The 107,538-nt window shown below is 63.0% G+C and carries 125 protein-coding genes, 3 tRNA genes and 2 pseudogenes (1 of these 130 only partly in view); 66 read left to right on the top strand and 64 right to left on the bottom strand.

The genetic code is table 11. The features are described 5' to 3' along the window. The first annotated feature begins 271 nt into the window (after window positions 1-271). Window positions 272-2,083 carry an adenine deaminase gene (gene ade / locus NKH42_RS23585; protein WP_352689913.1) on the top strand — a complete coding sequence of 604 codons (1,812 nt, stop codon included), beginning with the start codon at window positions 272-274 and terminating at the stop codon, window positions 2,081-2,083. 19 nt (window positions 2,084-2,102) lie between these two features. Here the strand turns inward: ade and NKH42_RS23590 are convergent, their stop codons facing one another. The 3 genes from NKH42_RS23590 to NKH42_RS23600 form a co-directional block, all read right to left on the bottom strand. After that, a complete protein-coding gene (locus NKH42_RS23590) occupies window positions 2,103-3,266 on the bottom strand; it encodes an alpha/beta hydrolase (RefSeq protein ID WP_352689914.1) in 1,164 nt (387 codons plus the stop codon). 131 nt (window positions 3,267-3,397) lie between these two features. Further along, window positions 3,398-4,471, bottom strand: coding sequence for an alpha/beta hydrolase (locus NKH42_RS23595; protein ID WP_254817699.1), 1,074 nt, complete (start codon window positions 4,469-4,471; stop codon window positions 3,398-3,400). Window positions 4,472-4,574: 103 nt separating this feature from the next. After that, complete coding sequence (locus NKH42_RS23600) at window positions 4,575-5,978, bottom strand: aminopeptidase P family N-terminal domain-containing protein (RefSeq protein ID WP_352689915.1); 1,404 nt, start codon at window positions 5,976-5,978, stop codon at window positions 4,575-4,577. A gap of 127 nt (window positions 5,979-6,105) precedes the next feature. Between NKH42_RS23600 and ilvA the strand changes: the two genes are divergently transcribed. Next, complete coding sequence (ilvA, locus tag NKH42_RS23605; protein WP_352509419.1) at window positions 6,106-7,362, top strand: threonine ammonia-lyase IlvA; 1,257 nt, start codon at window positions 6,106-6,108, stop codon at window positions 7,360-7,362. After that, on the top strand, window positions 7,359-7,931 hold the full coding sequence (locus NKH42_RS23610; RefSeq protein ID WP_352752642.1) for a DUF1697 domain-containing protein: 573 nt from the start codon (window positions 7,359-7,361) through the stop codon (window positions 7,929-7,931). The genes ilvA and NKH42_RS23610 overlap by 4 nt, the downstream gene beginning before the upstream one ends. Window positions 7,932-7,939: 8 nt before the next feature. Here NKH42_RS23610 and NKH42_RS23615 read toward each other — a convergent pair whose 3' ends face one another. Together NKH42_RS23615 and gloA are read right to left on the bottom strand one after the other, a co-directional pair. Beyond that, window positions 7,940-8,233 (bottom strand): DUF2218 domain-containing protein, encoded by a 294-nt coding sequence (locus NKH42_RS23615; protein WP_352752640.1) that lies wholly within the window; start codon window positions 8,231-8,233, stop codon window positions 7,940-7,942. Between the two features lie 79 nt (window positions 8,234-8,312). After that, window positions 8,313-8,753: a lactoylglutathione lyase gene (gene gloA, locus NKH42_RS23620; RefSeq protein ID WP_352752639.1), complete on the bottom strand. Its 441-nt coding sequence runs from the start codon at window positions 8,751-8,753 to the stop codon at window positions 8,313-8,315. A gap of 215 nt (window positions 8,754-8,968) precedes the next feature. Here gloA and NKH42_RS23625 point away from each other — a divergent pair, with 215 nt between their 5' ends. From NKH42_RS23625 to NKH42_RS23640, 4 genes are all read left to right on the top strand, one after another. After that, entirely contained in the window at window positions 8,969-9,565 is a 597-nt protein-coding gene (locus NKH42_RS23625) for a cold-shock protein (RefSeq protein WP_254817705.1), read from the top strand. Between the two features lie 19 nt (window positions 9,566-9,584). After that, window positions 9,585-10,148 carry a DUF192 domain-containing protein gene (locus tag NKH42_RS23630; RefSeq protein ID WP_352752637.1) on the top strand — a complete coding sequence of 188 codons (564 nt, stop codon included), beginning with the start codon at window positions 9,585-9,587 and terminating at the stop codon, window positions 10,146-10,148. Window positions 10,149-10,172: 24 nt separating this feature from the next. Beyond that, a complete protein-coding gene (locus NKH42_RS23635; protein WP_352509413.1) occupies window positions 10,173-10,940 on the top strand; it encodes an alpha/beta fold hydrolase in 768 nt (255 codons plus the stop codon). Between the two features lie 135 nt (window positions 10,941-11,075). Further along, entirely contained in the window at window positions 11,076-11,447 is a 372-nt protein-coding gene (locus NKH42_RS23640; protein ID WP_352689917.1) for a hypothetical protein, read from the top strand. A 42-nt stretch (window positions 11,448-11,489) separates the two neighbouring features. Here NKH42_RS23640 and NKH42_RS23645 read toward each other — a convergent pair whose 3' ends face one another. Further along, window positions 11,490-12,104: an HD domain-containing protein gene (locus NKH42_RS23645; protein ID WP_352508584.1), complete on the bottom strand. Its 615-nt coding sequence runs from the start codon at window positions 12,102-12,104 to the stop codon at window positions 11,490-11,492. Window positions 12,105-12,262: 158 nt separating this feature from the next. Here NKH42_RS23645 and cysE point away from each other — a divergent pair, with 158 nt between their 5' ends. Both cysE and NKH42_RS23655 read left to right on the top strand, forming a co-directional pair. Next, complete coding sequence (gene cysE / locus NKH42_RS23650; RefSeq protein WP_254817710.1) at window positions 12,263-13,111, top strand: serine O-acetyltransferase; 849 nt, start codon at window positions 12,263-12,265, stop codon at window positions 13,109-13,111. A 212-nt stretch (window positions 13,112-13,323) separates the two neighbouring features. After that, window positions 13,324-13,527: a DUF3126 family protein gene (locus tag NKH42_RS23655; RefSeq protein ID WP_023674799.1), complete on the top strand. Its 204-nt coding sequence runs from the start codon at window positions 13,324-13,326 to the stop codon at window positions 13,525-13,527. A gap of 273 nt (window positions 13,528-13,800) precedes the next feature. Here NKH42_RS23655 and NKH42_RS23660 read toward each other — a convergent pair whose 3' ends face one another. After that, window positions 13,801-14,532: a hypothetical protein gene (locus NKH42_RS23660; RefSeq protein WP_352752635.1), complete on the bottom strand. Its 732-nt coding sequence runs from the start codon at window positions 14,530-14,532 to the stop codon at window positions 13,801-13,803. Window positions 14,533-14,652: 120 nt separating this feature from the next. Between NKH42_RS23660 and NKH42_RS23665 the strand changes: the two genes are divergently transcribed. Together NKH42_RS23665 and NKH42_RS23670 are read left to right on the top strand one after the other, a co-directional pair. Beyond that, entirely contained in the window at window positions 14,653-14,997 is a 345-nt protein-coding gene (locus NKH42_RS23665; protein ID WP_352508582.1) for a DUF6949 family protein, read from the top strand. Window positions 14,998-15,015: 18 nt separating this feature from the next. Then, window positions 15,016-15,543 carry a gamma carbonic anhydrase family protein gene (locus NKH42_RS23670; protein ID WP_352508581.1) on the top strand — a complete coding sequence of 176 codons (528 nt, stop codon included), beginning with the start codon at window positions 15,016-15,018 and terminating at the stop codon, window positions 15,541-15,543. A gap of 57 nt (window positions 15,544-15,600) precedes the next feature. Here NKH42_RS23670 and NKH42_RS23675 read toward each other — a convergent pair whose 3' ends face one another. Together NKH42_RS23675 and NKH42_RS23680 are read right to left on the bottom strand one after the other, a co-directional pair. Beyond that, a complete protein-coding gene (locus tag NKH42_RS23675; RefSeq protein WP_352508580.1) occupies window positions 15,601-16,347 on the bottom strand; it encodes an SDR family oxidoreductase in 747 nt (248 codons plus the stop codon). Window positions 16,348-16,377: 30 nt separating this feature from the next. Further along, complete coding sequence (locus tag NKH42_RS23680; RefSeq protein WP_352974482.1) at window positions 16,378-17,565, bottom strand: MFS transporter; 1,188 nt, start codon at window positions 17,563-17,565, stop codon at window positions 16,378-16,380. Between the two features lie 96 nt (window positions 17,566-17,661). Here NKH42_RS23680 and NKH42_RS23685 point away from each other — a divergent pair, with 96 nt between their 5' ends. Next, window positions 17,662-18,558 carry a LysR family transcriptional regulator gene (locus NKH42_RS23685; RefSeq protein WP_352508578.1) on the top strand — a complete coding sequence of 299 codons (897 nt, stop codon included), beginning with the start codon at window positions 17,662-17,664 and terminating at the stop codon, window positions 18,556-18,558. A gap of 302 nt (window positions 18,559-18,860) precedes the next feature. On the opposite strand, the gene NKH42_RS23690 is transcribed toward NKH42_RS23685, so the two are convergent. The 3 genes from NKH42_RS23690 to NKH42_RS23700 all read right to left on the bottom strand — a co-directional run bounded on the left by NKH42_RS23690 (window position 18,861) and on the right by NKH42_RS23700 (window position 21,093). After that, complete coding sequence (locus NKH42_RS23690; protein ID WP_352974611.1) at window positions 18,861-19,460, bottom strand: transglutaminase-like cysteine peptidase; 600 nt, start codon at window positions 19,458-19,460, stop codon at window positions 18,861-18,863. A gap of 259 nt (window positions 19,461-19,719) precedes the next feature. Next, window positions 19,720-20,337: a PilZ domain-containing protein gene (locus NKH42_RS23695; protein WP_254817716.1), complete on the bottom strand. Its 618-nt coding sequence runs from the start codon at window positions 20,335-20,337 to the stop codon at window positions 19,720-19,722. 117 nt (window positions 20,338-20,454) lie between these two features. Beyond that, window positions 20,455-21,093, bottom strand: a complete 639-nt coding sequence (locus tag NKH42_RS23700; protein WP_352508577.1) for a PAS domain-containing protein — start codon at window positions 21,091-21,093, stop codon at window positions 20,455-20,457. 392 nt (window positions 21,094-21,485) lie between these two features. Between NKH42_RS23700 and NKH42_RS23705 the strand changes: the two genes are divergently transcribed. From NKH42_RS23705 to NKH42_RS23720, 4 genes are all read left to right on the top strand, one after another. Then, complete coding sequence (locus NKH42_RS23705) at window positions 21,486-22,256, top strand: rhomboid family intramembrane serine protease (RefSeq protein WP_352752630.1); 771 nt, start codon at window positions 21,486-21,488, stop codon at window positions 22,254-22,256. 100 nt (window positions 22,257-22,356) lie between these two features. Further along, window positions 22,357-22,788, top strand: coding sequence for a CBS domain-containing protein (locus NKH42_RS23710; RefSeq protein WP_023717464.1), 432 nt, complete (start codon window positions 22,357-22,359; stop codon window positions 22,786-22,788). 190 nt (window positions 22,789-22,978) lie between these two features. Then, window positions 22,979-24,478: an Asp-tRNA(Asn)/Glu-tRNA(Gln) amidotransferase subunit GatB gene (gene gatB, locus NKH42_RS23715; protein WP_352752628.1), complete on the top strand. Its 1,500-nt coding sequence runs from the start codon at window positions 22,979-22,981 to the stop codon at window positions 24,476-24,478. Window position 24,479: 1 nt separating this feature from the next. After that, a complete protein-coding gene (locus tag NKH42_RS23720; protein WP_352752626.1) occupies window positions 24,480-24,968 on the top strand; it encodes a GNAT family N-acetyltransferase in 489 nt (162 codons plus the stop codon). A 16-nt stretch (window positions 24,969-24,984) separates the two neighbouring features. Here the strand turns inward: NKH42_RS23720 and NKH42_RS23725 are convergent, their stop codons facing one another. The 6 genes from NKH42_RS23725 to NKH42_RS23750 form a co-directional block, all read right to left on the bottom strand. After that, window positions 24,985-25,326 (bottom strand): hypothetical protein, encoded by a 342-nt coding sequence (locus NKH42_RS23725; RefSeq protein WP_254817087.1) that lies wholly within the window; start codon window positions 25,324-25,326, stop codon window positions 24,985-24,987. 142 nt (window positions 25,327-25,468) lie between these two features. Next, entirely contained in the window at window positions 25,469-26,680 is a 1,212-nt protein-coding gene (locus tag NKH42_RS23730) for a hypothetical protein (protein ID WP_352755986.1), read from the bottom strand. Between the two features lie 146 nt (window positions 26,681-26,826). Further along, window positions 26,827-27,126: a hypothetical protein gene (locus NKH42_RS23735; protein ID WP_352752622.1), complete on the bottom strand. Its 300-nt coding sequence runs from the start codon at window positions 27,124-27,126 to the stop codon at window positions 26,827-26,829. A gap of 94 nt (window positions 27,127-27,220) precedes the next feature. Beyond that, entirely contained in the window at window positions 27,221-27,808 is a 588-nt protein-coding gene (locus NKH42_RS23740) for a glycosyltransferase family protein (RefSeq protein ID WP_352974484.1), read from the bottom strand. Then, window positions 27,766-28,620 (bottom strand): ArnT family glycosyltransferase, encoded by an 855-nt coding sequence (locus tag NKH42_RS23745; protein WP_352974487.1) that lies wholly within the window; start codon window positions 28,618-28,620, stop codon window positions 27,766-27,768. Before NKH42_RS23745 ends, NKH42_RS23740 begins: the two co-directional genes overlap by 43 nt. Window positions 28,621-28,826: 206 nt before the next feature. Next, window positions 28,827-29,987 carry a helix-turn-helix transcriptional regulator gene (locus NKH42_RS23750; protein ID WP_352752618.1) on the bottom strand — a complete coding sequence of 387 codons (1,161 nt, stop codon included), beginning with the start codon at window positions 29,985-29,987 and terminating at the stop codon, window positions 28,827-28,829. Window positions 29,988-30,240: 253 nt separating this feature from the next. Here NKH42_RS23750 and NKH42_RS23755 point away from each other — a divergent pair, with 253 nt between their 5' ends. From NKH42_RS23755 to NKH42_RS23765, 3 genes are all read left to right on the top strand, one after another. After that, a complete protein-coding gene (locus NKH42_RS23755; RefSeq protein WP_254817092.1) occupies window positions 30,241-30,639 on the top strand; it encodes an NADH:ubiquinone oxidoreductase subunit NDUFA12 in 399 nt (132 codons plus the stop codon). Window positions 30,640-30,795: 156 nt separating this feature from the next. Continuing rightward, on the top strand, window positions 30,796-31,269 hold the full coding sequence (locus tag NKH42_RS23760; protein ID WP_352705058.1) for a DUF2155 domain-containing protein: 474 nt from the start codon (window positions 30,796-30,798) through the stop codon (window positions 31,267-31,269). 88 nt (window positions 31,270-31,357) lie between these two features. Continuing rightward, window positions 31,358-31,708: a hypothetical protein gene (locus NKH42_RS23765; RefSeq protein WP_352705115.1), complete on the top strand. Its 351-nt coding sequence runs from the start codon at window positions 31,358-31,360 to the stop codon at window positions 31,706-31,708. A gap of 96 nt (window positions 31,709-31,804) precedes the next feature. Here the strand turns inward: NKH42_RS23765 and aat are convergent, their stop codons facing one another. The 6 genes from aat to NKH42_RS23795 all read right to left on the bottom strand — a co-directional run bounded on the left by aat (window position 31,805) and on the right by NKH42_RS23795 (window position 37,153). Beyond that, entirely contained in the window at window positions 31,805-32,422 is a 618-nt protein-coding gene (aat, locus tag NKH42_RS23770) for a leucyl/phenylalanyl-tRNA--protein transferase (RefSeq protein ID WP_292662502.1), read from the bottom strand. A gap of 15 nt (window positions 32,423-32,437) precedes the next feature. Next, window positions 32,438-33,781, bottom strand: coding sequence for an acetyl-CoA carboxylase biotin carboxylase subunit (accC, locus tag NKH42_RS23775; RefSeq protein WP_352477446.1), 1,344 nt, complete (start codon window positions 33,779-33,781; stop codon window positions 32,438-32,440). Between the two features lie 19 nt (window positions 33,782-33,800). After that, window positions 33,801-34,259, bottom strand: coding sequence for an acetyl-CoA carboxylase biotin carboxyl carrier protein (gene accB / locus NKH42_RS23780; RefSeq protein ID WP_352477448.1), 459 nt, complete (start codon window positions 34,257-34,259; stop codon window positions 33,801-33,803). Window positions 34,260-34,285: 26 nt separating this feature from the next. Further along, window positions 34,286-34,720, bottom strand: a complete 435-nt coding sequence (aroQ, locus tag NKH42_RS23785; protein ID WP_031211260.1) for a type II 3-dehydroquinate dehydratase — start codon at window positions 34,718-34,720, stop codon at window positions 34,286-34,288. A 164-nt stretch (window positions 34,721-34,884) separates the two neighbouring features. Next, window positions 34,885-35,688, bottom strand: a complete 804-nt coding sequence (locus tag NKH42_RS23790) for a DsbA family protein (RefSeq protein ID WP_352705055.1) — start codon at window positions 35,686-35,688, stop codon at window positions 34,885-34,887. Between the two features lie 70 nt (window positions 35,689-35,758). Further along, entirely contained in the window at window positions 35,759-37,153 is a 1,395-nt protein-coding gene (locus tag NKH42_RS23795) for a M48 family metalloprotease (protein ID WP_352739738.1), read from the bottom strand. Window positions 37,154-37,298: 145 nt separating this feature from the next. Here NKH42_RS23795 and NKH42_RS23800 point away from each other — a divergent pair, with 145 nt between their 5' ends. Then, on the top strand, window positions 37,299-38,447 hold the full coding sequence (locus NKH42_RS23800; protein ID WP_352739740.1) for a pyridoxal phosphate-dependent aminotransferase: 1,149 nt from the start codon (window positions 37,299-37,301) through the stop codon (window positions 38,445-38,447). Window positions 38,448-38,458: 11 nt separating this feature from the next. Next, window positions 38,459-39,424: a glutaminase gene (locus NKH42_RS23805; RefSeq protein ID WP_352739742.1), complete on the top strand. Its 966-nt coding sequence runs from the start codon at window positions 38,459-38,461 to the stop codon at window positions 39,422-39,424. Between the two features lie 97 nt (window positions 39,425-39,521). Here the strand turns inward: NKH42_RS23805 and NKH42_RS23810 are convergent, their stop codons facing one another. Then, window positions 39,522-42,503 carry an Rne/Rng family ribonuclease gene (locus NKH42_RS23810; protein WP_352752616.1) on the bottom strand — a complete coding sequence of 994 codons (2,982 nt, stop codon included), beginning with the start codon at window positions 42,501-42,503 and terminating at the stop codon, window positions 39,522-39,524. A 668-nt stretch (window positions 42,504-43,171) separates the two neighbouring features. Here NKH42_RS23810 and NKH42_RS23815 point away from each other — a divergent pair. The 6 genes from NKH42_RS23815 to NKH42_RS23840 all read left to right on the top strand — a co-directional run bounded on the left by NKH42_RS23815 (window position 43,172) and on the right by NKH42_RS23840 (window position 50,649). Then, window positions 43,172-44,434, top strand: a complete 1,263-nt coding sequence (locus NKH42_RS23815; RefSeq protein ID WP_352508563.1) for an N-acetylmuramoyl-L-alanine amidase — start codon at window positions 43,172-43,174, stop codon at window positions 44,432-44,434. Between the two features lie 214 nt (window positions 44,435-44,648). Continuing rightward, the gene (locus NKH42_RS23820) at window positions 44,649-47,105 is read left to right on the top strand and encodes a penicillin-binding protein 1A (protein ID WP_352508562.1); all 2,457 of its coding nucleotides are present in this window, start codon (window positions 44,649-44,651) and stop codon (window positions 47,103-47,105) included. A gap of 166 nt (window positions 47,106-47,271) precedes the next feature. Then, window positions 47,272-48,403, top strand: a protein-coding gene (prfB, locus tag NKH42_RS23825) for a peptide chain release factor 2 (protein WP_352752614.1) whose coding sequence is annotated in 2 segments (ribosomal slippage) — window positions 47,272-47,337 and window positions 47,339-48,403 — 1,131 coding nt in all. Because the reading frame shifts where the segments join, the coding sequence is not laid out codon by codon here. Window positions 48,404-48,874: 471 nt separating this feature from the next. Next, on the top strand, window positions 48,875-49,261 hold the full coding sequence (locus tag NKH42_RS23830; protein WP_352508561.1) for a hypothetical protein: 387 nt from the start codon (window positions 48,875-48,877) through the stop codon (window positions 49,259-49,261). Between the two features lie 197 nt (window positions 49,262-49,458). After that, complete coding sequence (locus NKH42_RS23835; RefSeq protein ID WP_352739745.1) at window positions 49,459-49,827, top strand: GFA family protein; 369 nt, start codon at window positions 49,459-49,461, stop codon at window positions 49,825-49,827. 174 nt (window positions 49,828-50,001) lie between these two features. Beyond that, window positions 50,002-50,649 (top strand): YiaD family glycine zipper/OmpA-like lipoprotein, encoded by a 648-nt coding sequence (locus tag NKH42_RS23840; RefSeq protein WP_254817106.1) that lies wholly within the window; start codon window positions 50,002-50,004, stop codon window positions 50,647-50,649. 90 nt (window positions 50,650-50,739) lie between these two features. On the opposite strand, the gene NKH42_RS23845 is transcribed toward NKH42_RS23840, so the two are convergent. Next, window positions 50,740-51,012: a DUF2798 domain-containing protein gene (locus tag NKH42_RS23845; RefSeq protein WP_254817107.1), complete on the bottom strand. Its 273-nt coding sequence runs from the start codon at window positions 51,010-51,012 to the stop codon at window positions 50,740-50,742. Window positions 51,013-51,060: 48 nt separating this feature from the next. Next, complete coding sequence (locus tag NKH42_RS23850) at window positions 51,061-51,945, bottom strand: NmrA/HSCARG family protein (protein ID WP_352752612.1); 885 nt, start codon at window positions 51,943-51,945, stop codon at window positions 51,061-51,063. Between the two features lie 71 nt (window positions 51,946-52,016). Here NKH42_RS23850 and NKH42_RS23855 point away from each other — a divergent pair, with 71 nt between their 5' ends. Further along, window positions 52,017-52,958, top strand: coding sequence for a LysR family transcriptional regulator (locus NKH42_RS23855; protein WP_352755996.1), 942 nt, complete (start codon window positions 52,017-52,019; stop codon window positions 52,956-52,958). A 135-nt stretch (window positions 52,959-53,093) separates the two neighbouring features. Here NKH42_RS23855 and NKH42_RS23860 read toward each other — a convergent pair whose 3' ends face one another. Then, entirely contained in the window at window positions 53,094-54,689 is a 1,596-nt protein-coding gene (locus NKH42_RS23860; RefSeq protein WP_352752608.1) for a DEAD/DEAH box helicase, read from the bottom strand. A gap of 351 nt (window positions 54,690-55,040) precedes the next feature. Here NKH42_RS23860 and NKH42_RS23865 point away from each other — a divergent pair, with 351 nt between their 5' ends. Continuing rightward, a complete protein-coding gene (locus NKH42_RS23865; protein WP_352477471.1) occupies window positions 55,041-55,697 on the top strand; it encodes an outer membrane protein in 657 nt (218 codons plus the stop codon). Between the two features lie 73 nt (window positions 55,698-55,770). Here NKH42_RS23865 and NKH42_RS23870 read toward each other — a convergent pair whose 3' ends face one another. From NKH42_RS23870 to NKH42_RS23895, 6 genes are all read right to left on the bottom strand, one after another. Continuing rightward, the gene (locus tag NKH42_RS23870) at window positions 55,771-56,544 is read right to left on the bottom strand and encodes an NAD kinase (RefSeq protein ID WP_352508554.1); all 774 of its coding nucleotides are present in this window, start codon (window positions 56,542-56,544) and stop codon (window positions 55,771-55,773) included. Between the two features lie 461 nt (window positions 56,545-57,005). Then, the gene (locus NKH42_RS23875) at window positions 57,006-57,764 is read right to left on the bottom strand and encodes an MBL fold metallo-hydrolase (protein WP_352508553.1); all 759 of its coding nucleotides are present in this window, start codon (window positions 57,762-57,764) and stop codon (window positions 57,006-57,008) included. Window positions 57,765-57,766: 2 nt separating this feature from the next. Further along, window positions 57,767-58,831 (bottom strand): ABC transporter ATP-binding protein, encoded by a 1,065-nt coding sequence (locus tag NKH42_RS23880; protein ID WP_352508552.1) that lies wholly within the window; start codon window positions 58,829-58,831, stop codon window positions 57,767-57,769. Beyond that, window positions 58,828-59,610: an ABC transporter permease gene (locus NKH42_RS23885; protein WP_352508551.1), complete on the bottom strand. Its 783-nt coding sequence runs from the start codon at window positions 59,608-59,610 to the stop codon at window positions 58,828-58,830. Before NKH42_RS23885 ends, NKH42_RS23880 begins: the two co-directional genes overlap by 4 nt. A gap of 2 nt (window positions 59,611-59,612) precedes the next feature. Beyond that, window positions 59,613-60,455 carry an ABC transporter permease gene (locus tag NKH42_RS23890; protein ID WP_502896212.1) on the bottom strand — a complete coding sequence of 281 codons (843 nt, stop codon included), beginning with the start codon at window positions 60,453-60,455 and terminating at the stop codon, window positions 59,613-59,615. Between the two features lie 13 nt (window positions 60,456-60,468). Continuing rightward, window positions 60,469-61,575, bottom strand: coding sequence for a polyamine ABC transporter substrate-binding protein (locus NKH42_RS23895; RefSeq protein WP_352508550.1), 1,107 nt, complete (start codon window positions 61,573-61,575; stop codon window positions 60,469-60,471). Window positions 61,576-61,666: 91 nt separating this feature from the next. Between NKH42_RS23895 and NKH42_RS23900 the strand changes: the two genes are divergently transcribed. Further along, window positions 61,667-62,281: a TetR/AcrR family transcriptional regulator gene (locus NKH42_RS23900; protein WP_254817119.1), complete on the top strand. Its 615-nt coding sequence runs from the start codon at window positions 61,667-61,669 to the stop codon at window positions 62,279-62,281. A 55-nt stretch (window positions 62,282-62,336) separates the two neighbouring features. Here NKH42_RS23900 and NKH42_RS23905 read toward each other — a convergent pair whose 3' ends face one another. Beyond that, window positions 62,337-62,591, bottom strand: coding sequence for a DUF2905 domain-containing protein (locus tag NKH42_RS23905; protein WP_352508549.1), 255 nt, complete (start codon window positions 62,589-62,591; stop codon window positions 62,337-62,339). Between the two features lie 80 nt (window positions 62,592-62,671). Here NKH42_RS23905 and NKH42_RS23910 point away from each other — a divergent pair, with 80 nt between their 5' ends. Continuing rightward, window positions 62,672-63,238 carry a DUF2569 family protein gene (locus tag NKH42_RS23910; protein WP_352689930.1) on the top strand — a complete coding sequence of 189 codons (567 nt, stop codon included), beginning with the start codon at window positions 62,672-62,674 and terminating at the stop codon, window positions 63,236-63,238. A 64-nt stretch (window positions 63,239-63,302) separates the two neighbouring features. Here NKH42_RS23910 and NKH42_RS23915 read toward each other — a convergent pair whose 3' ends face one another. The 6 genes from NKH42_RS23915 to NKH42_RS23940 all read right to left on the bottom strand — a co-directional run bounded on the left by NKH42_RS23915 (window position 63,303) and on the right by NKH42_RS23940 (window position 65,710). After that, complete coding sequence (locus NKH42_RS23915) at window positions 63,303-63,941, bottom strand: cupin domain-containing protein (RefSeq protein ID WP_352689931.1); 639 nt, start codon at window positions 63,939-63,941, stop codon at window positions 63,303-63,305. 134 nt (window positions 63,942-64,075) lie between these two features. Beyond that, window positions 64,076-64,273: a hypothetical protein gene (locus NKH42_RS23920; RefSeq protein ID WP_352752606.1), complete on the bottom strand. Its 198-nt coding sequence runs from the start codon at window positions 64,271-64,273 to the stop codon at window positions 64,076-64,078. Window positions 64,274-64,538: 265 nt separating this feature from the next. Beyond that, entirely contained in the window at window positions 64,539-64,937 is a 399-nt protein-coding gene (locus tag NKH42_RS23925; RefSeq protein ID WP_352508546.1) for a GFA family protein, read from the bottom strand. Window positions 64,938-65,084: 147 nt separating this feature from the next. Next, a complete protein-coding gene (locus tag NKH42_RS23930) occupies window positions 65,085-65,210 on the bottom strand; it encodes a hypothetical protein (protein ID WP_302894114.1) in 126 nt (41 codons plus the stop codon). 31 nt (window positions 65,211-65,241) lie between these two features. Next, window positions 65,242-65,481: a hypothetical protein gene (locus tag NKH42_RS23935; RefSeq protein WP_352509827.1), complete on the bottom strand. Its 240-nt coding sequence runs from the start codon at window positions 65,479-65,481 to the stop codon at window positions 65,242-65,244. 153 nt (window positions 65,482-65,634) lie between these two features. After that, a tRNA-Thr gene (locus tag NKH42_RS23940) sits at window positions 65,635-65,710 on the bottom strand. A gap of 155 nt (window positions 65,711-65,865) precedes the next feature. Between NKH42_RS23940 and NKH42_RS23945 the strand changes: the two genes are divergently transcribed. Together NKH42_RS23945 and NKH42_RS23950 are read left to right on the top strand one after the other, a co-directional pair. Beyond that, a complete protein-coding gene (locus tag NKH42_RS23945) occupies window positions 65,866-66,030 on the top strand; it encodes a hypothetical protein (RefSeq protein WP_352509826.1) in 165 nt (54 codons plus the stop codon). Window positions 66,031-66,415: 385 nt separating this feature from the next. Continuing rightward, window positions 66,416-66,565, top strand: a pseudogene (locus NKH42_RS23950) (transposase domain-containing protein); the annotation flags it as partial. 464 nt (window positions 66,566-67,029) lie between these two features. On the opposite strand, the gene NKH42_RS23955 reads toward NKH42_RS23950, so the two are convergent. After that, window positions 67,030-67,716: an outer membrane protein gene (locus NKH42_RS23955; RefSeq protein WP_352509825.1), complete on the bottom strand. Its 687-nt coding sequence runs from the start codon at window positions 67,714-67,716 to the stop codon at window positions 67,030-67,032. A 234-nt stretch (window positions 67,717-67,950) separates the two neighbouring features. On the opposite strand from NKH42_RS23955, the pseudogene NKH42_RS31295 reads away from it, so the two are divergent. After that, window positions 67,951-68,334: pseudogene (locus NKH42_RS31295) on the top strand (helix-turn-helix domain-containing protein); the annotation flags it as partial. A 2-nt stretch (window positions 68,335-68,336) separates the two neighbouring features. Here NKH42_RS31295 and NKH42_RS23965 read toward each other — a convergent pair. Beyond that, entirely contained in the window at window positions 68,337-68,567 is a 231-nt protein-coding gene (locus NKH42_RS23965) for a hypothetical protein (protein WP_352509822.1), read from the bottom strand. An 18-nt stretch (window positions 68,568-68,585) separates the two neighbouring features. On the opposite strand from NKH42_RS23965, the gene NKH42_RS23970 reads away from it, so the two are divergent. Continuing rightward, window positions 68,586-68,885 (top strand): BA14K family protein, encoded by a 300-nt coding sequence (locus NKH42_RS23970; protein WP_352509821.1) that lies wholly within the window; start codon window positions 68,586-68,588, stop codon window positions 68,883-68,885. Window positions 68,886-69,212: 327 nt separating this feature from the next. After that, window positions 69,213-69,569 carry a hypothetical protein gene (locus NKH42_RS23975; protein ID WP_352477490.1) on the top strand — a complete coding sequence of 119 codons (357 nt, stop codon included), beginning with the start codon at window positions 69,213-69,215 and terminating at the stop codon, window positions 69,567-69,569. A gap of 40 nt (window positions 69,570-69,609) precedes the next feature. Here the strand turns inward: NKH42_RS23975 and bhcR are convergent, their stop codons facing one another. Then, window positions 69,610-70,467, bottom strand: a complete 858-nt coding sequence (gene bhcR, locus NKH42_RS23980) for an HTH-type transcriptional regulator BhcR (protein ID WP_352509820.1) — start codon at window positions 70,465-70,467, stop codon at window positions 69,610-69,612. 202 nt (window positions 70,468-70,669) lie between these two features. Here bhcR and gcl point away from each other — a divergent pair, with 202 nt between their 5' ends. The 3 genes from gcl to NKH42_RS23995 are packed head-to-tail and all read left to right on the top strand — an operon-like array spanning window position 70,670 to window position 74,195. Continuing rightward, window positions 70,670-72,451 (top strand): glyoxylate carboligase, encoded by a 1,782-nt coding sequence (gcl, locus tag NKH42_RS23985; RefSeq protein WP_352509819.1) that lies wholly within the window; start codon window positions 70,670-70,672, stop codon window positions 72,449-72,451. A 23-nt stretch (window positions 72,452-72,474) separates the two neighbouring features. After that, window positions 72,475-73,266, top strand: coding sequence for a hydroxypyruvate isomerase (hyi, locus tag NKH42_RS23990; RefSeq protein WP_352509818.1), 792 nt, complete (start codon window positions 72,475-72,477; stop codon window positions 73,264-73,266). Continuing rightward, window positions 73,263-74,195 carry a 2-hydroxy-3-oxopropionate reductase gene (locus NKH42_RS23995; RefSeq protein ID WP_352689938.1) on the top strand — a complete coding sequence of 311 codons (933 nt, stop codon included), beginning with the start codon at window positions 73,263-73,265 and terminating at the stop codon, window positions 74,193-74,195. Before hyi ends, NKH42_RS23995 begins: the two co-directional genes overlap by 4 nt. Before the next feature lie 123 nt (window positions 74,196-74,318). On the opposite strand, the gene NKH42_RS24000 is transcribed toward NKH42_RS23995, so the two are convergent. Beyond that, window positions 74,319-75,170: a TrmH family RNA methyltransferase gene (locus NKH42_RS24000; RefSeq protein ID WP_352689935.1), complete on the bottom strand. Its 852-nt coding sequence runs from the start codon at window positions 75,168-75,170 to the stop codon at window positions 74,319-74,321. Window positions 75,171-75,372: 202 nt separating this feature from the next. Between NKH42_RS24000 and NKH42_RS24005 the strand changes: the two genes are divergently transcribed. After that, a tRNA-Tyr gene (locus NKH42_RS24005) sits at window positions 75,373-75,457 on the top strand. A 67-nt stretch (window positions 75,458-75,524) separates the two neighbouring features. Further along, window positions 75,525-75,598 (top strand) — tRNA-Gly (locus NKH42_RS24010). Window positions 75,599-75,669: 71 nt separating this feature from the next. Here the strand turns inward: NKH42_RS24010 and NKH42_RS24015 are convergent. The 19 genes from NKH42_RS24015 to NKH42_RS24105 all read right to left on the bottom strand — a co-directional run bounded on the left by NKH42_RS24015 (window position 75,670) and on the right by NKH42_RS24105 (window position 86,150). Next, window positions 75,670-76,884 carry an integrase gene (locus tag NKH42_RS24015; RefSeq protein ID WP_352974491.1) on the bottom strand — a complete coding sequence of 405 codons (1,215 nt, stop codon included), beginning with the start codon at window positions 76,882-76,884 and terminating at the stop codon, window positions 75,670-75,672. Then, entirely contained in the window at window positions 76,877-77,128 is a 252-nt protein-coding gene (locus NKH42_RS24020) for a hypothetical protein (protein WP_352974493.1), read from the bottom strand. Before NKH42_RS24020 ends, NKH42_RS24015 begins: the two co-directional genes overlap by 8 nt. After that, on the bottom strand, window positions 77,125-77,340 hold the full coding sequence (locus NKH42_RS24025) for a hypothetical protein (RefSeq protein ID WP_352974495.1): 216 nt from the start codon (window positions 77,338-77,340) through the stop codon (window positions 77,125-77,127). Before NKH42_RS24025 ends, NKH42_RS24020 begins: the two co-directional genes overlap by 4 nt. Further along, window positions 77,337-77,798: an ASCH domain-containing protein gene (locus NKH42_RS24030; RefSeq protein WP_352974497.1), complete on the bottom strand. Its 462-nt coding sequence runs from the start codon at window positions 77,796-77,798 to the stop codon at window positions 77,337-77,339. Before NKH42_RS24030 ends, NKH42_RS24025 begins: the two co-directional genes overlap by 4 nt. After that, a complete protein-coding gene (locus NKH42_RS24035; RefSeq protein WP_352974500.1) occupies window positions 77,795-78,067 on the bottom strand; it encodes a hypothetical protein in 273 nt (90 codons plus the stop codon). Before NKH42_RS24035 ends, NKH42_RS24030 begins: the two co-directional genes overlap by 4 nt. Then, window positions 78,064-79,224: a DUF5131 family protein gene (locus NKH42_RS24040; protein ID WP_352974502.1), complete on the bottom strand. Its 1,161-nt coding sequence runs from the start codon at window positions 79,222-79,224 to the stop codon at window positions 78,064-78,066. Before NKH42_RS24040 ends, NKH42_RS24035 begins: the two co-directional genes overlap by 4 nt. Continuing rightward, on the bottom strand, window positions 79,224-80,366 hold the full coding sequence (gene dnaN / locus NKH42_RS24045; protein WP_352974505.1) for a DNA polymerase III subunit beta: 1,143 nt from the start codon (window positions 80,364-80,366) through the stop codon (window positions 79,224-79,226). Before dnaN ends, NKH42_RS24040 begins: the two co-directional genes overlap by 1 nt. Next, on the bottom strand, window positions 80,363-81,325 hold the full coding sequence (locus tag NKH42_RS24050; protein WP_352705001.1) for a DUF2303 family protein: 963 nt from the start codon (window positions 81,323-81,325) through the stop codon (window positions 80,363-80,365). The genes dnaN and NKH42_RS24050 overlap by 4 nt, the downstream gene beginning before the upstream one ends. 34 nt (window positions 81,326-81,359) lie before the next feature. Further along, window positions 81,360-81,704 carry a YfdP family phage-associated protein gene (locus NKH42_RS24055; protein ID WP_352704999.1) on the bottom strand — a complete coding sequence of 115 codons (345 nt, stop codon included), beginning with the start codon at window positions 81,702-81,704 and terminating at the stop codon, window positions 81,360-81,362. Window positions 81,705-81,811: 107 nt separating this feature from the next. Further along, a complete protein-coding gene (ssb, locus tag NKH42_RS24060) occupies window positions 81,812-82,291 on the bottom strand; it encodes a single-stranded DNA-binding protein (protein WP_352974508.1) in 480 nt (159 codons plus the stop codon). Then, entirely contained in the window at window positions 82,291-82,572 is a 282-nt protein-coding gene (locus tag NKH42_RS24065) for a hypothetical protein (protein ID WP_352974511.1), read from the bottom strand. Before NKH42_RS24065 ends, ssb begins: the two co-directional genes overlap by 1 nt. Further along, window positions 82,572-82,823 (bottom strand): hypothetical protein, encoded by a 252-nt coding sequence (locus NKH42_RS24070; protein ID WP_352859741.1) that lies wholly within the window; start codon window positions 82,821-82,823, stop codon window positions 82,572-82,574. The genes NKH42_RS24065 and NKH42_RS24070 overlap by 1 nt, the downstream gene beginning before the upstream one ends. Continuing rightward, window positions 82,823-83,026 carry a hypothetical protein gene (locus tag NKH42_RS24075; RefSeq protein ID WP_352974513.1) on the bottom strand — a complete coding sequence of 68 codons (204 nt, stop codon included), beginning with the start codon at window positions 83,024-83,026 and terminating at the stop codon, window positions 82,823-82,825. Before NKH42_RS24075 ends, NKH42_RS24070 begins: the two co-directional genes overlap by 1 nt. After that, entirely contained in the window at window positions 83,023-83,700 is a 678-nt protein-coding gene (locus NKH42_RS24080) for a hypothetical protein (protein ID WP_352828844.1), read from the bottom strand. Before NKH42_RS24080 ends, NKH42_RS24075 begins: the two co-directional genes overlap by 4 nt. Next, a complete protein-coding gene (locus NKH42_RS24085) occupies window positions 83,697-84,215 on the bottom strand; it encodes a hypothetical protein (protein WP_352859745.1) in 519 nt (172 codons plus the stop codon). The genes NKH42_RS24080 and NKH42_RS24085 overlap by 4 nt, the downstream gene beginning before the upstream one ends. Then, a complete protein-coding gene (locus tag NKH42_RS24090) occupies window positions 84,208-84,465 on the bottom strand; it encodes a hypothetical protein (RefSeq protein ID WP_352828841.1) in 258 nt (85 codons plus the stop codon). The genes NKH42_RS24085 and NKH42_RS24090 overlap by 8 nt, the downstream gene beginning before the upstream one ends. Further along, window positions 84,462-84,959 carry a hypothetical protein gene (locus NKH42_RS24095; RefSeq protein WP_352828839.1) on the bottom strand — a complete coding sequence of 166 codons (498 nt, stop codon included), beginning with the start codon at window positions 84,957-84,959 and terminating at the stop codon, window positions 84,462-84,464. Before NKH42_RS24095 ends, NKH42_RS24090 begins: the two co-directional genes overlap by 4 nt. A 115-nt stretch (window positions 84,960-85,074) precedes the next feature. Beyond that, complete coding sequence (locus tag NKH42_RS24100; protein ID WP_352828837.1) at window positions 85,075-85,344, bottom strand: hypothetical protein; 270 nt, start codon at window positions 85,342-85,344, stop codon at window positions 85,075-85,077. 419 nt (window positions 85,345-85,763) lie between these two features. Further along, window positions 85,764-86,150, bottom strand: a complete 387-nt coding sequence (locus tag NKH42_RS24105; RefSeq protein ID WP_352974515.1) for a helix-turn-helix domain-containing protein — start codon at window positions 86,148-86,150, stop codon at window positions 85,764-85,766. A gap of 73 nt (window positions 86,151-86,223) precedes the next feature. Here NKH42_RS24105 and NKH42_RS24110 point away from each other — a divergent pair, with 73 nt between their 5' ends. The 25 genes from NKH42_RS24110 to NKH42_RS24230 form a co-directional block, all read left to right on the top strand. After that, a complete protein-coding gene (locus NKH42_RS24110) occupies window positions 86,224-86,520 on the top strand; it encodes a helix-turn-helix domain-containing protein (protein WP_352974517.1) in 297 nt (98 codons plus the stop codon). Further along, window positions 86,517-86,726: a hypothetical protein gene (locus tag NKH42_RS24115; protein ID WP_352974519.1), complete on the top strand. Its 210-nt coding sequence runs from the start codon at window positions 86,517-86,519 to the stop codon at window positions 86,724-86,726. Before NKH42_RS24110 ends, NKH42_RS24115 begins: the two co-directional genes overlap by 4 nt. A 326-nt stretch (window positions 86,727-87,052) precedes the next feature. Continuing rightward, on the top strand, window positions 87,053-87,544 hold the full coding sequence (locus NKH42_RS24120) for a hypothetical protein (protein ID WP_352828827.1): 492 nt from the start codon (window positions 87,053-87,055) through the stop codon (window positions 87,542-87,544). After that, a complete protein-coding gene (locus NKH42_RS24125; RefSeq protein WP_352974521.1) occupies window positions 87,541-87,975 on the top strand; it encodes a hypothetical protein in 435 nt (144 codons plus the stop codon). The genes NKH42_RS24120 and NKH42_RS24125 overlap by 4 nt, the downstream gene beginning before the upstream one ends. Continuing rightward, complete coding sequence (locus NKH42_RS24130) at window positions 87,972-88,472, top strand: GcrA family cell cycle regulator (protein WP_352974523.1); 501 nt, start codon at window positions 87,972-87,974, stop codon at window positions 88,470-88,472. The genes NKH42_RS24125 and NKH42_RS24130 overlap by 4 nt, the downstream gene beginning before the upstream one ends. Further along, the gene (locus NKH42_RS24135) at window positions 88,469-89,035 is read left to right on the top strand and encodes a hypothetical protein (protein WP_352974525.1); all 567 of its coding nucleotides are present in this window, start codon (window positions 88,469-88,471) and stop codon (window positions 89,033-89,035) included. The genes NKH42_RS24130 and NKH42_RS24135 overlap by 4 nt, the downstream gene beginning before the upstream one ends. Further along, entirely contained in the window at window positions 89,032-91,743 is a 2,712-nt protein-coding gene (locus tag NKH42_RS24140; RefSeq protein ID WP_352974527.1) for a DNA methyltransferase, read from the top strand. Before NKH42_RS24135 ends, NKH42_RS24140 begins: the two co-directional genes overlap by 4 nt. Further along, the gene (locus NKH42_RS24145; protein WP_352974529.1) at window positions 91,740-92,000 is read left to right on the top strand and encodes a hypothetical protein; all 261 of its coding nucleotides are present in this window, start codon (window positions 91,740-91,742) and stop codon (window positions 91,998-92,000) included. Before NKH42_RS24140 ends, NKH42_RS24145 begins: the two co-directional genes overlap by 4 nt. Next, window positions 91,993-92,295: a hypothetical protein gene (locus NKH42_RS24150; protein ID WP_352974530.1), complete on the top strand. Its 303-nt coding sequence runs from the start codon at window positions 91,993-91,995 to the stop codon at window positions 92,293-92,295. Before NKH42_RS24145 ends, NKH42_RS24150 begins: the two co-directional genes overlap by 8 nt. Continuing rightward, the gene (locus tag NKH42_RS24155) at window positions 92,285-92,575 is read left to right on the top strand and encodes a hypothetical protein (protein ID WP_352974532.1); all 291 of its coding nucleotides are present in this window, start codon (window positions 92,285-92,287) and stop codon (window positions 92,573-92,575) included. Before NKH42_RS24150 ends, NKH42_RS24155 begins: the two co-directional genes overlap by 11 nt. Continuing rightward, window positions 92,563-92,808 carry a sigma factor-like helix-turn-helix DNA-binding protein gene (locus NKH42_RS24160; RefSeq protein WP_352974534.1) on the top strand — a complete coding sequence of 82 codons (246 nt, stop codon included), beginning with the start codon at window positions 92,563-92,565 and terminating at the stop codon, window positions 92,806-92,808. Before NKH42_RS24155 ends, NKH42_RS24160 begins: the two co-directional genes overlap by 13 nt. After that, on the top strand, window positions 92,808-93,050 hold the full coding sequence (locus NKH42_RS24165) for a hypothetical protein (RefSeq protein ID WP_352828798.1): 243 nt from the start codon (window positions 92,808-92,810) through the stop codon (window positions 93,048-93,050). Before NKH42_RS24160 ends, NKH42_RS24165 begins: the two co-directional genes overlap by 1 nt. Then, the gene (locus tag NKH42_RS24170; protein WP_502906430.1) at window positions 93,047-95,119 is read left to right on the top strand and encodes a DNA cytosine methyltransferase; all 2,073 of its coding nucleotides are present in this window, start codon (window positions 93,047-93,049) and stop codon (window positions 95,117-95,119) included. Before NKH42_RS24165 ends, NKH42_RS24170 begins: the two co-directional genes overlap by 4 nt. Beyond that, entirely contained in the window at window positions 95,116-95,958 is an 843-nt protein-coding gene (locus NKH42_RS24175; protein ID WP_352884312.1) for an adenine nucleotide alpha hydrolase family protein, read from the top strand. The genes NKH42_RS24170 and NKH42_RS24175 overlap by 4 nt, the downstream gene beginning before the upstream one ends. Next, window positions 95,955-96,473, top strand: a complete 519-nt coding sequence (locus NKH42_RS24180; protein WP_352828790.1) for a hypothetical protein — start codon at window positions 95,955-95,957, stop codon at window positions 96,471-96,473. Before NKH42_RS24175 ends, NKH42_RS24180 begins: the two co-directional genes overlap by 4 nt. After that, the gene (locus tag NKH42_RS24185) at window positions 96,470-97,705 is read left to right on the top strand and encodes a P4 alpha zinc-binding domain-containing protein (RefSeq protein WP_352974538.1); all 1,236 of its coding nucleotides are present in this window, start codon (window positions 96,470-96,472) and stop codon (window positions 97,703-97,705) included. Before NKH42_RS24180 ends, NKH42_RS24185 begins: the two co-directional genes overlap by 4 nt. Before the next feature lie 20 nt (window positions 97,706-97,725). Continuing rightward, the gene (locus tag NKH42_RS24190) at window positions 97,726-99,513 is read left to right on the top strand and encodes a DNA primase family protein (protein WP_352974540.1); all 1,788 of its coding nucleotides are present in this window, start codon (window positions 97,726-97,728) and stop codon (window positions 99,511-99,513) included. A gap of 359 nt (window positions 99,514-99,872) precedes the next feature. Continuing rightward, window positions 99,873-100,709 (top strand): hypothetical protein, encoded by an 837-nt coding sequence (locus NKH42_RS24195; RefSeq protein WP_352974542.1) that lies wholly within the window; start codon window positions 99,873-99,875, stop codon window positions 100,707-100,709. Between the two features lie 93 nt (window positions 100,710-100,802). After that, window positions 100,803-101,339: a phage tail protein gene (locus NKH42_RS24200; RefSeq protein ID WP_352974544.1), complete on the top strand. Its 537-nt coding sequence runs from the start codon at window positions 100,803-100,805 to the stop codon at window positions 101,337-101,339. Window positions 101,340-101,458: 119 nt separating this feature from the next. Next, complete coding sequence (locus NKH42_RS24205; RefSeq protein ID WP_352974546.1) at window positions 101,459-102,127, top strand: hypothetical protein; 669 nt, start codon at window positions 101,459-101,461, stop codon at window positions 102,125-102,127. Further along, a complete protein-coding gene (locus NKH42_RS24210; protein ID WP_352974547.1) occupies window positions 102,124-104,250 on the top strand; it encodes a phage terminase large subunit family protein in 2,127 nt (708 codons plus the stop codon). The genes NKH42_RS24205 and NKH42_RS24210 overlap by 4 nt, the downstream gene beginning before the upstream one ends. Then, window positions 104,232-105,845 (top strand): phage portal protein, encoded by a 1,614-nt coding sequence (locus NKH42_RS24215; RefSeq protein ID WP_352974549.1) that lies wholly within the window; start codon window positions 104,232-104,234, stop codon window positions 105,843-105,845. The genes NKH42_RS24210 and NKH42_RS24215 overlap by 19 nt, the downstream gene beginning before the upstream one ends. Further along, on the top strand, window positions 105,845-106,132 hold the full coding sequence (locus NKH42_RS24220) for a hypothetical protein (protein WP_352974551.1): 288 nt from the start codon (window positions 105,845-105,847) through the stop codon (window positions 106,130-106,132). Before NKH42_RS24215 ends, NKH42_RS24220 begins: the two co-directional genes overlap by 1 nt. Next, a complete protein-coding gene (locus NKH42_RS24225; protein WP_352974553.1) occupies window positions 106,123-107,046 on the top strand; it encodes a S49 family peptidase in 924 nt (307 codons plus the stop codon). Before NKH42_RS24220 ends, NKH42_RS24225 begins: the two co-directional genes overlap by 10 nt. Window positions 107,047-107,048: 2 nt before the next feature. After that, on the top strand, window positions 107,049-107,538 hold the 5' portion of the coding sequence (locus NKH42_RS24230; protein WP_352974555.1) for a hypothetical protein. It continues 47 nt past the right edge of the window; 490 of the gene's 537 nt are visible here — the first part of the coding sequence; its start codon is at window positions 107,049-107,051; the stop codon falls past the right edge of the window.

The raw sequence follows: 107,538 nt of genomic DNA on the forward strand, positions 1-107,538 counted from the left end.
CATCCCGAACCCCCCAGCGCAAAGCGCGCCAAACTGTTCGCGATGTCCTCGCACACCTGTTCGCGATGTCCCCGGTCCAAACACCTCCTTGAGGGGGAGATGGCCGGTAGGCCAGAGGGGGTCGTCGCGCGTGGATCGGCGACCCCCTCTGTCGCCTTCGGCGACATCTCCCCCTCAAGGGGGGAGAGCTGCAACTTCGCCGTCCGCGCTTACTTCCTCGCTGGTCAAAATCCTCGCGGCTTGGCACAGTCGGGCAAAGAGGAGCCTGTTGATGCCGAAGACCGCCAATGCGACGAAACCAAAACCCTGGGCTGAGATGGCGACGCATCTGGTCGATGTCGCTATGGGTCGCAAACCCGCCGATCTCGTCATCCGCAACGGGCGCTGGGTCAACGTCCATTCGGGCGAGATCATCGCCGGCACCGACATTGCCATTGCCGGCGGCCGCTTTGCCTATTGCGGGCCGAACGCCGGCCATGCCATCGGCCAGGGCACTAAGGTGGTCGATGCCGGCGGCCGCTATCTGGTGCCGGGGCTTTGCGACGCGCATATGCATGTCGAGAGCGGCATGGTGACGGTGACGGAATTCTGCCGCGCGGTGATCCCGCACGGCACCACATCGATGTTCATCGATCCGCATGAGATCGCCAACGTGCTCGGCCTGCCGGGCGTGCGGCTGATGCATGACGAGGCGGTCGCCATGCCGGTCAACGTGCATGTGCAGATGCCGTCCTGTGTGCCGTCGGCACCGGGGCTGGAGCATGCCGGCGCTGAGCTGACCGTCGCCGATGTTGCCGAGGCGATGACCTGGGAAAACATTATCGGGCTCGGCGAGGTGATGAATTTTCCGGGCGTCGCCGCCAATGATCCGGTGATGTCGGGCGAGATCGCGGCGACGGTGAGGGCCGGCAAGACTGTCGGCGGGCATTATGCCTCGCGCGATCTCGGCCTGCCGTTCCACGGCTATGTCGCCGGCGGCGCCGAGGACGACCACGAAGGCACGCGCGCCGAGGATGCCATCGCCCGCGTCCGCCAGGGCATGAAGGCGATGCTGCGGCTGGGCTCGGCCTGGTATGACGTGGCCTCGCAGATCAAGGCGGTGACGGAGAGCGGGCTCGACCCGCGCAACTTCATCCTGTGCACCGACGACAGCCACTCCGGTACGCTGGTGCACGAAGGCCATATGGACCGGGTCGTGCGCCACGCCATCAGCCAGGGCTTGAAGCCGGTGACTGCGATCCAGATGGCTACGCTCAACACCGCCCAGCATTTCCGGCTGGAGCGCGAGATCGGCTCGATAGCGCCGGGACGGCTCGCCGATCTGCTGATCGTCTCCGACCTCGCCGAAATGACCATTGACGAGGTCTATGGCCGCGGCGTCAGGCTGGCCAAGGGCGGCAAGCTCGAAATCGACATTCCGGCCTACAATTATCCGCGGACGGCGAAGAACACCATCAAGCTCGGCAAGAAGCTCAAGACAGGCGATTTCGACATCGCGGCACCCATGGGCGCCAACGAAGTGCGGGTGCGGGTCATCGGCGTCATCGAAAACCAGGCGCCGACGCGGGCGCTGGAGGCCGATCTTGCTGTCGAGGACGGGCTGGTTGCCATGGATCGCCGCAACGATGTCTGCCAGATCGCGCTGGTCGAACGCCACAAGGGCACCGGCGGCGTCACCAACGCCTTCGTCTCCGGCTTCGGCTATATCGGCGACTGCGCCATGGCCTCCAGCGTGGCGCATGATGCCCACCACATCATCGTCGTTGGCACCAACAAGCAGGACATGGCATTGGCGGTGAACCGGCTGGGCGAGGTCGGCGGCGGCGTCGTGCTGTTCTCCAAAGGCAAGGAACTGGCGCTGGTCGAAATGCCGATCGCCGGGCTGATGTCGGACGAGCGGGCGGAAATCGTCGCCGCCAAGGCGGACAAACTCAGCGACGCCATGCGCCAGATGGGCTGCTCGCTGAACAACGCCTACATGCAGCACTCGCTGCTGGCGCTGGTCGTCATCCCCGAGCTCAGGATTTCCGACGTCGGCCTGATCGACGTGACGACGTTTCAGAAGGTTGATTTGTTCGTCTGAACGCCGGCGGGGCGCTTCTTCAGCCGCCGGTGGCGATGGTCAGCACTTTGAACGGCGTGGTGATGACGATTTCGGCGACCGAGCCGACGGCCTTGCCGAGGCCCTGGCCGAGATTGTCGAGCTGGGCCGGCGCGGTCTCATCGGAGGCGAGGCCGGCCGGCGCGCGCAGGCGGTCGCCGAGCAGCTGCACCAGGAACGGGTTGTCGGCGAATTTGGCGTGGTTCAGCCGGTCGCCGCCCTTGGTCTTGGTCAGGTCGACCACCGAGACGCCATAGCTGGCGAGGTCGGCCGCGTCGCCATAGTCGCCAACGCGCGGCTTGTCGCCGGAGATCAGGGTCGACAGCCTGAGCGCCCGGTCGTCGCCCGAAAGCAGCACGGCGAACGGCTTGTCGGGCTTGCCGTAGCGGATCATCTGCTTCTTGAACACGTCGACGTCGATGTCGGGCGAAGCCAGGATGACGTAGCCGAGCTTGCCGCCGAGGTCGCGGTCGCCGGTGATCGCAAGCTGGCGCAACGCTTCCATCGTCACCCAGGTCCCCATTGAATGGGCAATGATGTCGATGCTCTTGGCGCGGCTCTTGGCGAGCATGCGCAGCGTCGCTTCGAGATCGTCGCGCGCCGCATTGGCGCTTTCCTTGTCGTAGATGTAGCCGGTCGTCTTGCCGCTCGACGCCCACGAAAACAGCACCGGCGTGCCGGGGTATTTCGTGTCATGCGCGATCTGCGTCAGCCGGTAGATGCCGTCGTCGAACCCGTTGTTGAAGCCGTGCACGAAAACCAGCGCCCGGTCGCCGCGCATCGCGATGTCGGCGCCGACCGCCTTGGCGAACTGCGGCGCGCCTTCGTAGAAGGTGACGCCGGTCGCCGTGAAATCCTTCGCCGGATTGCTGTTGGCCGAGCCCTTGACCCGCTCGATGGCGCCGAGCTGGTGGATCTTGGGCACCGTCACCTCGACGCTGGCAAAGCTGGTGGTCGGCGAACGGTCGCCGTCGAACACCTGCCGGGGCTCCTTCGTTGCCCTTTGCCGGGTTGTGGCGACGAAGATCTTGTGCGTCGCCGCAATGTCCGAAGCAGGCACGGTGATCGTCGTCTTGTTGAGCAGATCGTGCGTGTTCTGACCGGCGCAGCCTGCCAGCGCGAGCGCGAACGCAACGACGAGAAAGATCTTCGAAGGCACGATCACGCGGGCTCCCGCAAAGGCGACGTCGAGCCGGAGACGTCTTGCCTATTCGATAGAGGCAGAGGCCGGCACGGTCCAGTTCAAACTGTTCCGATGGTGCGGCAATGGTCAACAACGACTGCCGCGCAATGCAGCTATTGTCCGACCGAGGCGATGCGGTCGGTCACCTCGCGGTCGCTGGCAAACCCGTCATCCTCGCGCAGCTTCTGGCCGATCAACTGCACCAATTCCGGATTGTCGGCGAATTTGGTGTGGTTGAAGCGGTCGGCTCCCTTGACGCTGGAGAGGTCGACGACCGACACGCCATAGCTGGCAAGGTCGGCGGCGTCCTTGTAGTCGCCGACGCGCGGCCGCGCGCCGGCGATCAGGCCGGACAGCCTGAGCGCCCGGTCGTCGTCGGAGAGCAGCAGGATGAACGGCTTGTCCGGCTTGCCGTAGCGGCGCATCTGGCTCTTGAACACGTCGACGTCGATGTCGGGCGAGGCCAGCACGACGTCGCCGAGCTTGCCGCCGAGATCGCGGTCGCCGGTGATGGCGAGCTGGCGCAGCGCCTCCATGGTGACCCAGGTCCCCAGCGAATGGGCAACGATGTCGATGCGCCGCGCGCCGGTCTGCGCCAGCATTCTCAGCGTCACTTCCAGCTGGTCGCGGGCAACGCTGGCGCTTTCCTTGTCGTAGACATAGTCGGTGGTCTTGGCGCCCGACGCCCAGGAAAATAGCACCGGCGTGCCAGGATAGCCGGAATCATGGGTGATCTGGGTGACGCGGTAGACCGCGTCGTCGAAGCCGGTGTTGTAGCCGTGGACGAAGACCATGACGCGGCCGCCGCGCGCCGCGATGTCGGCGCTGAGCGCGCTGGAGAATTTCGGCTGGGTATCGTAGCCGACGACCTCGGAAGCCATGAAGTATTTGGCCGGATCGTCCGACTTGCCGCGCGAGCGCCGCTCGATCTGGCCTGTCTTGTGGATGCCGGGGACGGTGACGTTGACGCGGGCATAGTTCAGCGTCGCCGACCGCTCGCCGTCGAAGACCTTGTTGGGATCGTCGGAGCGCTTGCGCGTCGTTGCGATGAAGATCGAGTGGTTGCCGGCGATTTCCGTCACCGGCACCGCCATCATGGCGCTGCCGAGCAGTTCCTCGGTTTGGCGGCCGCCGCAGCCGGCGAGCAGCGCTGCAAGGACAATGATGCAAATCGTCTTCAAGGGCACTTAAGCAATTCCACTCCGGCCTGACCAAAGGCCCATCCACCTCCGCCGCCCCTCCCGGACAGGCGAAGTGCGGCAGAAGTAAGTCGCGGATGCCGAAATGCGCTCAGTGCCTCGCGACGGCCATCGCACTGTTGCGCGAAAGCCAGAACGGCGGCAGGAACGCCGGGATATTGGAAAACGGCAGCACCTCCGGCTTCAGTCTTATGCCAAGCACGTCGGTCATGAAGGCGCGGCGCGCCTCGATGCGGCGCCAGGCTTCGGGATAGCGCGCGGCGATCTCTTCGCGCAGCGCGTCGTCTGCCAACGCGATCCCGTCCTCGATGTTGGTGGTGAAATAATCGGTGCCGGTCGCCGGGATGATGTCGACCTGCAAGGCCATGCCCGACCTCAACCTGATGTCGGAGCCGGAGAATGACGGCGAATGCATCCATTCGTCGATATGGATGAGATGGCCGGGATTGAGCGACACGCCGAAGAACGGATCGCCGATCCGGTCGTGCACCGCCTGCCACAGCGCGCCGCCGGGAACGCCGATGCCGACCGTCTCGTACCAGTCGACGACGGCGCAGAAATAGGGCGCGACCAGTTTCTCGACATAGTCCTGGATGCCCCTTGGAAGTTCGGCCGCGCCCTCGACCAGAAAACCGGCGCGGGCGTTGAGCGAGCCATGGATGCCGTAGGCCATGGTGATCGGGTCGCCGCGCTTGATGATTTCGAGGCGCGGGCTTGGCAGGCCATAGGCCGCGCGCCTGCCGGCCGACAGCATCGGGTGACAGCATTGCGGCAGGCCGTTGATGCCCATCAGCCGCGCCGCTTGCAATTCGGTCATGCCGGGTTCGATGCCTTGCAGGACGTTACGCAGCCCTTGCGAGGAATAGGTCGCGGCGAATTCGAACGCGGCCAGCTGGTCGGCCTCGTTGATGGCGCGCAGGCCGTCGGCAGGGTTCATCAAAAGGTTCGCAGCGTTGACGATCACCCCCCTGTCGCCGGCAAGCGTGCGTAGCGTGTCGGCGATGAAGGACGGCAGGTCGAGCGTCGTTTCACCAAAACCGACATCGCCGGGGCCGAACGGTTTCCAGCCGATGGCGCCGATGCGCTGGCCGGCTTTCAGGCCGCAATCGGCAAGAATGTTGGGAAGCGCCTGCGAGCGGTCGCGCGGCTGCGCCGGCAGCGAAAAGGTCTGGTAGAGCACGCGCTCGTACGGCCCGTCGCAGATCTCGGCATAGCCCCAGCCCTCATTGCCGACCAGCAGTTTCGGCGGCTTGCCGGGAACGATGACCAGCAGCGTCTCCTCGAAGCGCGGATCGTAGCCGCAGAGATAGGCGACATTGGCGGCATGTTCGCGGTCGCCATAGACGACGAACGCGTCGAACCCCGCTTCGCCGCCGCGTGCAACCAGTGCCGCGATGCGGGCCTCATAGGTGGCGCGCGGAACCAGCGGCATCACCGTCGGCTCGCCGAACTCCGGCAGCGACACGGTTTTCTGGGCCACCGATGCGACAGGCATGAACAGACGCTCCTAACGGCCAACGAGGTTTTGGGAACACCCTTTCAGGGTGGCCGGACAATGGCTTCGTGAAGCCGGATATGCAATAGCGGGACCGAATTCGGCTAGCCTGTGGGGTGCTCTTGCCATGACCAGTTTCTCCTCTCGCGTCGCTGCCGCCGCTGCCGCGATCCGCGAGATCTTTCCGGAAACGCCGCTGCAGGAAAACGACTATCTGTCGAAGAAGAGCGGCGCGCGGGTGCTGCTGAAGCGCGAGGACCTGACGCCGGTGCGCTCCTACAAGATCCGCGGCGCCTTCAACTTCTTCCGCAAGACGCTTGCCGCCGGCAACGCTGCCGAGCTGTTCGTCTGCGCCTCGGCCGGCAATCACGCGCAGGGCTTTGCCTTCGTCTGCCGCCATTTCGGCAAGAAGGGCGTCGTCTTCATGCCGGTGACCACGCCGCAGCAGAAGATCGACAAGACGCGGCTGTTCGGCGGCGAGTTCGTCGAGATCAGGCTGGTCGGCGATTTTTTCGACGACTGCTACCGCGCGGCACTCGAATTCACCGAAACTGCCGGCGCGCACATGGTGCCGCCTTTCGACCACAAGGACATCATCGAAGGGCAGGCGACCGTCGCCTACGAGATATCAGGCCAGATGCCCGGCGCGCGCATGCCCGACATCATTATGCTGCCGGTCGGCGGCGGTGGCCTTGCCGCCGGCGTCACCCATTATTTCGCCGACCAGCTGCGTGAAACACGTTTCGTCTTTTGCGAGCCGGCCGGCGCCCCAAGCCTGAGCGAGAGCCTTGCCGCCGGAAAGCGGGTCAAGCTCGCCAAGGTCGACAATTTCGTCGACGGAGCGGCGGTGGCCGAGATCGGCCGCGAGCCGTTGCGCCACCTCAAGGAGTTTGCTGCCGATGCCGTACGGCTGATCCCGGAAAACCGGCTCTGCGCGACCATGATCGAAATGCTCAATGTCGAAGGCGTCGTGCTCGAGCCGGCCGGTGCGCTGGCGATCGATGCGCTCAAGGATTTTTCCAAAAAGGAAATCAGGGGCAAGACCATCGTCGCCGTGGTGTCCGGCGGCAATTTCGATTTCGAGCGGCTGCCGGATGTGAAGGAACGGGCGCTGCGCTTCGAGGGCTTGAAGAAATACTTCATCATCCGCTTTCCGCAGCGGCCCGGCGCGTTGCGCGATTTCCTCGAATTGCTAGGCCCCGACGACGACATCGCCCGCTTCGAATATCTGAAGAAATCGGCGCGCAATTTCGGCTCGGTGCTGATCGGCATCGAAACCAAGGACCGCCGCAATTTCGACCTGCTCAAGGCGAATTTCGACGCCGAGAGCGTCCACTACCAGGACATCACCGACAACGAGACGCTCGCCGGGTTCATTATATGAGCAGCAACGATCTTCCGAACGCCCCGGCGAACGTTTTTATCGCGCTGTTTTCCGGCATCAATGTCGGCGGCAATCGCATCGTCAAGATGGCGGAACTCAGGTCATTTTTTGAGCAGCTCGGCTTCTCCGATATCGCCACCCATGTGCAGAGCGGCAACGCCGTGTTCCGGTCGCCAGACGGCGATGCGGCGATGCTGACCAGGCGGCTGGAAGCGGAATTCGAGAAGAAATGGGGCTTCCATTCGCGCATCATGGTGCGCGATCTCGGCTGGCTCGAGCGGCTGGCGGCGGACAATCCCTATCCGGAAGTGGCCGGCGAGCCGACCAAGCTGCATGCTTATGCGCTGGAGCGCCGGCCGACCGCCGAGGAGATCGCCCGGCTGGCGGAAAAATGCACCGGGCCCGAACGCTTCGAGATCAAGGGCGACGTGCTCTACCTGCATGCGCCCGACGGCCTCGGCAAATCGGTCTTTGCCAATCTCATCCCGCGCGTTCTGAAGGTGCACTGCACGGCGCGCAACTGGCGCACCGTGCTGATGCTGCTCGAGATGGCCAAGGCCCGCGGTTGACAGGTCGTCTACGCGGCCGGAGCGCGTTTCCAGTCGAATGCCAGCTCTTCACGGAAGGCGAAGCGCTTGATGTGCTCGGCGACGACCGTTTCCAGGCGCTCGAGCGAGCCAGCTTCATCGGCCGTCACCGCAATGTGCAGCGCAGCCGGATCCGCATCGAGAACCGTGCGGCCGAGCGTCAGATCGATGGTGCCGTGGTTCGGGTCGAATTCGACGGGAAACTTGTGCGCCCAATGTTTGCACAGCTGCTGCAGATAGCGGCTGGCATGTTCGGTGGCGACGTCGACATGGCTGGCCGGCATGAATGAATTCTCCTTGGGAAGGCGGACGCGAAAACAGAACCAGGGCGCCGCCTGCGTCCGCTCAAGATAGCGTGATCGGTTACCAGCTGCCGGTGTTCGGCATCGAGGCCCACGGCTCGGCCTTCGGCTTGGCCGGACCTTTCTGCAACAGCTCGATCGAGATGCCGTCCGGCGATTTGACGAACGCCATGTTGCCGTCGCGCGGCGGCCGGTTGATGATAACGCCATTGTCCATCAGCCGCTGGCAGGTGGCGTAGATGTCGTCGACCTCATAGGCGAGATGGCCGAAATTGCGGCCGCCCTTGTAGTCTTCCGGGTCCCAATTGTAGGTCAGCTCGATCAGCGGCGCCTTTTCGGAGATGCCGCTCTGCTCGTCTTCGGGCGCGGCGAGGAAGATCAGCGTGTAGCGGCCCTGCTCGTTTTCATGGCGGCGCACTTCCTTGAGGCCAAGCTTGTTGCAGTAGAAATCGAGCGAAGCATCGATGTCGGCGATGCGGACCATGGTGTGCAGATAGCGCATGATTTCCTCCTTATGTTGCGTTGCGGCGCACCATAGGGGCGGCCCGGCCAAAGGGCAATCGGCCACGCCTGCCAGCGCCGGCAAACGGCAAATCCGCTATTCCTGTACGGAACCGTGAAAAAAGGCACGTCAGGTCTTGCACACACCGGAAGCCGCGGTGTTAATCTGATACCAAGAATCAGTTGCAGTGTTTCTTGAAAAAAGGGGGCGTTCTTATGGGGGAAAAGGCCTCTTTCATGGGGCGGGACGGGGCCGGTAACGATGCGTTGAAGCGGGATGAGAGCGCCGATACGGCCGATCTCGTCGAAATCGCTGGCGCCATCAAATGGTTCGACGTAGCCAAGGGCTACGGTTTCATCCTTCCCGATGATGGTACTTCGGGCGACATCCTCCTCCATGTGACATGCCTTCGAAAGGACGGTTTTCAGACCGCGCTTGAAGGCGCCCGTGTCGTCTGCCTGGTCAAGCAGGGCGAGCGCGGGCTGCAGGCCTTCCGCGTGCTCTCGATGGATGTCACCACGGCGATCCATCCGGCGGAGATGCAGGAGCAGCGCACCCATGTCGCGGTGACGCCGGAAAGCGGCCTCGAACGGGCGCTGGTGAAATGGTTCAACCGCACCAAAGGGTTCGGCTTTCTGACCCGGGGCGAGGGCACCGAGGATATTTTCGTCCACATGGAGACGCTGCGCCGCTACGGCATCACCGAACTCCGCCCGGGCCAGGTGGTGCTGGTCCGCTTCGGACGCGGCGACAAAGGCCTTATGGCTGCCGAAATTCACCCCGATATGGGTACCTTGCCGGTCTCGCATTAGTTCCGGTCGAGGATTTCATATGGCTCACAGGAACCGGCTGACGGCGGGCGCGCTCTGCGCCGGGATTTTCCTCATCGTCGCCGCAAGCGCCTTCTTCTATTTTCAGCAACCGAGTTTGGCCGACGGCAAGGCGATGATCCTTCCCGTCGACCCGGCGCCGCTGGTCGCGGTGACGAAGGCCGGCGAGCGTTCTTTCTCCGTCGAAATTGCCGACACGCCCGCCGAGCGCGAGGCCGGCCTGATGTTCCGCCGGCACATGGCCGACAATCACGGCATGCTGTTCGTGTTCGGTGCGCCGCAGGATGTGAGCTTCTGGATGAAGAACACGCCGATGCCGCTCGACCTGATCTTCGTCGGCCAGGACGGCCGGATCCGGGCGATCAAGCAAGGCGAGCCGCAGTCGGAGGCGATCATCTCGCCGGACGAACCGGTGCGCTTCGTGCTCGAGCTCAAGGCAGGCACCGCCGCCAAAAAGGGCATTAAGGACGGCGACCTGCTGCGCCATCCGGCCATCGGCACGGCGCCGGGGCCGGCCATGCCGCCGCCCGACAAGGGCGACGCGCCGAGTGTCGATTCCGACTGAACGAACGGGCAGGATCTTCGGCCGATGCAGTTCTTCTCCCATGATGGTTTCGACCTTGCTTTCCTTGACCGCCAACCGGCATCGGGGCAGGGCGATCCGGTGCTGATGATCCACGGCTTTGCCTCGAGCCATTACGTCAACTGGGTGTCGCCCGGCTGGTTCAAGACGCTGAACGATGCCGGCTACCGTGCGATCGCCTTCGACAATCGCGGCCATGGCTCGTCGTCGAAGAGCTATGACGAAGCCGACTACACGCCGGCAAAAATGGCGTCCGACGCGGCAGCGCTTTTGAACCATCTCGGCATCGAACGCGCCCATGTCATGGGTTATTCGATGGGCGCGCGCATATCGGCGTTCCTGGCGCTCTCCAACCCGGACAAGGTGGCGACGCTGGTCTTCGGCGGTCTCGGCGTCGGCATGGTCGACGGCGTTGGCGACTGGGATCCGATAGCCGATGCCCTCCTGGCCGAGGATCCGGCAGGCACCAGCGACCCGCGCGGCCGCTCGTTCCGCGCCTTCGCCGATCAGACCCGCAGTGATCGCCGGGCTCTCGCCGCCTGCATCGCCACCTCGCGCGAATTGCTGAGCGAGGCCGACATTGCCCGCATTGCCCAGCCGACGCTGATCGCCGTCGGCACCAAGGACGACATCGGCGGCTCGCCGGATGAACTCGCCGCTCTGATGCCCAACGCCAGGGCTTTTCACATCGAAGGCCGCGACCATATGCTGGCGGTCGGCGACAAGACCTTCAAGCAGCGCGTGCTGGAGTTTTATGCCGAGCATCCGCGTTGATGGACGGCTCCCAAAGCGGCCATTGCGCCTGAAGCTGGGGTCCTTAGCGGTTTTGCAACGATACAGGAGTAAATAAGCGCGACGTGTGGATCGGTTCAAACCCGCCATGCGCTGAACGGAGGGCAAGGGGGTATCATGGCACAATGGGGAAGGACCGACGCCGCTTTGCCGGGCGTCATTGCAAAAAGCACGTTCGGCGAATGGTCCGTTGTTCTAGCGCTGGCTGCTTTAGCGGCAGGGGCGATGGCGATCACCGCGTTGATAGCAATGCCGAGCGACGCGTCTCCGCTGCTCCAGAACAGTGCGACGGGCTTCTTCGCTGCGGTATTTTTTCTGGCCGGGCCTTTGGCACATCTTACGGGAGTGGTCTTCGGGTTGATGGCCGTTGGTCGCCCAAACGACAATCGTGTGCTCGGCCTGGCTGGCATCGTGGTCAATGGTGCGTCGCTGGCGGCTGGGGTGTTCATGTTGTGGGGAATGGCATCGACTTTTGGCGCATTCACCTGATTTCGGGCAAACCTCCGGCGGGCCAGCGAGCGACGCGTCGACCTACGATCCGCCTGGGCGATTGTCGAGCGCCCTGAGCGAGCGTGCAATGTTTTGCTTGGCCCGCGTTTCGAAGCGCCGGCGGAATTCCTCGCTGTGAAAGATATGCGGACGCGCGCGGAAGCCCTTCAGGACCGCGGCACGGCCGGCCCGCCACATCGGCTCGTCGACCCACTGGTATTCGCGGCGAACCGCCTGTTCGTAGGCGTCGAACACGTCGGGCGCGGCACCCAGGATCGCCAGGTCCATGTCGAGGAACAGCGCCGCGTCACGAACCGAATGTTGATCGCCAAGGGGCGGCAATTCGTGGCTGGCAGTTGCAGTGATCATCGCCGCGATGCGACCGATGCGTTGTGCGTCGGCGCGGCCGGCGAGCTTCTCCTCGGCAAGTGCGGCACTCCTCGCCTCATTGTCCTTGGCGCGGCTGTCGTAGATCGCGTCGTGGAACCAGATCGCCGCTTCGACTGCTTCAGGATCGTGCAGCAACGCCTTGTAATCATTGGCCAGCGCCAGCATCGCCTCGATATGGCCAAGGTCGTGGTAGTGGCGATCTTGGGCCTCATAGAGCGCGGAAAGCTCGCGCTTCAGGGTCTCGTCGATCAAGGTTGCGTTTTCCATGGCTGCTTGAAATTCCGCCAACCAAATCCATTTGACGAAGCACTAAGGAAAATTGAGTTCACCCGTGCTATGATCTGGCTTATAGGTGCGGCCGGAGAATAGGCAAGCCGCAACCGAGACAGTGGATGGCCGAGACATTGGATGGCCGGAGACATCAGATGAACAGCGTTACGATTTCTCGTCCCACCATGGTGCAGCCGGTAGATCCGATCTGGCGTTCGATCCGCGATGAAGCGATGGAAGCGGTCAACCGCGATCCGCTGCTGGCGGCGTTCCTCTATTCGACCATCCTCAACCAGGAAAACCTCGAAGAAGCGGTCATTCACCGGCTGGCCGAGCGCCTCGCCCACCAGGACATTGGCTCCGACCTCATTCGCCAGACATTCAAGGCAATGGCGGCCGACGACAAGGATTGGTCGACGACGGTGCGCGTCGACATCCAGGCCTATTACGACCGCGATCCGGCCTGCGACCGCTTCATCATGCCGGTGCTCTACTTCAAGGGTTTTCATGCCATCCAGACGCACCGGCTGGCGCATTGGCTGTGGAACCAGGGCCGCCAGGATTTCGCGTTGTATTTGCAGAGCCGGTCGTCCTCGGTGTTCCAGACCGACATCAATCCGGCCGCCCGCATCGGCAAGGGCATCTTCCTCGACCACGCCACCGGCCTCGTCGTCGGCCAGACGGCGGTGATCGAGGACGACGTGTCGATCCTGCACGGCGTCACGCTGGGCGGCACCGGCAAGGCCGGCGGCGACCGCCACCCCAAGATCCGCTACGGCGTGCTGATCGGCGCCGGCGCCAAGATCCTCGGCAACATCGAGATCGGCCATTGCTCGAAGATCGCGGCCGGCTCGGTGGTGCTGTCGCCGGTGCCGCACAACAAGACGGTTGCCGGCGTGCCGGCCCGCGTCGTCGGCGAGACCGGCTGCGATCAGCCGTCGCGGCAGATGGACCAGCTGTTGCCATCGCAGACGATGGACCACGTCGTCAGCTTCGACATCTGAGTGCTCGGGCAGGGGCTGAATTCCTGCCCCCTATGCCGGCTTGCCTTTACATGGCCATTGTCGACGTGCCAGAAGCGCGCTCACCAATGCATGTCGCCCAAAAGTGCCCAGCGGTTTTGGGATAGCGACATGGATGAAGCAAGATTCAAAGCGCGTCGCATCGATCTCTTCAGACGCGACGCACTTTAGCAAGCGACGATCGGAGAAGACTGTTGAAGCCGGACGAGATCAGAAAGCTGGATGCTTATTTCAAGCGCACCTTCCAGAATCCCAAACTCGAAGTGAAGGCGCGGCCGCGCAAGGAAGATTCGGCCGAGGTCTATGTCGGCGACGAGTTCCTCGGCATCGTCTTCAAGGACGAGGACGACGGGGACTATAATTTCTCGATGGCGATCCTCGACATCGATCTGGCCTGAGCCGGAGATTTAGCTGGCCGCTACGCCTCAAGCGCAGCGGCGGTACGGAACCTTGCAAGACGCCGGCGGGACAGCGCCTCCCTCTGGCCTGCCGGCCATCTCCCCCACTTGGGGACCACTTGGGGGGAGATTGGCAGCTTCGGCGCTGCGCTCTTCCTGCAACATTGGAGATTGGCGAAAGCCAAGATGACGGCCGATCTACCCCCTCGTGGAGATGTCCGGCAGGACAGAGAGGGGCGCGAAGGATCCCTGCGGAACGGCTCGTTTCGTTGCTTACCGCCCGGTCTTCAGCACACGCGCTGCCTCGCCCGAAATCGCCGCGTCGAGCGCCTGCCAGTCGCCCAGGAATTCCCGGGGGAAGCGGTAGGTGAGGCTGAGATTGTCGCCGACCAGGATGTCGCGCTCGCAGGGCGCTAGCGATTCGTCCGCGCTCGGGCCGCTCAGGCAGCGTGCGACGAACGGATCCTTGCCGGGGCGGTCGGCGACCGCCAGCACTTCGTTGAGATAGCCCGATTTTTCGCTGAAGGCGTAAAGCGTCGTGCCGCCAGGGCCGGGCGTACCCGGCTTGGCAATCAGCGCACTGTAGATCGGCGCAAAGCGGCCGCTCATGTCGCGCGACATCATCTGCGGCTCGAACGACAGGAAGACGATGTCCTTGCTGGGTCCGGTGTGGTTGAAGTCGTTGCGGGCAGCCTCGCTGTAGCCGTCCATCTCGGGATAGCGCAGATAGAGGTCAAGCCGTGAGGCGATGCCGTCGCGCCGGGCCTGGGCAAAGCGGATGACATTGGCCGGCACGGCGATGATGTTGTTGCCGATGACGACCTTGTGGACCGTGGTGTCGTCGGTGTACCCGGCCATGGCGATCGAGCGGCCGAACCATTTGCCGCCGAGGCTGATCGCCACGGAAAGCAGCGCCAGCGTCGCGAACGCATAAAACACCCGCTTCATCAGCGTCGAATCGACGACGCTGAGTTGCGGGCCCTCCGTGGCGGCTGCCTGCTTCATCGCGGCCCTCGTTTACCGTCCCGTCGGGTGTGCCTGAGCGGCACATTTCGGCGCGGCACGGCTCTTGCTACGCAGCTTTTGCAGGCGACTGTGCGATTTTATGGTAAACGGAGGGTAAAGATGGGGCCGGTCGAACAAATCATATTCAGTTTTATGGCCGGGCTGACGGCTTGCGGCCTGGCCGGATCGGCGATGGAGCTGATCGCCGGCCGCAAGCTTGCCTTCGTCCAGCCCTATGTATCGTCGAAGCACATGCTGCGCTCGCTCGCGGCGACGGCTTGCGCCGGGCCGCTGATGTTCGCCAACGAGGCGCTGGACGCCTGGCGCGAGCGTCGCATCTCGGTGCTGGGGCTGATCTCCTGCGGCTGTACGGCGACCATCTGGGCGCTGGCGCTGGGCATGGTGGTGATCGCCATTGCGTCCTGGGCGGCTTCGCTTCTAGGGTCTGGCAGCTTGTCGGTGTGAGACGATCTGGAGACAGCAATGCCGATCTACGCGATTGACGGAAAAGCGCCCGCCTTCGAGGACGCCGACAGCAACTGGATCGCGCCCAACGCCACGCTGATCGGCAATATCAGGATCGGCCGCAATGCCGGCTTCTGGTTCGGCGTCGTTATCCGCGGCGACGACGAGCCGATCGTCATCGGCGCCGACACAAACGTGCAGGAGCACACAATCATGCACACCGACGCGGGCTTTCCGCTGACCGTCGGCCAAGGCTGCACGATCGGCCACCGTGCCTTGCTGCATGGCTGCACGATCGGCGACAACAGCCTGATCGGCATGGGCGCCATCGTGCTGAACGGCGCGAAGATCGGTAACAACTCGCTGGTCGGGGCCGGCGCGCTGGTCACCGAAGGTAAGCAATTCCCCGACAATTCGCTGATCGTCGGCTCGCCCGCGCGCGTCGTCAGGACGCTCGACGAAGCCGCAATCGCCAGGCTGCGCGCCTCGGCCGCGCATTATGTGGCCAACGGCAGGCGATTCAGGGCTGGGCTGAAGAAGGTCTAGCCGATCCAGAAATGGTGGAGCCGGCCTTGGGATACCGAAAGCATAGCCCCTTCCAAGTCAAACCGGCTGGGCGGTCGGCCGGAACAAGATCTCGTTGATATCGACGTCGTCGGGCTCGTTGATCGCGAAGGCGACCGTGCGGGCAAACGTATCTGGCCCCACGGCGATCTTGCTCACGAAGTCCCTGGTGTCCTGCTGGATATCCTTCTCGCTGATGTGCTCGAGCAACTCTGTGGTGACAGCGCCCGGCGAGATCACCGTGGTGCGGATGTTATAGGGTTTCACCTCTTTCCGCAGACCCTCGGACAGCGCACGCACGGCGAACTTGGTGGCGCAATAGACCGCCGCACCCGGGTCGACCACATGGCCGTATACGGACGAGACATTGATAATGTGGCCCGATCGCTGTTCCTTCATGTACGGAAGTGCGGCCGCGATGCCGTAAAGGACGCCCTTGATGTTGACGTCGATCATCCGGTCCCAGTCGTCAATCTTGAGCCGTTCGAGCGGGGCCAACGGCATGAGGCCCGCATTGTTCAGCATCACGTCGATGCGGCCGAATTCCCGGACCGCCGTGTTCACCAGGTTCTGGACCTGGCCGGCGTCGGTGACGTCCGTAGTGACGGCCTTGGCTTTGAGCCCAGCGGCGGTCAGTTCCTGGACAAGCGCGTCGATGCGGTGTGACCGGCGTGCACCCAGGACCACGGAAGCGCCTCGCGCGGCAAGATGGCGTGCCGTCGCTTCACCGAGGCCACTGCTGGCACCGGTGATGACGACGACCTTGTTCTCGATTCCTTCGGACATGAGATTCTCCTAGACAAGAATTGAAAGAGTTCAGGTGCGGGGGCCGGCCGAGGCGGCGAGCAAGGCCGAACCCGTGAGCAGGACGGCGGCGAGAAGGAAGGCGCTCCACCAGCCGGCCGCGTCGAACAGCAGGCCTCCCGCGATAGCGCCGCCCGCGATCGCGAACTGGATCAGGGCGACCTGGAGTCCGCCCCCGGCCTCCAGGTCTTCAGGGATGAGCGTGGTCATCCAGGTGTTCCACGCCACCGGGATCGGGGTCGCGAACAGTCCCCAAAGAACCAGCAGGCCGGCCGTGGCGCGTGCAAACGGTCCAAAGGCAATCAGCAGTAGAGCGAAGACCGCGAGTGCACTCGGCAGCCCGATCAGCACGGCTGTGAGGTGCCGCCGGAGTATGAGGCCGATGATCGACAGTCCCGCCAGGCCGCCGAGGCCGACGCCCAACAGAGCCATTGAGAGGGTGTTGACCTCGAGGCCCGTCACGTTTTCCAGAAACGGCCGCAGGTAGATCGAGAGCGCGTTCTGCCCGATGAACGCGAGCCCGGTTGCGCCCATGCCGATGGCGAATCTGCGATTCCGCAGCAAGCGGAACATGCTCGACACCGAGGCGGCCTCCATCGGTGGCATCTTCGGGAGAACGGCCAACTGCCACACGAGCGCCGCAAGGCCGATGGGGACAGTGACGAAAAAGGTTCCCCGCCATCCGATCAGCGATCCGAGGAAGCTGCCGACGGGCGCGGCGATCACCAATGCGAACGCAGTGCCACCCTGGAGCAAGGCAATGGCCTTGGGCAGGTCGGGTCCCGGGGCCAAGCGGGCCAGAATGGCCGTCGACAGTGACCAGAAACCGCCGATCGCGATGCCGACCAGCGCCCGCCCGGCCAGGAAGACCAGGAAGTTGGGAGCAACCGCCACCGCCAGGCTCGATGCGGCCAGCACTGCCGTATGGAGCAGAACCACCGTCCGTCGATCGACGTTTCGCAACAGCGAGTTGCCGAAGAGGCTGGTAACCACGGCGAAGAGTCCGGATACCGCGATTGCCTGGCCGGCCTGACCCTCGGAGACGGCCAGATCCTGAGCGATCGGGGTGAGCAGGCTCACCGGCAGGAACTCCAGTCCGACTAGAAGGAAGGTCAGCAGCGACAGGCAGACCACCGCAGACCATGGGGTCGTCGTGCTGTCAGCAGCGGCGGCCTCGCCCAGCGCGAGTTCAATGGTCATAAGGCAGTCTCCTGTCCGTTCCCGAATTAAGTAGTCGGGCTGGCCAAATGCGACTAGCGGGTATAATTTTGATGTGGTTGTGAATGAGGCTCATCAATGCCACGCGACGAGTTCGCCGAAATGCGCGCGTTTCTGGAGATCACCCGGACGCGGAGCTTCACCCGAGCAGCCGCCAAGCTCGGCGTCACTCCTTCGGCTCTTAGCCACACCATCAAGTCGCTGGAGTCGCGGCTTGGCGTCCGTCTTCTGTCTCGCACCACGCGCGACGTGGCCCCGACGGCGGCCGGTCAACGCCTCAAGGAAGGCATCGAACCGCATTTCGAAGGCATCGCGGCTGAGGTCAGCGCTCTCGGCGTCCTGCGCGACAGGCCGTCCGGCAACATTCGCCTGGTGTGCACCGACGATTCGGTCGACATTGTCTTCCGCGCCCGGCTGCCAAAGTTCCTGAGCGACTTCCCCGATATCAATGTCGAGCTGGTGGTTGATAACGCCTTCACCAACATCGTCGAGCGCCAGTTCGACGCCGGTGTTCGGCTGGGCGAGTCCATTGCCCGGGACATGGTAGCCGTGCGCATCGGAGCCGACGTGACCTACACTGTCGTCGGCTCACCCCGCTACTTCGCCCACCGGACACCGCCGCAGACGCCGCAGGAGCTGACCGACCATAACTGCATCAACTACCGGCTGCCGACGTCAGGATCGGTCTATGCATGGGAATTGCGGGAAGGAGCGCGCGAGTTCAGTGCTCGGGTCGAGGGGCAACTGACGCTTAACAACATGGGGCCGGCGATCCAGGCCGCGCTTGACGGAGTGGGCTTGGCCTATCTACCGCGCGAACTCGTCCTGCCACACATTGAGAGTGGCCTTCTTCAGGAAGTCCTGACCAAATGGTGCCCGACGTTCCAGGGTTACCACCTGTACTATCCAAGCCGACGCCATCCCTCTCCGGCGTTTTCCGCCTTTGTCGACACGTTCCGTATCAGGGGCAAGTAACAGCGTTTCGACGGCAAACGGCAGCTCGTATCCCACAAACGATCGTGAGACAGCTTGGATGACGAAGCGCAGTTGGAGGCAAAGCCGAGATAACTGTATCGAGATGTTGTTCCGCCGGAAATGGTGGAGCCGGCCCGGGGACGGGGCCGGCTCCTTAAACCCGGTCGTTGGGGACGGGGAGGGTGGGGACTCGACCGGGTTTCTCCTAAAGCGCGAAGTCATGCGACGCACTTAACCTCTGTTTTATGCATGTCGTTATCCCACAACCGCTACGCGCTTTTGGGCGACATGCATTGGCGTCCTCAGCGGACGCTGGCGACCGCGTCGGAGCGGCCGTCGTTGATCGTCACCCAGGCGCCGGAATTCCGGTCGGACTGGCGCTTCAGATAGGTGTAGCCGGTATTGGTCCAGGACAGCACCTTGGGCTGGAGATTGTCGAGGATGAACTCGCCAAGACTGGTGCGCACGGTCAGCACAGCATGGCCGTCGCCGTTGCGCTGACGCACGACCGTCATCAGCAGATCGCCGGCCGGCACGCCGATGCTCATCAGCTCGCGGCGCTTTTCCAGCGCATAGTCCTCGCAGTCGCCGAAGCCGTTATTGGGAAAGGACCAGACTTCCTCCTTGCCCCACATTTCCATGTCGGTGCGCGGCGCGACCTTGCTGTTGACCGAATTGTTGATCTTGACGATCGTCGCCCACAGCTTGCGGGTGAGCTCGACCGGTGCCTGGTCAGGCGTCCTCTGATTGCATTCCCGCGGAAACTGCTGGCACAATTCGTAGTGACCGACCGGCTGTGTGGTGCGGCCGCCGGTGTGTATGAAGGCCGGCTCCGCCGCGTTTGCAGTCCCCCAGCCGAAAAGCTGCATCGCTATTGCCGCCAGCAACAGCTTGCCCCTCATCCTGTTCATTATTCCGTCTCCCCGTTTGAGGAGACAATGACACGGCTGGATTTATTTGACGCAAAAGCGCGAAGTAGACATTAAGTAAAACAACAATAGAATAAACATAAAATTTGATGCAATTAAGTATAGAATTGTTTATGGATTCCAGCCGGGTGCGTTCCCATGCTTCGTCGCCCCGTTCGAACAGCTAAGATGGCGGGACGAGGGGGCGCGAAGGTCGCCAGCCTCGCTTCCCGATGGCGCTAACGCTTCCGCGTCAGCCGCGCGGTGAGCTGAATTCGGTATCAAGCGTTTCGGGGCGCTGGATGACGGCGAACTCGATGGCGATGCCATCTTCGAAATGGCGCACCACCTGGCCGCGCATGGTGCCCAGCGTCACCTGGACGCCGATGGCCGGCTTGACGTCGATCTCGATCGCCGCGCCCGACAGCGACAGGTCGATGATGCGGCACTGGTACTGGCGTCCGTCGGCAAGCTGCAGCACGCTCGTCGGGTTGCGCGGCGCGACGCGTTCATGGCGGCGGTCTTCCGGCAAGTCGAGCTCGTGCTTGTTGGCAAGCCAGGTCAGTTGCGCGGCGAGCTTGTCCCTCTTGCGCTCCGACGCGATGACGGTCATCGCAAAGCCATCCTGCAAAGTGCGGGTAATGACGCCCTCGATGCGTCCGATATGATCGATATAGGCAATGACCTTTTCGCCAGCCAGGCCGGCGCGCTCGGTGCGCAGCGAAACGTTGCCGGGCGACATGTCGACTACCTGGCAGGGATGTTCGGTGCGGTCTTCCAGCATGAAGCGTCCGTAAATCTTCACGCGGACGCGCTGAAAGTTACGCCTTTCAGCTTGGGACGGTGCATGGTCGACCGCCGCTGACCTCATCACTGCCATACCCCGTTCGGCATTCCGCGCATGGATGCGGGGAATTTCAGCGGAAAACTACAACAAAGCAGGTTAACAAAGGGGAAAATCCGGCGCTGTTGCTTTAAGCTTTGGGCATCATTCCTCGCGTCCGCCGTCGAAGACGACCAGGTGACGGATGCGGCGGGCCTGGCCGAGCGCCGAAATCGTCTCAGGCGGGTCGAATTCCGACGGGGCGAGCGAGGGAACCTCTATCGCCGGCCGGTTCTTCAGGAACATCGGCTCCTTGTCGGGATCGACGACACGGATCGAATCGATCAACGCGTCGGAAACCGGGTCGGCGCCCAGCCAGAAGGGCTTTTCGACGGCGCTTATCACGCCGAGGCAACGCGGGCTCTCTACCCCGCCGTCGAGCGGCAACGCGAGCAGCTCAAACCTGTTGGAGCGGCCATTGCGGCTGAAACCCTCATAGGTAATGAGGGCTGCCGATTTCAGGTCGAAGACACCGTCGGTGAGCTTCGAGATCAGCCGCTGGTCCTTTTCGCGCCACAGCGAAGGGAATGAAAACCCCTTGAGTTCGCGGCCATAGACTGCGCAAAGCCTGGTGCCGGCCAGCCGGAACACCGCTTCGCCGCGCGTGTCCTTTTCCAGGATGAACGTGTCGGCCAGCAGCGACTTGATGTCGGCCGGTTCGACTTCCGAGCGCTTCGGGGCAGGGCGTCCGTCACGCAACCGGTTCCAATAATGGAACAGCGTGATCGATCCGGTCTGGTTCATGCTAATGCTGCTCCGCGCATTCTGTCTTCTGATGTCCCATCGGTGAACAGAAGGGCGCCCTCCGAAGACCTACATGCGTTGCGGAGCAGGATGCGTGCCAGCATCGTTAATACTTGTTCACGGGTCGGGGCGGTTAAGGTTAACAACTGGTTTACGTTGCGCGTCTGCCAGCCCTGTGGCACACCAAAACCACTCCAGAAGCGGTCGTTTTGCGACGATCGGCAGCACTTCAGTCAAGAGTTCAGGGGGAGCAAGGGGGCTCGACCAGCCGTTCAAGGGAAACCTTGGACGGCTTCTTTTTTGATTCGGGCCCGCTGATTCGCCGTTTGTGATTCGGTTGGCCGTGATCTACATGCTCGCGAAGTCCAATCCAGCGACTGAGTGCAAGCCATATGAGTGACCCAGAAAGCCCACCGGAGATCGAGCAGGGCCAGGGTGGGCCTGTCGCCCGCGAACCGGAGCAGCGCCGCGAGCCGGTGTTCAACCTGCCGCCCGTGGTGCTGGCGGTGATCGGCATCTGCGTCGCGGTCCATCTGATCCGGGTCTATTGGCTAACCGAAGACCAGGACTTCGAACTGCTTGTCCGGGCTGCCTTCGTGCCGATCCGCTATTCCGGTCGCTTCGACCTGGATTTCTTCGCGTTTTCAAGCCCTTTTACCTATGCCTTCCTGCATGGCGGCTTTGCCCATCTTGCCATCAATATGGTGTGGCTTGCGGCCTTCGGCTCACCGTTGGCCAACCGCTTCGGCGCGCTGCGCTTCAGCCTGTTCTTCGCCGCCACCGGACTGGCGGCGGTGGCGCTGTTCTGGGCCATGCACCCGCTTGGCGAGGCACCGCTGGTTGGCGCCTCCGGCGCGATTTCCGGCATGATGGGCGCGGCGGCGCGCTACGGCTTCCGCATCGACCGCTCGTCGGGCAAGGCCGCCTTCGCTGGCCGGCCTTTGCCGATGGCGGCGGTCCTGCGCTCGCGTGGCGTCGTCACCTTTCTCGCCATGTGGATGGTGATCAACCTGGCGACCGGCCTCTTCGGCCTGGCGCCCGGCATTGACGGCCAGATCGCCTGGGAAGCCCATATTGGCGGCTTTCTTGCCGGCTTCTTCGGCCTGCGGTTTTTTGATCGGCGAGAGCAGGTGCCCCGGCAGACGGAGGAGCCGGAGAGCTGAGACCTCCGCACTTGAAAAGCAACCGATCGCGGCGCACCATGTTCATCCCAGGGAAAGCCGGCCAGGGCAGGAGCCGGCAGGAAATGCAGAGGAGGACGCCATGACTGTTAAGGCAATTCTCGAGGCAAAAGGCCACGACGTGGTGACGCTCGGGCCGAACGAAAAGCTCAGCGAAGCCATCCGCATGCTTTCCGAACACAGGATCGGCGCGCTGGTCATCACCAACGGCGATCACAAGATCGTCGGCATTCTTTCCGAGCGCGATGTGGTGCGGGTTCTCGCCAAGGAGGGAGCCGCGGCGCTCGACCTTGCCATCCGCTCGGCGATGACGCCCAAGGTGAAGATCTGCAATGAGAACCACACCGTCAACGAGGTAATGGAGATCATGACCAAGGGTCGCTTCCGCCATCTGCCGGTGGAAAAGAACGGGCTGCTCGACGGCATCGTGTCGATCGGCGATGTGGTCAAGCGGCGCATCGAGGATGTCGAGCGCGAGGCCGAGGAGATCAGGGCCTATATCGCCACGGCATGAGGCGGCGGCGGCCGGGTTGCCGGCCATTTGAATTTTTCAAGCTGCTATAGCCGTCCATCGCGGCAACTGCGGGCCTGTGCCGCGTCGGCGCCTGCGGCTTGGCGCTTGTCTCGCGAAGCGGTTTGCACTAGCGAAGTTGCACACCAAAATATGCGTTCCGCATATCCACAATTCCAATATGCAGGCCCTTATGAGCATCATCGATACCCGCACGCCCGACGCCAAGCGCCTGGTTCCCGGCGCCACCGGCGACTGGGAGATCATCATCGGCCTCGAGGTCCACGCGCAGGTGACCTCGCAGGCAAAGCTGTTTTCCGGCGCCTCGACCACTTTCGGCGCCGCGCCCAACGCCAATGTCAGCCTGGTCGATGCGGCGATGCCTGGCATGCTGCCGGTGATCAACGAGGAATGCGTCAAGCAGGCGATCCGTACCGGTCTGGGCCTGAAGGCCGAGATCAATCACAAATCGGTCTTCGACAGGAAAAACTATTTCTATCCCGACCTGCCGCAGGGCTACCAGATCTCGCAGTTCAAGCAACCGATCGTCGGCGAGGGCAAGGTGATCGTCTCCGTCGGCCCCGACCGGCAGGGCGAGTTCGAGGATATCGAGGTCGGCATCGAGCGCCTGCACCTGGAGCAGGATGCCGGCAAGTCGATGCACGACCAGCATGCGACGATGTCCTATGTCGATCTCAACCGCTCCGGCGTGGCGCTGATGGAGATCGTTTCGAAGCCGGATCTGCGCTCCGCCGATGAAGCCAAGGCCTATGTCACCAAGCTGCGCACCATCGTGCGCTACCTCGGCACGTGCGACGGCAATATGGACGAAGGCTCGCTGCGCGCCGACGTCAACGTCTCGGTACGCCGGCCTGGCGGTGAATTCGGCACGCGCTGCGAGATCAAGAACGTCAACTCGATCCGCTTCATCGGCCAGGCCATCGACTCCGAGGCGCGCCGCCAGATCGCCATCCTGGAGGACGGCGGCAAGATCGACCAGGAAACGCGGCTGTTCGATCCCAATAAGGGCGAAACGCGCTCGATGCGTTCCAAGGAAGAAGCGCACGACTATCGCTATTTCCCGGATCCCGACCTTCTGCCGCTGGAATTCGACCAGGCCTATGTCGATGCGCTGGCAAAGGACCTGCCTGAACTTCCGGACGCCAAGAAGGCACGGCTGATCTCCTCGCTCGGCCTGTCGACCTACGACGCCTCGATCCTGGTATCGGAAAAGGCGGTCGCCGACTATTTCGAGAAGGTGGCCGCTGGTCGCGATGGCAAGCTTGCCGCCAACTGGGTCATCAACGATTTGCTGGGTGCGTTGAACAGAGCCGGCAAGAGCATTGAAAATGCTCCGGTTTCGCCCGATCAGCTCGGCGCGGTCATCGATCTGATCAAGGAGGGCACCATCTCCGGCAAGATCGCCAAGGATCTGTTCGAGATCGTCTGGAACGAGGGCGGCGATCCGCGTCAGCTGGTCGAAAGCCGCGGCATGAAGCAGGTCACCGATACCGGGGCTATCGAAACGGCGGTGGACGAGGTGATCGCAGCCAACCCGGACAAGGTCGAACAGGCGCGCGCCAAGCCGACCATGGCCGGCTGGTTCGTCGGCCAGGTGATGAAGGCGACCGGCGGTAAGGCCAACCCGCAGGTGGTCAACGAGCTGGTCAAGGCCAAGCTCGGGATCGAATAGGATGTTCGTCCGCACCGCCGGCGAGCGCGATCTTGCGGCGGTGCGCGCATTGCTGGTCGAGACATGGCACGCCACCTATGACGCCATCTACGGCGCGGCGCGGGTCACCGAAATCACCGACGAATGGCATTCGATCGCCGCGCTCAAAGCGCGGTTGACACGACCGAACTCGGAATTCCTGGTCGCCGACGACGGCAAAAGCATTGGTGGCATGGCTTTCGCGGCCGCCACGACGGATGCCGGGGTCGTCATGCTGAACCAGCTTTACGTGCATCCGGCCTGGCAGAGGCAAGGCATCGGCAAGGCCCTGCTGGACGAGATCGAGGCCAGCTTTCCGGAGGCCCGAACGCTGCGCGTCGAGGTCGAGGAAGCAAATGCTCCGGCCGTTGCCTTTTGCCGCTCGAGAGGGTTCACGCCCGCCGGCAACACGGCCGATTGCGGCGGCGCCTCAGGATTGCCGGCGCTGGTTTTGGAGAAGGCGATCGGCTAGCTCGTTCGCCTGGCGCTCAGTTGCGTTTCACGGGCAGGTTGGAGCAGCCGGCGGCGAGAAACTCGCAAGGCAGGCTGCCGCCGCCGCCCGACGTGTGCGGGGGCGTGGCGGCTTCGATTTTTTCGACCTCGTAATATTTCGAGGTGACGCCCCATTTTTTAACGCCCTGGCACGTCGAGCGCACGCCAACCTCCGTCGCCTTTGCCGCCGTCTTGTAATAGGTGGTGATCCGGCAGGATTGGCTGACCGGCAGCGCGTTCGCCGGGATCGTGACCGGCGGCAGGAAATTCGGGAAGGCAAGCAGCGAGATTGCCGCAATGATCCGGACGGCGGGCATGGTGTGGGGAAAGTGCAGCATCGTGCGTCTCCATCGATGGCGCCGCTCGCTCGCGGCGCAGCGGCGCGTTTGTTCCCGCAAGATCAGGCCATGAAGCCGGCGCTGCCGCATCGGCCGCGCGGGGGATGGCGGGAACTGCCGCCGTCATCCGCGAGCGGCCGCGTCAGGGCGTTTTCGGCTTGATGAGCGTCTTTATCGGGACGGCGACTTTTGGGGGCCGGACCGTACTGGTTCCACCATCGACGGCCAGCTCGCCGCTGTTGAGATAGCGCACCGTATAGTGCAGCTCATAGGCGGGAACTCTGATCCATGTAGGCTTGGGATTGAACTGGTCCGGAGGCCTCGAATACCACTTCGGGATCTGCATGATCCTGGAACCGGCACCGAATCCCGCAGTCTTGGCCGCTACTGCGAAGGCGCTGTCTCTGGGATCGTTCGGCGGCTGGTCGACATTGCCGATGACGACCAGCGAATCGTATTTTCGCGCGTCGAGCCGTACCGCGGGAAGGTTCAGCGCAGCCACGTCGCCTTCGCGCATCGTCAGCGCCTTCTGAAGGCCGTCCTCATTGGCGTAGACGTTGAGGTTTATAGCCTCGGATTCCGCATAGACGACATTGTTGTGGAAGTCGCGGGCTGGCAGGCGTGTGAGGCTGTCGAAGGTCACTTCAACCGTCGGCTTGGCTATGGCGTCCGTCACCACCAGGTTGCGCCGCGGCACCGTCCAGAAGATGAGATCATCGCCGGTAGCCTGCGTGCCGGCATCGGAGCCGTCTATTGCCGAGCATTTCGAATTTGGAACCGGCGTCGTCACCGGCAGGGGTGCCGAAAACGAGCTGCGTACCTGCGCGTCGATGTAATTGCCGACGTTGAAAACGTCTTCGAGGATGTTGCCGCCCTCGAAGCTCGCCGGGCCGGGTTGCGAGCGGATGATGACCTGGCTGGAATCGGTCTGCCAGCCGCTGCAGAAGACGTTGACGTCTATGGGAATGCCGATGTGGCGGTCGGAGGTCACAGGGATCGAGACTTTGATGGTCAGGATGTAAGGAACTTTGACAAACCAGCTGTTCGGCTGGTTCAGCATCTGCGTCGCAAAGCGCGACGGCCGCCATTGCTTCAGCGATTCGATCGATGCGCGTGACGATCGTCCCTGGGCGGCCAACTGTACGTTGGTGGCGTCGACCTTGGCTTGCGCCAGGTTGCGGACGGTGTTGGTGATCAGGAACACGCCGAGTTCGGCTTTGCAGGGCCTGTTCGATTGTGTGGCGTTGCATGGGGCAAGTGCCGCACTGGGAACCGGCGGCCCCGAAGGCGGCGGCTGGGCGGCCGCGGTGGCCGCCATCAGGCAGAAGAACAGCATCATGCAGGTTTTCAACATGGTATCCTCGCTCTGTCGTTGGAAACCACCCTCCGGCTAGACAGCAGCACATCTTCGATGGCGGTTCATCGCCCGCACGGGGGATGAACTGCGAAACATCGGGCCGGCCCAGCGACGTCGAGCCGCCGTCCTTTCGGATCGGACATCTACTGCTTCACGACGCCTTTGGTTGTCGCCTTCGGCGCGACGACCTTGGGCTTGGGGGTGTTCGGGCCGGGGTCGACTACCAATGCGGCCGTGCAGGAGCATTTGCCCGAACCGCAGTTCAGGTCGCCCTTGCACATTTTGGAATGCCGCATATCGGTGCAGTCGGCAGTCCCGGAGCAGGAGCAACTGCCTTGCCCGATCGTTCCGGACTGACATTTGAAGCTCCATGCCGGACCGGCGGCAAGGCCGGCCACAGCGAGTGATAAGGCAAAAAGCGTCGTCGAGATGAGCTTGCGCATGAATACCTCCCGGTTCTATCGAGCGATGGAACCACGAAGCAGCCAGGCCTTCATCTCCCGCGCGGGGGACGAACTCGCATACCGGTGACGATCGTCAATGCTGTCCCTTCAGCACGACGAGATAACCGCGTTCGACGCGAAGCCGGAAGGCGATTTGCCCTGCAGTGCCGGGATCCTTGGAAACCTTGTCGATGACATAGCCGCTGGGATGCGAGCCAAGCCATTCTTCCGGTTTGTCGGTGCTTTCGAACGGCCTTTGCAACCGGGCCAGGAAGCCGACTTCGCCTTGATAGTCGAAAGCCACGGCCCAGCCCGCATCCTTTCGCTCGTCGATGAAGTTGGCGAGCGGCGTCAGGTCATAGCGTTTGAACGCGGTTGCCGATGCCACCGCGTGGCCGATGCCGAAAATGACAAGCATGACGACGGCCGAGCTTTTCAGCCTAGCGAGCGGGATCTCCGCCATGAAATACCCGAACAGGATGGTCACGAACGGCAACATCGGCACGACATAGTGAGGCTGCTTGCCGGATATCGCGCTGAACGCCAGCAACACGGCAACGAACGAGAACGACAGCAGGCGCAAGGCGCGCAGATCCGGCGACTTCGTCTCGATCAGGCTGCGTATCCGCGTACGCAGCTTCAACCGCCAGACCTCGGGTATGAAGATCCACGGTATGAACATGACCGGCAGCAGCAGCAGATAGAAATAGAACGGCCGGCCGTGCGAATTGCGCAAATGCCGGTGACGCGCCCCGCCGATTGGTTCCAGACCAGATCATAGACAAAACTGCCCTTTGTCAGGATCGTCGCCGGCACCAGCCAGATCGCCACCGGAATCAGCGCGGCAAGCACCGCCAAGCCCACTCCAGCGAGGAAGTTCGGTGTCGTCAGTCCCGCCCGTCGGTCGCGCCAGAACGGGTAGAACAGGATGGGCGCGCCGATATGGATCAGCACCACCGGGCCTTTCGTCAGCACGCCCATGCCGATGAACAGCCCGGCCAGAACGGCCTGCCAGCGATTGCCGCTCCGGGCAAAGGCAATCAACGACAATAGCGCGGCGAGCACAAACACCGTCAGCAACATGTCGAATAGGATCAGCGTCGAATAGATGACGAACACGCAGCTTCCAGCAACCAACCAGGGGATGCGCCGTACGATGTCGTCGCGGCCCGGAAACAGGGTCTTTGCCAAAGCCGTCGTCAGCCAGATGACGAGCGAGGAGGCGGCGAAGATGACCAGCATCGCGGCCGGCCGGCTGGCGCCGAAAATCTTCCAGACAAGGTCGATAAGCCAAAACAGCAGAGGCGGCTTCTGCAGATAGGGCGCGAAATTCATCGTCGGGACGAAGATCTGTCCGCTCAGATACATTTCCCAGGTGACGCTGAGATATCGCGTTTCGTCGACGGGCAGCAGAGGCCGGAAAGCGACTGCGATTACGATCAGCCCAAGCAAAAAGAGGTAGGGGAGCAGCCGCTCGGTAGATGTCGGTGTCAAAGATCGAGATCCGCGCCAGAAACCATTTTCTTTCCAGCCGAGCAGAGTGCCGCGTTTCTGGACCGCGAACGACCGCACCACGATTTTGGCCGAATTGCAACGATGCCGGTTTCGTTTCCCAGATTTTGCGGACGATGGTGGCAAAGGTTTGAAAAACTTACCGACCGAGTCCTTTGGACCACCGCCGGTTCGAGAATCTGCGCAAATCAACCGGAGCGCAACGGCGGTGACAATTCGCGCATCAAGAGTTCGAGCTCGCGCTGATCGCCGGTGCCGGTCTTGTCGAAGATCGTCGCCAACTGCGACTTGACGGTGCCGTCCGAGACGCCGCCGGCCGCGGCGATTTCCTTTCGCGTCAGGCCGGCGGCAACGTGACCGGCGACTCGCCTTTCTGCCGCGGTCAGTCCGAACAGCGCCGCAATGGCGTCCAGCGCCGGGGTCGGTGTCGAACCGGCCGCGGCGATGAAGATCGCTGCGGCGGCGCGCTGCGAGATGCGCGCCGAGATTTCACGCCGCGCCAGCGGCATAACATGGGCCACCGCCGGAACGGCCGTCTTGGCCAGGGGAATGTTGATGCCGCAAGGTCCGAGTGCGAATTCGTCGCGCGTGCCGAGCTGGACGGCACGGCCGATCGCGGCGTTGGCGTTGGCATAGGTGAAGGACAGCTGTCCGCGCACGCAAGCGACCGAAATGTTTTCGGCGAGCAGCGCTTCGGCTGACGGGTTGGCGAAGATGATGGTCATGTCTTCGGCGACGATCAGCACCGGATGGTCGAGGCTTTCGATGATGGAGCGGAAGATTTCGGCCTTGCGCCGCTCGGCCTCGAACAGGTCGCCGATGGTCACCGCGCGCCGCACATGCGGCGCCAGCAGGCAGACAAGCTCGAGATCCTCGCGGGAAATCTGGCGTCTGTCCTTGTCGGTCACCACCATTAGCGTACCGATCCGGGTCGGCCGCTTCATCAACGCCACCCAGAAGAAATCGTCCAGCCGGTTGGGTTGTACCCATTCGCGCACGATGCGGCTTTCGAGCCATCTCTGTCGTGTATCCGGGCCTTGCAGGGCGTAGATCGAATCGACGGTGAAGGGCACGTCGATCTCCATCTTGGGAACCGCCGCATAGAACGGTACTTGCGAGCCGTAGTCATGCTTCAACGGCTCAAGAACTGCGGGATCGCCGCAGGATACCGAAAACCGCGCAGAGCTGCTGATCGTGTCGATGACGGCGAGCATGGCAAGCCGGCCTTCCGCCAGATTGCAGATGGCCTCGAGTGTCGCCTGCCAGCGGTCGACGTCGGCAATCGAATCGTAGATCGCCTCAACGACCTGCGGCAATGCGCGACCGGCCGTGCCCGCCAGCGATGACATAAACCCCTCTCATTTGTCGTCCTAGGCAACGAAGCATCAACTGTTAGAATAACGCTGCGTAAGGTTGCCAACAACTTATTTCATCTGCTTCGGACGGCCGCGAAAATAGCATGAACGTATCGCTTTTCCGTCAGCCATTTGCTCGCCGGTTGCGGCAAGACCCTTGCCTTCGCAATGCCGTGACGCCATAAGCAGGTACAGGCGCCGCAGCCGCCGCGAGGACTTGCCACAAGGACTTGCCACGAGGATTTGGATGAAGACTTTCCTTCTGCAGTTTTTCACCTGGTGGAACAGCCAGACATTGGGAACGCGCTTTCACACCTGGCGGCATGGCAAGAAGGTCGGGCAGGACGAGGTCGGCAACGTCTACTATGAGGGCGGCGTCGATTCGGAAGGCCGCACCCGCCGCTGGGTCATCTACCGCGACTATTCGGAAGCCTCGGCGATTCCGCCCGGCTGGCATGGCTGGATCCATCACCGTGTAGACGTTCCGCCGCCAAGCGAAGACTACAAGCCACGCGACTGGCAAAAGCCGCATGTGCCGAACCTCACCGGCAGCCCCGCAGCCTATCGGCCGAAGGGGTCGGTGCTGACCAACCGGCATCGTCCGCAGGTGACGGGCGACTACGACGCCTGGACGCCCGGTTCGTGATCGATCGCCGCGACAGGCCGCGGTCCCCCACGGAGGCGGTCCCCACGCGGGCGGTCCTTTGTCGCCACAATTACTGTTTAGCTGTTTGCTGATCCGACAGCAGCAACTAGCCTTGGCGTTAAGAGAATCACCCGGGCGCAAATCACCGGACCTTGCATGAGCATGTTCAGCCGAATTTTGACGGGCGGATTAACCGCGGTCGTTCTCGCTTCCATGGTGGCGCTTGCCGCTGCGCAGGAATTGGCGCCGGACGCGTCGGTAGCGCCTGCAGCACCGGCAGTATCCGAACGCCTCACCAATCCCGTCGCTGAATTCGCCGGCATCGACAAGATCACCGGCCGGATCATCACCTTCGATGTCTATATCGACGAGACGGTGCAGTTCGGCGCTTTGCAGGTGACGCCGCGCATCTGCTATTCGCGGCCCGAAAACGAAGAGCCGAAGACGGATTCGTTCGTCGAGGTCGACGAGATCACGCTCGACCGGAAGATACGCCGTATCTTCACCGGCTGGATGTTTGCCGAAAGCCCCGGGATCAACGCCGTCGAGCATGCCGTCTATGATATCTGGCTGAAGGGCTGCAAGCAGAAGTCCGACGTGCCGGCACCCGCCGCCCCCAAAACCAACTAGAATCTGTCAGCGCGCGGCGGATACCGCGCCCCGCGGAACCGCCGCGTTCCCCGAGCGTTGGTGCCTCTCTACGGAGGAGGTTGCCATGATGATGGCCAACAAGAACGAACTTCTCGACATCGAAAGGGGATTCTGGAGCGGCGACGCCGACTACTTCAAGGCCAATGCCGATACCGAATGCCTGGTGGCCTTCCCGCAGATGGCGCGGGTGATGAGCAATTCCGATCTGGCCGAAACCGCCACGGACCAGAACCGCTGGCGCGATCTCGACATCGACCTCAAGGGCATCATCGAGCCGGGCAGCGACATCGTCATGCTGACCTACGAGGCGCGTGCGACCCGGCAAAATGGCGAAGCCTATGCGGCGCTGGTCAGCACTGGCTATGTCCACCGCGTCAATGGCTGGAAGATGATGTTCCACGCACAGACGCCGCTGTGACGGCAGCAAAAAGCTGACTGGCCGCTAGAGCAATTCCACGAAAAGTGAACGGTTTCCGTCCGGAATTCTGTGAAAAACGATGAACCATTCTCCAGGTTATGGAAAAAACACCGCCTCGCCCTTCAGCGCCTCGGCCAGCATCTTCTCGTACTTGCCGCGCGGCACGTCGATTGCGCCGAAGCGTTTGAGATGCTCGGTGGTGAACTGCGTGTCGAGCAGTGCAAAGCCGCGCGCCTTCAGGCGTTCGACGAGGTGAACCAGGCAGGCCTTTGACGCGTCGGTCTCCCTGGCGAACATGCTCTCGCCGAAAAACACGCGGCCGAGCGATACGCCGTAGAGCCCGCCGACCAACCGGTCGTCGTGCCAGGCCTCGACCGAATGGCAATGGCCCATCCGATGCAGCTCGATATAGGCTTCGCGGATCGGCGCGTTGATCCAGGTCGACCGACGTTCCTCGCGCCTTTCGGCGCAGGCCTCGATCGTCGCCTCGAAGTCGAAATCGATACGGAACTCGAACAGGTTCTTGCGGATCGTCTTTCTCAGGCTTTTCGGTATGTGGAACCCGTCGAGCGGAATGATGCCGCGCGTCTCCGGCCGCACCCAGAATACTTCGGGGTCATTGGCGCTTTCGGCCATCGGGAAGACGCCGGAGGCATAGGCTTTGAGCAAAAGGTCGGTCGGGATGCGATAACCGGGTGCGTAGGGACGGGTCATCGCTTCGCCCCTGTATCACTCGCCTTCGGCCAGGTATTTTTCCAGCCAGTGGATGTCGTAGTCGCCATTGGCGATGTCGGCGTTGCCAACGAGGTCGCGAAACAGCGGCAGCGTCGTTTTGATGCCGTCGACGACGAATTCGTCGAGCGCGCGCCGCAGCCGCATCATGCACTCGACGCGGTTGCGGCCGTGCACGATCAGCTTGCCGATCAGGCTGTCGTAGTAGGGTGGGATCTTGTAGCCCGAATAGACGCCGGAATCGACGCGGATACCGAGGCCGCCCGGCGTGTGAAAGTGGGTGATGGTGCCTGGCGAGGGGGTGAAGGTGCGCGGATCCTCGGCGTTGATGCGGCATTCGATGGCATGGCCGTGGAAGCGGATATCCTCCTGGCGCACCGAAAGCCCGCCGCCCGAGGCGACGCGGATCTGCTCGTGCACGAGATCGATGCCGGTGATCGCCTCGGTCACCGGATGTTCGACCTGCAGGCGCGTGTTCATCTCGATGAAATAGAACTCGCCGTCCTCATAGAGGAATTCGATGGTGCCGGCGCCGGAATAGCCGAGATCGGCGATGGCCCTGGCGCAGACGCCGCCAATATGCGCGCGCTCCTCGGCATTGAGCGCCGGCGAGGGCGCTTCTTCCCAGACCTTCTGGTGGCGGCGCTGCAGCGAGCAGTCGCGCTCGCCGAAATGCACGCCGCGCCCGGCGCCATCGCCGAACACCTGCACTTCGATATGGCGCGGCTTCTGCAGATATTTCTCGATGTAGACGGCGTCGTCGCCGAAGGCCGCACCCGCCTCCGAGCGTGCCGTCTGCAGCGCCACCTCGAGGTCGGCCTCGCTATGCGCCACTTTCATGCCGCGCCCGCCGCCGCCGGCCGACGCCTTGATGATCACAGGGTAGCCGATCGCGGCGGCAATGCGCTTGGCTTCCTTGTCCTCGGTGACCGCGCCGTCGGAGCCGGGCACCACGGGGATGCCGAGGCGCTTTGCCGTGCGCTTGGCCTCGATCTTGTCACCCATAATGCGGATATGGTCGCCGGTCGGGCCGATGAAGGTGATGTTGTGCGCGGCGAGGATGTCGGCGAACTTGGCGTTCTCCGACAGAAAACCGTAGCCGGGATGCACTGCGTCGGCGCCGGTGATCTCGCAGGCGGCGACGATCTGGTGGATGTTGAGATAGCTGTCGCGCGACGGCGGCGGGCCGATGCAGACGCTCTCGTCGGCGAGACGCACATGCATGGCGTCGGCGTCGGCGGTCGAATGCACCACCACCGTCTGGATGCCGAGCTCCTTGCAGGCGCGCAGCACCCTGAGGGCGATTTCGCCGCGATTGGCGATGAGGATTTTCTGGAACATCTTTCGCCTGTTCCCGGCTCTACTCGATCACAACGAGCGGCATGCCATATTCGACCGGTTGCGCGTCTTCGAACAGGATCGCCGTCACCGTGCCGGCGCGCGGCGAGGGGATCTGGTTCATCGTCTTCATCGCCTCGATGATCAGCAGCGTCTGGCCTTCCTTGACCTTCTGTCCGACCTCGATGAACGCCTTGGCGTCGGGCGACGGCGCCAGATAGGCTGTGCCGACCATCGGCGAGGCGACGGCGTTCTTCGACACGTCGGGCGCCGCCGGCACGGCGGCTGCCGCGGGCTGCGCGGCTGCCGGCGCGTGGGCCGGCTGCGCTGCGGCGACAGCATGGACGGCCGGCGCCTGCCGCGAGACGCGCACCTTCAGATCGCCCAGCTCGACCTCGATCTCGGTCAGGTTGGTGTCGTTCAGTATGCCCGCCAGATCGCGGATCAGCTGCTGGTCAACACCGTTCTTCTTTATCGACATTTTCGAGCCTTCTGTTTGTTGGCCGGTCATAGGCGTGCAGCCAGCGCCTGCAGCGCCAGCGTGTAGCCGAGCGGCCCGAACCCGCAGATCATGCCGACGGCGACCGGCGCGACCATGGAGACGTGGCGGAATGGTTCCCGCGCATGGATGTTGGAAAGATGCACCTCAGCTACCGGCAGCGGCGCGACGGCGCGGATGGCATCGTGAATGGCGATCGAGGTATGGCCGTAGGCGCCCGGATTGATGACGATTGCGGCGGCCTTGTCGGCGGCCTCCTGGATCCAGTCGACGAGGTCGCCCTCATGGTTCGACTGGCGGAAATCGATCTCCAGCCCAAGTGCGGCACCTGCCTGCTTGCAGTCGTCGGCGATCGCGGCAAGCGTCTTGCCGCCATAGATACCAGGCTCGCGCTTGCCGAGCGCGTTGAGATTGGGGCCGTTCAGGACGAAAACCGTTTTCAAAAAATGCCGACCTTTCCCGGCGCGGCTAAGCCGGCGCGCCGGACCCTCTATAATGGGCATAGACGCTGGCGAAAAGAGCGCAAGTGCGTTCTTTCGCCGTCCACAACAGCCGGAAAACGGCCCGCGCCGGAAACCCGCAGCCCCAATCGAAACCCGAACGCTAATCAGAGCGCCGCCTTCGCCGCCTCGATCTTTTCGGCCAGCACTTCCTGGCCAAGCGCGCCGAACACAACCTCGTTGCCGACCACGTAGGACGGCGTTCCGGTGATGGCGAGCTTGGTGGCGAGATCATAGGTCTTAGAGAAGGCCTCGGTGATGCTCGGGTCCTTCATCTTTTCGCGCAGCGTCGTCTCGTCGGCGCCGAGCGACAGCGCCACCTTGATTGCCGCCGCCTCGGTGGCGCGCCCCTGGCCGCCGAGCAGCGCATTATGGAATTCGCCGTATTTCTCGGGCTTCAGCAAGTGGAAGGCCATCGAGACGACGCTCGCCTTCTGCGAATCCGGGCCGAGGATCGGGAATTCCTTGAGCACGAAGCGCAGGTCCGGATCGGCCTTGGTCAGCGCGCGCATGTCGTCGATGGCGCGTTTGCAGTAGCCGCAATTATAATCATAGAATTCGACGATAGTGACCTTGCCGTTGGGATTGCCGACAACGCCGTCAAAGGAGGAATTGAAGATCTGGTCCTTGGCGTCTTTGATGACGCCGAGACTGGCGACGCGCTGTTCTTCCTTCTGCTTGGCCTCGAGTGCCTGCTGTGCTTCCAGAAGCACTTCCGGGTTCTTCAGGAGATAGTCGCGGACGATGCCTTCGACTTCGGTGCGGTCGAGCTTGGTACCCGAGGACGCCGTCTGGGCAAGCTGCGCCGTGCCGGCCTTCGCCGTCTGCGGATTGCCGGCGACGAAGCCGAACGCCAGCATGGCGAGAGCCGCTGCCACTCCGGTAGTGCCCAGCAGAATTGCCTTGGTCATGATCCTCGATCCTCTTGCCCGTGTTCCGGTCCGCTCGCTTTGGCTGTGTCGCAGCCTGCGTCCGAAAGGTTCACTTCTTCTTACCTAATGGTGCGTAGTTTATAATGTCCTGCGCGCGAAGCCAGCCCGGCTCGCCCCGCTTCATGCTCTGCTGCGCCCGCATGGCGAAGATCTTCGCATTCTTGTAGTCGCCGGAATAGAAATGCCCTTCGGCGGTTGCAAGCTCGGCGGCCGGGATGCTGCCGAGTTCCCCGTAAGCCTGTGCCAGATAGCGGTATCCGTCGGCGTTTTCGCGATCCCGTCCGAGGCCGGTGTTGATCTGCGCCACCGCCTTCTTCAGCGAATCCTCCGTGCCGATGGCCATCAGCGCCTGGCCGTAAGAGACCGGCAGCAGCCCGGATCGCGCCGGATCGAGGCTGACCGCCTTGGCATAGGCGTCGGCAGCATCCTTCGGCCGGTTCGCCTTCATCAGGATGTCGCCGCGCAATTCCTGGAAATACGGATTTTTCGGCTGTTCCTTGATCAGCGCGTTGGTCTTGGTGAGCGCCGAAGCAAGATTGCCGAAAAGATAGGTCATCTGCGCGTCGCCATAGCGCGAGGCGAGGCTGCCGGGGTTCTTGCGCATCAATCGTGACGCCGCCGCCTGGCCTTGCATGTAGGCGGCGATCTTGATGCGCATCATATCGTGGCGCTGCTGCAGTGCCGGCGGGTCGACCTTGTCGACGTAAGGGCTCTGCTTCACCAGCACTTCGAGATTGGCGATACGCTCCTGCGGCATCGGATGGCTGATGCGATAGGGATCGACTTGCGCGCCAGAGAGCGACAATGCGTTCTGGAAACGGCCGAACGTCTTCAGCATGCCCATGCCGGACTGGCCGGTAGCATTGAGATAAGCTATCGCCGAGCGGTCGGCGGTCATCTCTTCGGTGCGCTGATAGGCTAGGATACTGCGTTGCGCCATCTCGCCGCCGCCGGCCATCACGCCCATGCCGGCCCCAGCGAGGCCGCGGCTGTTGCTGGTGGCGCCGGCAACCATGGCGCCGGCGCCAAGCAGCGTCGCCAGTATTGCCATCGTCTTGGCACGCTCGAGTTGCTCCCGCAGTTTCTGCTGATGCCCGCCGGCGATATGGCCGGCCTCGTGGGCGATGACGCCGATAATCTCGTTGGGCGTTTCGGCCGTCATCAGCGCGCCGGTATTGATGAACATGCGGCGCCCGGCAACAAAGGCGTTGAAGCTCTGATCGTTGACCAGCACGATGTTGATGGCGTCGCCCGATAGACCGGCCGCCTTGAAGATCGGCCGCGCGTAGTCGCGTACCAGCGCTTCGATCTCGGCATCGCGCACCACCGGCACATTCTGCGCAAATGCATCGACCGAGCCGGCCATGGCGACCACCGCGGCAAGCGCAAGCGTCGCGAAAGCGCGCGCTGTCCTGGCGATCGTCGATTTGGGTCGGCTCAACATGGCAGGTCCACTGGTAGACGAGTGGGCGAAGGATGAAAAGTCAGCAGCCTAAACTTACCGAACTTGTGATCCCCACACCAATCGGGCATTTGTGCGGCGCGGCCAGCATGGCCGGCACGCGCGGACAAGTGTGGTGGATTGAAAAATGGTTGTTTCGCTTTCGCGCCGCGGCGCGGTCGAACCGTTCCACGCCATGGACATCCTGGCCGAGGCGAATCGGCTGAAAGCCAACGGCCTGCCGGTCGTATCCATGGCCGTCGGCCAGCCTTCCGATCCGGCGCCGGCCGGGGTTCGCGTAGCGGCGGCCAATGCCTTGAAAGCAGGCCGCATCGGCTATACCGACGCGCTGGGCCTCGCCGGTCTGCGCAAGGCGATCGCGGCGCACTATGGCGAGCATTACGGGCTTGACGTTTCGCCCGAGCGGATAGCCGTCACCACCGGATCGTCGGCTGCCTTCAACCTTGCTTTTCTGGCGATGTTCGATCCAGGCGATCGCGTCGCCATCGCCGCCCCCGGCTATCCGGCCTATCGCAACATCATGGCCGCGCTCGGCATCGACATCGCCGAGATCGAGTTGGACGGCGCCGCCTACCTCCATGCCGAGCACCTGCAAGCCGCGCATCGCGAAAAACCTCTGAAGGGCGTGCTGTTCGCCAGCCCGGCCAACCCGACCGGCGCGGTCATTCCCGCCAGCGATCTCGAGGCGCTGGTCAAGACGGCCCAAGAGCTCGGCATCGCCGTAATCTCGGACGAAATCTATCACCGGCTGGCCTATGCGGCGCCAGACACGACCGCGCTTTCTTTCGGCGCGGATGTGACGGTGATCAATTCCTTCTCGAAATATTATTGCATGACCGGCTGGCGCATCGGCTGGATGGTGCTGCCGCAGGAACTGGTGCGGCCGGTCGAGCGCATCGCCCAGAGCCTCTATATCTCGCCGCCCGAGCTGTCCCAGATTGCCGCGATCGAGGCGTTCAAGGCGACGCCAGAGCTGGAAGCGGTGAAGGCGCGCTATGCCTGGAACCGCGAGCTCCTGATGCAACGCCTGCCGGAGCTCGGCTTTGCTTTGGCCGCGCCCATGGACGGCGCGTTCTACGCCTTCTGCGACGTCACCAGGCACACCAATGACAGCATGGCGTTTGCGCGCCGGATGCTGGCCGAGGCGCATGTGGCAGCGACGCCCGGCCGCGATTTCGATCCGCTGCAGGGCCATCGCACGATGCGCTTTTCCTACGCCGGTAGCCACGACGACATGGTCGAGGCGATGGCGCGCATCGAACGCTGGCTGAAGTAGCGGGGGCGACGATGCCGGAGCTTGAACAGGCGTCTCAACTTGAACAGGCGCCCCAGCTTGAACAGGCCTTGCGCGAGGTCGCCACCGAAATGGCGGAGCGTACCGATCGCGGCGACGTCGCCAGCTATATTCCCCAGCTCGGCGAGATCGATCCGAAAAAATTCGGCATCGCCGCGGTGACCAATGACGGCCGCGTGCTGACCGCGGGTGACGCCGACGAGGCGTTTTCAATCCAGAGCATCTCAAAGGTGTTCACGCTGACGCTGGCGCTCGGCAATGTCGGCGACGCGCTGTGGCAGCGGGTTGGGCGCGAACCTTCGGGCAATCCGTTCAACTCGATCGTCCAGCTCGAGCACGAGAACGGCATTCCGCGCAATCCATTCATCAATGCCGGCGCCATCGTGGTCTCAGACATCCTGCTTGCCGGCCATCAGCCGCGCGAGGCGATCGGCGAGATCCTGCGCTTCATCCAGTTCCTGGCCGATGACGACACGATTATCGTCGACCGCGAGGTCGCGGCGTCCGAACGCGCCACCGGCTTTCGCAATTTCGCGCTCGCCAATTACATGAAATCGTTCGGCAATCTCCACCATGCGCCGGAACTGGCGCTGGGCGTTTACTTTCACCATTGCGCTATCGCCATGAGCTGCCGGCAACTGGCCCTGGCCGGCCGCTTCCTCGCCAATGGCGGCAAGAACCCGGCGACCGGGCATTCCGTCGTCTCGGCCGAGCGCGCGCGCCGCATCGGCGCGATGATGCTGACCTGCGGCCACTATGACGGCTCCGGCGACTTCGCTTTCCGCGTCGGCATTCCCGGCAAGAGCGGCGTTGGCGGCGGCATATTGGGAATCGTGCCGGGCGTCGCCTCGCTTGCCGTCTGGTCGCCTGGCCTCAATGCCAACGGCAATTCCAGGCTGGGCTCGACCGCGCTGGAAAAACTGGCGAAGATAATGAACTGGTCGATCTTCGCACCCTAGTGTCGTCGCCTGCAATTGGGGCAAAAAAAATCCCGCGCGGCCGATCGGCGACGCGGGACTTTTCTAATCAGAAAGTCTGGCTAATGCACGGAAAGGCTTAGAAAAAGCCCTTCCGCTGCCACCAGCCGGCACGCTTTGGCTTGTCCTCGGTCTTTGCTTCCTCGGTCTTTGCCTCGTCGGCGACGATCGAGGAGACGACCGGCACGACCGGAGCATCCACCGGTACGGGCTTGCGCCGCGACGGCCGGACCTTCGGCGTTTCCTCGGCAGCCGCCACTTCGGTCTCCGGCGACACCGGCGCGGGGGTCTCGCCGGAAGCCAGGGAGGCGGCCTCGGCAGCCGATGTCTCGGCGCCCGCAATCTGGGCAACTGCTTCCGCCGCAACCTTCTTCGGCTTGGCGGCGCGGCGCGGCTTCTTCGGCTTTTCGGCGCTCGGCATGTCGTCGTTCGCCGGAGCAAGCACCGCAAGCTCTTCGGCCGGCGGGGCACCTTCCTGCTCGCCGGTCACGGGCTCTGCTTCCGACACGGCACCTTCCGTCATGGCGGCTGGCTCGCCGGCGCCGGCTTCGACGCTGTCCTCGCCGTCTTCACGGCGATTGCGCTTGCCGCCGCGCTTGCCGCGCCGGCGCTTCTTGCCGTGACCGTCGTCCGCCGCTTCCGCCGCTTCGGCAACACCGGCCGGCGCTTCACGTTCCGCTTCGGCGGCTTGGACGCCGTCGACTACCAAGGCATCCTCTGTCGGCGCCGAAACGGAAGCACCTTCCACAGCAGCGCCATGTTCGCGGTCCCGGTGGTCACGATCCCCGTGTTCACGATCCCCGTGTTCACGATCCTTGCCGCCGCGCCGTCTGCGGCGCTTGCGGCGCTTGCGATCGCGACCTTCGCCGTCCTCGCCGGACCTTGGCTGCTGCGGCTGCTGGGCAGGGCGTGGCTGCTCGGCCTGCACCGGTGCCTCGTCTTCCTCCTCGAGGACGATCTCGTCCTCGGGTTCTGCCGGCTCGACATAGGCCGGGAAGGTGCGCGCCTCGACGAAGCCTTCCGGCTTTTCGGCCAGCGCACCGCGGAAGATGGCATAGTGTTGTGCACCGACCGTATCATCGGCTTCGATGGTGATGGTCACACCGAAGCGGTGCTCGAATTCCACCAGCGTGCCGCGCTTGTGATTGAGCACATAGAGTGCGGTCGCTGCCGGCGTCCGCACCGTGATGTGGCTGCGCGAATCCTTGAGCAGGAATTCCTCGATTGCCCGTACCACCATCAGCGCGACCGACGAATCGGAGCGCACATGGCCGGTGCCGCCGCAATGCGGGCAAGGCTTCATCGTCGATTCCAGCACGCTGGCACGGATGCGCTGGCGCGACATCTCCATCAGGCCGAAATGCGAGATGCGGCCGACCTGGATGCGGGCACGATCGTTCTTCAGGTGATCCTTCAGCCGCTTCTCGACGGAGCGGTTGTTGCGGTTCTCCTCCATGTCGATGAAGTCGATGACGATGAGGCCGGCGAGATCGCGCAGCCTCAATTGCCGCGCGACTTCCTCGGCAGCTTCCAGATTGGTGTGAAGTGCGGTGTCCTCGATCGAGTGCTCCTTGGTGGAACGGCCCGAATTGACGTCGATGGCGACCAGCGCTTCCGTCTGGTTGATGATGATGTAGCCGCCGCTCTTCAGCGTCACCTGCGGCTGCAGCATGCGGTCGAGCTGCGCTTCGATGCCGTTGCGCACAAAGATCGGCGTCGTGTCGCGGAACGGCTGAACCACCTTGGCGTGGCTCGGCATCAGCATGCGCATGAAGTCCTTGGCCTCGCGGTAGCCTTCTTCGCCGGAAACCAGGATCTCGTCGATATCCTTGTTGTAAAGGTCGCGCACCGAACGCTTGATCAGGCTGCCTTCCTCGTAAACCAGGGCAGGGGCCGTGGATTGCAGCGTCAGATTGCGGACGTTTTCCCAAAGCCGCATCAAATATTCGTAGTCGCGCTTGATCTCTGCCTTGGTGCGGCTTTCGCCGGCCGTACGCAGGATGACACCCATGCCCTGCGGCACTTCGAGATCGGCGACCACTTCCTTCAGCCGCTTGCGGTCCTGCGCATTGGTGATCTTGCGCGAAATGCCGCCGCCGCGCGCCGTGTTCGGCATCAGCACCGAATAGCGGCCGGCCAGCGACAGATAGGTGGTCAGCGCCGCGCCCTTGTTGCCGCGCTCTTCTTTGACGACCTGCACCAGCAGGATCTGCCGGCGCTTGATCACTTCCTGGATCTTGTACTGGCGGCGCACCGGCTTGCGGCGGTTGCGCACTTCTTCCAGCGCGTCTTCGGCGCCGACCGATTCGACCTCGTGATCGTCCGAATGCGAGGATTGCACCTCTTCCAGCATGCCGCGATCATTGTCCTCGGAGGTTGCTTCGCCGCTGGTCTCGGCCCCGCCCGCCTCGGCTTCGCTTGTCTCGACTTGCGGGACGGCTTCCGAGATTACGTCGGCATCGACGCTGGCAGCGATGGAACTGGAACCGCCTTCGGACGGCTCGGTCTCGCCGCGATCGGCGACCTCATCGCTCTGTCCGGCGGCACCCTCGCTCTGTCCAGTAACGTCGGACATGGTTTCGCCATTGTCGGTAGCGGCATCCAGCTTTTCTGCGACGGCACCTTCGCCGTTCTCGCCGTCGGACGCGCCTGCCTCGTGCCTGTGCTCGCCGCGGTCACGGCTCTTGCCGCCGCGCCGGCGTCCGCGCTTGCCACGGTCGCGGCTCTGGCGGTCCTCGCCTTCGGCGGCTTCCTCGTCCTCTTCGTCCTGGGCTTCCTGTGCTTCCGCACGCAGCAGCGCCTGACGGTCGGCGACCGGAATCTGGTAGTAGTCGGGATGTATTTCACTGAAGGCGAGGAAACCGTGACGGTTGCCGCCATATTCGACAAAGGCTGCCTGGAGGGAAGGTTCGACGCGCGTTACGCGGGCGAGATAGATATTTCCTTTGAGCTGCTTCTTGTCCTGGGATTCAAAGTCGAATTCTTCAATTCGGTTACCGCGAACGACGACAACGCGTGTTTCCTCCGGGTGGGAGGCGTCTATCAGCATTTTGTTGGGCATTATTTCGTTTCCTCCCGGCAGCCGTCGGCCGCAGCTTGCGGGACAATGCCCGCTGCCGTGGACCTGGAACATGAGTGCCGGACAATTGAACGTCCGCCGGCCGCTGCCTGAGCGCCATGGCGGTGCCGCCCGCAGCCATAGTGGCGCGGTTTGTTGCGGACCTTTCCATGATTGCGCTTGAAGCCATCGTCACCAGCAGAACCTTTTGAACCAAAGCCCGGGAAAAACCGGACCAGCTTGTTTGCTCATACAGAGCCGGCACGGGACAATCCCGGCCGTTTTGCTCACGCAGGCGATTCCCCCGCCACGGGAGCACGCCTGCGAAAATCGTCGCGATCACCGATGCCTTCTTCGCCTGAAGCGAAAGGAGCCGTCTTGCGTCTGACCTGTAGCAGGAAGCTGCGGAGGAGGACGGTTCCAGGATTGCAGTGATCCACCATCGCTTTTATGATTTGGCGGGTTGGAAGGCAACCCCGATTCCCGATGCCGGCAAAAAGCCGTTCCGCAGCGGAAGCACAGGTCCCAAGCCTTCCATGAAAAGGCTTGGTTAACCTTCTCTGGATACCAATCGTTAATCGAGTTCGCGGCCTGCCGGCACTTTGACAAGCAACAGGGCCCTTCGACAAGCGGTCGGGCATGACGCCAAAACGGGAGCGACTGGTAGAAAGATGGGACTGGCAAGCTTCGCAGACAAGGGCCGTCATCATGGAGGCTGGTTCTTCCGCACCGCCTGCCTGCTGTCGCTGATCCTGGCTTGCCTGGTCTTTTCGCCGCTTTCGCGTGCTGCCGACGCACCGCTTGCTGCCACAAGCTACAAGATGGCCGGCGATGCCACCAAGATGCGCATCGTCATCAATTTCGACCGCGAGCCCGACATCAAATGGTTCCTGCTGCGCGGCCCCGATCGCCTGGTCATCGATCTGCCGGCCACGAGATTCGCCCTCAATGCCAAGGACGTAAAGCCGCGCGGGCTTGTCCGCGCCGTGCGTTACGGCGAGCTCGGCGAGGGGAAATCGCGGCTGATTCTCACCGGCAAGGGACCGTTCGCCGTCGACAATCTCGACGTGCTCAAGAACGGTGACGGCAACGGCTACCGCATCGCCATCGACATGTCGGCAGCGTCGCAGCGAGAATTCGACGCAGCGCTCGCCAATCAGGCGCTGACGACCGGCTCGACGGTCTCCGCCGACAAGGCCGGCAGGGTCGGTACCGGGCCGGTCTCCAATCCGGGCCATCGTTTCACCGTCGTCGTCGATCCCGGCCATGGCGGCATCGACGGCGGTGCCGAGGGCCTGAACGGTACGGTCGAAAAGAACGTGACGCTCGCCTTTGCCATGGAACTGCGCGACAAGCTCGCCGCCAGCGGCAAATACGACGTGTTCCTGACGCGCGAAACGGACGAGTTCCTGCGGCTCGACGACCGCGTGCGCATTGCCCGCCAGCATGAGGCCGACCTGCTCATCTCGATCCATGCGGACACGATCAGCCTCAAGGGCATTCGCGGTGCAACCGTCTACACCGTGTCCGACAAGGCTTCCGATCCCGAGGCGCAGGCGCTTGCCGACCGTGAAAATCTTTCCGACCAGTTCGCCGGCATGGAGATCAAGGACGACAGCAAGGAAGTGACCGATATCCTGATCGACCTGATCCGCCGCGAGACGCATAATTTTTCGATGAGCTTCGCCCATACTCTCGTCGGCCAGCTTTCCACCAGCGTCGGTCTGATCAACAACCCGCAGCGTTCTGCCGGCTTCAAGGTGCTGAAGGCGCCGGACGTTCCATCCGTGCTGGTCGAACTCGGCTATCTGTCGAACGCCAAGGACGAAGCGCAGTTGCTCAGCGCCGATTGGCGCAACAAGGCGACCCAGAGCATAACCAATGCCGTTGCCCTGTTTGCTTCGGCCAGAAGCGGAACGGGGGCCGGAGGCTGAAATGCCCACCGGCGCCCACAACCTGAAGCAGCGTTGCACGGCGACAACACCCTGTGCTTTTATTTCCGGCATTCGAAACCGAAATCCCGCGCCGCCGTATTTTGCCCACATGGTCGCGACATGGATTTTGCGATTACGGTTTGGGATCGTCCCGAAAGCTTGCGTGAAGGGCGGCTTCGTTTAGGAAATTCCCGAACCAAGGACTGGAGCGGGTATGATTCGTCTCATTGGCTATTTCTTCGGCATCGGCACGACGCTGGCCCTTTTGGTCGCGGCGGGCGTGGCGATCTATATCGGCCATTTGTCGAAGGACCTGCCCGATTATGAGGTGCTGGCCAAATACGAGCCGCCGGTGACGACCCGCATCCACGCGTCGGATGGCGCGCTGATGGCCGAATATGCGCGTGAGCGGCGGCTTTATCTGCCGATTCAGGCGATCCCGGATCGTGTCAAGGCGGCCTTCCTGTCGGCCGAGGACAAGAATTTTTACAATCACCCCGGCATCGACGTGACCGGCCTTGGCCGCGCCATTGTCGTCAACCTGCAGAATGTTGGCTCGGGAAAGCGCCAGGTCGGCGCCTCGACGATTACCCAGCAGGTGGCAAAAAACTTCCTGTTGTCTTCGGATCAGACCTACGAGCGTAAGATCAAGGAGATGATCCTCGCCTTCCGCATCGAGCAGGCCTATTCGAAGGATCGCATTCTCGAGCTCTATCTCAACGAGATTTTCTTCGGCTTCGGCGCCTATGGCGTCGCCGGTGCTGCACTCACCTATTTCGACAAATCGGTGAATGAGCTCACCGTGGCCGAAGCCGCCTATCTCGCCTCCCTGCCAAAGGGGCCGAACAACTACCATCCCTTCAAGCATGCCGATCGCGCCTTGGAGCGCCGCAACTGGGTCATCGACCAGATGGTCGAGAACGGCTACGTCACGCATGAAGAAGGCGAGAAGGCCAAGGCCGAGCCGCTCGGCGTCACGCCGCGCCGCACCGGCAACTATCTCTTCGCCGGGGAGTATTTCACCGAGGAAGTGCGTCGCCAGATCATCGCGCGCTATGGCGAGAATGCGCTCTACGAAGGCGGCCTTTCCGTCCGCACGACGCTCGATCCGAAGATGCAGCTGATTGCCCGCAAGGCCATGCAGAACGGTCTCATGAAGTTCGACACGTTGCGCGGCTACCGCGGGCCGGTCACGAGCATTGACATTTCCGGCGACTGGGGCGTGCCGCTGGGCAACGTCAAGCGATTGGAGGACGTGCCGGAATGGTCGCTCGCCGTCGTGCTCGACAGCTCTGCCACCGGCCTGTCCATCGGCCTGCAGCCGACGCGCCAGATCTCCGGTGAAATCGTCAAGGACCGCGTCGAAGGCACCGTCAGCAAGGAAGACATGAGCTTCGCCATGCGCCACGTCGTCGATGGCAGGACCGTCAAGGCGAAGTCGCCGGCCGACGTGCTGAAGCCGGGCGACGTGATTTTTGTGCAGAAGAACGAGGGCTCGGACAACAGCTACAGCTTGCGCCAGGTTCCCGAAGTGGAAGGCGGCCTGATCGCAATGGATCCGCATACCGGACGCGTCCTGGCCATGGTCGGCGGTTTCTCCTACGCGCAGTCGGAGTTCAACCGGGCGACGCAGGCCATGCGCCAGCCCGGATCGTCGTTCAAGCCGATCGTCTATTCGGCCGCCCTCGACAATGGCTATACGCCCGCCTCCGTGATCATGGACGGGCCGATCACCATCCAGAGCGGCAACACGACCTGGACGCCCAAGAATTACGACGGAACGGTTGCCGGCCCGGCGACCTTGCGCTCCGGCATCGAGAAATCGCGCAATCTGATGACGGTGCGGCTTGCCAACGACATGGGCATGAAGCTGGTCGTGGAGTATGCCGAGCGTTTCGGCGTCTACGACCATCTGGCGCCGTATCTGCCGATGGCGCTTGGATCAGGCGAGACGACGGTGATGCGCATGGTGTCGGCCTATTCGATCATGGCCAATGGCGGCAAGTCGATCAAGCCGTCGCTGATCGACCGCATCCAGGACCGCTACGGCAAGACCGTCTTTAGGCAGGACGAACGCGGCTGCTCGAACTGCAACGCCGCCGAGTGGCAGAACCAGCCAGAGCCGGAGCTGGTCGACAATTCCGAGCAGGTGCTCGATCCGATGACCGCCTACCAGATCACATCGATGATGGAGGGCGTCGTGCAACGCGGCACCGGCGCCACCATCAACGAGCTCGGCCGTCACATCGCCGGCAAGACCGGAACGACCAACGACGAAAAGGATGCCTGGTTCATCGGCTATACGCCGAACCTCGTTGTCGGCCTTTATATGGGCTACGATCAGCCGAAAGGCCTTGGCAAGGGCGCGACCGGCGGCGGCCTTGCCGCGCCGATCTTCAAGGATTTCATGCGCGTGGCGCTGGACGGCACGCCCAATGTCGACTTCAAGGTTCCGGAAGGCATGAAGCTGATTGCGATCAATCGCAAGACCGGCATGCGAGCCAACGCGGGCGACGCCGGAACCATCATCGAAGCCTTCAAGCCGGGTACCGGTCCCGCCGACAGCTATTGGGTGATCGGCATGGGTGCGGACGGCTCCAACGCCACCGGCGGGGCGCTGTCGCCGCAGGCCAACCAGGCCATCCAGTCGGGCGGCGGCGGGCTCTACTGATAATCGCTGCATCGGGTCGGACCGGCTTGACTATGATGGTCGAGCCGGTCCATTCCGCTTTACAGAGGCCGGTACATAAAGGGGCCGGCGCTTTACAGGAGACCGTGCCGTCCCTATGTATCGCGCCACCAAACCGCCATCCAGCAACAGGACAGAACAGCCAGCCATGCGCGCGGAAACGCAAAACATTGTCGACGAGATCAGGCAGGCAATCACCCTGCTGAGGAGGCATCTTTGACTGGGACCAAGCCATAAAGCGGCTTGAGTACCTGAACGTCCGTGCCGAGGATTCGAGCCTCTGGAACGAGCCGTTGGAAGCGCAAAAGCTGATGCGCGAGCGTCAGGGCCTCGAGGAAGGCATTGCCGCGGTCAAAGGCCTCACCCAGGCCCTGGAAGACAATATCGGCCTCATCGAGCTTGGCGAGGAAGAGGGCGACGAGGGCGTCATCGCGGAGGCCGAAGCGGCGATCCGCTCGATGCGCGGCGAGGCCAAGGCGCGCCAGATCGAAACGCTGCTGTCGGGCGAGGCTGATGCCAACGATACCTATCTGGAAATCCATGCCGGTGCCGGCGGCACCGAAAGCCAGGACTGGGCCTCGATGCTTCTGCGCATGTATACGCGCTGGGCCGAGCGCCGGCGCTTCAAGGTCGAGGTGCTTGAAGTGCATGACGGCGAAGAAGCCGGCATCAAGTCCGCCACGCTGCTGATCAAGGGCCACAACGCCTATGGCTGGCTGAAGACGGAATCGGGCGTGCATCGTCTCGTGCGGATTTCTCCCTATGACAGCAATGCGCGCCGCCACACCTCCTTCGCCAGCGTCTGGGTCTATCCCGTCATCGACGATACGATCGACATCGACGTTTCAGAATCCGACGTCCGTATCGACACCTATCGGTCGTCGGGATCGGGCGGCCAGCACGTCAACACCACCGATTCGGCGGTGCGCATAACCCATCTCGCCACCGGCATCGCGGTTGCCTGCCAGGCCGAGCGCTCCCAGCACAAGAACAAGGCCAAGGCCTGGGAAATGCTGCGCTCGCGGCTTTACGAGGAAGAGCTGAAGAAGCGCGAAGCGGTGGCGAACGCCACCGAAGCCTCGAAGAGCGATATTGGCTGGGGCCACCAAATACGGTCCTACGTGCTGCAGCCCTATCAGCTGGTGAAAGATCTGCGCACCGGCGTCGAGAGCACCAGCCCGTCGAGCGTGCTCGACGGCGACCTCGACGATTTCATGGAAGCCTCGCTGTCGCAGCGGATCGAAGGTGGCGCCGGCGAAACGGTGGCCGATATCGACTGAGGCGCCGGGCACCAATCCGGCAGGAATGTGGGTTCATCACGCGAGCGTTACGGCCATCGCGCGAGAGTGACGAGCTCTCAATTCGCACTTACCTGTCGTTCTACAACTTTGTTTTTCATCGGATTCTTCAAAATCGATTTCCGCTTTTGACGCGGATGTCTCGGGCCGCCGGTGCCAAGCCTGGAACCAGCGCGAGCCAAATCCCGTTATTGGCGATCCCGTTGCCGGGCTTGACCAGGTTTCGTCAATCAGGGCGGCAGGTTGGTTCCGACTGCAGAGGTCGGCGTCCGGTTGCGACAGCAATTGCTTGCGCCAACCAAGGAATCAGCCCAGCATTCATGCGCTGGGGAGGAAAAAAGCATTTATGGCCGGACGCGGCGTATCTGCGACCTGACGATCCGGCCACTGGGAAGACACGTTCCGGGAACGGGCAAGCGAGATGCTTGACAACCGTTGATAGGAACTGCGCTCATGCCTGCTCTCACAACCAGACCGGCCTCAGTCGCCCGCACGGCGCGCCGACTCCTGAATTCACTTGTCGCGGCAGTGGTTTTGATTGCTGCCGCCATTCCATTTGCGGCGCCTGCTCTGGCGCATGATGCCAAACCGACCGCGGCCATGCCGCAAGGCTGGAGCTATCCGTTCTCTTGCTGCTCGGGCTATGATTGCCGCGAGGTCTCTCAGACATCGATCAGCGAACGTCCGGAGGGCTATGTCATCAAAGGAACCGGGGAGGTGGTGGCCTATAGCGACAAGCGGATCAAGAATTCGCCCGACGGCGAATATCATTGGTGCTCCGTTGCCGGTGCCAATGACGGAAAGACCATCTGCCTGTTCGTGCCGCCATCGTCCTATTAGCGCATGACGCCCAAAGCTTGCCGACGGGGTGACCCGAGGGTGTGCGGCGGCGTTGGCTCGATGAGCCTTCGATCGGCACTCCAGCACTGTTAACCTGTGCATCGCAGGCTCACAGGCCTGCTGACTGGCAGTTGTCAGGAGCGTTTCTTTATGCTGCCTTTGCCGTACGGGGCGGCGGCATTGTGAGGGACCAATTCATGACCATCAAGGCAAGCTGCCACTGCAAGGCGACGACGTTCGAGGTTTCGCAAGCGCCGCAGACGGTGACGCGATGCACCTGTTCCTTCTGTTCGAAACGCGGTTCGTTGTGGGCCTATTACACCCCATCGCAATTCAGACTCACCAGCCCGCCGGAGAATGTTTCGTTCTACCAGTGGGGATCGAAAACCATAAAACACGGTTTTTGCGCCACCTGCGGCTGTGGCACCTTCACCGAGACGCCGGACTGGTCGACAGGCGAGCCGAATTTCGACAATCCCAAGATCAGCGTGAACTCGCGGCTGTTCGACGATTTCGATCTCGACACGGTCGAAGTGGTGGTCATCGACGGCAAGAATCTCTGGTAGCCGGTCGAATTGCGGTGGTCGCACGAGCCGCCGCAGGCGTGTGGAATTGGGCCGGGAAAAGCCGCGGCAACGGCTTTTGCTGGTCCGCTTTTCGCCGCATTTCATGTTACAAGTCGCTGGAAGGGCTGATGCGGTGCGCCGTTGCGCGGCCGTGGAATGGAGAGGGACCACCATATGAAAAAGATTGTGCTCGCCGTCGTGGCGACGGCTGTGCTCGTGAGCGCATGCACCACCGATCCCTACACCGGGGAACAGAAGGTTTCCAACACCGCTGCCGGCGCCGGTCTCGGTGCTTTGGCGGGTGCCGGGCTCGGCATGCTAGCCGGCGGTAACGACCGCCGCAACGCGCTGATCGGCGCGGGCATCGGCGCGCTTGCCGGCGGTGCCATCGGTGCCACCATGGACCAGAACGAGGCCGAACTGCGCCGACAGCTTCAGGGCACCGGCGTCAGCGTCACACGCACCGGCGACCAGATCATCCTCAATATGCCGTCCGACATTACCTTCAACGTCGACCAGGACGCGGTGAAGGCCGGTTTCTATCCGGTGCTGAATTCAGTGGCCCTTGTGCTGAAAAAGTTCCGCCAGACCACGGTCGACGTGTTCGGCCACACCGACTCGACCGGCAGCGACGAGCACAATTTCGACCTGTCGCAGCGCCGTGCTTTGGCGGTCGCCAACTATCTGTCCGGACAGGGCGTCGATTCCCGCCGCTTCGCCGTCACCGGCTTCGGCAAGACGCGTCCGATCGCCTCCAACGCGACCGCTGCCGGCCGGGCTCAGAACCGCCGCGTCGAGATCCAACTGTCGCCGCTTACCTGAGGCAAGCGCACAAACCTAGAGCGGCCTCGCAAGGGGCCGCTCTAATGGCTATGCCGGCCCTATGGCCGCCGGCACCCTTCATTCGTGATGTCAGGACCGGGCCGGTTGATCGACAATCGCGGCAACGATCCGGCGCACGATCGGAAGCACAATCAGCAGACTGGGAAACGCGACAAGCCATGAAGCGCCCCATGCATAGCTCCAGGCCGCTATAAACCCGTTCGTCCAGCCTGCGCCGATTGCCGTCGAAACCGCCGAGACAATCGACGACATCAGAATCGAAAGAACCAACGGCATCACCACCGCGCCGTAGGAGGGCGGCAGCTTTCTCAATTTGAAGGCTTGGTCCGGTGATGCTTGCATCGAAGTCTCCTAATCAGAAAATATGCGTAGGCGTTATTGTGAGGACGATCAGGCGGCATATGCCGTCTGCAGCGCCAATTCTCGAATGAAGCTTCGCAGCGAACGCGGCTCGCGGCCAAGCACGGCACGCAACGTCAGGCTGTTCCCGCCGAGGCCGTATTTGGCGTAGTAGCTGTGTACTTTGGCCAGCATCTGCAACTGCCGGTCGGTATAGGGAAGGCGGGCCTTCGCCGCCCAGTCCTGAAATGTCGGCTCGCCCGCCGAAACCGGCCGGCCAAGCTCTTCGCTCATCATGGCGACGACTTCTTCGCGGCTGTGCATACCGTCGGCGCACAGCTCGAGGGTCGCATAGGACAAACGCGCTTCGGTCAGTGCGATCGCTGCCACTTCAGCGACATCGCGGTAGTCGACGCGGGCGAGCTTCGCCGTCTTTGGAAACGGCTCGGCGAAAACGCCATGCTCGACGACAGAGGGCCAGGCCGCCGCGATATTCTGCATGAAATTGGCCGGGTGCAGAACGGTGTATTCCATGTTCGTCGAATAGAGGGCAGCTTCGACGGGTACCTTGCTTGCATGGTTTTCCAGCCTCGTGTTGGTGGGCTGGATCACCGACGAAAAAACGAATTTCCGAACGCCTGCTCGCGCCGCCGCCTCAACCATGGCAACCCCCATGGCGGCTTCGTCGGGAGCAAAGGCCGGTCCGATGTGAAAGACACCGTCGACACCTTTCACGGCCTGCTCAAGGCTCTGATGGTTGCGCAGATCTCCGATCGCGATCTCGGATGCGCCGGCTTTCCGGGCTTTTTCGGCACTCGCGGCGTCACGAACAAGCGCCCGAATCCTGGCATTGCGGCCGACGAGTTCAGGCACCACCAAACCGGCAACGCGGCCTGCGGCGCCTACGACCAGGACGGTTGGACTGGGTGTTCGCATGACGATCTCCTTCGCTCGGGTCTGCCTTTCGGCCTGTGCAGGAACATAAAATCTAGCGAACTGCGTTACAATTGATCGAGTTTGCGATAGTTTCTCCCGATTTTCGGGAGAAACTAGCGATGAGCCGGATAGATGATTTCGAAGCCTTCATTGCCATTGTCGAGCATGGCAGCCTGACGGCTGCCGCACGCCGGCTGAACCGCTCGCTGCAGTCGGTCAGTCGGTCCCTGGCGACATTGGAGGAATCAATCGGCGTCGAGCTTCTGCACAGGACGACACGCCGCTCGACGCCGAGCGAAGCCGGAGCGGCCTTTTTCCAGCGCATCAAACCCGCCGTCGAGGAAATTAACGAAGCCAGGCTTCAGGCGGCCAATCGACGGTCGGAGCCATCGGGCATCCTGCGTGTGAGTGCCCCTGTTCTGTTCGGCCCGGACTTCCTCGTGCCGGTTATCGCCGACTACATGCGGACATATCCCCGGGTCGAGGTTGACCTCAAGCTTTCCGATGAATTTGTAGATCTCGATGCCGAGGGTCTCGATCTGGCGGTAAGAATCGGCAATTTGCCGGATTCCAATTTACGTGCGAAGCGCCTGGGCGCGCTGCGGCGCGTGGTGTTCGGCGCACCTGCCTACTTCCAGCAACACGGCCGACCGGCCCATCCGCTCGAATTGCGTGAGCATGAATGCATCGTACGAACCGTCGAGGGCCGCGCAGGCGAATGGATGTTTCAGATTGAAGGCAAGCCCCGGCCAGTGAAGGTCGCGGGCACCTTCCGGTCAAATTTGATGATATCGATCTATGCAGCCGCGATTCACGGATTGGGATTGGGCTACTCGCCGCTTTGGCAGGTAAAACACTTGGTGGACGACGGCCGCCTGGAACTGGCTCTGACCGAATTCGAGCCAGTGCCGGTGCCGATACACGCCGTGTGGCCGGAAGGCAGATCATCCTCGGCCAAAGTCCGCGCTTTTCTGGACCTGTTGGCATCCCGCCTGGAACTCAGGGATCTTTAGCTACATAGCGAGCCTAGCGGCATACGGATTGCCGGCAGCACCAAATCGACCGCCTCGCAGCAACGCCACAAGATTACCGAGAGCAGTACTTCTCAAAAGAGGGTGCTTCGTCGGCGGGGCCGCGCGCGAGCCGTGTCAGACCTTGGCGACGATCCGCATGAAGGCCGGCATGTCGTCGCCGAAGCCGACGGTCGCGTCATTGTCTTCCTGGCGCTGGCGGGCAGGGCGCTCGCGCTGCGGCCTGGTGTCGCCCCGTTCCGGCGCGCGCCGTTCGTTGCGATCGGGCGAAGCCTTGCGTTCAGGTGAAGCCTGGCGCTCGCTGTTTTCCGAGCGGATCGCCTCTTTGCGGGTACGCCGCTCGTCGATGTCGGCGACTGCGGCTTCGGCCACGACCGGCTGTTCCTCGCTAACCGCTCCCGGCTCTGCTTCTTCGCTGCGCTTGGCGTGGCGTTCACGCGGCTTGCGCTCGCCCCTGTCCTTGGCGTCGTCCTTGCGCCCGGCGCGGCGTGGCGCACCACGGCCACGGCGCGGGGCCTCGTCCTCGCCGCCCTCGCTGGCGACGACTGTCGACAGGTCGCCGTCATGCCACTCGATCTTGGTGCCGATCAGCCGTTCGATGGCGTCGATGTATTTGGTGTCCGATTTGGTCGCGATGGTGAAGGATTTGCCCGAGCGTCCGGCGCGGCCGGTGCGGCCGATGCGGTGGACATAATCCTCGGCGTGGATCGGCACGTCGTAGTTGAAGACATGGCTGACGTCGGGAATGTCGAGGCCGCGCGCCGCGACGTCCGAAGCGACGAGGTAGCGCAGCTTGCCGTCACGGAAATTGGCCAGCATCTGCATGCGCGCGCGCTGGTCCATGTCGCCGTGCAGAGCGCCGGCGTCGAAATCATATTTCAGTAGTGAGCGGAACAGCTCCGACACTTCGATCTTGCGGTTGCAGAAGATAATGGCGTTCTTCAGCTCGGCATCCTCGGCCTTCATCAGATTGCGCAGCGTCTCGCGCTTGTCCCAGGGTTTTGGCCCGGATTTCACCAGCCGCTGGGTGATGTTGGTGGCGGCCGACGCTGCCTTCGACACTTCGACGCGCACCGGCGCGTGCAGGAATTTCTCGGTGAGCTTGGTGATTTCCGGTGGCATCGTCGCCGAGAAGAACAGCGTTTGCCTGGTGAACGGGATCATTTCGCAGATGCGCTCGATATCGGGGATAAAGCCCATGTCGAGCATGCGGTCGGCCTCGTCGATGACGAGGATCTCGACGCCGTTGAGCAGGAGCTTGCCGCGTTCGCGATGGTCGAGCAGGCGGCCTGGCGTCGCGATCAGCACGTCGGCGCCGCGCTCGAGCTTCTTGTCCTGCTCGTCGAAGGACACGCCGCCGATCAGCAGCGCGATGTTGAGCTTGTGGTTCTTGCCGTATTTGACGAAGTTTTCCTCGACCTGCGCGGCGAGCTCGCGCGTCGGCTCGAGGATCAGCGTGCGCGGCATGCGGGCGCGGGCGCGGCCCTTTTCCAGCCGGGTGAGCATCGGCAGGACAAAGGACGCCGTCTTGCCGGTGCCGGTCTGGGCAATGCCTAGCACGTCCTTGCCGAGCAAGGCGTGCGGGATAGCACCAGCCTGGATCGGCGTCGGCTCGGTGTAGCCGGCATCGGTAACTGCGGAAAGGACCTTCGGCGACAGGCCGAGGTCTGCGAAGGTCAACGCTTCTTGAGCGATCTGGGTGTCTGAGGACAAGTTTGGCGGTCTTTGGCTGGTTCGGGGGCGCAACGTAAGCAGTCGCGGCAAGCGCCGCGCGCCTGCAAGATTGGTATTGCAGGTAGGCGCAAGCCCACGATTTGTCAACACAAACGGGCGGCATTGGCACGATTGTGAAGTCGTAACCTTAATCGCGATGGTTACCGCATCGCCGATGCCGACTTTCCAGGAAGGCAACAGTTTTTTCCGCACCAGCGCAAGTGTTGCGGATCAGCAACGCCTTGCTGCATTCATCCCGATTGCACGGCAAAATTGCATTTAGGATTTGAGTTGGAGCAGAAACCTTGACACGAATGATTCATCCATTTTTCTTAGTCGAGGGGCCACATCATGAAAAAAATTCTTCTCTCTGCCGCATTTGTGGCACTTGCCTTGATGCCGGCGATGGCGGCCGACGTCGTGGAGTTGCCGGTTGCGTCAACATACAACTGGACGGGCTTTTATTTAGGCGCGCATGTCGGCGGCGGCAAAAGCAAGGTGGACTGGGAATATAGCCTTAACGGGGCGACGGCTGATCACGATGGCAGCGGTGCTCTAGGCGGCGTTCAGGCCGGCTACAATTTCCAGAGCGGAAATATAGTCTATGGTATCGAGGCGGATATCGCGGCCGCCAAGATCGATGGGGACACATCTTGCCCAAACCCAGCCTACACTTGCGAGTCCGATGTAAAGATGCTCGGTTCGTTGCGGGGTCGAATTGGCTACACGATGGACAGGCTGCTGATTTACGGTACCGGTGGTCTCGGCTATGGAACCATAGAGATTGGCACCAGTGGTCCCGTCGGGACGAACGATACCACGAAGACCAAAGCAGGCTGGACGCTGGGTGCGGGCCTGGAATATGCCTTTAATGATCACTGGTCGCTCAAGGGCGAATACAAGTATTTCGATCTAGGCAAGGGCGATTATACGGTCGACGGCGGCGAGAATGTCGAGGCAAAGGTCCGGATACACACCGGAGTTGTCGGCCTGAACTACAAGTTCTAATCGTAAGGATCGGTTGCGGCGAGACTTTGTGTTGCACTGGACCCGGCCTCGTGCCGGGTTTTACTTTTGTCGTTTAATACCTGAACTGTTCGGCGAGAATGCGCTCGTTCCACGAATGGTTGGGATCGAACAGCAGCGTCGCCGTTGCCGTCGGCGATTCCCTTACCGTGACCGTCGTCACCGCCTTGACCTCGGTGTGGTCGGCGGCGGCGTTCACCGGCCGCTTTTCCGGCTCCAGAATGTCGAAACGCACACTCGCCTTGTTGGAGAGCAGCGCGCCGCGCCAGCGGCGCGGACGAAACGGGCTGACCGGAGTCAGCGCCAGCAGCGGAGCGTCGAGCGGCAGGATCGGCCCGTGCGCGGACAGATTGTATGCGGTCGAGCCGGCCGGCGTCGCAATCATCACGCCGTCGCAGTGCAATTCCTCCAGCCGCTCTTGCCCATCCACGGTGATGCGGATCTTGGCGGTCTGGTAGGACTGGCGCCAAAGCGCGACCTCGTTGATCGCCAGCGCCGAAATCGTCTCGCCCTCCGCCGTAACTGCCTGCATCTCCAGCGGGCGGATCGTTTCGGCAATGGCCGCCGCGATGCGCCCGGTCAAGCCGCTGGCGCGGTATTCGTTCATCAGGAAACCGATGGTGCCACGGTTCATGCCGTAGACCTTCTTTCCCGTGCTCATCGTCTCACGCAGGGTCTGCAGCAGAAAGCCGTCGCCGCCGAGCGCCACGACGATCCCGGCTTCTTCGACGGATGCCTGGCCGTAACGCGCAGAAAGGCTTTCCAGCGCCGCATTGGCGTCGGCTGTACCGGATGAGACGAAGGCGAAACGGTTGGCGGTTTTGCTCATGGCTCTCAACGACAACCGATTGGCGACGACCGTTTGGCGACCGATTGGCGGCGACCGGTTGCTGGGCCGCGCCAGCGCCGGGTTAGCATGGGTGGGCATTTCTGCAAAGGGCGGGAGGTGTCTTGATATGGCGGCCGAACATGGCGCACTCGCGCATCGTGTCGGAGGACAAAATGATGTGATGGTTAAGGCCCGCCTTAAGCCCTCGTAAAGCCGGATCGATCATGTTAGCCGGCAGCGGACGGGCGGCGTGGGGGCTAACCAGTCGAGGCCGATCTATTGCCGCTGGCACGCTTGATTATCGTCTTCCTGATGCTGGCAAGTTTTGCCCTGGCTTTCGCGGAACTGGTGCGCCAGTCGGAAGAGAAGAGTTTTAGACCGCAGCCCACCGCCTCACGCTGCGGCGACGCGGCGGGGACACCCTGTCCGCAAAGGGCGCTTTGACGTTACTACGCTGGTCCTTAACGGGCGAGCAGATGACAGCCGGCCTGGCGCTTTTGCGCGAGATACTCGTCGACAAGCTGGCGATAGCGGACTCTCCCGAAGCTCGGGAAATGGCCGCCATGCACGACCGAGACATCGAAATCGCGCAGGCGCAGCAGCGTTTCGACATAGTCGTCGATATCGGAGTGATAGACGTCGTCGATCAGCGGGCCGTCATAGATGATGTCGCCGGAAAACAGGATGCCCGTCCTGTTTTCGTAGAGCGCAACGCCGCCGGGTGAATGACCGGGCGTGTGGATCACCTCGAAGGCACGGTCGCCGAGATCGAGGATATCGCCTTGCTCGAGCAACCGGTCGGCCGGTGCGGGCAGGATCCGGTAGCGCTTCGTGTCCCAGCCTTGCGGCATGCCGTCGAACATCTCGTCGGTGGCATAGCGGTCGGCAACCGTCCATTCGTTGCGCGGGTCGGCGAGGATCCCGGCCTCGGCCGGGTGCACGCAGCGGTCGGGAAATTCGTGATGGCAGCCGATATGGTCGAAATGCGTGTGGCTGGCCACGCAGGTGAGCTTGCGCTCCGTCAGCAGCGGCACGTGGCGCCGCAAGCTGAAATGGCCGAGGCCGGTGTCGAACAGAAGATCGCTGTCGCGGCCGCGCACATGCCAGATGTTGCAGCGGAAGAACGGCTTGATCCACGGCTCGTGGATCAGCGTCACGTCATCTCCCATGCGGATCGTTTCGTACCAGTGGCCGGCGTCGATGGTTGGAAGCGTGCTCATGTTCAGTCCGCAAGCAGGATGATGTCGCCAGCATCGCACGATACCGCGACCACGTCGCCCGGCTGGACGGCCGATGCCGAGGGAACCTTGGCGATGAAATGCAGCGCCGGGTCGGTCGCGGAGGTCCCCAGAACACGCTTGAAGCTGCCCTGAAAGACGACATCGCTCACCTTGACCGTGCCAAGCGCCACGCCGCCACTGGTTGCGCCGAGGATAAGATGCTCCGGCCGGACGGCCAGCGCAACGGTCGAGCCGGCCGGCAATGTGCCAGGCACGGAGAGCGACCCAAGCTTCGTGGTGACGGTGAGCTTGCCGCTCTTCGCCTCCGTCACCGTTCCCGATATCAGCGTGCTTTCGCCCATGAAGGTCGCGGAAAAGCGCGTCGCCGGCCGTGCATAGACACGCTCGGGCGGTCCTTCGTCCTCGATGCGCCCGTCATTCATCACCACGCAATGATCGGCCAGCGCCATCGCCTCTTCCTGGTCGTGGGTGACGTGGATGAAGGCGGTGCCGACGCGTTTCTGGATCGCCTTCAACTCGTCCTGCATCTGCCGGCGCAATTTCAGGTCGAGCGCGCCGAGCGGCTCGTCGAGCAACAGCACCGCCGGCTCGACCACCAGGGCGCGCGCCAGCGCCACGCGCTGCCGCTGGCCGCCGGAAAGCTGATGCGGCTTCTTGTCGAAGGCGGTGGCGAGGCCAACCAGCGCCAGCGCCTCGCGTGCCCTTGCTGCCCGGGTTGCGCCATCGACACCCTGCATGCGCAGACCGAAGCCGACGTTGCTGCCGACGCTCATGTGCGGGAACAGCGCATAATCCTGGAACACGGTCGTCGTCGGCCGCTTCGCCGGTGGCACTGCGGTGCAGTCCTCGCCGCGGATCAGCACCTTGCCTTCGCTCGGTGTGACGAAGCCGCCGAGGATGGACAGAAGCGTCGTCTTGCCGGAGCCGGATGGCCCGAGCAGGATCGTGTAGCTGCCCGGCTCGATCGTCAGCGAGACGTTCTTCAGCACGGTGAGCTGGCCGAAGCGATGCGAGACCGAGCTTATATCGACCAGTGGCGCACTCATGCCGGCTTCCTCCGCAACAGCATCAGCTCGAACAATACCACCAGTACGATGGAGACGGCGAAGACCAGCGAGCCGACGGCGTTGGTCTTGGGATTGAGGCCGGAGCGCAGCAGGTTCCAGATCTCGACCGGCAGCGTCGTGTCGAAGCGCGTCAGCAGGAACGAGATGACGAATTCGTCCCAGGAGAAGGTCATCGACAGGAAGAAGCCGGCGAAGATCGCCGGCGCCATAACGGGTACGGTAATCAAAAGCAGCACCTTCCATTCGGCGGCGCCGAGATCGCGCGCGGCGCGCTCGATATTGATCTGGTGGTCGCCCATCTGGCTGTAGATGATGGCAAAGCAGAGCGGCAGGTTGATCACGACATGGCCGATGCCGGCGGCAAGTAGCGATTTCGGTATGCCGGTCCAGTTGAACAGCACCAGCAGCCCCATGCCGATGATGAGATAGCTGACGGTCAAGGGCAAGGTGATCAGCCCGCGCATCAGGCCCGAGCCCGGCAAGGCGAAGCGCGCAAAACCCCAGGCGGAGAGAAAGCCGAGCGTGACGGCGACAGCCGAGGAGACGACCGCCACCAGCAGCGAATTGACCAGCGCCGAAGTCAGCCGCGTGTCGGCGAGCACGGCCTCGTACCAGCGCAGCGACGGCCCGGTGAAGGGCGGGATCGGAAACGAGGTTGCCTGCAGCGAAAACAGCACCAGAACGACGACCGGCAGAAATATGAAGCCGTAGATTGCGATGGCGTAAAGGCCGGAGACGAGGCGGATGAAAGCGCGCATGGTCAGGCCCGCTCGATCTTCAGCCAGCGGGCGCAGGCGAGGTAGGCGATGGTGACCACCGCCATCAGGATGATCGACAGCGCCGAGGCGAGCGGAAAGTCGCCGCGCCGGCCGATCTGCATCATGACGAGCTGCGGCATCAAAAGCTCGTTGTTGCCGCCGAGGATCTGCGGCGTGATGTAGTCGCCGATGCACAGCACAAAGGTGAGGAAGGCACCGACCATGATGCCAGGCAAGGTCAGCGGCAGAACGACATGCAGGAAAGTCCGCAGCGGCCCGGCGCCGAGGTCGGCGGCGGCCTTGCGGTAGCTGGGGCTGAGCTGCTTCAGATTGGCGAAGATCGTCAGCGTCAACAGCATGACGAAGAAATGCACGAAGCCGGTGATGGTGGCCAAACGCGTATTGGCGAGTTGCAGCGGTTCGCCGAACAGGCCGGAGCCGGTCAACGCGCGGTTGACGACGCCGTTCTGTGCCAGCACCAGCAGCCACGAATAGGAGCGCACGACATAGGAGGTCCAGAAGGGCAGCACCGCCAGCATCAGCGCCAGCCGCTGCCAGCGCTCCGGCACCTGTTCGGCCAGAATCCAGGCAAAGGGATAGGCAAGCAGCACCGAGATAATGGTGACGATCGCTGTGACCTGTAGCGAGTTCACCATCGCCTGCCAGTAGGACTGATTGGCAAAGAATTGGCTGTAGTTGGACAGCGTGAAGCCGCCGCCTTCGTGCGCCGTCAGGCTAGATACCGCCATGGCGACGAAGGGCAGCACGAAGAACAGCAACGTCCAGCCGAGCGCCGGCGTGACCAGCGCCCAGGGCAGGGCGCGCCCGCTGTTGGCGGCGTTCACGACCGGCAGCCGGTCATTGCGCCTGCAGCATTTCGGTCCAGACGTCCTGCATCTTCTTGTCGAGATCGGCATTCGGCGCCGGATAGGCCTGGGCGCGGGCGAGGAATTCCGGCTGCTCGTCGAAGCGCAGGATCTTCTTCTGCTCGTCGCTCAGGGCCGCCTTGCTGTTGGCCGGCATGCCCCAATAGCAGGACGAGGTGGCGAGCCGCGCCTGCCCTTCGGGGCTCATAATGTACTGGATGAATTTAAGCGCCAGATCCTTGTTCTTGGAATCCTTGAACATTGCCAGCGACTGCGACCACAGCACCGCGCCTTCTTTCGGAATAGAGAAGTCGAGGGCAGGGTTTTCCTTGGCCAGCCCAGCCGTCACCCATTCGCCGCCGCCGACCAGTATGTCGACCTCGCCTGTCGCCAGCGCCGTCTGGCTGGCGGTCACTTCGCCGACCAGCTTGGCGTTGGCCTTCATTTTGAGCAGCTCTTCCTTGATGGCGGGAAGGTCAGCTTCGGTCAGTTCCGCAGTCTTCTTACCGATCGCCAGTGCGGCCATGCCGATGACCGGCAGGTAATAATCGTAGATGGCGATCTTGCCCTTGTATTTGTCGCCGGTCAGCGCGGCAAGCGACTGCATGTCGGCCGGGTCGACCTTGGTCTTGTTGTAGCCGATCGTGTTGTAGCCGAACTTTTCGGTGATGCCGTAACGCTTGCCGTCGACGACGGTGGAGCTATCCATCTTCACCTGCGGAAACAGATCGGCCAACGGCAGCTTATCTTCCGGTAGCGGTTCGAACAGGCCTTTTTCGACGCCCCGCGGTATGTCGATGCTGTCGATCACCATCACGTCCCAGTCGCCCGGCTGCGACTGTTCGACGATGGCCAGGCCGGCGCCGGTGCCTTCGAACTCCTTGACATTGACCTTGACGCCGTTCGCCTCCTCGAACGGCTGCAACAGCGCCGGATCGGCGTGATCGCACCAGATCAGCGCGTTGAGGTCCTGCGCCTGAGCGAGGCTGCCAGCCGCCAGCAGCAGTGCTGCGGCGGCGCACGCGCCTTGGAGATAGCTCTTCAGAAAAGAAAGCGGATTCCTGACGGTTGGATTGGGGGTCTTTGGATTGACGGACATCGAGTGTTCTCCCTTGCCTTTTTGGCTTGTAGCAAAAAATTGAACCAATTCTAAAATTGAGTCAATTCTGTTTTTGTGGCAAACAGCCGCTATGAGCGGATTGCGGGCAAGGCAGAAGGCGGATCGGCACCGCCGCATCATCGAGGCGGCGGCGGCGCTTTTCCGCGATGCCGGCTATGAAGGCGCTAAGATCGAAACTATCGCCGCGCAGGCCGAAGTCTCGGTCGGCACGATCTACAACTACTACCAGAACAAGGGCGACATCCTCGGCGCGATCGTTTCGATGGAGGTCAACGAGGTGCTGAATGCCGGGCGCGGCGTCGTCGCCAACCCGCCAGCCAATGTCGGCGACGCTCTCGATACGCTGCTCGGCATCTATATCGAACATTCGCTGCATTATCTCAGCAAGGAGATGTGGCGGCAGGCGATGGCGATCTCGACGCAACTGCCGGACAGCCCGTTCGGCCAGGCCTACACGGCGCTCGACCGGGCACTGACCGAGCAGATTCGCGCGCTGATCGCCAGGCTACAGGCGCTCGGCCTGGTGCGCCGCGACATCGATGGTCCCGCACTCGGCGAACTCATCTTCAACAACATGAACATGATGTTCATCGAGTTCGTGAAGCGCGAGGAGGCGAGGATTGCAGAATTGCGCACGGCGATACGCAGGCAGAACCGGATATTGGTGGCGGCGATTGGGGTGTAAGACGATCAAGGGCGAGTAGGACCAGCAACACAAATCGCCGCAGCCGGAGTATCGCCTAACGGTTGATCAGCCATAGAATGGCCGAGAGCACGATGCTGACCAGTATCGCCGTGGTGATAGGGACATAAAGCCTGAAGTTCTCACGCTCGATCACGATATCGCCGGGCAGCCTGCCAAGGCCGGAGCGGGCCAACCAAGGCCACAGCAGGCCTATGGCGACTATGCTGAGACCAACGACGATCAGAGTTCGCGACATGGCATCCTGCCGGAAAGTGTCGTGCCAGAAATATAGTGTTGACGGATCTTGCAAGCAGCGCTCCACTCGATATTGCCTCTTGAGTTGAGATTGAAATCTGCTACAACCTTAACGGGCATAAAGGGAGGGATTGGATGCGGATTTCCATCTGGCATTGGGCTATACTGCTGCTGCTGATCGGCGTGCCCGTTTTCTTTGCCGTTCGGTCAGCCGCAAAGCCATTACAGGATCCTTCGGCTCTCGTCGGTTTTGGAGGCTGGCTTATGCTGCTGGCGATTGGACAGTGCTTGGCACCTTTCCGCACGCTGGCTGAGCTGTTCTCTTCGAGCGGGGGCTATCGACAGCTAATGACGCTCCCCAACGGCGCCTTGGCGGTCTACGGCGAGGTCGCCCTGTTGCTGGCGTTTCTGGTGCTCCAGCTGGTTGTGTTCGTTGCAATGCTCCGGCGGAGTTCCCGTTTCAAGCAGCTGTTCCTGTATCAATGGTTTGCAATACCAATCGTATTTATTCTGGACACGACATGGATCTCAGCGGTTATGAGCGCTCCTGTGAGCTTGGTGCTTGCAGGGGATGCGCTGGTAATGCCCGCAGTTTCTTTTGTCCTGACCGGGATCTGGGTCGCCTACGTCTACAAGTCGGTCAGGGTGAGAAACACGTTCGACCGGGCCGCGATATCCGGTCGGGTCGCGAGTGCTTCCTGAGCTTGCCGCGAGCCCTATGTATGGCAGCCGACAAAAAATGCCGGGCGCGCTGCATCGACCCGGATCACCCGGCCTGTAGGCCTGCTCGAGCGAGGATTTCAGGCGCCGGCGTGACATGCCCGTGCGGCTTGCAGTAGCCGGGGTCGATCGCGCGATAGCCAAGCAGATGGCCGAGTGGCGCCAGGATCCCCAGCGCCACTCGCTGAATAGCAGGTGGCGGGTGCGTGAAGACGATCACGTCGGCAAATTCCCTGGCGATGACCGCTGCCTGAAGCGGCGAAGGCCTGCCTTTTCTGTCCACCTTGCCGGCATTGGCCAGGCCGAAGAGCATGCCGATCAGCAGCTCGAAACGGTTCGGGTCGACATTGTCTGCACCTGGCGCCCGGTCGACTTCGACCAGCACATGCGCTTCTTCGGTTTTGCTGCTGTTCCACCAATCATGTGCGACGCCTGCTTCGACCGTGGCGGATTGGCCGGGCCCCAGGGACAAAGTCTTCCCGGCCATGCGAGCGTCGAGCCGGCCGCCGAGGACGGCAAACCGCTCCGTCAGGTTCGGGTGGTAGTGCTCGCCCACCACTGCGGCTCCCGGTCGGGCGGTCAGATGAGCGATGCCAGGTCCCTGGCCGCGGTCTTCGGTGCCACGCAGGATGACCGCATATTCGCCGGTCACCTTGTTCTCGTAGACATCTCCACAGCGTGACATGGATCAGCTCCGGGTTTCAGAGCACCGCTGCCGGCAAGCTTACGGTTAACGGGTTGGCGGTTCAACGACCGCTCGAACGAGCGATTGCGGAAACACTAGTTGCCGGCTCTTCGTCAACGCGGGCGATCAGCGCTCTATCGGACATGCTTAGGCGGGCGCGCTCGCGGAAACGGCACGACCGTCAGTGGCGCCTTGCGGAATTCCGCGATGGCTATTTCTTCAATCAGCGCGTCGAGGGCCTGGTTGACGCGTTGGCTCGTTTCATCCGCGCCGCAGAGGCGGTTTTGTGCGCACTCCAAAAGCTCGCGCGCCGCGGCGAAATCACTACGCATGACAACACCTTTGGTTTTTGGCCCGCCGCACGGGCATTGTCGGCGCGCTTAATTGAGCGAGTGCTAATATACACTGGAGCAATTTAATCGAATGCTGTTAAGTGGCCGTCGGGAGGCGGGACGAACCTATGGCCCAGCAAAAAGCAAGACAGGAATGAGCTCGGCGTCTCCTGGTAGGAGATGCTTGAGCCTGTTCTGGTTCAGGCTAAGCCGGCAATTTCACGGGAACTTTCTGGCGATCCCGACGCTCCCGGTACGTACCGTCCTAATCTTTCGTATAGTCAGGCCCAAAACGAGTCGGTAGATTGTCGGCGAGTTTCAACCAAGGGAGCTTCTCCTCAAAAGCGACATGCAGCGTAGGTGCAAATTTTTCTGGCTCCTCCATCGCCGCCGCAAAAAAATGCATGACATCAGACATGTTCTTTGAGCGGAAGGACAGCGGCGTACCACAGTGATCGCAAAATGTTCTTTCCACACCGGGAGAAGAGTTGAATACCTTCGGTAGCTTGCCCAGCCATCGCCATTGGCCGTTCAAGACGCCAATATAGGTGGTCATCGGCGCAGAACATTGCCGCCGACAACTTTCACAATGACAGACCACGCAGGCCTGTGCCGGGCCATCGACTTCAAAGGCAATAGCGCCGCATAAGCAATGACCACGCATGCAAATACTCCTCGAGTCAACAAGGACAGCTTCATGCCTGGGCGTGAGGGAGGCGCCATGAAATGCGCCGAGCTGGCGCCCAATTCCGACATTCGGCGCTGGCGATTGTCCTCGCCCGCGCGAGGCGTTGCCTCCAAGCTGCCTTCACTATCGCCTTTGCGGCATATTGAAATGTTCGTAGAGTTTCTCCGCCAGGCCGCTGGCGCCAAAGCCCGTCAATACCGATGAAAGTGCCAGCGGCGCCTTCTTGTCGAGCATGGCTTTGGCGATCATCAGATCGTCGCTTCGCTTATGAGTCCTCAGCCTAATACGATCTTGGGCGGCTTAAGAATTCTCTGGCGGCGGCAATCTGGCGTCGATGCTCGCGAAGGAATGCCGCGCCGAAGCAAATGGCGAATGCCAGTACCGAAAGGCTTGTGGTTGCTCTTGATGCAGGATCAGGATCGGGACTTACCAGGAAACGGAAGCCGAACGCCAAGGCGAAGACGACAACGCCACCAAACATGCCGCTGACGAAGGGGGCGGTCGTGCGTTTCTGCTCCAACGACAACTCCTAGGTTTTCCGCTAGGGAACTATGGTTTCCGCCAGGGAATATATGCGTTGAAGCTGATGTGCTACCGATCCTGACGGCCCCGGCCTGTGGATATCGGGGATGAGCAGATATCAAGCGCCCCGGAGGTCTCAAGAAGCCCGTGCTGGTGCCCCCGGACGGGATCGAACCGCCGACCTTCGGTTTACAAAACCGCTGCTCTACCAGCTGAGCTACAAGGGCACGGCGCTCCGGTTAACATATTTGCTGCGCCAGTAAAGACAAAACTCCGTTTTGCCCGGCATGTCACATGGGCCGTCGGCGAGGGGCATCCTGAAAAGCGCCTGATTGCTTCCTACATATGGAAACGGTGCAATCGCTTCGAGCAGGGGTGCCGCATGATCAGATTTGTCATCATTCTCCCGATCATCTTCGTGGCCTGGATGCTGCTGGTGAAGATCATCAGAGATGTGAAGAAGGCCAATGTCGACTGGACCGGCGTCACCACCATCATCGGCTTCATCGCGCTCGCCTTCTGGCTGCGCCATGTCACGGGGATGTGAAAAGAGCGAGTAGCGAATAGTGAATAGCGAATAGCAACGTAGCGAGTGGTACGTGGCGTTCCTGGCTTTCCCTGCTCGCTATTCGCTATTCGCTCCTTCTGATCTCCACCTTTCCCGCGCCGCACCGACTGAGGGTCAGAGGCGAATGGGTCGCCTCGATCAAAAGATCCAGGAGATCATCATGTTCAAGCGCACTCCTCGCCATAGGCACGGCAAGGGGTCATTTTCCTCTGATGGAGGCCCCCAATTTCCCAAGAGGGCCGCTTCGGCCGCCCTTTTGCGACTTGACCTTACGCTTGACCCGGAGCGGCAGCCTCGGCGTTTCGAGGTGATCAACGGTGCCGGCGGTCGGCGTCATTGGTCGGTGGATGACGAGGCACGGATCATCGCGGAGTCGAAACCACTCAATGGCGTCGAGCCCCTCGACTATCTCGCCGACGTACTTACCAGGATCGTCAACGGCCATCCGAACAGGCAGATCGATGACCTGCTGCCTTGGGCCTACATCCAGGCGACCGAGCTAAAGGCCGTGGCCTGTGAACACCGCTTCTCACCAGGTTTGGTCATGTCAAAGGAAGCGGGCGATATGCGAAAGGCGTGAGACAGGGACTATGAGGCAATTGGTGATCGGTTTTGGTGACGGCACTGTCACGTTTGTCCGTGAGTGGCTCGTCATTGCGCGGGGGGTACACAATCGAAATGCGAAGCGTCGTGCCGAGCACCGAAGCCAATTCTCGCTAATGATCATCTGGCCGACGGTGCTCGCGCAGGCTTGATCCTGTCGCCGCGGTTAACGTGTTCGCAAATCACCTCTTGCGGCGAAGCACGGTGGTATCTTGAGAACGCCCTTGGGGCGGCAGGCCCAATCGGGGCAGCGACGGGATACCGTGTGATTCGTTATGCTGACGAAGCCTGCCAAATCTGCATTGCCAAGAGAGTGCTTGTGGCGCAAAAAGTCCGCGCCACGGGCCGAACGAACCACAGAAGAAGGAATCTGATTCAGAACTTATAGGCTAGGCCAATCCGAAGGTCGTTAGTCTTCAGATCCACGTCGTAGTTCTCAAAGAGAACGGCTCCAGCGCTCTTCGTCCCGAAATCGGCGTAGCGATATTCCACACGGCCGATAAGGTTGTCGGTAAATGCATAATCCGCGCCGACGCCTACTGTCCACCCGCTCAAAGTTCTGTCGAAGGCATGTTCTGTTACCCCGCCGGCAGTGTTCCCGACATCATAGTGAGCAAATGCACCGCCCGCAGTAACGTAGGGCAGAAACCTATTGATACTATAGCCGACACGACCCCGTATTGACGCCGTCCAGTCAACTTTCCCATCGAAGCTCTGGCCAGCAATCGGAACGCCCCCCTCGAGGGTTGGGGTTGACCCGTGAACATCCGCGTAGTTGATGTCGCCTTCGATGCCGAGCACCACGCTATTGCGTAACTGGAAGTTGTAACCTCCGTAGATGCCGCCAACGAAGCCCTTCGGGTCCATCGGAGCATCAATCGCCAAAAAGGCGGTATAATCAGCCTTTGATTTCGCCCAACTATATCCGGCTTCCAGACCAATATAGGCCCCCGTCCAGTTGAAAGAAGTGGCTACCGGCTCTTCCATCACGGCATCCGCCGAAAATGCGGAAGTAGTGAGTGCAGCCACAAAACTCGCCGCCGTAAAAATGATCGCCCGCATAAAACCCCTCTTAAATTATTATTGTGATGAACAATCAGCAGCATCGCATTTTATGCTGTGACAGTTGCGCCACAGCAACCGGAGAAAGATGGCTTGGTTCGACCGTTCCGTTGACGTGTGCGTCCTCTGCTGCGGTGCCCTTCCCGAGAGTGGGTGACAGTTCGTTCCGGAGACATGGGTTACATTTTCGGCCCTTTGCAAGGAGAGCAAGGTGCCTGGAAGTAGTGTAACGTCATGGAAGAGCGGCTGAAGTTCATCGCCCGGCTGCTGGACGGCGAGAAGATGGCGGTGCTTTGCCGGGAGTTCGATATCTCGCGCAAGACCGGCTACAAGATCCTCACGCGCTACAACGACAGTGGCCTGGAGGGGCTGACGGACCGCTCGCGGCGACCGTATCGCCACGCCAATTAGCTTCCGTTTCAAATCGAGAAGCTGATTGTGCGACCGAAGCAGGACAAGCCGACATGGGGTGCACCGAAGATACGCGAGCGGTTGGCGCGGCTGTATCCCGATGTGCACAGACCACCGATCTCGACGGTGCATGTGGTTCTCGACTGCCATCGCCTATTCGAGCACCGCAAACGGCGACGCAACAGGGCGACGGGGACACCGCTTTCGAGCTACGCGGCGACCGCAAAGACAATGAGCCCGACGAGTGAACGCTCGTACCGCAAAGGGGGAGATTGGCCATAGCCAACGTCCTCGCCAATCTCTTGCAGGTCGAACTCGCCGCCAGCACGAATTCGGCCCAGGCGAACCAAGCCGCTCCAAGAAAATCGAAAAAAAGATTCGAACCTTTGTCCTTGCCGCGACGACAGATCATCAAGAGGCGGATGGATCGCCTCGGTCAACGAAGCAAGGAGATCGTCATGTTCACACGCACACTCGTTTCCGGCGTCATCGCCACCGCCGTCGCCGCCAGCACACTGCTCGGCACCCGTCAGCCTTCGGCCGCCCATCAAAACCACAAGCACCTCGGCATCGGTATTGCCGCAGGCGTCGGCGGCTTCCTGTTCGGCAGTGCGCTGGCCCAGCCGCGCACCGTCTATATCGAGGAAGACGGCGGCTCGTGGCACGTCCGGCGCTGCCTCAATCGCTACCAGAGCTACGACCCGTACTCGGACACCTATATCGGCTACGACGGTTATCGCCATCGCTGCCGGCTTTGAGAGCCACTATGCCAGCTTGAGAGGAGGCGACCGTTTCAGGCAACCGGAAGAAGGGGCACCCCCACTGCCCCTTTTTCTGCGTGTCTGAGTGGCAGGGCAGAGGGGTTGTTCCTCCGACCTCTTAGGACCTGGGTTCCTCTCCCCACCTCCGTGGGGCGAGGAACCCAAGCTGGAATAAAGTCGCGCTCCGTCAGCCTCTCTGTCCTGTCGAACATCGCTTAAGGCGAGATCGGATGCCGCTTCAGCATTCACCAACACTCTTGCCGATGTACAGGGATTTCCCGACAGCCTAATCTACTGCCGAGCCGAAACAGGGAGAGAGGGCGCTTGGGCGAGCACGATCCGAACGAAGAGCCGATCGAGACGGTTTTCCGCAACGGCACAATCACCACCGTCGGCATCCTGCTGGCGTTCTCGCTGGGCTTCATCACGCATTGGGCCGCCAACCCGATACCATGGGAAATCTATCACCTGGCTGCCGTCGTGCCGATTTTGATCGGCATTGCCCTGCAGATACGAGCGCTGCGGTTGCTGCTCGACATAACGTCTCTACAACGGCGCGTTTATGAACGCGCCAATCGTATCTTCATTGCCGGCCTCATCTTCACCGCCTGCGGAGTTGGGCTGGCGATGCTGCTTGATTTCTACGACCTGTCGACCAAGAGCGCGGTGCCCGGGGGCTAGCTCTGGCCATCCTGGCAGATGTCGCACCATTCGGCGCTGGTCAGCGCTGCCATGCGCTCGGTTCGCTGCCAAGGCCGGGAGGGGTCGGCAGGCCGCCGATCATCCTAGTCACCTGCGCTGCTGCATCGCGCACCAGCGGGCCGATTTCGGCCAGCCGCTCCGGTGTGACCCGTACCGTCGGCCCGGAGACCGAGACGCCGCCGATCGGTTCGCCGAATTCGTTGAAGATGGCGGCGGCGACACAGCGCATACCTGGATGCCGCTCCTCGTCATCGACCGACCAGCCGCGCAGCTTGATCGTCACCAGATCGCGGGCGAGCGCCGAGATGTCGGACAACGTGTTTTCGGTGAAGCGCTCCAGCCCGGCCTGGCGCAGTATGGTGGCAACGCGCTCCGGCTCGAGATGCGCCAGCACCGCCTTGCCGATGCCCGAGGCATGAAAGGAACTTCGCGTGCCCGGCCGGAAGAAGGCGCGGATCGCCTGGTGCGTCTCGACCTGGCTGACGAAGACCACGCAATCGTCCTCGGCGACGCCGAGATTGGCGGTCTCGCCGGTCTTCTCCATCAATTCCTGCATGACGATACGGGCGCGGTCGACCAGCTTGCGGCGGCGCAGGAACGCTGCGCCCATGCGATAGGTCTCGACGCCGATCGACCACAGCTGGTCGGTGCCTTCGAACTCGACCATGCCATGGTTCTCCAGCGTCGTCAGCATGCGGTAGGCGGTGGATGCCGGCAGGCCGGAACCGGCGGCGATCTCGCTCAACGACAGGCCGCTGCCATCGGCGACGATTGCCAGGATGCGCAGCGCCCGGTCCAGCGACTGCACCGAGGCGGCCTCGGACGGCCCGTTGAAAGCGCGCGGCCGGCCGCGCTGACGTTTTTCGGTGGTTTCCATCAGGCCATTCTCCGCTCTGTTCGCCCAACAAGCAATGAAAAAGTTTTTCATCCGCCGGCGAAGCTAATTTATGGAAAACAGAAAGGCCAATCAATTCAAGCAGCAAGAGCCGTTCCCTAGAAATGAAAAAATATTCTGAAAAAATTGAAAAATAATCGACGCACTGGCATCATCAGCCATCAACAATTCCGTGGAGGCTGACATGGCCAAGATGCGCGCAGTCGACGCAGCGGTTCTCGTTCTCGAAAAGGAAGGCATCTCGTGTGCCTTCGGCGTGCCGGGTGCTGCGATCAACCCGCTCTATTCGGCGCTGAAGGCGAGGGGCACCATCCGCCACATCCTTGCGCGGCACGTCGAGGCGGCCTCGCATATGGCGGAAGGGTTTACCCGCGCCAGATCGGGCAATATCGGTCTGTGCATCGGCACTTCGGGTCCGGCCGGCACCGACATGATCACCGGCCTCTATTCGGCCGCCGCCGATTCTATCCCCATCCTCTGCATCACCGGGCAGGCGCCGCGGGCGCGTCTCAACAAGGAGGATTTTCAGGCCGTCGATATCGCGGCCATCGCCGCACCCGTGGCCAAATGGGCGGTCACCGTCATGGAACCTTATCTGGTGCCGATGGCGCTGCAGAAGGCGTTCCATCTGATGCGCTCGTCGCGGCCGGGGCCGGTGCTGGTCGACCTGCCGGTCGATGTGCAACTGGCGGAGATCGAGTTCGACATCGATGCCTACGAGCCGCTGGTGCCGTTCAAGCCGGCAATGTCGCGCGCTCAGGCGGAGAAGGCGCTGAAGATGCTCGACGCGGCGGAAAAGCCCGTGATCGTCGCTGGCGGCGGCATTATCAACGCCGATGCGTCGGACCTGTTGATAGAATTCGCCGAAGTCACTGGTGTGCCTGTCATTCCGACGCTGATGGGCTGGGGCGCGATCCCCGACGACCACCGCCTGATGGCCGGCATGTGCGGACTGCAGACCTCGCATCGCTACGGCAATGCGACGATGCTCGAGGCCGATCTCGTTTTCGGCATCGGCAACCGCTGGGCCAACCGCCACACCGGTTCGGTCGATGTCTACACCAAGGGCAAGAAGTTCATCCACGTCGATATCGAGCCGACGCAGATCGGCCGCGTCTTCGCACCGGACCTTGGCGTCGTCTCGGATGCCGGTGCAGCGCTTAAGATGCTGCTCGACGTCGCCACCGAGTGGAGGACGGCCGGAAAATTGCGCGACTGGTCGGGCTGGGCCGGCGAATGCCGGCAGCGCAAGAAGACGATGAAGCGCAAGACCCACTTCGACCAGGTGCCGCTGAAGCCGCAGCGCGTCTACGAGGAGATGAACAAGGCGTTCGGCCGCGACACCACCTATGTCACCACGATCGGCCTGTCGCAGATCGCCGGGGCGCAATTCCTGCATGTCTACAAGCCGCGCAACTGGATCAATTGCGGCCAGGCCGGACCGCTCGGCTGGACATTGCCGGCAGCGCTCGGCGTTCGCGCCGCCGATCCGGACCGCACAATTGTGGCATTGTCCGGCGACTATGATTTCCAGTTCATGATCGAGGAACTGGCGGCCGGCGCACAGCACAGATTGCCCTACATCCATGTCGTGGTGAACAACGCCTATCTCGGGCTGATCCGCCAGGCGCAGCGCGGGTTTTCGATGGATTTCGAAGTCAGCCTGGCCTTCGAGAACGTCAATCGACAGGGCGATGCCGAAGCTGGCTATGGCGTCGATCACGTCGCGGTTGCCGAGGCGATGGGCTGCAAGGCAGTCCGGGTGCGCAGGCCGGAGGAATTCGCCGGTGCCTTCGAAGAGGCAAAGCGCCTGATGAACCAGCACCAGGTTCCGGTGGTGCTCGAATTCATCCTCGAGCGCGTCACCAATGTTTCAATGGGCACCGAAATCGACAAGATCACCGAATTCGAGGAGCTTGCCGAGCGCCATGAAGATGCCCCCACGGCGATCGTCATGCTCGATTAAGCCGCATATGAGGAACTACTGCCATGCCACGGTTTTCAGCCAATCTTTCGATGCTCTTTGGCGAGCATGACTTTCTCGACCGCTTCGATGCCGCTGCCCGCGCGGGCTTCAAGGGCGTCGAGTATATCGGTCCCTATGACCATGCGCCGGATGTCGTCGCGGCCAGGTTGAAGAAGAACGGGTTGACGCAGGTCCTGTTCAACCTGCCTGCCGGCGACTGGGCCAAGGGCGAGCGCGGCATTGCGATCCTGCCGGACCGCATCCCGGAGTTCCGGCAAGGCATTGCCAAGGTCGTCACCTATGCGCACGCGCTCGGCTGCGAGCAGGTCAATTGCCTCGCCGGCATCGCGCCGCAGGGCGTCGATCGCTCCGTGCTGGAAGACGTGTTTGCCGAAAACCTGGCTTTCGCGGCGGAAAAGCTGGAGCAGGCCGGCATCAGGCTGCTGATCGAGCCGATCAACACCCGCGACATTCCGGGCTTCTTCCTGAATTACTCGGATCAGGCCCTGGCGCTGATCGACCGCGTCGGCTCGAAGAACCTGTTCCTGCAATACGACATCTATCACATGCAGATCATGGAGGGGGATCTCGCCCGTACCATCGAGGCAAACCTCGACCGCATCGCGCATATCCAGCTTGCGGACAATCCCGGCCGTCATGAGCCGGGGACGGGCGAGATCAATTTTCCCTTCCTGTACAGCCACATCGACCGCATCGGCTATTCCGGTTGGGTTGGGGCGGAATACAAGCCGAAGGGCGGAACGGAAGCCGGACTGGGGTGGTTTCGGGAGTTGGCCGGGCAGGCGGCGGCATAGACGCTACGCATCGCCGCCTTAACAAGAAGCGGAGAACAACAATGGACACCATCGGCTTTATCGGCCTCGGCATCATGGGTGCGCCGATGGCGGGGCATCTGCTCGATGCGGGCTACACCGTCGTCGCCAGCAATCATCGCTCGAAGCCGCCGGCCGATCTCGTCGCCAAGGGTCTGAAGACCGTCTCTGGCCACAGCGCCGTCGCGAAAACGGCGGACATTGTCATCACCATGGTTCCCGACACGCCGCAGGTGGCCGATGTGCTGTTCGGCGAAAACGGCGTCGCGTCCGGGCTGACAAGAGGCAAGCTGATCATCGACATGAGCTCGATCTCGCCGATCGAGACCAAGGAATTCGCAAAAAAGATCAACGATGTCGGCTGCGACTATCTCGATGCGCCGGTGTCGGGCGGCGAGGTCGGCGCCAAGGCGGCGTCGCTGACCATCATGGTCGGCGGCGAGGAAACAGCCTTCGAACGCGCCAGGCCTATCTTCGAGAAGATAGGCAAGAACATCACTTTGGTCGGACCCAACGGCGTCGGCCAGATCACCAAGGTCGCCAATCAGATCGTCGTCGCGCTGACCATCGAGGCCGTCGCCGAAGCGCTGGTTTTTGCATCGAAAGCCGGCGCCGACCCGGCCAAGGTCAGGCAGGCGCTGCTGGGCGGGCTCGCAAACTCGCGCATCCTGGAAGTGCATGGCGAGCGTATGATCAAGCGCACTTTCGCGCCCGGCTTCCGCATCGAACTCCACCAGAAGGACCTGAATCTCGCCCTTGAAGGCGCGAAAGCGCTCGGCGTCGCCCTGCCCAACACTTCAACGACGCAGCAATTGTTCAACTCGTGCGCGGCGAATGGCGGGTCAAAGGAGGATCATTCGGCGCTGGTCAAGGCGCTGGAGCGAATGGCGGGATGTGAAGTGGGTGAATAGTGAATAGTGAATAGTGAATAGGTAGTCAGTTGCAGATAGGTGAGTAGTTGGTAGTAAATTGGTCACGACTTACGCACAGTCTCACCATTCACCATTCACCATTCACCATTCACCATTCACCATTCACTCTTTCAAAAATTTCCTCGCCGCATAAAGCGCCACCGCCGCGGCATTCGACACGTTGAGCGAGCGGATGGCGCCGGGCATGTCGAGCCGGGCCAGCGTCGTCACCGTCTCGCGCGTTTTCTGGCGCAGGCCTTTGCCCTCGGCGCCAAGTACCAACGCGATCTTTTCTCCGGCAAAGCTCGTTTCGAGCTCCGCCGGCCCGTCTGAATCCAGGCCGATCGTCTGGAATCCGGCCTCGTGCAGCTGCTCCAGCGCATCGGCGAGGTTCTTCACCTCGATCTGATCGATGTGTTCGAGCGCGCCGGAAGCCGACTTTGCCAGCACGCCGGATTCCTGCGGGCTGTGGCGCGCCGTGGTGATCAGTGCGCCGGCGCCGAAGGCGACCGCCGAGCGCAGGATCGCGCCGACATTGTGCGGATCGGTGATCTGGTCGAGCACCAGCACCAGCCTGGTGTCGCCGAGCGCATCGAGGCGTTTCGGTTTCAGCGGCTCGGCCTCGATCAGCACGCCCTGGTGCACGGCATCGGAGCCGGTGACCTTGTCGATGTCCCTTGGTTCGACCAGTTCCGCCTTGAAGGGCAAAGCGCCGAGATCGGCGATTGCCAGTCGCTCGGCAGCGTTGCGCGTCACCAGCATCTTCTTGATTTTGCGGCGCGGATTGTCGAGTGCGGCCCGCACCGTGTGCAGCCCGTAGAGCCGCACCAGCCCATCCGCCGGGTTCTCGCCGGGCGGCACCGGCTGGCGCGGCCTGAACGCTGGCGCGCCGCCGCTCTTCTCGTCGCGATGCGCGCGGCGCAGCTTGGCGTAGTGGGTGTCTTTAGGGGTCTTGGATTTGTTATCGTTGCTCATGGCCGGCTTCTATAGCCGTGTCGTCCGGTCATGGATACAGCCGCACAAGCTGCTTGTCGGGCGAGGTGTGAAATTCAGCGCTTTTTGCCGGGCTGTTGCGGTTGACAGTTTTGGACGCTCCCGCCATAAGGCGCTGCGCGGAAAGGCTGCTTTGGCGGCCGCGACGCGTCGATGCCTCGTTGCATGGCTCCGGCGGCAGACTGGAGAGGTGCCCGAGTGGTTAAAGGGGACGGACTGTAAATCCGTTGGCTATGCCTACGTTGGTTCAAATCCAACCCTCTCCACCACTGCCGGCCCGGAAGCCCTAGAACGCAGCGCGAGCGTCGGAGCGGATCCGATGCTTGACTGAAAGGCGCGGGTATAGCTCAGTGGTAGAGCAGCAGCCTTCCAAGCTGAATATGCGGGTTCGATTCCCGCTACCCGCTCCAGCCATCCACTTGAAATTATTGATTAAATCGCTTTCTGAAAAGTGCGCCGTGTCACGCGTGTCACTGGCGTGTCACTGTCTTAGTTTGGCTCGCGCCTCGGCTACCTTGCGGTTGTTGTCGAGGTCGCCGTTGCGGACGTAGCCTTGCGTCGTCTTGGTGGTGGTGTGGCCGGCCATCTTGCGGGCAGATTCGAGATCGGTGGCGATCTCGGCTTCCGAAATCGCGCCAGCGCGGGTGTCCATCGACCAGACGCTTGCCGGCACCTTCGCCGCGGTCGCCACCTCGCGCCAGTCGGTGGCATAATAGTTTTCCCGGTAGGGCAGGCCGGTCGCTTCCGAGACGATCAACGGCCCGAAGGCTGGCAGCTTGATGCGCCTCAGCACCATCTGCACCAATGGGCATTTGCTGAGATCGTGCTCGGTCGCCGCCTTGTTCTTGGCGGTGATGGGCACCGTTAGGACATATTCGGCGGAGATGTCGGCCACCGTCAGGCCACGCCATTTGGTATTGCCGCGCACAATGCCGCCGACATCGCCCACTTCCAGGGGTAGCCATTCGCCGATGATGTGGATGCGGCGCAGCGCCGTGTCCCACTGCAGCGCCTGCGTCAGCGCGATCGACGGCCGCTTCAGCTTGATCGCCGTGGCGCAGATGGCGAGCGCGTGCCTGTATTCCATCTTGATGCGGCGCGGGTCCGGCGTGGCGAATTCCATCAAGGATAGGATCTCGCGCGCCTGGGCGCAGCCAGCCAGGCGTTCCGTCGTGCCGAAGGACAGGACCGATCGCAGCTTGCGGATGGCGCCATGCGCACGGCGCGTGCGGCCCTTCGATCCCCATTGCTCGAACCAGCGGCGAAAATCCGAGCCGACCAGGTTGCGCACCAGGCGCTTGCCGACGGTGTCGACGATCAGCCTCAGCGACGGGTCATAGTCGCGGATGCGCGTCGGGTGCTTCAACGCCTGATAGGGTGATTGCGGATGTGTCTTGTAGACCATCACCGCCGAGGCGACAGAACCGTCATATTCCGGGCTCTTGCCGTGGCCTTCCAGATCGGCAAGCAATTCATCGGTCCAGGTCCGGCAGATTTTCGAGATGGCCTGGTCGTCGGTTGTGACATCTGGATGTTCAAGTATGGCTTGGGCGATCGCTTCATCCGTGATCGGCCGCGGGTCGAGCGCCTTCGGCGTCTTCTTGCAGGCCCGCTGCGGCACCCAGTAATGAGCGCGGCTGCCATCCGCCCTCGGCCGGTATTTGTAGCCCGGCCGGTCCTTTCGCTGTTCAGTCATTAAAATTTTCCTCTCCGTCCACGGCGGCGGGAATGCCGCCTGCACGGGAAGGAGAGTCCAAACCGGCGCGCCGGTCAAAGAAAACTTCGACGGAACGGCGATCGGTCTTGTTCACAAGCTGGTCGCGGGGCGGAAAATGGCGCGTGGCGCGCAGCCGGTCGAGCGCGCGTTCGGATAGGCCGAACCAGGCGCGCAGCTCCTGGTCGGTCATAAAGCGCGGTACGAATCGCTCGTCCAGCTTCATGGCTTTGCGTTCCGGATGGCGTTGCCGCTGGTGATCATCGCGCTGCCGTCGGCGAATTCGACCCGGACCGAGTTGAAGCGGGCTGGCTTTGGCAGCCCGAAGCCAGACAGGGCGAACGAGGCGGTACCCGCGCGGCTGCGTGCGGTCACGCGGCAGGGATGGCCTTTGCGGCCGTGGCGGTCCCAGCGATAGATGTAGGGAAGGGCGGTCAATCCGGCCTCCAGTCCCAGAAGCCCTGCAAACCCTTGGCGGGCTGGATCGGCTCGAGCGGCACGATGTCGGTCAGCGGCCAAGCCCAGTTGGAATGCTCGTCGCGATCGCTGTCGTTCAGCTTTGCGCCGAATTCCGAAACGATGTCATGGGCGCGCTTCGGCTCGCCGAGCACGGCCGTGCCGAGGATCGAGGCGAGAGGCAGGGCGAACGGATTGGAATGCCAGCGCTCGAGCATGGCCAGCGCTTCCGGCTTCAACGCCGTCGACCACGATTCGGCAGAGCGCAGGCGCAGGATCAGATCCGCCAGCTCGGATTTTCTCACTGGCCGGGCGCCGGCGTGGATGGCGATCCGAGTGCTGCGCAGCGCCCTTGGCGCCGGCCAGCCGCGAAACTCGTAGGGTTTGACGCCGGCGATGATCAGCGTCGCCCAGGGCTGCCAGATGGTCAGGGCTTTCATGTCGACACCGCTGGGAAGTCCTTGGGATCGAGGCTTTCCCTCTTTTCCAGCGCGAGTTCGGCGCCGGCGCGGGTGAGGCGAAACAGGTCGCTACCACCGGTTAGTTCCGAGCCGGCGCGCCGCCATGCGTGACCGGCCTCAACCAGCGCCATCCATTCGCGATGATCGTTGCCGCCTTCGCCTGTGACGAAGTGGTTTCGGTACGAGCGCCGTTGCCTGTTCGGCAGACCGAGCGCGTGTCGCGCGAGGTCCTTCTGTGCCGGGGTCATGCTGCCACCTCTGGAAATTGGGAGTGTTCGACGCCGTCGAGCAGCCGGCCGGCGGCTTTCTTGCCGACCTGTTCCAAACTCATGCTGGGTCGATCGAGGCCGTAGCCGGCGCCAACCCAATAGGGTTTAGCTGGCGCTATCGTTCCAGCCGGCAGCGGATGTGCCCAAAGCTGCCAGTCAGTCTCGCGCCATGCGCCCCACTGCTTGAAGAAGAACGGCACGCCGGCGGCCTGGCATTGATCGCGGATCGAGCGCGCCCAGGCAGGATGCATCGGCCGCGCGCCCGGGCCGCTCTCGCCGCCGACGATGATCCAGTCGAGTTTGCCGCCCTCGTGCAGCAGTCCGACATCGATATCACCCAGGCGGTTGCCGGCGGGATCGCGCGCCTCCGCCTCAGGGGCGAGGTAGAGCGCCGCGTTGAAATCGTCGTCTTGCGTGTTCTGGATAATGGCCCGAACGCCCTGGTTCGGCATTGCCATCAACTCAAAGCCTTTCTTCGACAGATAGCCGACTGCCTTCACCGCCACACAGGCATGGCACCGATCGCGCTCAGCTTCGAGCGAGGCTATGTGGTCGGCGGCGGCGAGACGATGCTTGCGTTCGATAGCGTGCTCTGAGACGAATTTCGCGAGGGTATCTAACGCCTCGTCAAGTTGACGCGACACTTCTTCAATATGGTCGGCAGCGCGCAACCTGCCTTGGGCGGCGGGAACTATCTCCGGCAGCGGCCCGTGCTTCGGCTTCGCCGCCTGCTTGGCGCGGATCTTGTCGGTCTTCGACCAGCAGCGGGTCAGCTCCGTCTCGCCGGCAATGTCCATGTCGATCTTGTGGGCGTTGCAGAGCGCGGCCAGCGTCACCATCGTGCCGCCGGTCTCCTGGTGCGGCTCGCCGACCGGACGGCCGAAGACATAGTCGACCAGTTGATGCGCCTCGCTGGCGGTGCAGCCGAGCGCCTGGACCAGCTCGAGCGATTCCTCGAGGAAGCGGTGGTTGCGTTCCATGCCGTCGGCGGCGATCGTCTCGCCGAAGCAGGCGAGCATGAAGGAATGCACCCGGTCCTGATAGCCGCCCTTCAGCGCCGCGCGGGCGTCGCGCGCCTCCTGCTGGTAGCGGTTGCTGGCTTCGAGTAGCTCGCGTTCGCGGTTGGCGTCCATCATCAAACCCTCATTGGCATCAGGACGAAGAGCGGCTTGAGGCCGGTCTCGTCGGCGGTTTCCGGCTGGATCAGCGTCGGCGAGCCTGCTTCACCCAGGCTGAACACCAGGCGCTTGCCTTCCGCGGCGTTGAGCAGGTCGAGGCAGTAGCGGCCGTTGAAGCCGATCTCGACGCTGTCGCCCTCGCCATGCTCGATCGTCACCTCGTCATTGGCGCTGCCGGCGTCGGGGTTGTTGGTGGTCAGCGTCAGGTTGCCGCCGGCCTCGAAGGCGAACTTCACCGGGCTGCCGCGCCCGCTCGACACGGTGCCGACCCGGTCGACGGCGCTGGCCAGTGTTTCGCGCTCGACGGTGAAATGGTTCTGGTTGCCGGTCGGGATGACCCTGACATAGTGGTCGGGGAAGCTGCCGTCGATCAGCTTCGACAGCAGCGCTGCCTTGCCGGTCTCGACGCGGATCTTCGTGTCCGACAGGCTGACCTTGACGGCACCTTTGTCGCCGAGCAGCTGGCGGATCAGCCCGACGGTCCGGCGCGGGATGATGATGCCCGGCATCCCGGCGGCGCCCTGCGGCAGAGGTGCCGCGAACTTTGCCAGCCGGTGGCCGTCGGTGGCGACGGCGTTCAGCGTCGATCCTTCCTCGGGTGCATGCCAATAGATGCCGTTGAGGTAGTAACGCGTCTCCTCGCTCGATATGGCGAAGGAGACTGTGTCGAGCATCCGCTCGAAAAGACCGGCATCCAGGTCGAAACTGTGGCTGAAGGTGCCTTCGCTCATCGTCGGGAAATCTGTCGACGGCAGCACCTGGATCTTGAAGCGCGACCGGCCGGCGGTCAGCGTGGCGAAATCCTTCTCGGCCAGCAGCGCGATCTCGGCGCCCTCCGGCATCTTGCGAACGGCATCATGCAGGATCGCCGACGGCAGCGTGAAGGCCTCGTCCCGGCCGGCCTGGCAGGCGAGTGTGGCGCGCAGCTCGCAATCCAGGTCGCTGCCGGTGATGGTCAGCGTGCCCGCCGCGGCGTCGACGGTGAGCAGGACGTTGGCCAGCACCGGAATGGTTGTGCGTCGCTCGACGGCCTTGTTGACCAGCCCGAGCGCGGGAAGCAAAGCCTCCCGCGCCGTGATGATGGTGTTGGGCGTCTTCACGCCGACATCTCCGGCGTGCCTTCATAGGTCGGCAGGCCCGTCTGGTCGCGCGCTGCGGCGAGCACGTCGCGGACGTGCTCGGTGATGAACTGGTCGGGCCTGTAGATCTGATAGAACCAGGTGACCTTGCCGCCCGCCGGCCGGTAGCGCAGCCGGACCGGAATGCGCACCTTGTCGCCCATGAAGAACGGCGCGATGTTGAGCATGAAGATGCCCGGCACCTTCAGCGCCTTGCCGTCGGCGCCGCTATGCGTCTCTTCCCAGGCGATCTGGCCTTCGCCACTCTGCAGCGTGGTCGAGGCCTTGACCTTGCTCTCGACGTTGACCTGCAGGCCGCGCGACAGCTCGACCAGTTGCGCCGGCGTCGCGATCGTGGTGGCGAAGTCGCGCTCGTATTGGAGCTTCTCCTCCTCGGTAGGCGACGACAATTCGGCGACGCGATCCTCGAGGAACCAGGCGAAGTCGCCCTGGTCCATCTTCACGCCGTCGCCGGCAACCCATTTCTGCCATTCTTCCGACAGCGGGAAGGCATAGTGCACGCGGTGCTTGCCGAAATTGGCATGGCCTTCGGCAAGCTCATGATAGTCGATGACGGCTGTCAGCGTCGGCTTCTTCCAGTCCATATTGGCGAAGATGGCGCTGTGATCGGTCAGATGGCGCAGCGTCAGGTTGCAGAAGGCCTCGAAGGTCTGGGCCGTCGCCTGGCCGGTCTTGCGGGCGGGGAACTGGCGGTAAGGTTCGAGCAGGCGTTCAAGACCTTCCACGCCGGGTGCCGTGCCGCGCTTGAGCAGGACCGGGACAGCACCGGGCAGGCCGGGAGCCTTGGCGGTGTTGGTCAGCGTCGCGATTTCGACACCTTCCGCCTTGGCGCCGAGCCATGCCGCGACGTTGAGGTCGACGGTGAAGGGCGAGGGCGAAAGCAGCGCTTCGCCTGCAACGTTGGAGGTCTTGTCGGCCATTGGGAAGTTTCCTTCAGGTTTGAGGGTTTGGGGGTCAAGACTGCTGGCGTTCGGATGCCGCGCGCGGGCCGCCGAACATGTCGGTCTGTTGCGGGTGTTCGGTCGACAGCGAGCCGTCATCCAGCACCCAGTAGAAGGACGAGCCGCGCGCCGGCTTCGGCCGCTTCGAATCAATCTCGCACGAGATCGTCGCCGTGCCGGCCTCGACCTCGAGATTGAGCTTGAGGGTGACGTTGCCCTTGATCTTGGTCTTCGGCCGATCGCCGGAGAGCTCCTTAAGCTTGGCCAGCGTCTCGGTGATCTCGGTCGACATGGCGGCGGCGACTTCGCCGCCTTCCAGCATGCCGATGATGGTCTGCGCGTCTCTTATTTTCTTCATGGTGTCCTCGCGGCCGTGTGCCTGCCGTCGAGTGTGACCGAACCGAAGGTGCCGGCAGGCTGGCCTCCGGACGGGGCGGCGAACGATCGCCGGCCCGCAGTAGCGGGCTAGAAGGGGATTTCGTCGTCGAGCGCTTCGCGCAGGCCGGGCGATTGCTGCTGGTCCGGCCCGCGCTCCTGTCGGCTTGAGCCGCCGCGCTGCGTGCCGTAATCGTCGGGGCTGCGGGCGGGATGGTCTGATTTGTCGAGCATCTGGATTTCGCCGCGGAACTTTTGCAGCACGACCTCGGTCGAGTAGCGCGCCGCGCCCGCCTGGTCCTCCCATTTGCGGGTCGCCAGCTGGCCCTCGACATAGACCTTCATGCCCTTCTTCAGATATTGCTCGGCGACCTTGCAGAGGTTCTCATTGAAGACGACGATCGTATGCCACTCGGTCTTTTCCTTGCGCTCACCGCTAGTCTTGTCGCGCCAGCTTTCCGATGTCGCGACGCGGAAATTGACCACGCTGTCGCCGCTGTTGAGGCGGCGGATTTCCGGGTCGGCGCCGAGGTGGCCGATCAGAATGACCTTGTTGACGCTGCCAGCCATCAGTAGCCTCCCGCCGCCTGGAGGCGGAGCAGCTTCGCCGTTTTCTTCAGCGTCGACGTGCATCCAGCCGGCCTACTACGGCGCGACATGTAATTCTTCGCGCCCGAGCCTTTCCAAATGACCGGGGTCCCCTTCGCGATCGGCTTGCGCTTCTTGCGGCTGACGGGCTGGCCGACCGGCGCCGAAAATTGCGGCATGATTGCTAGCATCGGTTGAAGTGCAGCCGCCGAGGCGAACATCGCCGCCGCCAGCAAGGTCGGCTTACCAAGTGAGAAGGCCATTAGGCAGTCCTTTCTTCGGGCAGGGTGATGAGCGCATGGCCGGCTGGCGCGTTCGGGTCTGGTGGCGTCAGCGCGGCGATCTGTGCCTCGATGTCGGCGATCAGGTCCTTGCGCAGGCTGGCGGCGAACGGCGCGGCGAGCATGATCTCGCTCGAATTATAGAGTTTTTCCCCGATCAGCAGGCGCAGCGGCTCATTGGCGCGCAAGCGCTCGACGGTGTCGTGCCAATGGCGGATCGCGGCCTCGCTCATCAGATGAAGCCCTTCGACAGCGCCAGCCATTCCGGCATGGTGACGACGACGAGGCCGCCCGGCTTCTTGACCATCTCGATTTCGGAAACCGGCACCCAGACGGCCTTGGCGTCGTCCCCAGTTTCGGAGACGCGCACGGCCTTGCCGGTTATGGCGTGCAGCGCCAGCGTCAAGTCGATCAGGTCGGAGCGGCCGCTGGTCATGCCGCCCTCACCACAATGCCGAGATAGCGATCAAGCCGGTCGAGGAAGGCGATCTCGGCCTTCATCGCGCCCCATGGTTCGATCGCTCCGGTCAGCCTTGGCGCCGACGCCACCTTGGGCAGGCACTTCTGGTCGGCCTTGGGCCCGAACAGGGCATGGGCTTCGGCGACCAGCATGCGATCGTCCATGTCCTTGACCTGGCGGACATAGAGCGGCATGCGATTGATGTCGGGCAGCCTGGCGGCTTCATAGATGGCGAGATCGATGCAGCGCTTCACCTCGCCGATCGCGCGATGGACGAGCTTTTCTATGAAGGCCGGGCGATCGAGCTTGGCCTCGGCGGCGAGTTTCGCCACCTGGTACTGGATCAGGTCGACGGCCGGCCGCGTCACATCGCCGAACGGATATTCGTGGCCGTCATGAATGACGAAATAGCCGGCCAGCACGCTGTCGCCGGTCTCGCGGAAGATGGCGTCCGCGCCCATCACCGAATGCTGCGCCACCGAATAGGCCGCACAGCGATAGATGCCATTGAAACGCGCGATCTTCGACAGCGCATTGGCCATGTCGGCGAAGTCGATGTCGGCGGCGGTCGGGCTGACAAGGTTGAACGCCGACCCGTCAGGCCGGAAGGCCGGGACAATTGAAGGAATGCGGTTGGCCGATTGCTTCACTGGGACACCTGCGGCAGCGCCTGTTCGACCGCCTTGATCACCGTCTGGCGGCTGGCCGGAAAGATCGGCAGCCGGTCCAGATAGGCGGAGAGCACCTTGAGGCAGCGCTCGCGCTGGCCGGACCACGGGTCGAGCACAAGGGCGGCGCGTGCCGTGCAATAGCGGCCCCAAGCCACGAGCAGTGCCTGTGTCTCCTTGGTGTCGCGCGGCAGCGGCGGCCGGTTCGGCAGAGGCGCGCGCGCCTTCTCGATGATGTCCGCCATCAGGTCGGGACGGCTGGTCAAATGGCGCACGCTGGCGTCTGTAGCGAGTTTCGCCGCGGCATCCTTGAACTCGACGATCTCGGCCCAAGTGAAGCCGGCGCCGATCAGATCCTTGGACCGGACGCCGCCGCCGACCGAAAACAGATCGCGCATCGCCTCGGCCATTTCGCGGCAGCGCGGATGCGCATCGTCGGCATCCTCGGGAAAGATCGGGCGCGTCTGCGTTGAGCGAAAGTCAGCTTGGCTAAGCATAACAATTGGCCTCCTGGGTACGTGCCATTGCGGAATGAAGTTCTGCCTGCCGGGCAAGCGCAGCCTGGTCTTCGAACCGGCCCTCGATGCCGGTGATGATCGTCGCGAGCTGGTCGTCGGACAGGCGGTCGCGCCAGTCGGTCCAGTCGCGTTGAACGCCGGGCATGGTGTCGTAGCCGAGGCATTCGAGCGTCTCGATCAGATCGCGCCTTTCGGCCGACATACCCTCAGGATGCTCGCCGACGTTCATCGGACGGCACCGAAGATCACGGCGGCGCAGAACAGGATCGCTGTGACCGCCGCCAGCGAGGCGAGATTCTTGGCCAGCGAGTAATCCTCGTGATAGCCTCGTGCGCGCTGCAGGCGCTCACCTTCGATGACGCCGAGATTGCGCGGGGGGACAGGATGCGACCATTGATACTGGCGGCGACGCTGGTGGCGGCTTGGGCCGGACAGGGGCGAGCAGACGATCCTTCCGTTCTCGGCCGGTCTGGCATGGAACGGGTCTACGTTTGGCTGGACTACGAATCGTGGAGCGAAGGGCTGGCGCTCATTCGGGCCGGTGTGCACGAGACCGACCCGCAAATGGTCCTTCGCCTGATGGCGTGCGTTGCCAGCAAGGGCGACCACGCGGTTGTCATCGGGCGTCCTTCCCTTGCGGCAAAGACCATCCTCGTCATTGACGGCGCCCAAAAGGGCTGTCGCGGTTTTGTGACCGACGAGGATCTTGGATTGCGATGACACTGAAGCGCTCCACCGAATGTGCGATGGGCAAAGTGTGAATTACTCACATCGAAGTGTCAAGCGTAAATGTGATAAACTCACACTTCAAAATGCGGGAGTGAGAATCATGCGGGTTTTATGGGGCCCGTTTGCGCGGCTTGGCGATTAGCACGGCCGCCAGTTCGCTCGCCAGATCGACGACCTTGGCGCGCTCCTCATCGTCGAGCGGCGCAAGGTAGGCGGCGATGACCTCTCCGAACTGCGAGGCCAGATCCTCTCCGAACGACCGCTCCAGCCTGTCGACCACCTCCCGGTTGAGGCTCTTGCCGCCGCGAACCGCCTCGAGCCGTGCTTTGAGTTCGGGCGGCAGGCGGACATGGAAGCTGGGGCGTAACGGTCGGGACATGACCCCGACTTATCGCCGAAAGGTCAAGTGTTCGAAATGGTTCCAGATTTTGTAGAAAACTGGTACTAGTTTCCCCGCTATTCACAGGGCATCGTTACAGGTTGAAACAATCTGGTGATCATTCAGCAATGGTTGTATGCGTACCGAAATGGGACACTGGACGGCGTGAAAAAACTGATTTGACAGCCTAGAGGAAATTGTTCCTAACTTCACTGCCGTTCGGTTTGGGAGAAGAGACAAGTGATCCAGTACGAATCGCGCGAAGCTGCGGGCGATCAGGCAATGGACAAATTGCGAGCGATCGCGACATCGCCTCAATCAAGAGCAGCGACGATCTCCGAGCGCATTGCCAGGGACACGCGATCACTCGCCGAGGCGATGAAGGAAATCCATGGTGGGCACTGGCGCGTGCTTATCGATCACGATGTTGGCGTGATCGCGGTTTCGCGGGATTTCTCGGTGCCGCTCGGCTCGCCCAGCGCGAATCTGGCATAGGTCAGCACGGCGGCCTGGACCTCCCGTGGCGCCGCCGCCAAGCGCATGAAAATCTCGCGCAGCTCGTCGCTGCCGTCTATATCCTGCGGTGAGCCTTCGCCGGTGATGAGCCAGGCTTCCCTGACCCTGTAGGCGCGGGCATAGTCCTTGACCGCGCGGGTGATGCCGGTCCGGCCGCTTTCGTGCTGGATGTAGGTGTTGTAGTTGAAGCCGAAACGCTTCGCGGCGGCCTTCGCATTGTCGAAGCCGCGCATCTCGCGCGCCTGGCGCAGCCGCGCCGCCTGCTGGTCTACTCGGGTTACATCCGTCATGGCGTGACTTTTTCACATTTCTGGTGTGAGTTTCTACTTGACAGATTGATGTGACTTTCTCACACTATCGGTCATGATGGATCATTCGTTCGAATTAGAGACGGTTGTCGACGTGGTCGCCCTGCGAGGCGAGCTCGGCTGGACGCAGCAGCAGCTCGCCGACCATTGCGGCGTCGACCGCTCGACCGTCTCCACCTGGGAGACGAGGCCGCCGACCAAGGGGCCGGCGCTGATCCTGTTGCGCCAACTCCAGGCTTCGCTTTCCGATGCTGCTCGCCACATTCCAGTGGTTGATGGCGTCGCGGCCGGTCCCGAGAAATTCCCCCAAGCCGGGACCGGCCACCCTCTTTCTAGCGAGGCGGCCGAATGACCGCCGTTCGCTGCTCGCCTTCACTGACCTTGCTGCAGCCGCCAGCGGCGCCGATTCGCCAGTTGCCGGCGCCGACGCAGCGCATGTTGAAACTCCTGTCCGCCTTTGCCCGCGAACATCCTGCCGATCTCCTGGCGCGCCTTTTGCGCGACGAGGCGAAGCGGGTTTTGCGCTGGGCTCCGAGGAAGGGAGACGGCCATGCGTGAACTGTTCTGTCAGGGTAGGGAAGTGGCTTCGAGTCCTGCCCCTGTAACCAATACCCCCAGAGAGCGAAGGGCGGTCAGGTACGGCTCGCGAGGCCCCCTGCACCTGTTGAGGCACGCCCGGCGAAAGCCGTGCGGAGGAGCAAAGCTCGCCGCCCACAATGACGATGGACCCTGGAGGGCAGGCCTTTGGCTGCCCTCCAGGGGGCCGCCTTGATGATGTAGCGCGGGTTTTCATACCCGCGAGTTGAAACGCTTTCCCCCTCGTCCCGCCATAGGAAATGCAGCCCGCATTTCCCGCGCCGGGAAAACTGTGCCCGGAGCCCGACATGGCCGAAATTTCCAGTCAGTGGTTTTACCGCCTCAAGGCAGCCCAGCGCGACCTGATAGAGCGCTGCGGCACGATCGAGCGCGCCGCTTCCATCGCCTCGCTGTCGAAGAGCCAGATGGGCCGCTTCAACAATGCCGGCGATCCCGAGCTGATGCCGCTGTCGGCTGTGCTGCTGCTCGAAGCCGAGTGCGGCACGCCCCTGGTCACCAGCGTCATGGCCGAATTGAACGGTCGGCGACTGGCCGATGCCGACGCGCTCGGTGCGGCCAACGCCACGATGATGGCGGCGCATGCCGATGTCGTCGTGCAGTTCGGCGAGCTGATCGCCGCCGCAGCCATGGCGTTCGCCGATGGCCGGCTGACACCGGCCGAGCTTGCCGGCATCGACCGGGGCGCGGCGAAATTGGAAATCGCGATTGCCGAACTGCGCAAGGCGGCAGCGGCGGCGCGCGGCGCCGGCGGCCTCAGCATTGTCAGCGGTGCGGCATGAGGCTCGTCAAGCAGCTGTTCCGGCACGATCCGGCAAACGGTGTCTGGGGCGATTGCGCCCGCACCGTGATCGCATGCCTTTGCGACGTGCCGGCCGAAGAGGTGCCGCGCTGGCACGAGGACCTCTCCGGAGCTGAGCAATCAGCAAGACATGACGCATGGCTGCGAGAGCGGGAAATCCTGCGTATTTCGATTCCGGTAGTAGCCGATGCGCTGGAAAAGGCCCTCGAATGGGGCGCGTACTATAGCCGGGGAATGGCCTACATCCTCGCCGGCAGGAGCCGCAATGATACCAATCACGTCGTGATCTGCCGCGGGCAAGAGATCATTTGGGATCCTGCCATAGATGACAGCGGCGTCGTAGGGCCGTGTTCCGACGGCTACTTCTGGTTCGAATTCCTGGTGCGGCCGCTGGAGGGGCATCCGGTATGAGCGACTGGTCCGCCGACGACCTGCAGGCGCTGCGCGAACTGGCCGGCCAAGGGCTTTCTGCCGCACAGATTGCCGCTCGCCTGCCGGGTGATCGTAGCCGCAATGCCGTCATCGGCAAGCTGAAGCGCGGCAAGGGCAGCCATGGCGCGTTGCTTGGCCAGCCGAAGAACCAGGCGATCGGCCGGGCCACGCCCAAATCCGAGAAGCCGGTGAAGCGGAAGTATCGGCCGGTGCGCCGCGCCGTCATGGCGCCATCGATCGAAGCACCGGTAGAGCGGCTGTTCGAAGCCAAGCCGGTTGCGAACCTCCCGGCGACGTTGCCGATGACCTTTCTCAATGCGGTGATGGCGAATCGCTGCCTGCACTATGCCTGCGACTGGTTTGCGCCTGACGGCCCCGACATGCCGGTCTGCGGCGCCGAACGCGCTGACGTGCTGGAGACGCGCTACTGCCGCCGGCACCTGCTCAGCGAGCGCCAGCCCAGGGTGCCGGCATGAACCCCTTCGGCTTTGAAACCATCTATGGCGTCGACGGCGAGCACGCGACGCCGTTCCTGACTCGCGTCAGGATCGGGCGGCTGCGCTTGCACATCTTCCATCGCGGTGATGCCGATCCCGATCCGCATGATCATCCCTGGGATTTCTGGACTTTTCCTTTGACCGCCTACGTCGAGGAAGTGGTTGATTTCGCGCTTGCGGAAAAGGTGCGTGAGTTCGCCAGGGAGGTTCGCGGAAATCCGAGGATGACCAGGCGGCAGGTCGTGCCGGCCTGGGGTTGGTCATACCGGCCAGCCGAACACACGCATCGCGTTCTCGGCCGCTACGACGTGTTGGCGACACTGGAGGCTGCATCGATGGCCTTCATTGCCGGTGCCGGCCGCGTCCCGCCGCACTTCAAGCCGGGCAAGATCATCACCATCGTCTGGCAAGGCAGGTCGAGCCGCAAATGGGGCTTCCTGCGCAACCGTGACGGCAATTGGTGCTGGACGCCCTGGCGCGAATACGTCTTCGGCGGCGGCAAGCATGCGCCCTGTGAGCCTGGCGGCAGGGGCGGGCCATGACCGCGCACCCCGACTATGCCGAATTCCTCAAGGCCAAGGTGCGGCTGGCGCCGGCGCTTGGCTTCGACGTCGAGCCGGCGACGATCAACCCGCTGCTGAAGCCGATGACGCAGGCGATCGTGCCGTGGGCCTGCCGCGGCGGCCGGCGTGCGCTGTTCCTGCGCTTCGGCCTGCACAAGACATCGACGCAGCTCGAGGTGATCCGGCAATGCCTGGTGCATGCCGGCGGTCACGGGCTGATCGTCGTGCCGCTTGGCGTGCGCCATGAATTCTTCCTAGAGGTCGAGAAGCGCCATCCGAACATCCGGCTGAAGTTCATCAACCGGCCCGGGCAGATGGAAGCGCCGAACGAGATCGGCGCCGAGAGCGTGCTGATCCACCTTACCAACTACGAGACGATCCGCGACGGCAAGCTCGACCCCTGCCTGTTCACCGCTGCCTCGCTCGACGAGGCTGCCGTGCTGCGCGGCTTCGGCGGCACCAAGACCTTTCGCGAGTTCATGGCGACCTTTGCCGGCGACGATCGCAAGACCGGTCGCAAGCATGCCGGCGTGCGCTACCGCTTCGTCGCCACCGCGGTGCCCGATCCGAACGAATATATCGAGCTGCTCGCCTATGCCGCCTTTCTCGGCGTCATGGATGTCGGCGAAGCAAAGACCCGCTTCTTCAAGCGCGACAGCGAGAAGGCCGACGCGCTCACGCTGCATCCGCACAAGGAGGAAGAGTTCTGGTTGTGGGTCGCGAGCTGGGCGCTGTTCGTCCAGAAGCCGTCAGATCTCGGCTATTCCGATCAAGGCTACGACCTGCCGCCGCTCGATATCCGCTGGCACGAAATCCCGTCCGACCATAGCGCTGCCGGCGAGGAGCGCGACGGGCAGGGCAGGCTGTTCGCCAATTCGGCGCATGGGGTGACCGAGGCCGCGCGCGAGAAGAAGCGCAGCCTTGACGCTCGCATCGCCAAGGTCATGGAAATCCGCGCCGAGGATCCTGGCGCGCATCGCATCCTCTGGCACGATCTGGAGGCCGAGCGGCACGCGCTGGAGAAGGCGATCCCGACCGTCAAATCGGTGTGGGGAACGCTCGACGACGACACCAAGGAAAAGCGCGTCGTCGGCTTCGCCAGGGGCGAATTCGAAGAGCTTGCGACCAAGCCGGTCATCAACGGCTCCGGCTGCAATTTCCAGGACTATTGCTGGTTGGCGATCTACACCGGGATCGGCTTCAAGTTTCACGACTTCATCCAGTCGGTGTTCCGCATCCAGAGATTCGGACAGACGCATACCGTGCGCCTCGACCTGATCTACACCGAGGCCGAGCGCGAGATGCGCCGCACGCTGGAACGGCGTTGGCGCCAGTTCGAGGCGCAGTCGGAAAAGATGGCGGAGATCATCCGCCGTTTCGGCCTGGCCGAGCAGGCGATCGAGGGCGCGCTGAAGCGCTCGATGGGCGTTGTCAGGCGCGAGGTGCGCGGCGAAAACTACCTGGTCGTGCACAATGACACGGTCGAGGAAACCCGGTCGATGGCTGAAAACAGCGTCGACCTGATCGTCACCTCGATCCCGTTCTCGACGCAGTACGAATACACCCCGTCCTTCAACGATTTCGGCCACACCGACGACGACGCGCATTTCTGGGCGCAGATGGACTTTTTGACGCCGCAGCTGCTGCGCGTGCTGAAGCCCGGCCGGCTCGCCGTAATCCATGTCAAGGACCGGATCGTGCCGGGCGGCGTCAACGGTTTTGGCTTCCAGACGGTCAATCCGTTCTCCGATGATTGCTGTTCGCATTTCCGCCGGCACGGCTTCGCCTTCATGTCGCGCGTCACCATCGGCACCGATGTCGTGCGCGAGAACAACGGCACCTATCGCCTCGGCTGGAGCGAGCAATGCAAGGATGGCACACGGCAGGGCAACGGCATGCCGGAATACACGCTGACCTTCCGCAAGCCGCCGACCGATCGATCAAACGGTTACGCCGACCATCCAGTTGCCAAGCAGAAGCCGCTGTCCTTCACCGATCACACCGAGCAGCCGGACAAGTCGCTGCCGCTGGGCGAGGGCGTGCGCACCCAGACGTTCGAACGCGCGCTGCGCAGCGTGCCCGGTACCGGCTATTCGCGCGGCCGTTGGCAGATCGACGCGCATGGTGTGCGCCGGTCGAGCGGCGACCGGCCGCTGCTGCCCGACGAGCTGCGCCGCCTGGTGAAACTCGACGCCAAGCTGATCTATCGCGGCTGGAAGAAATGGGCGGAAGAGAACGTCTACGATCACGCACTGCACGTCGAATTCGCCGAGGTGCTCGCCGCCGAAGGCAGGCTGCCGCCGACCTTCATGATCGCGCCGCCGCATAGCGACCATCCCGAGATCTGGACCGACGTGGCGCGCATGCGCACGCTGAACATGCTGCAGCAGCGCAAGGGCCGCGAAATGCATCTGTGCCCGCTGCAGTTCGACATCGTCGAGAGGGCGATCGAGCAGCATTCGATGCCTGGCGAGACGGTGTTCGACCCGTTCGGCGGCATCATGACCGTGCCCTATTGCGCGCTGCGCATGGGCCGCAAGGCGGTCGCGGTCGAACTCAACCCGGATTATTTCGCCGACGGCGTCACCTATGCCGAGATCGCCGCCGGCGGCGGGCAGGGCCCAGGCCTGTTCGACCTGCTGGCGGCCGAGCAGGCCGGGGCGGAAATGGACGAGGCGGCGGAATGAACCTCGCCCCGATCTGCACGGGCGCCTTCGATCCCAGCCATGTCGATTTCGACGTGTTCGCCATATTCCTCGAGGCGCGCCGCGTCCACCGCCGCAAGACGCACCGACGCGTCGCGAAAGAAGCCGAGGTCGAGCTTGACGCCGTGCTGCGCGCGGCACGCGGGCGCAACCCCGGCAGCTATGAGTTCTTCGCGCTTTGCGACTGGATCGGCGAGGAGCCGGCGCTCTTCCTGAAGAAGGAATTCAGGCATGGCTAGGCTCGCCACCTACGACTATCGCGGGCTGGGCCGACTGCTGCGCGCCCGGCTGGAAGATGACGGGCGCGGCTGGCGGGCATGCGCCGCCGAGATCGGCGTCTGCGCCTCCGACCTGTCGCGCATCTGCAACGGGCAGAGCGTGTCGGCGCCGAAGGCGATCGCTGTCTGCGACTGGCTGAAACTGTCGTTCCGCGCCTTCTACGACCCGCCGCAGGCACCCGAGCCGGAGTGTGAAACACAAGAAATGTTTCACGGGAAGAGCACTGAAACAGAGGGGCAAGCTGATGTCGGGTGAGCCTCGCTACGTCTACTGGGTCCAGCTGATCAACGGCTTCGGTCCGAAGTCCCGCGCGTTCGTCGTCATCTTCGAATGCCCGCTCGCGACCACGGCCGATATCGACCGTGAGATGCGGCAGCATGGCGTCGTTAATGGCTCGCGGCTCGACACGGTCGACGACGGCAAGGGCGGGCGGCTGATCCGCAGCCGCGCCGATTTCATGTTCGGCGTCGCCGGCCTGGTTTCCATCCAATCCTATCACAAACCTTGCTGGGAGCCCGAAGCATGGCCGCTATGAATAGACCCGCACCCGGCTTTGGCAAGCCGGGCAGCATCGACCCGGCCAGGCTGATGAAGCTGCCGCTCGCCATGCAGGCCGAAGGTATCAGGCTGCTGTTCGAAATGGGCCTGACCGCGAGCCAGGTGAAGGCTCGCCTCGGCCTGTCGTCAGGGACAATCAACCAGATCCTCGACAAGGCGCGTCCGTTCACGCGCGGCGGCGACGTCAATGTCGTCGCGGAGGGGATGTGATGCTGCGCCACAAGCTTTCCACACCCGACTTTTCCGAGGTCGAACTCCGGCAAGCGCTGATGCGGCTGGGCGGGGGATGGCTGACCGGCGACGCCGCCCTTGCGGCGATCGTGCTTTGGTCCAGCGGCCAGTTCGACACAAACGCCATCGCCGCCGTCCTAACCGTTCGCGAGGATGCGGTCTGCCGCACCTTGGCGATGGCGCGCGACGGCGCACGTGCGGATGCGAGGGCTCAACGATGAACGCAATGACTGGTTTTGCCCTCGATAACCGCATGACGATCGTGCTGTTCGCCGGCATGGGCGGCGGCTGCGACGGGCTGGAAGAAGCCGGTTTCCACGTCCATGTCGCGATCAACCACGACCCGGTCGCGGTCGCCGTGCATGAGAAACGTCATCGGCACACGAAACACCTGCGCTGCGACGTGTTCGAGGCCGATCCGCGCAAGGTCACCAATGGACGCGGGGTGCGTGTCCTGCATGCCTCGCCGGACTGCACCCATTTCTCGGTTGCCAAGGGCTCGAAGCCGGTCAGCAAGCGCCGCCGCTCACTGGCTTGGGTCATATGCCGCTGGGCCGGCACCGTCCGCCCCGAGACGATCACTATGGAGAACGTCCAGGAGATCAGGACCTGGGGCCCGCTGATCGCCAAGCGCGATCCGGTGACGGGCCGCGTCATGCGGCTCGACGGCTCGATTGCAGCTAAGGGCGAGCGGGTCCCGGTGCAGGATCAATGGCTAATCCCGGATCCTCGCCACAAGGGCCGCATCTGGCTCGCCTGGCTGAAGCATCTGCGCGGGCTCGGCTATAGCTTTGACTATCGGATCCTGGTCTGCGCTGACTATGGTGTCACGACGATTCGGAAGCGCTTCTTCGGCGTCGCCCAGGCAGACGGCCGGCCGATCGTGTGGCCGGCCCGCACGCACGCGCCGCGCAAGGATGCCAAGCAGCTCGGCCTGAAACCATGGCTCGGCGCGCATACGATCATCGACTGGTCTCTGCCGGTGAAATCGATTTTTGGGCGCAAGAAGCCGCTGGCCGAAGCGACATTGCGCCGGACGGCACGCGGCGTCATGCGCTACGTCGTCGATGCGGCAAAGCCGTTCATCGTGCCGATCACGCATTCGGGCGGCGACAGGGTGCACGATGCCGGCGAGCCGCTGCGCACGCTGACCACGGCGCATCGCGGCGAGCTGGCGGTGGTGGCGCCGGCCTTGATCCGGACCGATCAGCAGAGCGCGGCGGCTCGCAACGGCGTGCATTCGGTCGAGGAGCCGATCAATACGCTGCATACGTCGTCTGGCATCGCGATGATGGGCGCGACCATCGTCGGCGCCGGTGGGCGGGCAGCGCAGTCGTCGCCTCGCGATCTCGAGGAGCCGCTTGGAACGACCACGGGCAAGGAGGATCGCGTTCTGGTCGCCGCCCATATGACCAAGTTCGACCAGAACGGCGACGGCTACATGCCGACCGAGCCGTTGGATACAGTCATGGCCGGCGCGCCGCGGCATGCCGTGGTTGCCGCCAGCCTGGTGCAGGCGGGCTATGGCGAACGCGAAGGCCAGGCGCCGCGCAGCCTCGACATCGAGGCGCCGCTTGGCGCACAGGTGGCCGGCGGTGGCAAGCATGCGCTGATCGCGGCTTTCCTTGCACAGCACAACGGCGATCCGCGTGTCGACGGCAGCAATGAGGCGCGGCCCGGCCGGCCGATCGACGAGCCGCTCGGGGCCTTCACCACCAGCCCGCAAGTCGGCGTCAGCGCCGCATTCATCGCACAGCACAACACGGGCGAGCCTGGCCGTTCAGCCGAAGACCCGTTGTCGACTATCGTCACGCTCGGCTCAACGCAGGGCGTGGTCGCCGCAGCGCTCGGCAACATGCATGGCACGAATCGCGACGGCCGGCCCATCGACGATCCGTTGGCGACCGTTGCCGCTGGCGGCAATCATGCGCATCTGATCCTTGGCTTCCTCCAGCACTATTTCGGCTCTGGCAAGCAGGATGACGACGTGCGCCAGCCGCTCGGCGCGCTCACCGGCAAGGCACGCTACGGCCTGGTCGAAGTGATGGTGAAGGGCGTCCCGCACTACATCGACGACATCGGCATCCGCATGCTTGAACCGGAAGAGGGCGCCGCCGCGCACGGCTTCAAGCCCGGCTCGCTGCCGGACGAAATCACCATCGCCGGCAAGACCCGCCGCCTGACCAAGACCGAGAAATATCACCTGGTCGGCAACAGCGTGCCGCCGCGCATGATCAAGCTGATCGCCGAATGCAACGTCCGACACGCTTTCGCGGAGGCGGCAGAGTGAATCCATATCTTATCACCGGCCCAGCGCTGGTTTCGTTCTCGGGTGGGCGCACCAGTGGCTTTATGCTGCACGAGATACTGCGGGCCTATAACGGCAAGCTACCCGACGATGTGATCGTGGCTTTTGCCAACACCGGCAAGGAACGCGAGGAGACGCTGCGCTTCGTGAATGAGTGCGGGTTGAGATGGGGCGTCCGCATTCATTGGGTAGAATGGCGCGATGGTAAGCCCGGCTTTGCAGAAGTTGACTTCAGCAGTGCCAGCCGCAATGGCCAGCCGTTCTCGGCTCTCATCGCCAAGAAATCCCGTCTCCCCAACGGCCATGAGCGCTGGTGCACCGAGTACCTGAAAGTGCGGCCGATCTTCGAATTGATGCGGCATCAGCTTTGCCTGGAACCGGGCAGCTATGAGGAAATTATCGGCCTGCGGCACGACGAGGGTATGCGTATCTTCCGAGGTATGGACCGCGCTGCGAAAGATGGCCGCAGCGTCTCGTATCCTCTCGCCAAAGCGAAGGTGCTCAAATCTACCGTGTCTGCCTTTTGGGAGACGCAGCCCTTCTTCCTCGATCTGGAGCCATGGGAAGGCAATTGCGACCTTTGCTTCCAAAAAGGGAAAGGGATCCGAAAGCGGATCATCCGAGATCACCCATCCGCCGCAGCGTGGTGGGCCGGTGAAGAGGCCGGCATTGGAGGGCAATTCGACAAGCGGGATAGCGTGGCTGGGCTCGTGAACCAGGTCAGGGTCACTCCTACACTATGGGAGGAATTTTCCGACAGCTTTGACGACAGCATGGAATACGACGTCGAGTGCGGCCTTCACTGCGGGGTGGCAGCATGAACTTGCAGCCCTTCTTGATTGGCGATGGCTGGATAGAAGTGCTCGACGGCAACGATACGGCACGGGACATCTTTAAGCGCCACTACAGTTATAGGTCGCGCCAGCAGATGCGCCGAGCCGAACTCATCATGGGTCCGGGTTTCAAGCTGCTCCTGTTGACAGCAGATGCCGGCGCGCTTTGCGCGTGGCGGAAGGAGAAGCACCGGGCAGACGGGCAGTTCGGTGTCGAATGCGCGATCTTTCGTCGTGAGGACGGTGACCTTGCCAGCGGATTGCTGACGGCGGCGATGTCGATCGCGTGGGCTCGCTGGCCGGGGGAACGGCTCTTCACGTTTGTCGATCCGCGTGAGGTGGTTCCAACCATGCGCGCGTCGCGACCCACCTGGGGCCATTGTTTCTATCAGGCAGGCTGGCGCTTTGTCGGGATCACCAAAAAGCGCCTCCACATTCTCGACTGCCGCCCGGAATATTTAAACCGCAACAGTGGCAATCCCGCTGCAGGATCGCGCTCATGAGCGAGGCGATAAAACTGTTCATCGAAGATGCGCGCGCGGTGTCGATCGAGGAGGCCGCGAAGATCATGCGGCTGACTTTCAAGCGGACTGGCGTCGAGCATCCGCAGCCTTGCCCGCATTGCTTCGGCACGGACACATTTTCGTTCAACACGAAGAAGGAAAAGTGGAACTGCCGGGCCGGCGGCATTGGCGGCAACGACGCGATCGGCATGGCCGCCCATTGCGAAGGGCTGGACGTCAAGAGCCGCGAAGGCCTCCTCGAGGCCTGCTCGATCGTGCTCGACCGGGACATTCCGGAGGAGGGCGAGCGCGAGAGCGACGAAGATCGCGCGGCGCGCAAGAAGCGGCTGGAAGAACGGCGGCTGCAGAACGATTGCGCCTTCGCCGAGCGCGCGGCCAGCCAGGACGAGTTTCGCGAGCGCGAGCGGCAGAAGGCGCGCGGCATCTATCAGTCGCTGACGGCGCTGCGCACGGCCGCACAGATGCATGGCCGGTTCTATCTGCAGTATCGTTGTGGCGGCTATCCCGACGCCACATGGCTGCGCGTCGGCGGCGACGTGACGTACTGGCACGGGCAGGATGAGCGCGGCAGCCCGCTCGCGCTCTATTCCGGGCTGGCCATGGTCGCGCCCTTCATCATGCCAGACCTGGCGCCGATTGGCTGTCACATCACCTGGATCGACCTTGATCGGCCGCCGAAGTTTCGGCCGCAACTGGTCGACCCGACCACCGGCGAATTGCTGCCGACCAAGAAGATGCGCGGCTCGAAGAAGGGCGGCCTGATCCCGATTGCCGGCCATCCTGACTGCAGCCGCTGGGTCGGCGGCGAAGGCATCGAGAACGGCGTTGCCTTCGGTGTCTGGGAAGGTTTTCGCGCCGACACGTTCTACTTCGCCGCCGGCGATCTCGGCAATCTCGCCGGCCCGGCCGATCCCTCGTCACGCTTCGCGCACCCGACGTTGAAGAAGCCGGACGCCAAGGGCGTCGCGCGGCCGGTGATGGTCGCCGGGCCCATACCGAAGCGCGACCAGGATGCCGCCGACGCCATGTGGGTGGCCGATCACGTCCGCGAGCTGGTGTTGCTTGCCGATGGCGATTCCGAGCGGGTGATGACGGCTGCCGCAATGGCTCGGGCCCGTGCAAGGCATGCCCGGCCGGGGCGCATCATCCCGATCGTCTGGCCGCGCGCCGGATATGACTTTTCACGCATGGCAGTCGAGACGGGGGAATAGTGGGCAAGAAAAAGACTGGCATGCCTGAAGAGGTGGCCACCATTCTCGACGAAGCGACGCGCCAGGCCGAAGCAGCCGGGCTGCCCCGCACCCCGCTTGATGTCGATGTGACTGTCGACGAACTGGATGATGGTGAGCCGGGCACCGGGCCGCGCCGCGGCAGCAAGGTCGATATGGAGGCGGTCAAGGCTTGTGCAGGCCTCGACCATTCCGACACCGACAATGCCGAGCGGCTGCTTGCCCATTTCGGCGAGGATCTGCTGGTGCTCGCCCAGGCGAAGGCGCGCAAGGCCGCCTATGCGGTTTGGACTGGCACGCATTGGGACATCGACACCGGCGATCCGCGCTCGCTGGCGGTGGCGCAGAACCTCGGCGGCCGCATCGCGCTGGAGATCGAATACATCGATCACACACCGGCTGAGAAGATCGCGATCGAGCGCGGCCATGAGGCGCTGAAGAAGCTGGAGCAAGAGCGTTCTCCTGGCGAGAAGAAAGTCGCCAAGATGGCGGAGGCGGCCCAAAAGAACCTCGCTGCGCGCATCAGCCGGCGCATGTCGCACGCCGTCTCCTCGAAGAACAAAGGGCGGCTTGAGGCGATGCTCGCCTGTGCAGCACCCCACGTCATGCGCGGGCCTGACGAATTCAATGCCGACCCGCTGAAGGTCGCGCTGCGCGGCCATACACTGTGCTTCCGCAAAGTGATCAAGACGGTGCGCAATCCCGCCTTCGACGATCCCGACGACAACCGCGAAAACCTGCCCGAATTCATCGTGGCGCCCGTTGCCGAACTGAAGGTGGTCAAGGGCCATCGCCGGCAGGATCTGATCACACAGGTCGTGCCGGTCGATTACGACGCAAAGGCTGGCTGCCCGAAATGGCTCGCCTTCATGACGCGCATGCTGCCGCACGAAGAGGTTCGGCGCATGGTCCAGGTGGCGGCCGGGCTCGGCCTGATCGGGCTTACCGTGCAAAAGCTGTTCTTCCACTATGGCTTTGGTGCTAACGGCAAGTCGGTCTTTCTGGAGGTGCTTTGCCGCCTGCTCGGCGAGGTCTCGGTCACGCTGCCGTCAGAATCGTTCACCGGGGAGGGCAAGGCCGGCGGTTCGGCCAATCCGGATATGGCGCGGCTCTATGGCCGCCGTTTCCTGCGCGTCAAGGAAATGCCGGAGGGCGAGGATCTTCGCGAGAATCTGGTCAAGGACCTGACCGGCGGCGAGCACTTTGCCGTGCGTGACCTGTTCCAGGGCTATTTCGACTTCAAGCCGATCTTCACCGGCCACATGTCCGGCAACGGCTATCCGAAGATCTCCGGCACCGACAACGGCATCTGGCGGCGTATGGCCGTCGTCCACTGGCCGGTCGTCCTCGAGGCGAGTGAGCAGCGCGAGTTCGAGGAGGTCGTTTCCGAATTCCTGCCGGAGCACCCCGGCATCCTGAACTGGCTGGTCGAGGGCGTGATGATCTTCCTGCGCGAAGGCCTCGTCGTGCCCGAGGCGGTGCGGGCGAAGACGCAGGAGTATCGCGACCAGATGGACCCGACGGCGGCCTTCGTGGCGCGCTGCGTGGTGCGCGAGGAGGGCGAGCCGGTGACGGCCAAGCAGTTCTATCAGGCGTATGTCGACTTCACGGTCGATCAGGGCGGCAAGCCCGTGTCGCTGACCCGCTTCGGCCTGATCATGCAGAAGAAGTACCGGCGCGAGGATGGCCGGATCGTCCACTACCACGGCATCCGCCTCGTCGACGTGCCGCCGCCCAAGCGCGAAGGCGGCTCCGGCCAGCATGATTTCGAGGAGCATCTCCGCTCATGACGCGTCTCCCCGTGACCCCTCGTTTGGCTTGCATTTTGGCCCGCAAACCCATGCGCGCCTTGAATTCATTGGCTTTTCCATGGCGACACTTGGCGACAGTCGCGCCAGTTCGCGCTACTCGCTTCGCAGCGAATAAGACAGCGAAAACAAAGGGTTGCGACAGTCTGCACCACTTTGGCGAGGGCTATAGGTGTGAAGAGGGGTCCGGGGGAGAAAAAGTTTTATGCGTATAAGCATGGAATAACTATCGCTACTCCCGCAACGACACGTCAATGCATTGAAATCGCTAAACAAACTGTCGCTTCATAACTATCGCTAAACTCCCGCAAACTATCGCAAACTGTCGCAAGGATAAGAAGATGAAGACCGTGACCATTGAGGAATTGCTGACCTGGGCCTTCGTCAATGAATTGCCGAAGGGCGGCGGGGTTGACGGGCTGGACAACGCTAACTCGGCCTGGCGGATGCTGGAGGCGTCGTCATGGGGCAAGATCACCAGCTTTGCCGAGCTTGGCGCGATCATCGACAGGGGAAGGGGCGATACCGAGAATTACTGGATCGAGCAGGGCGAGCCGCATGACGACGCGGTTGCGGTCGGGCGGGCGGTTGCCGGGCTGTCGCGCTGCGACGTGGCGATCCCGGCGAACTGGTATGCTCTCGCCGACTGGCCCGATACCGAAGGCATGGCCGAAGCGGCGGTCAAGAAGGCCGTCGAGCGCTACATGGTGCGGACGCCGCAGCGGCGCGCGGCCGGCATTATCAGCCTCGTCGTCGGCACGGCCATCCTTGGCCGCGAGCCGGACTTCGTGGCCGAGCCGTCCAAGACGCGTATGATGGAACGCAGCGGCAAGCCGGCCTGGTTCGTCATGAAGCGGCTGACCGACATCCATAACCAGACCTATGACCTGGAGGTTCACGGCTATGACGAGCGCAAGCAAAGGCCGGTGAAGGGCGCCTATCGTAAATACGAGTTCTCGACCGATCCGACCGGCGACATCCTCGGCCGGCTCGATTACCAGATATGGGTCGCGGCCCTGCGCCGGCTCGAGGTCGAGATCGTTACGCAGCTCGTCGGGCATAGGCTGGTGTTCTCGGAACGCTCGATGACGCCATGGCTTGAGGCCGACAGGCCGGGCGTCGCCATCGTCGAAAGGGCAGCAGATCGGCCCGCGAAAAAAACTGCCGTTGCTTGTTGACGTGCGGGAGAAACTTGACATACATCTGAACACGGTAAAAAAGAAATCACCCCGGCGCCCCAAGCGACCGGGGTTTTTCATTGGGAAAAGGCCGTGACCGTCGAGCTTCATATCGATGCGTCCGATTTTGCTGATCTTGGCCGCGCGATTGCGCGGCTGCCGGAGCAGATCAAGGCCAAGGCCGCTGCCCGCGCCATGCGGCGTGTCACCGAGATGGCGCGCAGCCGCATCATCAAGCGCGATGCCGAGCGCATCGACATCCCGCCATCGCGGGTGAGGGCCGTGACCACGGCGCATTTCAACGCGGGCGGCAACACGTCCGACGTGATCGTCCGCTCCGGCTGGATACCGCTATACAAGCTCGGCGCGACCCAGACGGCCAAGGGCGTGCGCGTGCGGTTGAGAGGATCATATCGCTCCGCCTTCATCGCATCGATGAAGAGCGGCCACGCGGGTGTGTTCAGGCGACAGGGCAAGGCAAGGCTGCCCATCCGCGAACTGTTCGGGCCCAACCCTGCGCACGACATTACCAACAACCCGGAGGTCTACCTCCAGGTGCTGACCGAGATCATCGAACAGAGCCTGATGCCTCGGTACCTGCACGAGGTCGAGAACCTCTTGCCCCGCTGACCCCACCCCCGGTGTAGGGACCGTATCAGCGTTTCCAACCCATACGGGCCCGGGGGAGCCCGGGATTTTTCTAGTAGGCGCGTCGGAAAGCGGTACACGCAACAACGTGTGATGCACGCGTGCTGCACGGGACACTGCACGAGATGGTCATCGAAACCGACGCCGACGCCGACGCCGGCGAGTGGATTTCGATCACGGATGCCGCGGCGCGTTTGAGCGCGGCCGGCGACCGGATCGACCGCTCGACCTTGTCGCGCTACCTGAAACAGCACGCGCAAGCGCTGCCGACGCGCGAGGAGGGCAAGTCCCACCTGGTCGAGTTCGGCGCGCTGGTTGCCCATCGTGGCGAGAACATTCGACTGCGCACTGTGCCGCCGGTCTCGGGGCAAGCTCCTGGCCTCGGGATAAAGGCCAAGGCGCAGCTTTCACGGTTCGCCGGCAGCCAGTCTGACGGCTTTGCCCGCAAGGCGCAGGCCGATGCCGAGATGCGCGAGATGGACCTCGCCAAGCGCCGCGGCGAACTGACGCCGACGGCGGAGGTCGACAAGGCCGGCCGCGACGCGATCGCGCTCATGCAAAGCGCCTTTGACCGGGCGATCGAGAGCGAGGCGGCGAGCCTGTCTGTCAAGTATGGCTGGGACGAGCGCGTTGCGCGCATTGCACTGAAGGGATTTGTCCGCGTCGGCCTCGACGACTTCAACCGAGAGATCCGCGAGCGTCTCGACCAGCGAGAGCGCGAACGCGCCGCAGGCGACATGGCGCCGTTCGACCAGGCATCGCTGCAATGAGCTACCACGATGCGCGGCTTTCCTTTCCGGATCTGCCGCATGGCGCCGAAGTCCTGTTCGCCGGCCTCGAGGCCGCCAGCCGGCCCGTCGCTGACCTGACGATCTCGGAATGGGCCGACCGCTACCGCTTCGTCTCGCCGGAATCGGGGTCGCCCTGGCCCGGCCAGTTCAAGACCGACCGCGTTCCCTACCTGCGCGAGCCGCAGGATTGCCTGCATCCCGACCATCCGGCACGCCGCGTGACCTGCCGCTGGGCGGCGCAGCTCGGCAAGTCGACGGCAATCGAGAACTGGTTCGGCTTCATCGTCGACCAGGCGCCCGGCTCGATGATGATCGTGCTGCCGACTCTCGAGGAAGCGACTAAGTTCAACCGGGTCAAGCTGCAGCCGACGATTGAGGCCAGCCCGCGCATCGCCCACAAGGTGATGCCGGTCAACAGCCGCGACGAGCAGGGCTCGACCACTTCGTTCAAGCGCTACGCCGGCGGCTTCTGCCAGATCGTCAATGCGGGCTCCTCCAAGGGCCTGCAGATGGTGTCAATCAAATACCTCGCGATGGACGAGGTCACCGGCTATCCGCGCGACGTCGACGGCCGTGGCAGCCCGCGCGACCAGGCCCGGGCCCGCCAGAAGATGTATGGCGACCTCGCCAAGGAATGGGAAGGCTCGACGCCCGGCATCTCCGGAGAATGTGCAATCACCGGCGATTTCGAAGTCGGCGACCAGCGCTACTACTACGTGCCCTGTCCGCATTGCGGCATCTATCATGTGCTGGAATTCGACCAGTTTCGCGAGCAGCTGCGCGATCCTGATCCGGCGCGCAATCTGCCGGTTCATGTGGCCTGCATCGCCTGCAACGGCGCCATACTCGACGGCCACAAGGCCGAGATGAACGCGCGCGGCCACTGGATCGCCCGCCGCGTCCATGACGGCGAGGAGAAGGTTCCGGACGCGATCGCGCCCCAAGACATCGGCCGCTGGCGCTGCGACCCCTGTGAGGGCCGCTGCCGCGACTGGCAGCCGAGCTATCATCTGTGGGCGGCCTACGCGCCGCGCGAACGCTTCGCCGACATCTGGCACCGCTTCAAGGACGCAGAAGGCGACACGACGAAGCTGCGCACCTTCTACCAGCAGGATCTGGCGTTGCCCTACGATCCGGGCGGCGTCGCCGTCGAATGGGAAAAGATCGTCGAGGCGGCGCGCAAGTTTCCGTTCCCGCGAGCGGTCATCCCGGCCGAAGCGGGCATCATCGTCTCGGCAGCCGACGTCCAGGGCTACGGCATCAAATGGTCGGTGTGGGCGATCGGACCGCGCGACCGCGCCTGGCTGATTGACCGCCAGGTCTTCATGGGCGCGCCGGACCAGGTCGACGATGCTTGGATTGAACTCGCCGACGCGCTCGGCAAGACCTACCGCACGGCCGGCGGCGGTGAGAAGGGCATCGACATTTCCGGCGTCGATTCGGGCTTTGCCACCGACCGCGTCTACCGCTTCTGCGCCTCGCGGCCGAATGTCTACGCGCTCGATGGCCGCCACCAGATCGGCCTGCCATGGCTCGGCACACCGGTGAAGAAGGATATTCGCGACCAGCGCAAGCGCATCATCGCCAAGGTCATGCTCTATCCGGTCGGGCTCTACGACATCAAGACCTCGGTGATGGCAGCACTTGCCAATTTCGTGCTCGGTCCCGACGAGAAGGGCAGCTGGCCGCGCAACACCATCCATTTGTCGAACGAGCTTTGCGACGACGAGTTCGCCAAGGAGATGACGGCCGAGCGGCTGGTCGATCCGGACGAGGAAGCGCGCGCCACCGTCTCGCGGCGAGCCCGCAATCTGATCAGTCCCAAGGCGCCGCGCGAGTGGAAGAAGATTTTAGGCCGCGCCAATGACTGGTTCGACACCACGGTCTACGCCTTCGCGCTGGCCTGGCACCTGAAGCACAAGCGCCGGCTCAATGCCGAGCGCTGGGCCGACCTGTTGACCGAACTGCACGGCAAGCCGGCCGAACCGGACCTGTTCGAGGCGGCCGAGGACGGGCCGTTCAAGGGCAAGACCAGAAAAGCCGATCCGGAGCGCGACGCGCGCCGCAAGGCAAACCGTGAAAAATGGGCGAAGCGAACGTGAAACTGATCGACCGGCTCCTAGGACGAAAGGCGGGCACGGATGTTTCCGCGCGCCCGCTTCCCGGCGCCGCGTTCCTGCGCGATTCGCGCTCGGCCATCATCAACACGCGCCCGGCCATCCTGCGCGACAGCCGCGACGAAATCCGGCTTGCCTGGCGCCGCGCCGCCGGGCTTGCCATCGATCTGATCCAGAATTCCGGCCGGCTCAAGGGCGCCGCCGACCAGGTGCTTGCCGACACGGTCGGCGTCGAGCTGGTGCTCAACCCGACGCCGGACCTGTCCGGCCTCGGCTACAGCGATGCCGAGACGGCGGAGCTGATCAAGGTCATCAAGCGCCGGTGGAAGCGCTACGCCTGGAACCCGCGCGAATGTGACATGCGCGGCAAGTTCACCGTGCCGCAGATGATCGACATCGCGCTGCGCTGGGACATGGCCTATGGCGAGGCCACCGGCGTGATTTCTTACATGCCGATCGCGCAACGCCGCGGCTACGGCATTTCGACCGGCACCAAGGTCTGCATGGTGCCGCCGACGGCGCTGGTGCAAGACACCAACGACTATGAAGGCCTGTATCAGGGCGTCATCCACGAAGCGAACGGGCGGCCGATCGCCTACCGTTTCGAGGAAAAGGAAGGCGGCATCCGCACCAGGCGCGACTATCGCGCCTATGATGCCGCCGGCCGGCTGCAGGTGATGCATGTCTTCGATCCCTGGGATGCGACCGACGTGCGCGGCATCTCGCGGATTGCGCCGGCGTTCCGCAAGCACATCCAGCATGAGATCCTGGTCGATGCCAAGATCCAGACCGGCATCCTGCAGACGGTTTTCGCCGCTGCCCTGACCAGCCCCAATCCGTCGAAGGAGGCATTCGAGGCGATCGAGGCGCTGCCGGACGACAGTGATCTGCAGGCCGATTTCCACGACTATTTCGCCGGCGCCTTGAGCCGTGCGGCAGAAGGCAAGATTTCGATCAGCGGCGACCCGCAGGTCTCGCATCTTGCGCCCGGCGAAGAACTCAAGCTGCTGACCACGGGCACGCCCGGGCCGGAGTTCCTGCCGGTGTCGGACGAGCTGTCGCGCGACATGGCGCGGGCCATCGGCATTACCTTCGGCGGCCTGACCATGAACCACACCTCGGCCACCTATTCGAGCGTCCGGATGGAGAACTCCTCGATCTGGCCGGTCGTCACCCGCCGCCGCGAGCGGATCGCCGGGCCGATCGCGCAGTCGATCTACGAAGCCTGGCTTGACGAGGAGATCGGCGAAGGCCGCATCCCCTTCAAGGGCGGCTACGAGGCCTTTGCCGCCAATCGCGACCGGGTGAGCTGGGCGCTGTGGCAGGGGCCGGCGAAACCATCGGCCGATGACGGCAAGAGCGCCAAGGCGTCGACCGAACGCCTGGTCAATGGCACGTCGACGCTGGCCAGCGAATGCGCCGAACTCGGCTACGACCCTGACGAAGTGTTCGAGCAGCGCGTGCGCGAGCACAAGAAATATGTCGCCGCCGCCATGCCTTCGCCCTTCGTGCCGCGCAATGCCGGCCCGCCCGACACCGCCGCGCCCGAAGAAGAGCCGGTTAACAAGGCCGCCGCATAATGCCAATTCTGGTCAAGATCGCCGGTGTCACTGTCGACGCGGAAGACCCGTGCGCGCTCTACCAGGCGCTTTATGCGGCCAAGCTGAAGCTGATTGCCGGCGAACGGGTCGAGGAAACCGAGGTGCGCTCACCGGTCACTCACCAGCGTGTGCGCGTTTCGGTCGGCAGTGTTGCCGCCCTGGATGCCGAGCTGATGCGGCTCGCCGCGGCCTGCTCGGCCAAGAACGGCAAGCGCTCGCGATACGCCAAGACGATACGTTTTGTCGGAGGCGGCCCATGTCAGTAGCCCTTGACCGAATCTGCGGGCAGGTCTTCGACCAGCCGCTGCTCTATCATCCGCAGAAGGCGGAGACGCTGGCGCGGTTGCTCGGGCCGCGCCTGACCGGTCATTCCATATCGCTGGTCAATGGTGAAGGCGCGGTCGATCACGTGGCCTTCGCCAACGGTCGCCCGTCGACGGGCGTGATCGGCGACGGCCTCGGCCGCGCCTTCGACCGCAAGGGCATTTCCACCTTCGACATGGTCGAGGGTGTCGCCATCATCCCGATCGAGGGCACGCTGGTCCACAAGGGCGGCTATATCGGCTCGTCTTCCGGCGAGACCTCTTATCAGGGCCTACAGACGCAGATTGCCCGCGCCAAGAAGCGGGCCGACGTCAAAGGCGTCGTCTTCGAGGTCGACAGCTTCGGCGGGCAGGGCAACGGCGCTTTCGATACGGCCGATGCCATTCGCGACCTGTCGAAGGCCAAGCCGACGATCGCCATCCTGACCGACTTCGCCTATTCGGCTGGCTATATGCTGGCCAGCCAGGCGCGCCAGGTCATCATGCCGGAATTCGGCGGCGCCGGTTCCATCGGCGTCGTCATGCTGCATGCCGATTTTTCCGGCAATCTCGAGCAGGACGGCATCAAGGTCACCTTGATCCATGCCGGCAAGCACAAGGTCGACGGCAATCCCTACCAGCCCCTGCCTGCCGGCCTCGCCGAGCGCTGGCAGGCCGAATGCGAGGTCATGCGCGATCGGTTCGCCGGCATCGTGGCGGCCGGGCGCGGCAAGCGCTTCAGCAAGGCGGCGGCGCTGAAGACCGAAGCCGAATGCTTCAACGCCGCAGAGGCCTTGCGGCTCGGCCTGGTCGATGCGGTCGGCAACGGCCAGGAGGCCTTCGCCGCCTTCATCTCGGCAGTCAACGGAAAGGACTGATCATGTCCAGCATTCTGGCGGCGGTGCGCGAAGCCATGTCCGCACCGGCCGACGAAATTCCCCTGATCGGGGATGCCACCGGCGCGCAAGCGTCAATCGAAACCCAAAGCCCCCCGCGGGCGAAGGAGACCGGAATGTCCGGAAATCAGGCGCCCGCCGCAGCGGGCATTTCGCAGGCAGAGCATGACGCGGCCGTTGCGGCGGCTGAAACCAAGGGCCACGGCGCCGGCATGAACGCCGCCACCGCGCGCCTGACCACGGCGCTCGGCGCCGAGGGCGTCAAGGGCGATGCCGGCCGCATGTCGGCCGCGCTCGACCTGGCGGCGAAGTCGCCGGCTATGTCCGGCGAGGATGTCGCCGCCTTTGTCGTCGCCAACGTCGCGGCCACCAAGCCCGCGAGCGGTGCGGATGCCGCCGCCTATGAGCAGAGCCGCCTGGCTGCTGCCGGCCTGGCGCAGCCCGGCAATGCTCCGAAACCCGCCGATGCTTCGG

Source organism: Mesorhizobium sp. M1142, assembly GCF_040318565.1.
Classification (GTDB): domain Bacteria; phylum Pseudomonadota; class Alphaproteobacteria; order Rhizobiales; family Rhizobiaceae; genus Mesorhizobium.

What these genes read in the sequence shown, in the direction of transcription:
- ade (WP_352689913.1), top strand. Translation starts at nt 272, where the DNA reads ATGCCGAAGACCGCCAATGCGACGAAACCAAAACCCTGGGCTGAGATG.
- NKH42_RS23600 (WP_352689915.1), bottom strand. Translation starts at nt 5,978, where the DNA reads ATGCCTGTCGCATCGGTGGCCCAGAAAACCGTGTCGCTGCCGGAGTTC.
- ilvA (WP_352509419.1), top strand. Translation starts at nt 6,106, where the DNA reads ATGACCAGTTTCTCCTCTCGCGTCGCTGCCGCCGCTGCCGCGATCCGC.
- NKH42_RS23610 (WP_352752642.1), top strand. Translation starts at nt 7,359, where the DNA reads ATGAGCAGCAACGATCTTCCGAACGCCCCGGCGAACGTTTTTATCGCG.
- NKH42_RS23615 (WP_352752640.1), bottom strand. Translation starts at nt 8,233, where the DNA reads ATGCCGGCCAGCCATGTCGACGTCGCCACCGAACATGCCAGCCGCTAT.
- gloA (WP_352752639.1), bottom strand. Translation starts at nt 8,753, where the DNA reads ATGCGCTATCTGCACACCATGGTCCGCATCGCCGACATCGATGCTTCG.
- NKH42_RS23625 (WP_254817705.1), top strand. Translation starts at nt 8,969, where the DNA reads ATGGGGGAAAAGGCCTCTTTCATGGGGCGGGACGGGGCCGGTAACGAT.
- NKH42_RS23630 (WP_352752637.1), top strand. Translation starts at nt 9,585, where the DNA reads ATGGCTCACAGGAACCGGCTGACGGCGGGCGCGCTCTGCGCCGGGATT.
- NKH42_RS23635 (WP_352509413.1), top strand. Translation starts at nt 10,173, where the DNA reads ATGCAGTTCTTCTCCCATGATGGTTTCGACCTTGCTTTCCTTGACCGC.
- NKH42_RS23640 (WP_352689917.1), top strand. Translation starts at nt 11,076, where the DNA reads ATGGCACAATGGGGAAGGACCGACGCCGCTTTGCCGGGCGTCATTGCA.
- NKH42_RS23645 (WP_352508584.1), bottom strand. Translation starts at nt 12,104, where the DNA reads ATGGAAAACGCAACCTTGATCGACGAGACCCTGAAGCGCGAGCTTTCC.
- cysE (WP_254817710.1), top strand. Translation starts at nt 12,263, where the DNA reads ATGAACAGCGTTACGATTTCTCGTCCCACCATGGTGCAGCCGGTAGAT.
- NKH42_RS23660 (WP_352752635.1), bottom strand. Translation starts at nt 14,532, where the DNA reads ATGAAGCAGGCAGCCGCCACGGAGGGCCCGCAACTCAGCGTCGTCGAT.
- NKH42_RS23665 (WP_352508582.1), top strand. Translation starts at nt 14,653, where the DNA reads ATGGGGCCGGTCGAACAAATCATATTCAGTTTTATGGCCGGGCTGACG.
- NKH42_RS23670 (WP_352508581.1), top strand. Translation starts at nt 15,016, where the DNA reads ATGCCGATCTACGCGATTGACGGAAAAGCGCCCGCCTTCGAGGACGCC.
- NKH42_RS23675 (WP_352508580.1), bottom strand. Translation starts at nt 16,347, where the DNA reads ATGTCCGAAGGAATCGAGAACAAGGTCGTCGTCATCACCGGTGCCAGC.
- NKH42_RS23680 (WP_352974482.1), bottom strand. Translation starts at nt 17,565, where the DNA reads ATGACCATTGAACTCGCGCTGGGCGAGGCCGCCGCTGCTGACAGCACG.
- NKH42_RS23685 (WP_352508578.1), top strand. Translation starts at nt 17,662, where the DNA reads ATGCCACGCGACGAGTTCGCCGAAATGCGCGCGTTTCTGGAGATCACC.
- NKH42_RS23690 (WP_352974611.1), bottom strand. Translation starts at nt 19,460, where the DNA reads ATGAGGGGCAAGCTGTTGCTGGCGGCAATAGCGATGCAGCTTTTCGGC.
- NKH42_RS23695 (WP_254817716.1), bottom strand. Translation starts at nt 20,337, where the DNA reads ATGAGGTCAGCGGCGGTCGACCATGCACCGTCCCAAGCTGAAAGGCGT.
- NKH42_RS23700 (WP_352508577.1), bottom strand. Translation starts at nt 21,093, where the DNA reads ATGAACCAGACCGGATCGATCACGCTGTTCCATTATTGGAACCGGTTG.
- NKH42_RS23705 (WP_352752630.1), top strand. Translation starts at nt 21,486, where the DNA reads ATGAGTGACCCAGAAAGCCCACCGGAGATCGAGCAGGGCCAGGGTGGG.
- NKH42_RS23710 (WP_023717464.1), top strand. Translation starts at nt 22,357, where the DNA reads ATGACTGTTAAGGCAATTCTCGAGGCAAAAGGCCACGACGTGGTGACG.
- gatB (WP_352752628.1), top strand. Translation starts at nt 22,979, where the DNA reads ATGAGCATCATCGATACCCGCACGCCCGACGCCAAGCGCCTGGTTCCC.
- NKH42_RS23720 (WP_352752626.1), top strand. Translation starts at nt 24,480, where the DNA reads ATGTTCGTCCGCACCGCCGGCGAGCGCGATCTTGCGGCGGTGCGCGCA.
- NKH42_RS23725 (WP_254817087.1), bottom strand. Translation starts at nt 25,326, where the DNA reads ATGCTGCACTTTCCCCACACCATGCCCGCCGTCCGGATCATTGCGGCA.
- NKH42_RS23730 (WP_352755986.1), bottom strand. Translation starts at nt 26,680, where the DNA reads ATGTTGAAAACCTGCATGATGCTGTTCTTCTGCCTGATGGCGGCCACC.
- NKH42_RS23735 (WP_352752622.1), bottom strand. Translation starts at nt 27,126, where the DNA reads ATGCGCAAGCTCATCTCGACGACGCTTTTTGCCTTATCACTCGCTGTG.
- NKH42_RS23740 (WP_352974484.1), bottom strand. Translation starts at nt 27,808, where the DNA reads ATGTTCATACCGTGGATCTTCATACCCGAGGTCTGGCGGTTGAAGCTG.
- NKH42_RS23750 (WP_352752618.1), bottom strand. Translation starts at nt 29,987, where the DNA reads ATGTCATCGCTGGCGGGCACGGCCGGTCGCGCATTGCCGCAGGTCGTT.
- NKH42_RS23755 (WP_254817092.1), top strand. Translation starts at nt 30,241, where the DNA reads ATGAAGACTTTCCTTCTGCAGTTTTTCACCTGGTGGAACAGCCAGACA.
- NKH42_RS23760 (WP_352705058.1), top strand. Translation starts at nt 30,796, where the DNA reads ATGAGCATGTTCAGCCGAATTTTGACGGGCGGATTAACCGCGGTCGTT.
- NKH42_RS23765 (WP_352705115.1), top strand. Translation starts at nt 31,358, where the DNA reads ATGATGGCCAACAAGAACGAACTTCTCGACATCGAAAGGGGATTCTGG.
- aat (WP_292662502.1), bottom strand. Translation starts at nt 32,422, where the DNA reads ATGACCCGTCCCTACGCACCCGGTTATCGCATCCCGACCGACCTTTTG.
- accC (WP_352477446.1), bottom strand. Translation starts at nt 33,781, where the DNA reads ATGTTCCAGAAAATCCTCATCGCCAATCGCGGCGAAATCGCCCTCAGG.
- accB (WP_352477448.1), bottom strand. Translation starts at nt 34,259, where the DNA reads ATGTCGATAAAGAAGAACGGTGTTGACCAGCAGCTGATCCGCGATCTG.
- NKH42_RS23790 (WP_352705055.1), bottom strand. Translation starts at nt 35,688, where the DNA reads ATGACCAAGGCAATTCTGCTGGGCACTACCGGAGTGGCAGCGGCTCTC.
- NKH42_RS23795 (WP_352739738.1), bottom strand. Translation starts at nt 37,153, where the DNA reads ATGTTGAGCCGACCCAAATCGACGATCGCCAGGACAGCGCGCGCTTTC.
- NKH42_RS23800 (WP_352739740.1), top strand. Translation starts at nt 37,299, where the DNA reads ATGGTTGTTTCGCTTTCGCGCCGCGGCGCGGTCGAACCGTTCCACGCC.
- NKH42_RS23805 (WP_352739742.1), top strand. Translation starts at nt 38,459, where the DNA reads ATGCCGGAGCTTGAACAGGCGTCTCAACTTGAACAGGCGCCCCAGCTT.
- NKH42_RS23810 (WP_352752616.1), bottom strand. Translation starts at nt 42,503, where the DNA reads ATGCCCAACAAAATGCTGATAGACGCCTCCCACCCGGAGGAAACACGC.
- NKH42_RS23815 (WP_352508563.1), top strand. Translation starts at nt 43,172, where the DNA reads ATGGGACTGGCAAGCTTCGCAGACAAGGGCCGTCATCATGGAGGCTGG.
- NKH42_RS23820 (WP_352508562.1), top strand. Translation starts at nt 44,649, where the DNA reads ATGATTCGTCTCATTGGCTATTTCTTCGGCATCGGCACGACGCTGGCC.
- NKH42_RS23830 (WP_352508561.1), top strand. Translation starts at nt 48,875, where the DNA reads ATGCCTGCTCTCACAACCAGACCGGCCTCAGTCGCCCGCACGGCGCGC.
- NKH42_RS23835 (WP_352739745.1), top strand. Translation starts at nt 49,459, where the DNA reads ATGACCATCAAGGCAAGCTGCCACTGCAAGGCGACGACGTTCGAGGTT.
- NKH42_RS23840 (WP_254817106.1), top strand. Translation starts at nt 50,002, where the DNA reads ATGAAAAAGATTGTGCTCGCCGTCGTGGCGACGGCTGTGCTCGTGAGC.
- NKH42_RS23845 (WP_254817107.1), bottom strand. Translation starts at nt 51,012, where the DNA reads ATGCAAGCATCACCGGACCAAGCCTTCAAATTGAGAAAGCTGCCGCCC.
- NKH42_RS23850 (WP_352752612.1), bottom strand. Translation starts at nt 51,945, where the DNA reads ATGCGAACACCCAGTCCAACCGTCCTGGTCGTAGGCGCCGCAGGCCGC.
- NKH42_RS23865 (WP_352477471.1), top strand. Translation starts at nt 55,041, where the DNA reads ATGAAAAAAATTCTTCTCTCTGCCGCATTTGTGGCACTTGCCTTGATG.
- NKH42_RS23870 (WP_352508554.1), bottom strand. Translation starts at nt 56,544, where the DNA reads ATGAGCAAAACCGCCAACCGTTTCGCCTTCGTCTCATCCGGTACAGCC.
- NKH42_RS23875 (WP_352508553.1), bottom strand. Translation starts at nt 57,764, where the DNA reads ATGAGCACGCTTCCAACCATCGACGCCGGCCACTGGTACGAAACGATC.
- NKH42_RS23880 (WP_352508552.1), bottom strand. Translation starts at nt 58,831, where the DNA reads ATGAGTGCGCCACTGGTCGATATAAGCTCGGTCTCGCATCGCTTCGGC.
- NKH42_RS23885 (WP_352508551.1), bottom strand. Translation starts at nt 59,610, where the DNA reads ATGCGCGCTTTCATCCGCCTCGTCTCCGGCCTTTACGCCATCGCAATC.
- NKH42_RS23895 (WP_352508550.1), bottom strand. Translation starts at nt 61,575, where the DNA reads ATGTCCGTCAATCCAAAGACCCCCAATCCAACCGTCAGGAATCCGCTT.
- NKH42_RS23900 (WP_254817119.1), top strand. Translation starts at nt 61,667, where the DNA reads ATGAGCGGATTGCGGGCAAGGCAGAAGGCGGATCGGCACCGCCGCATC.
- NKH42_RS23910 (WP_352689930.1), top strand. Translation starts at nt 62,672, where the DNA reads ATGCGGATTTCCATCTGGCATTGGGCTATACTGCTGCTGCTGATCGGC.
- NKH42_RS23915 (WP_352689931.1), bottom strand. Translation starts at nt 63,941, where the DNA reads ATGTCACGCTGTGGAGATGTCTACGAGAACAAGGTGACCGGCGAATAT.
- NKH42_RS23920 (WP_352752606.1), bottom strand. Translation starts at nt 64,273, where the DNA reads ATGCGTAGTGATTTCGCCGCGGCGCGCGAGCTTTTGGAGTGCGCACAA.
- NKH42_RS23925 (WP_352508546.1), bottom strand. Translation starts at nt 64,937, where the DNA reads ATGCGTGGTCATTGCTTATGCGGCGCTATTGCCTTTGAAGTCGATGGC.
- NKH42_RS23930 (WP_302894114.1), bottom strand. Translation starts at nt 65,210, where the DNA reads ATGATCGCCAAAGCCATGCTCGACAAGAAGGCGCCGCTGGCACTTTCA.
- NKH42_RS23945 (WP_352509826.1), top strand. Translation starts at nt 65,866, where the DNA reads ATGATCAGATTTGTCATCATTCTCCCGATCATCTTCGTGGCCTGGATG.
- NKH42_RS23955 (WP_352509825.1), bottom strand. Translation starts at nt 67,716, where the DNA reads ATGCGGGCGATCATTTTTACGGCGGCGAGTTTTGTGGCTGCACTCACT.
- NKH42_RS23970 (WP_352509821.1), top strand. Translation starts at nt 68,586, where the DNA reads ATGTTCACACGCACACTCGTTTCCGGCGTCATCGCCACCGCCGTCGCC.
- bhcR (WP_352509820.1), bottom strand. Translation starts at nt 70,467, where the DNA reads ATGGAAACCACCGAAAAACGTCAGCGCGGCCGGCCGCGCGCTTTCAAC.
- gcl (WP_352509819.1), top strand. Translation starts at nt 70,670, where the DNA reads ATGGCCAAGATGCGCGCAGTCGACGCAGCGGTTCTCGTTCTCGAAAAG.
- hyi (WP_352509818.1), top strand. Translation starts at nt 72,475, where the DNA reads ATGCCACGGTTTTCAGCCAATCTTTCGATGCTCTTTGGCGAGCATGAC.
- NKH42_RS24000 (WP_352689935.1), bottom strand. Translation starts at nt 75,170, where the DNA reads ATGAGCAACGATAACAAATCCAAGACCCCTAAAGACACCCACTACGCC.
- NKH42_RS24015 (WP_352974491.1), bottom strand. Translation starts at nt 76,884, where the DNA reads ATGACTGAACAGCGAAAGGACCGGCCGGGCTACAAATACCGGCCGAGG.
- NKH42_RS24020 (WP_352974493.1), bottom strand. Translation starts at nt 77,128, where the DNA reads ATGAAGCTGGACGAGCGATTCGTACCGCGCTTTATGACCGACCAGGAG.
- NKH42_RS24030 (WP_352974497.1), bottom strand. Translation starts at nt 77,798, where the DNA reads ATGAAAGCCCTGACCATCTGGCAGCCCTGGGCGACGCTGATCATCGCC.
- NKH42_RS24035 (WP_352974500.1), bottom strand. Translation starts at nt 78,067, where the DNA reads ATGACCCCGGCACAGAAGGACCTCGCGCGACACGCGCTCGGTCTGCCG.
- NKH42_RS24040 (WP_352974502.1), bottom strand. Translation starts at nt 79,224, where the DNA reads ATGATGGACGCCAACCGCGAACGCGAGCTACTCGAAGCCAGCAACCGC.
- NKH42_RS24050 (WP_352705001.1), bottom strand. Translation starts at nt 81,325, where the DNA reads ATGGCCGACAAGACCTCCAACGTTGCAGGCGAAGCGCTGCTTTCGCCC.
- NKH42_RS24055 (WP_352704999.1), bottom strand. Translation starts at nt 81,704, where the DNA reads ATGAAGAAAATAAGAGACGCGCAGACCATCATCGGCATGCTGGAAGGC.
- ssb (WP_352974508.1), bottom strand. Translation starts at nt 82,291, where the DNA reads ATGGCTGGCAGCGTCAACAAGGTCATTCTGATCGGCCACCTCGGCGCC.
- NKH42_RS24065 (WP_352974511.1), bottom strand. Translation starts at nt 82,572, where the DNA reads ATGGCCTTCTCACTTGGTAAGCCGACCTTGCTGGCGGCGGCGATGTTC.
- NKH42_RS24070 (WP_352859741.1), bottom strand. Translation starts at nt 82,823, where the DNA reads ATGAGCGAGGCCGCGATCCGCCATTGGCACGACACCGTCGAGCGCTTG.
- NKH42_RS24075 (WP_352974513.1), bottom strand. Translation starts at nt 83,026, where the DNA reads ATGACCAGCGGCCGCTCCGACCTGATCGACTTGACGCTGGCGCTGCAC.
- NKH42_RS24085 (WP_352859745.1), bottom strand. Translation starts at nt 84,215, where the DNA reads ATGCTTAGCCAAGCTGACTTTCGCTCAACGCAGACGCGCCCGATCTTT.
- NKH42_RS24090 (WP_352828841.1), bottom strand. Translation starts at nt 84,465, where the DNA reads ATGAACGTCGGCGAGCATCCTGAGGGTATGTCGGCCGAAAGGCGCGAT.
- NKH42_RS24100 (WP_352828837.1), bottom strand. Translation starts at nt 85,344, where the DNA reads ATGTCCCGACCGTTACGCCCCAGCTTCCATGTCCGCCTGCCGCCCGAA.
- NKH42_RS24105 (WP_352974515.1), bottom strand. Translation starts at nt 86,150, where the DNA reads ATGACGGATGTAACCCGAGTAGACCAGCAGGCGGCGCGGCTGCGCCAG.
- NKH42_RS24110 (WP_352974517.1), top strand. Translation starts at nt 86,224, where the DNA reads ATGATGGATCATTCGTTCGAATTAGAGACGGTTGTCGACGTGGTCGCC.
- NKH42_RS24115 (WP_352974519.1), top strand. Translation starts at nt 86,517, where the DNA reads ATGACCGCCGTTCGCTGCTCGCCTTCACTGACCTTGCTGCAGCCGCCA.
- NKH42_RS24120 (WP_352828827.1), top strand. Translation starts at nt 87,053, where the DNA reads ATGGCCGAAATTTCCAGTCAGTGGTTTTACCGCCTCAAGGCAGCCCAG.
- NKH42_RS24125 (WP_352974521.1), top strand. Translation starts at nt 87,541, where the DNA reads ATGAGGCTCGTCAAGCAGCTGTTCCGGCACGATCCGGCAAACGGTGTC.
- NKH42_RS24130 (WP_352974523.1), top strand. Translation starts at nt 87,972, where the DNA reads ATGAGCGACTGGTCCGCCGACGACCTGCAGGCGCTGCGCGAACTGGCC.
- NKH42_RS24135 (WP_352974525.1), top strand. Translation starts at nt 88,469, where the DNA reads ATGAACCCCTTCGGCTTTGAAACCATCTATGGCGTCGACGGCGAGCAC.
- NKH42_RS24140 (WP_352974527.1), top strand. Translation starts at nt 89,032, where the DNA reads ATGACCGCGCACCCCGACTATGCCGAATTCCTCAAGGCCAAGGTGCGG.
- NKH42_RS24145 (WP_352974529.1), top strand. Translation starts at nt 91,740, where the DNA reads ATGAACCTCGCCCCGATCTGCACGGGCGCCTTCGATCCCAGCCATGTC.
- NKH42_RS24150 (WP_352974530.1), top strand. Translation starts at nt 91,993, where the DNA reads ATGGCTAGGCTCGCCACCTACGACTATCGCGGGCTGGGCCGACTGCTG.
- NKH42_RS24155 (WP_352974532.1), top strand. Translation starts at nt 92,285, where the DNA reads ATGTCGGGTGAGCCTCGCTACGTCTACTGGGTCCAGCTGATCAACGGC.
- NKH42_RS24160 (WP_352974534.1), top strand. Translation starts at nt 92,563, where the DNA reads ATGGCCGCTATGAATAGACCCGCACCCGGCTTTGGCAAGCCGGGCAGC.
- NKH42_RS24165 (WP_352828798.1), top strand. Translation starts at nt 92,808, where the DNA reads ATGCTGCGCCACAAGCTTTCCACACCCGACTTTTCCGAGGTCGAACTC.
- NKH42_RS24170 (WP_502906430.1), top strand. Translation starts at nt 93,047, where the DNA reads ATGAACGCAATGACTGGTTTTGCCCTCGATAACCGCATGACGATCGTG.
- NKH42_RS24180 (WP_352828790.1), top strand. Translation starts at nt 95,955, where the DNA reads ATGAACTTGCAGCCCTTCTTGATTGGCGATGGCTGGATAGAAGTGCTC.
- NKH42_RS24185 (WP_352974538.1), top strand. Translation starts at nt 96,470, where the DNA reads ATGAGCGAGGCGATAAAACTGTTCATCGAAGATGCGCGCGCGGTGTCG.
- NKH42_RS24190 (WP_352974540.1), top strand. Translation starts at nt 97,726, where the DNA reads ATGCCTGAAGAGGTGGCCACCATTCTCGACGAAGCGACGCGCCAGGCC.
- NKH42_RS24195 (WP_352974542.1), top strand. Translation starts at nt 99,873, where the DNA reads ATGAAGACCGTGACCATTGAGGAATTGCTGACCTGGGCCTTCGTCAAT.
- NKH42_RS24210 (WP_352974547.1), top strand. Translation starts at nt 102,124, where the DNA reads ATGAGCTACCACGATGCGCGGCTTTCCTTTCCGGATCTGCCGCATGGC.
- NKH42_RS24215 (WP_352974549.1), top strand. Translation starts at nt 104,232, where the DNA reads ATGGGCGAAGCGAACGTGAAACTGATCGACCGGCTCCTAGGACGAAAG.
- NKH42_RS24220 (WP_352974551.1), top strand. Translation starts at nt 105,845, where the DNA reads ATGCCAATTCTGGTCAAGATCGCCGGTGTCACTGTCGACGCGGAAGAC.
- NKH42_RS24225 (WP_352974553.1), top strand. Translation starts at nt 106,123, where the DNA reads ATGTCAGTAGCCCTTGACCGAATCTGCGGGCAGGTCTTCGACCAGCCG.